Raw genomic sequence first — 115,343 nt, forward strand, 5'->3', positions numbered from 1 at the left:
CGTCATTCAGCATTACAATAACGTTGTTTCAATCTGTAAGCATTGTGCCATTTTATTTAAAAAAGTTGGTAACTTGGTCAGAGCAGGTGATGTAGTGGCGCTTATGGGTAATTCTGGAGAAATCTCCACGGGGCCCCATCTACATTTTGAGCTTTGGAGCGAAGGTGTTGCATTAAATCCAGAAGACTATATTAATACCTAAAAAATGTTCAATAACAAAATAAAACAGACAAACCCTGTAGCGATTAGTAACATTATAGGGCAGGGTTCGCATTTAGAAGGAAATATACACACTACAGGTAATTTGCGCATAGAGGGTAAGGTAACGGGTGGTATCAAGGCAAAAGCAAAAGTCGTTTTGAGCCATACTGCTCAGATAGAAGGCAATATTGTAGCACAAAATGCTGAAATCGGTGGGGAGGTAAAAGGAAGCATAGAAGTTATAGAGTTACTTGTACTCAAATCAACTGCAATGGTATGGGGTGATATCATTACTAGCAAACTAGTTTTTGAAGAAGGGGCTTGTTTTGATGGAAAATGTAAAATGGGCAAGGAGCATAAGGTTCCCCCTCGCTCCGCTGCTGCTGAAGCGAGTCTATCTTCTAAAACAGTTGAATATATGGGAAAACACCCAGAAAAGTTACAATCACCTAACCCTTCTAATCCATCTATAAAAAAATAAATATGCATATAGAGCCAAAAATACGAGGATACATATGCACTACGGCTCATCCGGCAGGCTGTATCCAAAATGTACAGCAACAAATCCAATATGTATCCAATCAGCCTTCCATTGCATCAGGTCCTAAAAAAGTATTGATTATAGGTGCCTCTACGGGTTATGGGTTAGCCAGTAGAATAGTAGCGGCTTTTGGTGCCAAAGCGCAAACTATAGGTGTTTTTCTTGAGCGATCAGCCGATGACAAGCGTACTGCCTCTGCTGGTTGGTACCATACAGCGGCTTTTGAGCAAGCTGCACACCAAGCGGGAATTTATGCTAAAAGTATTAATGGTGACGCTTTTTCAGATGCCATAAAACAAGAAACCATTGCTTTAATCAAAGAGGATTGGGGTGGTGAAGTAGATTTGGTAATCTATAGCCTAGCTTCTCCGCGCCGTACCCATCCCCAAACGGGTATGTCTTTTAAATCCTGTTTAAAACCTATTGGAGAGCCTTATCGCAACCAAACGGTGGATATAATAAGTGGCCATCTCTCAGATGTTTGTATTGAGCCTGCAACGCCCAAAGAAGTGGCAGATACGGTTGCAGTAATGGGAGGTGAAGACTGGATGATGTGGATAGAAGCTTTATTCGCGGAAAAGTTATTGGCTAAAGGGGTACAAACAATGGCTTATTCTTACATAGGCCCTAAGCTAACCCATCGAATCTATTTAAAAGGAACGATTGGAATGGCAAAAAAAGATTTGGTAGCAACGAGCAAAATACTACAACACCGGCTCCGTCCTATAGATGGGCAGGCTGTCATTGCTGTGAGTAAAGCAGTGATGACACAAGCGAGTGCAGCTATACCGGTAGTACCGCTTTATATTTCATTGCTCTACAAAATTATGAAAGAGAAAGCACTACACGAGGGGTGTATAGAACAAATGTACAGGTTATATGCTGATCGCTTGTATAGAACAGATCGGACACTATTGGTAGATGCGCAAGGGCTGATTCGTATAGATGATTGGGAGATGCGGAAAGATGTGCAACAAGCAGTTGCTGCACTTTGGTCAAAGATAGACGAAGGAAATCTAACTACTGTTACGGACTGGGTAGGATGCCGCCATGAATTTTATAAGCTATTTGGTTTTGAAGTAGAAGGGGTTGATTACAGCCTACCTCAGACGGCAGCGCTTCCCATACCTTCTTTAAAGTTACCTATATAAATTTTGAGCATTGTAAAGGATGGTCAGGTGGGTGTACGCACGCTATCCACTTTTACTTCTACTTAAGACCAAGAAAATCCATTGCTTACTACACCGGTAACCCCTACAATATTGTTTCCTGCTGCTTGAATATTTTTAGCCTGTCTTTTGTATTTATTTTACTGATTTACAGAAAATTAAATAATTTATTTCACCTGTTTTTTTAGTAAAAAAACAGATGTTTTAGTGCCTATTATTAAGTCTTTATAAAATAATAACATGACAACTTATTTAAGTTATATAAAAGTTTTCTTTATACAACTGTGTATAGATAAATTTTTATATCTGATTAACAATTAATATTTAAATTAATTTTATACTACATGCAATGAATACAACCCATGAAAAAGACCAATTTTGGCTTAGTACACCATTAGAGGAAATGACTCCAGCGCAATGGGAGTCTTTATGTGATGGATGTGGTAAATGTTGCTTGCTTAAAATACAAGAAGCAGAAACGCAACAGGTGCGTACTACAAAGATTTGTTGTCGGCTACTTAATACCCGCACTTGCCAATGTTCCAACTACCAAGAACGATTTCGCTATGTAGATGATTGTATCAAATTAAATCCTACAAATGTAAAGACCATTACTTGGCTACCCAAAAGTTGTGCCTATCGCCTTGTTAAACAAAAAAAAGCATTACCTGATTGGCATCCTTTAATGACCAAAGATCTACAATCTACAATCAAAAGTGGCCATTCGGTTAAAAGCTTTGTGGTACATCCCGCATTGGTCAATAAACCATTGATAAACTATTTATTAGAAGAAACCATCCACTAATATCGGTTCTGTTACCTTTATTTGGCTATGCGACGTTTGTTTTAAAGAAAGTAAGACCGTTTTTATAGCATACGCGTCAAGTTAAGGATAAAACACGCATAAGCATTATTAAATTGTTCTATCCAACGTTTTTATATGTAGAACTTTTAAGCACTACGTGCCATTATTCTTAATTTTATATTAAATTTCACATTTTAAAATCCATCGTTACCTATTTATGTTAAATATTATTCTAGTGGGCCCTCCTGGGTCTGGAAAGGGCACACAAGCTGAACGGATGATTCAAAAATATGGCTTTATATCGATCGCTTTAGGCGCTTTGTTGCGCCAACAAATAGCAGAAAATGGAGCCAACAAATCACGCATTGAGGCGTATATTAATAATGGTCAATTGGTACCAGATGATATATCTTTTCAAATCATAAGAGAACTTATAGAAACAAAACCTTCCGATGAATCCTTATTACTTGATGGTTTTCCAAGAACGATTGTACAGGCAACTTTCTTAGATAATTGTTTGGTATCATACCATGCTAAAATAGATGGCGTAATTCTTTTAGATGTACCCAATGTGCACTTATTAAAAAGGCTTAGAGAACGGGCAACCATTGAAGCAAGGCCTGATGACCAAGATGATGATAAAATTAAAGCACGTATGCACATATACCAACAGAAGACCCTACCTATGCTCAACTATTATCAACACCAAAACAAATTATATCGTGTAGATGGAACGCAAGCTATAGACGAAGTGACTAAAGCGATTGAAACCATTATAGATCGGCTCAAGCTATAACCACTATGTCATCACCAAATTTTATTGATCATGTAAAGCTTTACCTACGCGCTGGAAAGGGGGGAGCCGGGTTGATCCATTTTATACGTGCTAAGTTTGTTCCAAAAGGCGGACCAGATGGAGGAGATGGTGGTAGAGGCGGGCATATCATTTTACGTGGTGCGAAACAATATGGTACTTTGCTCCATCTTAAATATCGAAAACATATTATTGCTGCCAATGGGGAGGTAGGTGGCGATAGCTGTAAAACTGGTGCAAGTGGAAAAGATGTAATCATAGATGTTCCATTAGGAACAGTAGCTAAAAGCGCAGATAATGAAGAGGTATTTCTGGAAGTGCTAGAGGACAAAAAAAAATATATTTTAATGCAAGGGGGAAAAGGTGGTTGGGGCAACACCCGTTTCAAAACCCCTACTCATCAAACACCTCGTATAGCTTATCCAGGCACACCAGGTATGGAAAGCTGGATGGTATTGGAATTAAAATTATTGGCAGATGTCGGTCTAGTAGGTCTACCAAATGCAGGTAAGTCTACGTTGCTTTCGGTTGTATCAGCAGCCAAGCCCCGCATTGACAGCTATCCGTTTACTACTTTAGTGCCCAACCTTGGTGTGGTGGCCTACCGAGACCAGCAATCTTTTGTCATGGCAGATATCCCAGGGATTATAGAGGGCGCAGCTGGAGGCAGGGGATTAGGCACCCGTTTTCTACGCCATATTGAGCGCAATGCAGTTTTACTATTTATGGTCAGCGCAGAATCTAATTCTATCAATAGCGGTTATAACATGTTGCTGAGCGAACTGGAAGCGCATAATCCTTTGTTATTAGATAAACCAAGGTTATTGGTTGTGTCAAAAGTAGACTTACTAAGCCAAACGGCACGTAAAGTCTTGTTACAAAATTTGCCTAAGGGAATCACATGCTGTTTTATTTCCGCTGCTACGGGGGAGGGTATTATTGATCTTAAAGACCTAATCTGGGAAAAACTTTCTATATCAGCGGTACAATAGCCGACAAAATTTTTAGATGCCCTCAACTCAAAAAAGGGGGGCTTATTCACTAGGAAAATATATCTAACAGCTAAGATGCATCACACGGTAAAAACACTAGGTAAAGAAACCATTATATATAGCATAAGCAATATTATAGTGCGCGGATGTTCGTATCTGGTTTTACTACTTCAAACCAATCTACTAACCCCAAGTGCCTACAGCATTATTACAGAGTTCTATGGTAGTTACATTGCCTTGGGCCATGTCATCTACGATTTAGCCATGGATGTAACCTATTTAAGGTTTGTACATAGATTGGGCAAATCCTATACTTTTAATGCAGTTATAACCATATTACTTGTTACGAGTTTTATTTTTTCAATCCTACTGATTGTATTTATACCACAAATTGCAAAGCTAACCAATCACTTAGTCCATATACGGTACTTTTATTATATGACTGGGATACTTATACTAGATACGCTACTGATGATTCCCTTAGCAAGGCTACGTGTAGAAAAAAAGACTTTTGAATTCTTGTTGGTAAAATTTTTGCAATCTTTTGCTCATATTATTTTTTCTTTTGTATTGCTTTATTGTCCTATATGTTTAAACAGTATAGCCTATTGGATAAGTAATGGTTTGCATATACAGATAGCCTTAAATGAACTAGATGCTGTTTTTATAGCCAATTTATTGTCTAGCGTAACTGCTTTAGCCCTTTTATTCGCTCAATTTCAAGGATTCTATTGGGTTTGGCATGGCCATACAATGGCAATGATAGGTCGTTATGCCACAACTTCTTTTTTTACCATTCTATTTTTCAAAGTTAATGAAACCTTACCACTCTTATGTTTTCGAAAATTAGTTCCCAACAATTTTTACACTACCCATACAAAAGAGGAAATATTAGGTAACTTTGGTACCTCTTGTAAGCTGACGGTATGTATTACACTAGGGATTCAAGCTTTTAAATATGCTGCAGAACCATTCTTTTTTGCCAACTCAGATCGAAAAGAGGCACCAAGGTTATATAGCCAAACGATGTATGTATTTATACTAGTATCCTGCTTTTGCCTATTGCTGCTGAGTATAAATGTAGATTGGATCGCAAAAATACTCATCCCCAACGCAAGGTATCGTTATACCATTGACACTGTACCCTACTTAGCATTTGTCTATATTCTTTTAGGCATCTATTACAACTTGAGTACTGCTTTTAAACTGAGTAATCATACCCAATACAATACCTGGATCAGTGCATGGGGCAGTCTAGTGATTGGACTTACTGCCTTTCTGATGATACCAAGATTTGGCCATTGGGGCTGTGTATATGCCTCCATGAGTGGTGCGGTGGCTATGGGTTTATTGGGTTATTATATGGGTCAAAGATGCTATCCAATACCTTATCCTAAACAGGGATTCTTAATACTCTTATTTACCTTTTTAGTATTTCGAAAGATTCCTTTATGGCGTACCCAATTAGCTTTTTTAGGGATAGGATGGTCCTATATATGTCTCCATACAACGATTTTAATCCTTTTTTCTATTTTAGCGGTTATATGGAAAAAGTCTACTAAGCTTAAAAAATAGGGCTATATTGGGCTCTTTCACGTCTGTAGTTGATTTATAGTATAGTAGCCCGAAAAAAGGGTTCTGTCGCGTTTGTTTTAAGGGAGCGGTTATTTTAGTAATTTTGGTTAAAAATTGACTAAAATGTTTAGTATTACCCGTAGATTATTCCCTTATTTTAAAGGATTTTGTTCATCACCAGAGTTAATCCTCCTATTTGTGTATATGAAATGTCGTTTTTCTTTAAGCTATAGAGACTTGGAAGAGATGATGCGTATGAGAGGCGCAAAGATTAATCATTCTACTTTACAAAGGTGGGTCATTAAGTTTATGCCACTCATAGATCAAGAAGTAAGAAAAAGAAACGCCCAGTTGGTAGTAGCTGGAGAATGGATGAAACTTACGTAAAACTAAATGGTAAGTGGATTGGTTCTGTCGCATTTGTTGTAAGGCATCAGTTAATTTATTATTTTTAGTTAAAAATTGACTAAAATGTTTAGTATTACCCGTAGATTATTGCTTTATTTTAAAGGACTCTGTTCATCACCAGAGTTAATCCTCCTATTTGTCTATATGCAATGTCGTTTTTCTTTAAGCTATAGAGACTTGGAAGAAATGATGCATATGAGAGGCGCAAAGATTAATCATTCTACTTTACAAAGGTGGGTCATTAAGTTGATTCCCCTTATAGATCAAGAAGTAAGAAAAAGAAAATGCCCAGTTGGTAATAGCTGGAGAATGGATGAAACTTACGTAAAACTAAATGGTAAGTGGATTTATTTATATAGAGCAGTAGATCGTTATGGAGATACAGTTGATTTTTTTCTAAGTGAACGTAAAGACAAGTCTGCAGCTCTTTCTTTTTTTCGTAAGGCTATCAGAGATAATAACACTCCATACAAAGTGGTAGTTAACAAAAGCGGTAGTAATAAATCTGCACTTGATGCATTAAATACAGAACTAGATCAAGATCACAAGATTCAAATATTTCAAAACAAATACTTACATAATAGAGTCAAACAAGATCAAAGGTTTATCAAAAAACGGATAAAACCTATGTTGGGATTTAAGAATTTCCATTCAGCTAACATTACCATTACAGGAATAGAAAATATTAGAATAATTCAAAAAGGACAATTAATCGGAGCTAAAAAACAGGTATCTACTTTTGATAACTTTGCTAAACTTATGGCCGCATAATATCCAAATTTCAAGACAAGGGAGACAACTATACAAAATTAAATACAGATGCGACAGAACCATATATAGCAACGGTCTAAATAAATTAAATTTAAAATGGTAAAGTATGTTTTATCTGTGGATGGAGGAGGGATAAGAGGTATTATACCAACTATAATACTAGGAGAAATACAAAAAAGATTAATAAACCTAAAAAAATCTTTGCCTGAAATTTTTGACCTGATGGTGGGGACTTCAACAGGTGGAATCCTTGTGGCTGGTTTATCTAAAAAAAATAGCCAAAATAAACCTGAATATTCCCCAATTGATTTACTTCAGTTCTATAAAAATTATGGTCCGTATATCTTCAAACCATCATTTCTTAGGCAGAAAATACTTTATTGGTTCAATGGTGCTAAATACTCGTATAGAAATATAGAATTTGTTCTTAATAAGTATTTTGGAGAAGATACTATGGGTAATGCTTCAACTAATATACTTTTTACTAGTTATGATATTCATAACAACTGCCCTTTCTTCTTCAAAAGCTGGAAAGATCCTGGTATTGCGTTAAAAGATGCACTTAGATCTACAACAGCTGCACCTACTTACTTTATACCAAAGTGTCTAAGAATTAACGAAAAAAATAGAGTATTAGTAGACGGTGGCATTGTTTCCAACAATCCATCTGCTGTTGCATATATAAGTGCTAAGGAATTATTTCCTAATGATGATATAGTTCTACTATCTATAGGTACTGGTAAAAAAATTAAAAATCTTAATTACGCTGATGTAAAAAAATTTGGTAAAATAGGTTGGATACATCCACTAATAAACGTAATGTTTTATTCTGAATTAGCGTTCGTAGATTATGTATTAAAACAAACAATAGGTGATAATTATATAAGAATACAATCAGAATTAAAATTAGCATCTAATGAAATGGATAACATTACAATGAAAAACATCGAACTTTTGCAAGAAGAGTCAATTCAAATCGTAGAGGATAACAAAGAATTGATAGAAAGGTTTTGTCGCGTTGTGTGTAGTAACATAGTGGACTAAAAAAACAAGGGATTTAACCTTCGTATAATTTATATATAAATTAATTATTTTAAATTTTATTATCAATATTAATTATACATTTTATGTAATTTAAAATTAAATACTAATAAATAAATTGTTATTTTTATGAAAATACTAATACATAAATACAAAATTATTATTAGATATAAAAAATATTAAAAAATTAAGTAATATAAAATAATTTGTAAATTAGATAAATAAATATTTTATAGATAATAAATAAAAAAATAAAATTAACAAAAAGTTTCGTTATATTTTGTCTTTACTATATTGTTGAAGCTAAAGCAACTGTATATAATGTTGAGACTTCTTCCTAAACCTAAATACTATATGAATATGGAATATAATATCCCTAAGGATTCAAATGAATCCATAATAATTGATTATAGTCATCCTTCTAAGAATTTCAATCGGCGTATATCAAGTTTAGTGATGCACTATACCGCATTAGACTTGGAAGAGTCCTTAACCGCCTTAACAGGTCAATTTACAGGTGTTAGTGCTCATTATTTAGTTCCAAAAACAGCTCTAGATGGAGCAAGAAAAGTTTTTAATTTAGTACCTGATCATAAACGGTCTTGGCATGCAGGTGTTAGTGCATGGAAAAATCGTACTAATCTAAATGATACTTCTATAGGTATAGAAATAGTAAATTTAGGTTATAAAGACGAAAACGGTAAACGAATTTGGGAACCATTTACTGATTATCAAATAGAAACTATTATATTATTGGCTAAACAAATTGTTCAAGACTATGGTATTAAACCTACTAATATAGTAGGTCATGCTGACATAGCTCCTGGAAGAAAGCAAGACCCAGGTCCTTTTTTTCCTTGGAAGAAACTTTATGAAAATGGTGTAGGTGCTTTTTATGATGCATCCGAACTTGATTTAAAACAAAAAATCAACATAGATATTGAGCAACTTCAAAAGGACTTAAAAACGTATGGTTACCCCGTTAATATTACGGGTACATTAGATATAGATACACGAAATACATTAATATCATTTCAAATGCATTTTAGACCTAGTAACTATTCAGGTGAGCCCGATGCAGAAACAGTTGCGATTCTTAAAAATTTAATAAAGAAGTATTGTATGATTTGATAGGAGTCTGTCTATATAAGTGTGTAAATATTTTTTAGGGTTTATATTTACACACTTATATAGACAGACTCGATAAATGGCTCATAAATGGACCCATACGTAATACTAACCTACTAATAGTCCAAGAACAAAAGCAGTTAAAAATTAAAATAATCATCCAGTATAAACCAAATTCATAGTCACATTCTACGTTACGTATTAATCCTCCTGCCCCATAACTAGTAGCCAACACCGTAGCTATCAAAGTAGCCGTAGAAAATTTTTTATTCCCCACCGCATATTCTCGAAAAGTAGTTTTTTTTCTACTAAAGCAAATGCCTACCACTAAGGTTAACAACAAAAAAGCGCCTACTATTACAATAGGCATATTCAAAAATATCATAAATAAAATGATTAAAAAGTTATATAACCTACTATAGATATGGTATCATTTATATGGTAAGATTTTTTTATTTAAATCAAAAAAGTTTACTAATTGAACTATCGTGATCGAATATCTAAAAGGTTATCGTGATCAATAATATCAGCGTCTAATAAATCTGCTAACGTAAATACTAATGTGCTTTTCCCAGACCGATCTAGGGTATGTAGCTGTCATAAATTCACCTTCTCTTCTTTTTGGAAGGTGAAAGATACTAGGTTACCCATTTAACTTCTCTAGACTTAGCAGTAAAGTAATCAGAACGTGTTTTTAACTGTGACCAATCATCCGCACTCAATTCCCCACTTTCTTCATCCAATTTGTATAAATGATAAGCCTGAGCCCAGGACTTTTCTAAAATATCCTCCGCTATATCATCTAGATACGAAATAGAATCTATTTCAATACAAATCCATCTACTATAACCCATTGCCGACGACAAGAATTTAATAGTATTAGTATTACCTACAAAGGACGCTATACGTGATCCTATAGTCTCATGTTTTTCATAAGGCAAACGTACGTTTACATAACGCTGCGATAACAAAGCCCTCAAAACGCTTGTACTAGAACGAAATCGGTGCAGTTCATCTAGATTTATAATAAAGCTTCTGATCAATGATTTTTGCAAACTTTTTTCATTACCTATAGATGGATTACCATTATAATATTTCCTAAGACAGGGAGGGCATAAGAAACGGAAAAAATAACTCTTACCTACATTTTTCTTAGGAGAACATAATATTAGAGCATGCTTATTCATTTCTTCATCTACAAAAAGAGTACGAACAGCCCTAATCATCCACTTTTTAAGATGGGTATACCAATAGTGAATATTATCAGGTGTGGGATTTTTTAAATGAACATAACTAGATAATTGATGAATATAATCTTGACTACTATCAAATTCATTCTTTTCAAAAGCTAGAAAATAATCTTCTATAGGATTAAAAGGTTGTACGAAAAAAGACTTTAATATACAATTAATTAGACTTAAAGAACATGAAAAACCATGTCTATCCAGATTATCTATTAGCTCATGAATATTAATTTTTTCCCATACATCACTATTCTTTTTAGTACTCATCTCTCGCTGTTGCGTAAGTATATTCAACCTAAAATTAAACTTACTATTCAAATAGGATTCTATCCTACCACGTTTAGTATTAACTCTTTCTTTAACCTTAGGAACATTAATGGAATGCATAGAAACTAGTTTTGATTGTTGGATACATTTATCTAATAAAAACTGGAAATCAACAGAATCATATTTTTGAAAATATTCAGCTATATCTTTTACTTCTTTCGGTAAAGGAATTGATACCATTCCATAAATATCTCATAATTTCTTAGAAGCGTTCTTACCGGTCCAATCATTACCATAACAACTTAACAACACAGCAGTTCTACTACGTAAACTTTTCAGCAAATCATCACTTGGCATTTGGTGTTCTGATTGCAAAGAAATTACGTTAAAAAATCCATGCGCATGCCCGCTCATACAATCTTTTTCCCCTCCTCTAAACAATACATAGTCTAAATCTCCTTCTGGCAACTGAGATAGACCAAAAACATCATCCTTGGTTTGGTTTTTATAGGAAAATGACTGTTTCTGGCCTCTAAAAGAAATATCATCTGAAAAAGAAGATGATACTTCTGGGACATATACTTTAACTCTATCTTCTATATGATAGGCTGCTATAATCTGATTTTTTACAGCATATTTAAAAGACAACGATCTTCCTGAATTACTTGTGTAAGATAAGTAGCTTACTTGTCTTACATCAAACCGATCTAAAACAGATCGATCAATACCATATTGGTCCCAGTATTTTAGATATAGCTTAGCAATAAAAGATTCTGAATAGGGTATATATTCAATAGTAAAGATTTAAACTTCCATCTGCCTTTATCAAAATAAATTGATAAACTCAGTTTATCATATTTTTCAGAGAATATAGATTTATAATTTTTTTTTCTTACATTTGAATTAAATGCAGGAACTAAATGGCGGATAAGGGATGCCTCTCCTTCAGCCTTTTCAAGGATTTTTTCTTTTGTTAACATAGCCTTTATTGTTAATCCTTTTGGGAATTAATGCTTACATTAAAACCGGTGGTTAACTAAAATTAAGAAGTAGCCTTTTTAAGGGGCTATTTTTATGCATTTTTCTTTTGGAATTTAACAAATTCCCTAAAAATTTTATTTTCTTTTTATCGAAAAAAACATTTTTGTTTACCCAATAAACGCTTGGTATTTTAGCCTTAGCTATTATATCTTATAGAACAAAGCTCTCCTAAAGCTTGAATAACTGAACTATGTGATTCTTTATATTAAAAATAGTATACTTCAATACAAGTAAACCCACATTATTTTAATTAGAAAATAAGTAACAGTTTTTAGCTATCTTTTCAGTGTAAGAAGCATATCATCTGATGGTATGTAAATATCTATTTGTACTTATTTAATTTAAGATCAATACAACAAAATTGAGGAAAAATTATTTTAATCTTTCCTATTACTATAATTGATAATCAAATTAATATATATATATATATATTAACCTGAACGCTGGATGAGATTTTAATATTTAATTTTAAATAAGCTCCTTTGTGTTTTAAATTTGGAGAATTGAAGAGTAACCCGAATAACCAAAGGAGCCTGCTATGAATATAAACAAATTAGTAGAAATATACTATATGATAGATGGGTTTTTAATAAAATTTATGCCTTTATCCCCCTTTGGGATACATTGATGTTAACAAAACGTTCTATTATTGAAGCTATAATAGATTAGCTTAACAATATTAGCCAGATAGAACACTCCAGACAGAGCAGCATACCTAATTTCTGTGTCAATTTGATTGCTGGAATTATAGCTTATGGCGTAAAAAAGCAAAAACTTTCTATAACTAACATATATAACTGGTCTACAGTAACTATAATCCACCGTTTAGGTTGTTTGCTATCCTATACAGACCACTTGGCTCTCTATCTGCAAGTACCTTTTTTCTAATTACAATCTTTAGGCCTAGCTATACACCGGACTAAACAAGTGCAAACAAATTATTAATCAAATATTTTTGCTTCATCATACCTTGAATATTTTTAGCTATGTATTATCTGTATCCTTCAGATCGTTGGTAGGTGCTTTAGAGGCCAATACATTCATTCGGATTTCTTGTGCAATTTTTTTTAGCGTCTGCATACCCTTACGAATTCTTCCTCCAGCTGCTTTATTGTTCTTTTCATAGAATTTATAAAACTCATCTTCTAGTGAAAGTACCAATGTTTTTAATATTTCAAATTGATTCATGATATAACAATTAATCTTTTATTAGATGGTTCGACTATTTTCGGCCAAGCTGCTTATTGATACTTGTTCAGACTGCTGGTAAAAACGCATTGCAGAAGCCACTCCTCTGGCCTTCCAGATGAACAATTGGGTGTTCTATCTAGTAAGCTGGTGCGGTCTCACCGCAATTTTTTACAAATGGGTTTTTACACTGTTTGAAACAGTAACGTTGTCAGATGGGTAAAGGGATAATGCTTATTTTGACCTGAAGCACACTGTTTACCCTATTCCCAAATTACAAGCTTATAACAAGGCTGCTTACCTGGTCTTCTTTTTATGAATCTAATCAATTTTTATCAAATTGTTTTGATCTTTCTTATAATTTTTGATCCGTTGCATCCATCTAAGCTTTTTTTAACCATTCATCAAAAATACCCAAACGTGGCCCAATAGGTTGCATCTTCGGGACAATATTAGTGGCGTATACGAAAAAAATTATGTTACATTATTTATACAATAATGTAATGATTAAGCCAGGTTGGTTAGAAGCATATGGTAGGGATTTTTTCAAAATTTATCACTGGTTCTTCTAACAGACACTAATTTTTTAAAAAGTTAGCTATTGCTGCTAATTTTTCATCCGATTCCCGTGCTGCATCATGAGAAGAAATGTAACCAGGGTATTGATCAAATTTGGTTTTGATCGTGGAGGCAAGCTTCGGACCACCTTTGGTGCCATGCAGAGGGATTAATTTGGCATGTAAGTGGTTTACACCATATCCTTCAAATACAAGAGCTGTTCTAGCAACGGTTGGAAACTTATGCACCAATAGGTTGGATACCTGTTTAGCGGCTGCCATTAACCCATTGATCTGTTCTGGGCCATGATCAAAAATATAGCTACTCAGGTGACGCTTAGGTATTACCACTGTAAACCCCTCTGTATTAGGAAATATAGATAGAAAAGCCATATAATCTACCCTTTCCCACACTTTATGACAAGGTGCTTGCCCAGCTATGATTTGACAAAAAATACATCCTTGTGGAGATAGGTGAGTAGGTGCTTGCATATGGATCTTAGTTGGTTTACCTTAGCTTATAATCATTTTTTAACATCTTGCCATGCAATACAAAGGGGCTAAACGGCTGTTAAACATCTAGGCCAAATGTTTGTTTAAATTTAAAGAACAAATTGCAATGCACCAAGCCTATTAGAGCTCCCTAGAAAGATTTTGTTGGATAAAATTGAAGGACAAAATGAATAGCGTTCAGTTAACGCCATTGGTTGAACCAGCATAGGTGGCATTTTGGATGGCTACTTGTTGTGCTAGTCTTTCTGCAATTTTGTTAAAAGGTTCGATAGTTTGCCCAGGTAGGACACCTACATCTCCCTGTTGGCAAATCGTAGGAAGCAATGGAATTTGGCCTAAAAAAGGTATGGATGCTTGTTTTGCCAGTAGTGTACCTCCATCCTTTCCAAAAATATGATAGAGATGGGCCCCATCTGTTTTTTCTGTTGAGAAGTAGGACATATTTTCTATCAGCCCCAGTATAGGCACCTTGATCTGTTCTTTTTTAAACATAGCAATCGCCTTTGTGGCATCTATTAATGCAATTTTTTGTGGTGTAGTAACCACTACTACCCCTGTAACAGCAATACTTTGTACCAAAGTAAGGTGAATATCACTGGTACCAGGGGGTAGGTCGATTAATAAATAGTCTAATACACCCCAATTTGCATCTTGTAATAATTGCTTAAAAGCAGCACTGGCCATAGGGCCACGCCATACAATGGCCTCTTCCATATTGGATAAAAACCCAATAGAAAGTAATTTCACCTTATGGCGATTGATAGGTATAATAAAGTTCTTCCCAGCCTCTTTGCCTACAGTTGGTTTAGTGGTTTCACAACCCCACATCGTCGGAATAGATGGTCCAAATATATCTGCATCTAACAGTCCTACATCTGCACCATGGTTGGATAACGCCAGCGCCAAATGGGTAGCAATTGTAGATTTGCCAACGCCACCCTTACCAGAAGCAATGGCAATAATATTTTTGACACCAGGTAATATAGCGGATTTGGAACGCCCTGAAGTAACTTTTGAGGTAAACTGAATGCTGATTTCAAAATCACTCGTTACAGCTTTACGAATGGCTTGTATACATGCCTGTCTGATTACTTCTTGTAATGGACAAGCTGGGGTAGTCAGTATAATCGTAAAAGAAATGGTAGAACCATGTATATCAAGATGATCAATCATACCCAATGAAACTAGGTCTTGCTTTAAATCGGGGTCATCTACTTTACGTAAAGCTTCTAAAACCTTTTTTTTTAAGGTGTTCATGATTATATGCTTTGGTTCATTCGGTTCTGCCGCGTCTATATTTGATTGTATATCGCTTTGCTCTTTATATTGTATTTTAGATATTATTTGGCCATTATATTATCAAAATGGTTAAAGGTAGATACCTGTTTTGCAAGTCACGTTGCTATTGCTCCAAAATTTCCACCCTATTTTAGAAGCTTTTTTCTTCAGCAGCACTAATTTTATTATTTGTATACAGGGGTATGGAACACAATCAAAGATTTACATTTCAAAGTCCCCTTTAGGAAAGTCAAACCGCTTTAAATCGTCTGCCGTTTCTACATTGGGGAAAATGAGCTTTGCTTCTTCAGCAAAGAGACTTAGATCCAGATAACGCGCAGAAAAATGCGTTAAAATTAATTTTTGAACCCCTGCTTGTTTACCAATAGTAGCAGCTTGTTTTGATGTCATGTGGGCATAATAAAGCGCAAGACTTTTATGTTGTTCTAAATAGGTACTTTCACATAACAAAAGCTTGGCTCCTTTTGCTAAATCAACAGCATTTTGACAATATTTAGTGTCGATGACATAAGCAAAAATATCCCCCTTGTGTATTTCGCTTACCTCGGAGCGCAAAACAGTGCGCCCATTTAGGCTTAAAGTACCTCTTTCTTGGAGGTCTCGAACCTGCACCCCTGAAATATTTTTGGCTTGGAGTTTTTCTTTATCAAATTTTATAGAATCAGCTTCCGTGATGCGCCATCGTATATTATCAACTCTATGATCAAGAAATTTAGCTTCAATTGTAAATTTATCATCTTTGTGCACCACTCCTTCTTTAGCAACCGGATAGTCAATGACTTGAATATCATTTTTATTAGCCGTTCCATAGCGCAAACGGTCAAAATATACTTTGCCAGTTGATGGATAGTAACAATATATGGGACGCTTGACCCCATCTAGATTGAGGCGCATCAATATGAAACCAAGTCCTAAACAATGATCTCCATGAAAATGGCTAATAAAAATTCTTGTAACAGTAGAAGGAGCTATTTCTGCAAAAATAAATTGCCTTTGTGTCCCCTCTCCAGGATCAAATAAAAGCCCTTCTCTATTCCATCGAAGAAGATAAGCCCCATTATTCCGAAATCGAGTTGAATACTGTGCACTACATCCTAATATAATTAAATCTCTAATAATCATATATTTAATTTTCTGTATTCAAGGTACTAACGTGCATGCTAGATAAATTCGTTGGATGAATAGTTTAAAATTTATATTTTCATGGTGATCTATGAAGTATATTCAAACGTGCATTATCTATTTATTTACTTGATTTACAGAAGTTTTAAAATAGTATTGTATTGGTATTTTTACTAAAAAATTAGCGATTTTACCTGATTTTATAAAGTAATTTATAATATAAGAACCTGATAACTAGAATAGTTTATCTAAACTATTCTTTATACAGCTGTTGATAAATAAATTCTATTAAATTTTTACAATTGATTATCAAATTAAAATGTTGCAGTCCAGCATTCATGTTTTAATTAATTTAACTTAATTTAGTCACCTGTTTGAACAAAAAATATAAATTTACTATTTAAATGTAAATAACATATTAAGACAGCAAAAGATTTATTCTATTCATGCAACAAAGTCATAGATTAAATCCGTTATGGGTTAAAGGTAAAGGCGGCTAGATAATAGCTTACCTTTCCATAAACCAACATAAATTTTATGAAAGTTTCATACTTTTGAGTCATTTCAAATTATGCTGCTACTTTTAGTGGCTTATAGGTTATAAATAAAATAATAGCTATTGTTTAATAGAAATAATATATTTATCATGTGATTGTCCATCTACACAAAGTATTGGATGTAAAGCGCAGCTATTTTTTTATTTTTAGTTTTTTATTCTTTATGCCGATCCAGCCCCCAAAAGCAAGGTTTGTAGTTTTTCTATTGCTCTTTTTTTTTCAATCGCGCTCTAATAGCTTTGCTTTAGGAGTAGATTTTATAGAGAGGGCCGATTTTAATAAAGATGGATCTGGTCAATTTAGCATTGAAGTAGATTTAACGAAGACCAGTCATTTAATTTCGGTTATTAAATACTTAAATAAAAATTATAAAGATGTAACTAAAGCTATAGGTTATAAAGCATTTAGTAATGCTAGCGCAAAATTTGAAAAAATAGCGGGTATTAGCCAGGTAGATATAGCATATAATGAAAAGATGCTCAAATTTAAGTTGGTGTTTAACTTTAATACACTTCAAGCACTTAATGAAGCAATAGGAGAGCTTAATGAAGGGTTGGATCCTCCTAAGATTACCTATTTTAGTCTTGATGATCTGCTTTTTACCCGAGAGGATCTAAATGGTATTGCAAAGAAGCTACTTTTTTACCAGCAATATGATAATTCCTTAGTGAAAAGTTTGGATTTAGCCTCCTTTTTTAAAGAGTCCACCTATACAACGATCTATACTTTCCTTAATACAATTCAGGATTATAGTAATCCACTAAGTGAACTTACTAAAGATAAAAAAACGATACGCGTTACCCATCATATCTTCGCCCCGGATCAAGTAGAACATGCTATAGGCAATCGGATTCATTTTACAAAAAATTAGTTTATATAAAATAAGTTTTATGAAAACCAAGTACCCCCACCTAGGAGAAAGAATAGAGGCCTTAAGGGACTTTCTTTGACTATGCTGATAAAAACAGACAATTACAGTGGTTAGAATCAGCGGTTGCTTCTCCTTTATTTTGGTCAAACCCAGCTGAAGCGCAACAAACCATTCAAAAAATAAAAACTTTAAAAGAAACTATTGATCAATTCAATACCTTACAGAACCAATGGGATGAACTGCTTTTATTAGAATCTTTATTTGAAGAAGATACAATGGCGCAAGAAGAGCTGTCCCTTGTAGCATCTGGGCTTGTTACTTTGTTAGAAGCGGTTGAATTAAAAAAAATGTTGGATGGAGAAGAGGATCATTTAAATGCGATCATAGATATAAAGCCAGGTGCAGGTGGTACAGAAAGCCAAGATTGGGCCCATATGTTGGTGCGTATGTATACCATGTGGGCAGCCAAACAGGGCTATACTGTTAAAGTAATTCATTACCAGCCAGGGGATAGTGCTGGTATAAAGGCCGTTACGTTGGAAGTAATAGGTCCCTATGCTTATGGGTACATCAAAGCAGAAGTAGGTATTCATCGACTGGTACGTCTCTCTCCCTTTGATGCGGCTGGTAAAAGACATACCTCCTTTGCTTCCATATATGCAGCCCCTGTTATCGATGATTCTATAAAAATTGAAATAAATCCTGCTGATCTAAGTTGGGATACCTTTCGATCTGGTGGAGCCGGTGGGCAAAATGTTAATAAAGTAGAAACAGCAGTTCGTGTAAAACATATACCAACTGGAACGGTAGTAGAATGCCAACAAGAACGCTCTCAGCTACAAAATAGAGAGAAAGCTTTGCAATTGCTTAAATCTAAGCTCTATCAGCAAGAACTAGAAAAAAGAAGAGCCAAACAACAACAAATAGAACGCAGTAAAAAAAAGATTGAATTTGGCGCTCAAATTAGGAGCTATGTATTACATCCTTATAAAGTTATTAAGGACAACCGAACAGGGTATGAACGAAAAGATGTAGAAAATGTCCTGGATGGTGCGATTGATGGCTTTATAAAAGCCTATTTATTACAACCTTAAATGATTCTTTACCGCTTAAAAAAGTGTTAAAAATTGTATGGTTTTTTTGTATTTAATAGGGGCCGAGCGGTTGATATATTTATATAGAGCAGTAGATGGTTAGGCAATGCAGTTGCAAACATAGGAAAAATATAGATTTAGAATAGCTCCGCTTAGTAGATGCGCTGGTTCTATTGGGTAGGTTATAAAGTTTTTTTTACAATATAAGACTGTTGTTATAGATGGTTCAAAATCAATTTTTTATAGATAAAACTAGGGATTTTGATCGGTCACATCTTTAAGCAATCCTTCTAAAATAGTTGCTTTCGTAGGCCATTTTTCACCAAACCAAACAAAGCCAGGTAATTTCATTTGATCTTCTTTTAAATTTTCTGCTGGGTAAAAGACCCCTATTGGTTTGGGTTGGCAAGTCATTTCCGCCAATGCATTATCAACCATAGCCATTTCCATACCATTACACTTGATATGGTTCATACCTACCAACTCATTCTTATCCCCAAGGGCAAAATATATACTTTCACTATTACCACTTATCGACATTTTCTCAATCACACCTTCTTTAAAAAGTCCAACCAGTTTATTCCCTTTTACTTGATTGTAGTGACCAACTAAATTTTCTGAGGCCATAAATAAATTTTTATCTACATACATACGCACATGTTCTGCTTCCTCTATAGCCAAGTGCACTTCTTCTCCTGTAATTTGATATTGACCGCACCAAATAACCGGCTTATTATGTAAATAAATGCTGTTTTTAGTGGTATTGTAAACAGCGCCATCTGCAACACCCTGTACAACTTTTTGGTAGAGCCTAACATGATTTAAAGCATGAACTTCTTGCTCTGGTGGTTCATTTTTTTCTAAAATAACAAAGGTATCTGCACGCAAATAGATCGTTTCATTATTTACTACCTTGGTTAATAATGGGCTACCTGTTATCACGCCTTTTTTCTCTTTTCCAACATAACTAGCCTTACCACCAGTTATTAAGGCATCATGCTTTTGTGAACAAAGTGAGACATGGCCAGTAGCTGCGCAATCTTCGCCATTAACAATCTCTAAGTGGTCTGCAGCAAGCGTAATATTTTCTGTAGTAAGTGCACCTTGTTCAAAAGCAAGCTGTTTTTTAGGCAATGCATAATAGCCCCTCTTAGAGGTTGTAAGTATCCCATCACGATAAATAATTTTGGTAGCACCTCGAAAATAAGCAACCTCTGATTGAGTGTCGTAATCCAGCTGATCGGAATGGAAGGTATAACTAGGGTCTACTAAGACCACCTTATCGGAAAAGGTAACTTGATGATGGACACCATCATAGAGGCCTTTACTACTGGTTAAAACCATTTGATCTTGTACCAACTTGCCCCCTGTCAAAAACTTACCTTGTTTTTTTTCCACATCGTAGATCAATTTAGGGGTATAAAATATAGATTTTTTAGATGAACAGCGTACATCTTTTTCGAAAATAGCTCGCTTTTGTAATAAGTAATAGGTTAAAAAAACACTTTCTACAACGCCACCTTCTTGATCCATAATTCTGACATTGCCCTGCGCTTTTATCAGCGACTGATCATCATATTGATAGGCTTTATCTGCAGTTAATACCATACCACTCTTATGGAAAGTAAAGACCACATTCCCTTCTAGTTTCTTACAAGGCTTATTATCTACCACGTCGCCTTCTAACCGATCCGCTTTATAGGTCAGAACTTCAGCCCAAATAGAAAGGGGCAAAGCCAGTAGATATGCCACAAAATAAATAATTCGCTTACACACTTTTCTATCTTTTCAAAAACAAAATTCATTCAAAATTAATAAAAAGCAAGATAATGACCTAACAGTTTATTAAGTGGCGTAAGGTAACCTCATATCAGATCTGTTTTTTATCTATAATAGCCTAATAAAGGCAGAAAAAATACTGATTAAATAAGTATACATATGAAGTAAGAAATACTAATTTCTTGTAAATCAGATCAATAAATTACTAATGTATATGGCTAGCAAATAAGAAAAAGAAGAAACCAAAATTTATAAAAGTTTGTCCTAATTGTTGGGGATGCGATTTTTCAGTCTACTATACTTTTTGTCTCCACACTTTTTTTGTTAAATTTGGTTCTTCAAGTGTAATGGCCACATAATGGTAGCTACTAGTCATATGTTGCATTCTAGATATACACCCATTAGGAAGATTTTATTGTCCGACTTTGGGAAAAAAACCCCGAACTTACAGTGTGTCGTTTCAACATATAGAATGTAGAGATGCAGATGGAGGGTGGGTTAACTTTTTAATTGATCACAAAGCACAAATATGAAAGTAATAGAGATTTTAGGGTATAAAAGAGCAAATCTCGGTAAGGCCGAATCTAAAAAACTAAGAGCAGCGGCACAAGTCCCAGGGGTACTATATGGTGGTACTGAGCAAGTACATTTCTATGTACCTATGGTGCTTTTACGTGATTTGATTTATACACCTCATGCCCATTTTGTAGACCTCAATATTGAAGGATCTATATACAGATGTGTTTTACAAGAGATGCAATTCCATCCAGTAAGTGAAATGATGTTGCATGTAGATTTTTTGCAAATTTTTGATAATAAAAAAATTAAAATGGATATTCCAACCGCATTTGTCGGCAAAGCAATTGGTGTAGCCAAAGGAGGAGTGCTCTCTAAAAAGCAAAGAAAACTGCCTATTTCAGCTTATCCAAATAATATGCCATCGATAGTGGATATCGATGTGTCTCATCTTGACTTGGGGCAGATTGTACGGGTGCATCAAATTCCAATAGAAAATTATACTATTTTAGCCTTGCCTAATACACCAGTAGCCTCTATTGAGATTCCAAGGGCATTGCGTAGTGCAGCTAGTAAAGAGGAGAAAAAAGGGAAGTAATCATAAATTGCCTTTGGGGATTGCGAAGTACCATCAATAGCCATAGCGTCTAAAATAACCTATGAAATTACTACTAGTTGGATTGGGAAACATTGGTCCAGAATATGTTCATACTAGGCATAATATAGGATTTTTAGTAGTAGATCATCTAGCAGTTCAACAAAAAGTTGTTTTTCAAGCAAGTCGGTTAGCTGCTATATCTTCTTTTATCCACCATGGATATCAAGTATATATGATTAAACCTACCACCTATATGAATAATAGTGGTAAATCGGTTCGCTATTGGTTAGACTACTTAAAAATACCGGTTGAACAAAGTTTGACGATTGTAGATGACATCACGCTTCCTTTCGGTACAATGCGTTTGCGGACAAAAGGCGCTGATGGAGGCCACAATGGCCTAAAAAGCATTGCCCATGCTTTAGCTTCAAACCACTATCCACGTCTTCGAATAGGCATTGGAAATGATTTCCCTAAAGGAAAACTTTCAGATTTTGTTTTAAATAATTTTAATGAAAAAGAATTACAAAAAATAGATGACCACTTGCATAAAGCTTGTCAAATATTAATAACTTGGTGTAATAAAGGCATTCTACATGCTATGAACCAGTTTAATTAGTCGGCCCTGAAATACTATATAATCATTTGTTAATCAGCAAATAAATGGTTAAATTTATATTGGTTAATAACCAGTTTTATAGGTTGTTTTGTATAAAAAGCTTGCAAAATAAAGATAAAATCTAAGAAAATAAATAATAGCCTTGAGCCTTTGTTTGAGCAACGCTTATCTAGTTTTCTTAACCCGAAACATCCTTTATTCCAGTTATCTGATTCGATTACCTGGCACTCCTTAGAATCAGATTTAGACCGCGGTTTTAGCTATGGACTTGGTCAACCTCCTTTGCCTATTCGTTTAATTATAGGGATTCTTATTATGAGTCATATGTAATAATATTTCTGATGAACAAGTAGTGGTTAGATGGGTCGAAAACCCTTATTGGCAATACTTTTGTGGATATTATTATTTTCAGTTTAAGGTACTTTGTAACCCCAGTTCATTGACCCGTTGGCGCCATAGATTAGGTCAAGAAGGTCTCAATAAAATCTTATTTATGACTATAGACTTAGCGCTAAAAAAAAAGTAGTGACCCGAAAAGAACTTGAAAAAGTTATATCTGATACTAGTGTAATGGAGAAAAATATCCGTTACCCAACGGACTCTTCTTTGCTTAATAAAGCCAGAGAAAAATTGGTCAGTATAGCCAAGAAAATAGGTATTAAACTTCGTCAAACTTATCAGCGGTTAGGTCTATCTATTAAACGTAAAGTTGATAGGTATGCTCATGCCAAACAGTATAAACGTTTATCCAAGGGCGTTAAAACATTAAAGACCTATCTTGGTCGGGTAATAAGAGATGTAGAACGTTCTATAAAATCGTCTAATGATCTAATACGCAACCAATTTACGCAACTACTATCTATAAGTAAAAAACTTATAAATCAATCAAAAAATAGTAATGATAAAGTTTATAGTATCCATGAATCCTCGGTCTACTGTGTGAGTAAAGGTAAGTTTAGAAATTCATATGAGTATGGTTGTAAAGTACAATTTACATTGACCCATAAAAAAGGTTTAATTGTCTCTACAGAAGCGATACATCCTAATGCTTATGATGGCCATACTTTGCAGAAGAGTTTATTACAAGCCGAGCAATTATCTGGTACCAAGGTAAAATATGCTTTCGTAGATAAAGCCTATAGAGGTCATAATATACCTGTTAATGAATGTAATATATTTACAAGTGAGACTAAAAGGGGTATAACGCCTGCTCTAAAAAAAGCTATAAAAAGAAGATCTTCTATTGAACCACATATCGGTCATATGAAATCAGATGGTAAATTATCAGTTAACTATTTGAAAGGTATTTTAGGGGATAATCTTAACGTTATTCTATGTGTTATTAGTCATAATCTACGACTGATTACAAGAAAGTTATTCTTAACACCCTCACAATCACATAAAATAAAACTTATCTAACTAAGAATATTAATCTAAAACTTTTTATTATATAATAGAGGTTAGCAAAAATAGAGCACAACCTAAAATCCAAATATTAGGAAGACATATCAATTAAATATTTTTTTATACAAAAAAATACTTGAGGGCCGACTAATTAAGCAAAATATAGCATACCTATTTAGGTCAGTTTGATGGATAAAATATACATCAAACCCTGTTAAAAAGTTTTGAAAGCACTGTTTATAGATGACGCACTAAGCCATTTAGCACGGAATCTAAGGGGTGGCTTTTGTTTTTCCAACTGCAAGGAGCGTCTTCAAAACTTTTTATACAGGGCTATTTTTGCACTTCTTAAAAAGGTAATGCTTACAGGTGATTGGATATAGATATACCATAAGAACTAGTAAAGCCAATCGGGTTTACTTATGGGTTTTAGCACCTAAGAGACGCACTATATTCATACCACCTTTTACTTCATCAAGGCAACTAACCAACTAAAAAGCAACATCTAACACTTAATGTTCTTTTGCGATAGCGCTTTGCAAATTTGGAAAGCATTGGAAGCGTAAAGCAGATACTATTTTATTATTTAATAGACGCCTTGAGCTGAATAAATACCATGTCTATCAATATAATAATGGCGGATCTATATAGCTTCCTTATAAAGGTTATGTAGCACCAGCGGCTTTAATTTTTGCTGCAAAGAACTTAGAATGCTTAAAAAATGGAATATAGTGTTCTTCTACAACAATAGCTGTATTGGTACTAATATTACGGCCAATTTTTTTAGCACGTTTCTTTTTAGAAAAACTACCAAAACCACTAAAATGTACGCGATGATCATCTATTACAGCATCTTGAATAACACGAAATAATTCATCAATCGTATTTTTAACATCTTCTTTATCAATCCCTGTTTTCCGAGCGATTGCTAAAATTACTTCTGATTTGGTCATGGTATATGGAGATTTAAAAATTATATAGCCATTTATCGGGTGGTTTATCGTTAAACCCATCCACACTATGCTATGATAATAAATTCATTATTATGCTGTGAATTTACATGAGACAGTTTGAACTTGCAATTATTTTCGTACATAAAACGATTATTAGTTTTGATAAATAATAATTTATACATTAAATTTGTATTTCACACGTAGAAGTTCTTAGAAATTTTACGGTCTGGTAGTTCAGTTGGTTAGAATGCCTGCCTGTCATGTAGGAGGTCGCGGGTTCGACTCCCGTCCAGACCGCTTCTGTCTGAAATTAAGATAGCAAAATCGTTCCGCTAGTGCATATAGGGTTTTGTATGTAAATAAGGTTACATGTAGATGTAACATAACTATACATTAATAGTCTAAATAGTCTAATCGAAGGTATTAGTCAATTATCTAAATCAAAGTCAAGTCTTTGGATGTATGGCTTATGCGCATCGCTATTTAACCTTCCTAGCTGTCTCTATTTTTATACCATTGCATATGATTCAAAGAGTCCAATCGCTTTATTTAGGTATAGTCTGTATTTCCATCGCTGCTTTTTTTAATGTTTCAGTTTGGGTAAAGGTAAGCTTAGACCGTATTTGTACCATCAAGCCCTATGCGCTTATTCTTTCTACAGATCAATGTATTATATTTCCCTATGGTTGTTGCGCTTTATACTGCTGTTACCTTATGGGAACAGCAGTGTATGCCATGATGCGGCATAACCACAGGAAATTACAACTCCATTTAACTACACATATCACCTTGCTATTAATGGTACTAGGGGGGGGTATTTGGATGTTGGTTAACAAGGCTAATGCTGCCTATTTACCAGATGGAGATAGCAGCTATAAAATAGGTATCATTTTCCCCTGCATCGCTTTAGTAGCCAATCTATTGGCACGGCATCATATTCAAAAAGATATCCGATTGGTCGATGAAGATTCATTTCGCTAAGCGGAGCATATGATCCATTAGACTAGTCATCGCTTCTCTATCATTCAAACTGTGCGCTCGGAAGGACTCGAACCCTCAACCTTCGGAGCCGAAATCCGACGTTCTATCCGGTTGAACTACGAGCGCGTGACCAAAATTTTATATATTTACAACCTATTTTTACAGCTAAGGTTTTAAACGTTAAACCAAAAATACAAAATATTATGCATATATATGCTTGTAGCCAAACAAGTCTGTAAATCTTATCATGGATATAAAATCCTCAAACAGATCGATTTATCCATCCATATGGGAGAAATGGTGGCCATTATGGGCCCCTCTGGAGCTGGAAAAACTACTTTATTACATCTTTTATCTACATTAGAGCGGCCAGATAGTGGCCTTTTAACACTGGATGGAGTAGATCTTATAGGACTGAAAGGGCCTGCATTGTCTACATTTAGAAATAAAAAAATAGGATTTGTTTTTCAGTTTCATAACCTTTTACCCGAATTTACACTTTTTGAAAACATCTGTATGCCGGGCTATATTGGCGCCTTTTCTAAAAAAGAAGTAGTTGAAAAAGCCAATCACCTTTTAGATTTACTCGGCATTAGCCATCGAAAAAACCACTTACCAGAGGCTGTTTCGGGAGGAGAACGACAGCGTGCCGCTATGGCCAGGGCATTGATCAACGACCCATCTATTGTTTTTGCTGATGAACCCAGTGGTAATCTTGATTCCAAAAATGGAGAAATGCTACATGCGCTTTTCTTAGATCTTTCTAAGCGGCTAAAGCAAACTTTCGTTTTGGTAACCCATAACCAATCATTGGCAACTATTGTAGATAAAATCTTATTGCTAGAAGATGGTATATTGCAGCCCGCTTAAAGTTACAGCGGGCAATCCTAAAGCATAGGGCGATTATAATCACTTAAAAAGTAAAAAAATAGTTCGTTTTTAAATATAAAAATCAACCATATCATGCAGTCCCCACAAAAGATTCTAGAAGATTTGCAAAAAAATAGCTATACCCCTATTTATTTTTTACAAGGAGAAGAAGTATATTATATCGATGCAATTACCCAATACCTCGAAGAAAAACTACTGACGCCAGCTGAACAAAACTTTAATCTAACCATTGTCTATGGAAAAGAATGTAGCATGGCTACACTGCTTACCCAAGCACGCCGTTTTCCAATGGACGCTAGGTTACAAGTGGTTATCGTGAAAGAAGCACAAGAGATGGCAGACTTAAAAAACGCTACGGGCCAACAGCTATTATTACATTATGTGCAACATCCACAACCTACTACTCTATTGGTTTTTGCACACAAATACAAAACAATAGATGGAAGAAGTAGTTTTGGAAAAGCGTTAAGCAAACACAATATCTTGATTACCTGTAAAAAACTATATGATGCACAATTGCCTGGTTTTATCAAGTCCTTTGTACAAAACCTTCAGCTGTCTATCACAGAAGAAGCAGTTTGCTTAGTAGAAGCCTATATAGGTAATGATTTAACAAGAATAGCTAGTGAACTCCATAAGTTACGTATTAACCTTATCCCAAACAGTACGATTACCGATGGTATTGTAGAAGCCTATATAGGGCTGCACAAGCCTTTCAATGTATTTGAACTACAAAAAGCCATTATGCAGAAAGATTATCCCAAAAGCTACCAAATGATTGGCATTTGTGCATCTAGTGGGAAAGACCATGCTGCGTTGCCCATTGTAACCATTTTATACAATCTTTTTGCTAAGCTACTGGTATTGCACCAAACCAAAGAAACCGTTCCCACTAAGATTGCGCAACAAGTTGATATACATCCCTATTTTATAAAAGGGTACCTTGATGCGGTTCAAAAGTATACATTGCACCAAACCATTGATAACATAACCTACCTCCATCAAGCGGATCTACAGTTAAAAGGCATTAATTCCAACATGGATGATTACCAAATCATGAAAGAATTAATTTTTAAATTAATGCATCCTTAAATTGGCTTATAAAAAGCCAATAAGTTTTATTCAGTAGGTGCTATTTTGCACACAAAATGTAAAATAGCTATGCTAGCGTAGTAAGATAAAATAGAAATCCCTATTTTGGAGCTATAGCATGTACAAACTATTTTTATACATGCAGCCCATTATAGACGCTTTCTATGCTATTTAGTGGTATATGCACATTGACCCGTTTGCTATAGTACAAAAACTGTTACCGGAGCAGTGGTTTACTTTCAACCTAATATACTTATGATACAATCAATATATGCGGTTATCGCAATGGCCATTTTCTTAATGACTACCCCTTATAAAGGATGCGCTTTAACCAATGATTCGTCTGTCGCATTTCCAAAGGCTATCTTTCATCAAGGGCTGATGCACTTTAACGAACAGCAATATGCAGCGGCTCAAAAGTACTGTGAAACCTATGCAAACCAGCCATCCAAAAAATACAAGCAAGAAGAAGCTTCCTATTATTTAGTATTATCTGCTTTAGAAAACAAAGATCCACATATAGTCATGCTGTTACAATATTTTATAGTAAAGCATCCTACCAGTCCACATGTAGAAACTGTGCGTTATCATTTGGCCCATTGTTTTGCGCAAGCAGGTTTATGGGATAAAAGCCTCACCCTATATCAAAATATTAATCCAAATCGCTTAACACCTAAAACACGCGAAGCATTTCAATATGCGATAGGAGATACCTATTTGCAATTAAAGGATTGGGAAAATGCAAAAAAAAGCTTTTTAGCTATTAACAAAAAAAACCATCCTTACTATTACCCTGCACAACTACAGATGGCTTATATAGCTTTTCAGCAAGGAAATTATGATGGTGCACTAGTTGCATTACAAGCAGCCAACAAAAAATATAGACAAGAAGCCCAAAGTTTGATGTTAAAGGTATACCATAAAGCAGGCAACTTTTCATCATTGTTAGCCTATGTACAGGGTTGTCCGGCTTCATCTTTTAACAAACAAGATCACCTTCTTATTGGGGATGCCTACTTTTTTCTCAAACAATATCAAGCAGCCGTTGTCCACTATCAGGCAGCCTTAGATAAAGATACCACCCGTATGACATCGGCTAAGCTGGGCCATGCGTTATATAAAACAGGACAATACCCTCAAGCAGAAACTTGTTTTCAGCAATTGTTAGCAAAGGAGGATCATGCCGGTCAAATTGCTGCCTACTATAGTGGGCTAATCTATGAAAAAGAAGGTAACCTTCCAGCGGCAGTAGCTGCTTTTGTCCAAGCTGCACGGCTAAAATTTGATCCAGATATAAGCGATTTAGCAGCTATTAAAGGTGCAGGCTTACGTTACCAACAGGGCGCCATTGCAGAGGTTATAGAAACAATGACCGCTTTTATTCAAGCCCGACCTGATAGTAAAAATCTTTCGGCTGCACAAGCCTTACTGGTAACCTGTTACTACAAAATAAGGGCTTATCAACGGGCCATATACTATATGGCCGAACTGCCCTATAAAACAGAACCACTCTTAAAATTATACCAAAAAGCACTCTTTTATGAAGGATTAGCAGCATACAATGCAGATAGGTTTGATACTGCCATACAATACTTAAAGCAATCGCTACTTTTCCCTTTTAAATCCGCTTTGGTAGTACAAGCCCAGTTTTGGTTAGGAGAAGCCTTTTCTTCCCTTGGTGCATATGAAAAAGCTTTAAAATTTTATAAAAAATATCGGCAAGAAGATGATTTAAATACACTTTATTATGCAAAAAACCTATATGGATTAGCCTATAGTTACTTTAACACGGGCCATTACACCACGGCAGCCCAAAGCTTTGAATCCTACATAACGATTACCCAAAAACAGCCTGCTGCTACCCACTATGATGCCATGCTTCGGTTGGCTGATTGTTATTATGTAAAGAAAGATTACAAGGAAGCGCTTAGGCTCTATGCAACTGTGTATACCTATCATCCTGCCCATGTTCGCTACCAAGAAGCTCTGATTTACCAGATATTAGGAGACAAACTGCAGGTAGATCGTTGCCTACAAGAAATATTTATACATCATACAGAGACTAAGTATTATGAAAAAGCATGCTATCATAAAGCTTGTACTATATTCAACGCAGGCCACTATGAATCAGCCATTCAATCATTTAGCCACCTTATCCAACGGCAGCCAACCAGTGATTTACAACCAGAGTTATTAATCAAACGAGGACTTGCTTATGAAAATCTTCAAAGATATGAATCCGCTGCTGCAGACTATCAGGCGATTTTAGACCAATATCCCACTCACCTCCATGCAGAAAGTGCTTTAATGGCATTATGCAACCTATTTGCTGCGCAAGGAAGCCCTGAAAAATCAGATATATATTTAAAAAAGTATGCCCATATAAGGCAAAAACTGACTAGCCATTCCGATGAGCAGACCATTGGTGCGGCCAAACAGCTCTTTTATAATCAGACGTATCATAAAGTATTGCAAAAACTGGCTGCTTTTGATAAGGAATATCCTTCTAGTCAGTGGCTTGCAGAAGCTTATTTTTTAATGGCAGAAAGCTATTATAGGCTGCAAAAGCAGGGTCCAGCTACACACTATTATAAAAAGGTAATAGCTCAAACTACTTTCCATAAAAAAGCATGGTTAAGAATGGCCAATCTAGCTTACCAAGGCAAGCGGTTTCAAGAAGCCATTACCCATTACCAAAAATTACAGAAGATGGAACTGACCAACAAGGAATATCATCATACCTTAATGGGGCTTATAAAAGCTAGTTTTGCCCTAAAAAAATATCAAATTACGACACCAGCTTGTTTACAATTGTTGAATAGCCCTAAGGATGCACCAGTTGAAACCATCCAACAGGCTGCGCTTTATCTAGGCAAAATAGCCATGCAGCGATCAGAATATAAACGTGCGGCAAGCCATTTTTTAAAAGCTAGTCAGCCATTGCATACCGTTACCGCATCAAAGGCAAAATATCTATTGGCCCATACAGCATTTAAACGAAAAGCTTATACCACTTCTTTAGATATTTTATTTGATCTAGTAGAAAAATATCCACATAATATACATTATATAGATAGAGCCTTTTTGCTCATGGCGGACAATTACATAATGTTAGGGAATCTCACACAAGCTAAAGCTACTTTGGACTCTATGATTCAGCAATCCAAAAATAAAAACAATATTGCAGTTGCCAAGCAAAAAAAGTCCAAAGTAACTGCTCAACTCAAAGCAGCAGATAGGGCTACGAAACAAGTGGCATCACACCCCAAAAGTGCGCCATAGATTTTTAAGAAATTTTCATAGTATCCATAGAACCGTAGCTATAATCAGACTAAGTCCGTCGCATAGATTATTAATTTTTCTATGTACAAGCAACAGAACCACTTATTTCAGGTGTTCGTTTTGTGGTAAATCAGTTGATGTAGTCCCAATATCATCTATAAAATTCACTGTTTTATCATGTGCGCCCGCATAAGCGTCAAATATATTCAATATATACCAAGCACTCGCAATTATAATAAATAGATTACGCGTGCGTTCACATTCCCGAATACGTTTTTGGGTAAACTCACGAACTGGCTTAAATGGATCGTCTCCAAGAAGAAGGGTTCGTCTATGTTCGTTCATTCCTTGATGTTCTGAGTAGATTTTATAACCAACCAAAGCAAAACCCAAGTAAAGACAGGGCAATTTCCAGTAATCTTTATTATAAACTTGCCCTAAGCCAGGAAACACCATAGAAGTAATCCAGGCGCGTTGTACCATGGCTTCCGTACGCATGATTTTAGACCATAATGGTATTTCCTCTATCTTTTCAGAAGAGAGAGGATTAGATGTATGAACATATAAGGGCCTAATGGGGTGGTTGGCCACATTCCATAGAATGGATTTATCCGGTGAGGCAACAGCCCAACTTAGGTAAGGGAAATAAAAAAATCCCATTACGCTTAAAAAAAAATGAAAAACCCGTTTCATTCTTATTTTATACTTGAAATAATAGCCAAAATTCTTCCTAATTCTTCCTCAGAATCAAACATAATCTTAATTTCTCCTTGTTTTTGTGTATCTGCTTTAATAATTACCTTTGTATTAAATTGCTGGCTTAATTGATGCGTTGTGCTTTGTAACTTTCTTTTAAAAGAAGGATTAAGTTGTACTTTAGTAGTTGGCTTTTTCAAATGGCCAATGGCAGAAAGGTCTTGCACCAATTTTTCGACTTCTCGTACGGAAAGCGCACCTTGTAGTATCTTTTTTAAATAACTTAACTGTATTTCTGGTGTTTGCAAATTAATCAGCGCTCTTGCATGACCCATAGAAATTTTTTGGTCTCGAAGCGCAATTTGAATATCAGGTGGCAATTTAAGCAAGCGAAGGTAATTATTTACAGTGGTTCTATCTTTTCCAACCCGTTCGGCTAATGCTTCTTGTGTAAGTTTGCAATCTGTCAGCAAACGCTGGTAGCTCAACGCAATTTCAACTGCGTTCAATGCATCACGTTGGATATTTTCAATAAGTGCAACCTCTAGCATATGGAGATTATCCGTACAACGTATATAAGTAGGGACCTCTTTTAAGCCTGCTAATTTAGCTGCACGCAAGCGTCTTTCACCAGCTATTAACTGATAGGTGTGATTGTTTAATTTTCGAACGGTAAGCGGTTGTATAATTCCATGTAACTTTATGGAGGCACTTAATTCATTAAGTGTTTCTTGGTTAAAATCTTGTCGAGGTTGGCAAGGATTGGTAGCAATTAATCCAATCTGGATCATTTTAAAAAAATGGTCAAAAGTATTAGGAGCTGTTTCTGTATGGGCACCTTGCAACAAGGCGCTTAACCCTCTACCTAACACGCGATTTCCCTTTATAGGCTCCATAATTTAGTCAGTTTTATTATTTCTAACGCCACCCGTGATTTCTTCAGCAAGCCTAAGATAGCTAACCGCACCTTTACTATCTGCATCATAAATAATTGCGGGCATACCAAAACTTGGTGCCTCACTTAATTTAATATTTCTTGGAATAATCGTTTCAAAAACCATGGATTGAAAATGCTTTTTGACTTCTGCTACAATCTGGTTGGCCAAACGAAGCCTTGCATCATACATTGTCATTAATATGCCCTCTATTTCGAGGTTAGGATTCAAGCGAGATTGAATAATTTTAGTTGTATTCAATAGCTTTCCTAACCCCTCTAATGCAAAGTATTCACACTGAACCGGTATAATTAAAGAATCTGCAGCGGTAAGTGCATTGATGGTGATTAAGCCTAAAGAGGGCGCACAATCTACTATGATGTAGTCATAAATGGGCGTTATGGACTTTAAGGCTAATTTGATGCGACCTTCTCTATTCTTAAAGCTCACCATCTCTACTTCTGCACCTACTAAGTTGATATGGGAAGGCAAAAGATCTAGATTGGGTATAGTGGTAGATTGAATCAACAGCTTGGGATCTACAGTCTCTACAATGCATTCATAGATACTATGTGCTACTTCTTCTGGCTTAATGCCCACACCAGAAGTTGCATTTGCCTGTGGATCAATATCAATCAGAAGGGTTTTTTTTTCTAAAATAGCAAGACTTGCTGCTAGGTTTATAGCAGTAGTTGTTTTACCAACCCCACCTTTTTGATTTACAATCGCTACGATTTTTCCCATATTATACTGCGATTTATTCGCATAAATTTTACAAATTATATATAAATAGCCCCAAATCTTTATTTTTTACTCCTTGATTACAGGAGGAACTCCGCAACTAAGAAAACAAACCCAATATTTAATATATACCAAAGAAAATAATAAGGAATAAACCATAAACGGATTTTATTACCGTATGATTACCACATTATATGATGTGCTAATCCATAATCTATGAAAAAAATAAAATATATCAAAAAAGTATATTTAAAAATGTACGACTTGCTTTATACGCTTATTAAGCTATACGTTCCATCTTTGCAGCAATATAACCAAGCCGATAGATTTATTTTGTTTTTTTGGGATATAACTGTTTTGATTACCGTCCTAAATAAACCATTAAAATAGAGATATCAGCCGGACGCACACCGCTTATGCGTGAAGCTTGCCCTAAGGTAGCAGGTCTTACTTTTTGAAGCTTTTCTAATCCTTCTGCAGAGATTGCTTTAAGTTTTGTATAATTAAAATCAAGTGGAATCGTATAATGTTCCAATTGTTCCATTTTTTCTACCAGTTCTTTTTCTTTTTGAAAATAATTTTCATATTTAACCTGAATGTTCGCTTGTTGCAATACTTCTTCTCCATAAGTAAATAGTGCATTGCTTTGCTGTTTGTCCAATTGAAGCAGATCATTCAAATCAACCTCTGGTCTTTTTAGCAACCCATCAGCATATTGTGGGATATCTATTAAACTTGCACCTTGTGCTGCTAAGATTGGATTAATTATTTCTGGCTGTATTTTCCATTTTTTTAAAAAATCAAAGATAGAAACCAGTGCTTTTTTCTTTTTATATACCCTTTGAAGTCTTTCTTCATCAGCCAATCCTATCGCATAGCCCAATTCTGTTAAACGTAAATCTGCATTATCTTGTCTGAGTAAAATGCGAAATTCAGCCCGTGATGTAAACATTCGATAAGGTTCTTCTGTTCCTTTGCCCACTAAATCATCTATTAAGACGCCAATATAAGCCTCAGATCTCTTGAATACTATTTGACTAAGTTCATGCATCTTTCTATAGGCATTGATCCCTGCCATTAGGCCCTGAGAGGCGGCTTCTTCATAACCAGTTGTTCCGTTGATTTGCCCTGCAAAGTATAAATTTTGAATCAATTGGGTTTCCAGTGTATAGTACAACTGTGTAGGAGGAAAATAATCGTATTCAATAGCATAACCAGGGCAGATCATTTTTACTTTTTCAAATCCAGTGATGGCCCTTAGCATCTTTAATTGAATAGCTTCTGGTAATGAAGTAGAGAGTCCATTTACATAGACTTGAATAGTATGCCATCCTTCTGGCTCTATAAAAATTTGATGGCGCTCTTTATCTGCAAATCTATACACCTTATCCTCAATAGAAGGACAATAACGAGGACCTGTGCTTTGAATTTGCCCATTGTAGATGGGAACATCTGCTAAATTATCCTTAATAAGGTTGTGAACAGTTGGATTGGTATGGGTAATATAACAATTTTTTTGCTTTATAAGCGGGGAAGTATTTAAAAAAGAGAAGGTACCTGGCACAGGATCGCCTGGTTGTTTTTCCATTTTATTGTAGTCTAATGTTCTACCATCTACACGGGGTGAGGTTCCTGTTTTCATTCTTCCTGTTTGGAAACCCAGTTTTTGCAGTTGTTCGGTTATACCCGTGGCAGCTTTTTCTCCAGAACGACCACCAGCCATTTTTTTTGCACCAATATGGATGATTCCATTTAAAAAAGTACCATTGGTTAAAATTACAGCACGACCCTTTATGCTAATACCTAGTGCAGTTTGAATACCTTGTACTTGCCTATTTTTTACTAGCAATGAGACCACCATATCTTGCCAAAAATCTAGATTTGGCAATGATTCAAGCGCCCTGCGCCAATATATTGAAAATAAGCCTCGATCATTTTGTGTTCGAGGACTCCACATTGCTGGCCCTTTTGAGGTATTTAACATTCTAAATTGAATAGCCGACTGATCTGCTATACTGCCAGAGAATCCTCCTAAGGCATCTATCTCCCGAATAAGCTGCCCTTTTGCAATACCTCCCATAGCTGGATTACAAGACATTTGACCAATTGTCTGTAAGCTCATGGTAACCAACAAAACTTTAGCGCCTAATTTCGCAGCAGCTGTAGCAGCTTCACAACCTGCATGGCCACCACCTACTACAATAATATCATATTCAAGTACCATAAATTTAAAAATGTTCCACGTGAAACATATCACTAATAATTTGCCAAAGCACAAAGGACACCATTGAAGAACAATTGACTGGTGTAGCTGATTACTGAACGAGCAACTTATTGCAAATGAATGGGATCGATATGATTGCGTAAAAGATCGAATTAAAGATGAAATAAGTTTTTATCCAAAAAAAATTAAATTGCACAAAGGAGGAAAAGCCTTACCAAACCATCGACCTGTTTAGTTGCTAAATAAAGGATGTATTGACTATTGACATACTATGTAGTAGAGGCTTTTTTCAGAAGGAGGTCACAGCCAGGGAAAAAGAAAGAAGTTTCTAATGCAGCTGTTTCATCTGAATCTGAGCCATGAATAGCGTTATAGTCAATAGAAGTAGCAAATATTTTTCTAATGGTACCCTCAGCGGCTTCTACTGGATTAGTAGCGCCCATTAGTCTCCGTAAATCTGCTACAGCGTTCTCTTTTTGCAAAACCATAACTACTACAGGGGAAGAAGCTATGAATGCACATAAAGATTTGTAGAAAGGACGATCTGAATGGACGGCATAAAAATGTTCCGCAACAATTGGTGTTAACTGAAGCATAGTGATGGCATCTATGGAAAAACCTGCTTTTTCAATCATGGAAAGAATGGCACCAATATGATTGGCTTGAACTGCATCGGGCTTAATCATTGAAAATGTATAGTTTTCTTGTATTTTGTTCATTTGATTAAGAGTTATTTAGAAAGACTGCATTTGTCCGTTGTGATACTAACACCTGGAACGCCTTTAGACTTTTCTAGTTAATTTATGATTAAACCTATCTACCAATAAATTAGATTTTGAATAAGGGAATACTTCATTAGCTTTTTTCTATCAAAGACAAATATAATACTTTTTGTTTCTTATCCAATTATTATTAAGTAGGGCGATCTATTAAATGATATCAGTTCTAGTTGTTTAAAGTAGTGTAAATCTTTATAGAGGATCTATCTACTTTTTGTTAAGTCAATATCTATAAAATGTCTATAATATAGTTGCGTCTTTCAAAACAACGCTTATCTAATGACAAGGAAGTACATTCAAATCAGTAACCAAAAATAGGATAAATGGTACAAAATAGAGTAATAATGGTAAAACACTTGGGCTTAATAGACTATAAAGAAGCGTTAGCGATTCAGGAGGTCTATTATAAAACCATGGTTGATCAAAAACATCCACGTGCTACGGTAGATCCATCTAGGCAACCAGTAGCTTCTAGTTACTTGCTTTTTTGTGAGCATCCTCCCGTATACACCTTGGGCAGAGGGGGATCTATGAACCATCTATTAGTGGATGCAGCTACCTTAGCAACACAGAAGATTACCTTATATCATGTAAATAGAGGCGGAGATATTACCTATCACGGGCCGGGCCAATTGGTAGTCTATCCTATTATTGATTTAGATTTTTTTTTCAGAGATATACACCGTTATCTTCGCTTACTTGAAGCATCTGTTATAGAAATGTTGGCCCATTTCAATATTCCATCAACTAGCTTACCTGGTTTAACAGGTGTATGGTTAAAAGCAGATAAAAATAGCAAACCGTTTGACCGAAAAATTTGTTCTATTGGAATTAGGGTAAGCAGATGGATCACCATGCATGGACTGGCCCTAAACGTAAATAATGAACTGGCCCCTTTTGATCAAATTATACCCTGTGGTATACCTAAAGCAGTAACATCTATGCAACAAGAATTAAACAAATCTATTTCTATAATGGATGTATCGGACATTTTAGCCCAAATTATTTTAAAAAAGTTAAATTATGTATAATTTTTGTATTAAGATTTTATTTAAAATAAAGTGCCAAATATTTATATTGCCTATATGGTTTCCATTTACAATTACAGGGTACTTCTTTTGAATGTTGAAAATATTTAAACATAAAGATCAATGGGAAGGACCTCATCATCATGTTTTTTCTTACTTATTAATTTGCCAATGTCAGATGCAACATAGAGGAGAAATTATTGAAAATGTAGTAAGAAGAAGCGGTATCTCTATTTCAGTATTAGCTGAAAAAATAGGTATAAGTAGAAATACGCTCTACAACAGATTTAAAGAGAAAAATTTAAGCTATGACTTTATATTGACCTTGGGAAAGGTATTGCACTATAATTTTGCGGTACATTTTCCTGAAATGAATTCAGATAGAACGCTTCCAGATGATGCCCGTATAGAATTGTTTCAACTTGAGCAGAAATACGAAAATCTTCTGGAAAAGTATAATTGGTTATTGAAGTTTTTACTGAAAAAATCGCAAGCTATAGACCAACATGCTTTGCGTAAGAAAATTAAAGAATTTATCAATGCTCCTTAGTGTACACCAATATGTCAACCTCTATAAGAATTAAAAAATCATTGGGTCAACATTTTTTAAGAGATTTAGCTTTAGCGAGTCAAATAGCCAATCTATTAACAGATGACAGTTTAGGAGGTACTGTAATTGAAGTTGGACCGGGTAAGGGAAGCTTAACAGATGTATTGCGTCACAAGGCTATTGCTCATTTATACCTTGTAGAGGTAGATGGTGACCTTATACCCTATCTAAAAAAGAAATATGCCTCTTTAAGTGATCAGATCATAGAAGCAGACTTTTTAAAGCTGCCGCTAACAGAACAGTTTCAAGGGCAACGGTTAACGATTATTGGCAATTTTCCTTATAATATTTCTTCTGAAATTTTGTTTAAAATTTTGGATAACCGTAATGTAGTAGGTGAAATGGTAGGCATGTTTCAAAAAGAGGTAGCACAACGCATCACTGCTAAACCAGGTAATAAGGTCTATGGTATGCTTAGTGTGCTTTTACAAGCGTTCTATACTATCGCATACCATTTTACAGTGCCACCTGATCGTTTTTCTCCCCCTCCTAAGGTGGATTCTGCGGTTATTACCATGCACCGCAATGATGTACAAAAACTGCCATGTGATGAACTGCTATTTTTTCAAATAGTAAAAAGAGGATTTCAGCACCGTCGAAAAAAATTACAAAATGCACTGGCTGGGTTGAACCTATCAAAGAGATGTTATGCCGGTTTATTGCATAAACGTGCAGAGGAACTAAGTGTAGCTGAATTTATAGAACTTACCAATGCATTGGCTGTCAAAACGTTGGTTTAATCTATGCTAGGTTGGATATAGAAGTTAATATTTGATCTTACAGATAGTAAAAATTATAGTCTTTTATATAGATATTTTACCCTAGCAGGTAGATGTGTTTCGGATGTATTTTACTGATTTAAAGTAAATTAATATGGTTGTTTTACTAGTTTTTATTACTAAAGCCTTATAGCTATTTTATTTGATTGTATTAAGTATCAAGTAGTTTATAACATAAAAACCTGATAACCAAAATAATTTACATACATATATTTTTTATATAACTATATAAAATATATTTTTATATTTGATTATCAAATTAAAAAATATTATAATCCAGGACTCACGTATAAGAATATTTTCTAGAATTGACGTAACAACCATCTATAGCAACGGCCTCATACCATGAAACCATATTTAACATTACTACAACATATTTTAGCAGAAGGAGTTGACAAAAAAGATAGGACTGGAACGGGGACAAAAAGTCTTTTTGGCTACCAAATGCGGTTCAACCTAGAAGAAGGATTTCCTCTGCTTACCACTAAAAAAGTGCACTTACGCTCTATTATCTATGAATTACTGTGGTTTCTAAGTGGAGATACAAATGTAGGTTATTTACAACAACATGGCGTTACCATATGGGATGAATGGGCCTCCAAGGAGGGAAGACTAGGCCCTATTTATGGGCACCAATGGCGGAGCTGGCCTACAGCAACAGGTGTAAAAATTGATCAAATAAGCGAGATGATAAAGGAAATTAAAACTAATCCTGATTCACGTAGGCTATTGGTAAGTGCATGGAACGTGGGTGAAATTTCTAAAATGGCATTGCCACCTTGTCATGCTTTTTTTCAATTTTACGTAGCAAATGGGAGACTATCTTGTCAACTCTACCAACGCAGTGGGGATGTTTTCTTAGGAGTGCCCTTTAATATTGCTTCTTATGCACTCCTTACGATGATGATGGCGCAAGTGTGCCAATTAAAACCTGGCACGTTGATTCATACACTTGGTGATGCACATTTATACTATAATCACCTGGAACAAGCAAGGCTACAACTGAAACGTTCTCCTTATCCATTGCCTACTATGCAACTTAGCCAACGGGAAACAGATTTATTTAGTTTTGTTTATGAGGATTTTACATTGCTAGATTACCTGCATCATCCAGCTATTAAAGCAGTGGTTTCTGTATAACGATATATTTTGTACTAAATCTTAATTTCCTTTAAGTATTCGGAAAATTTATACTTGCATACTCAGCTTAAAGCTACCGTCCTGGACAAGAGCAATTTGACTAATGGTATTGTAAATAATCGGATCATTTGTGCTTCCATGTCCAAACCTATTTGTTTTAAAGACTGGGATAGGTAAAATAGATGCAAATTGATTCAGTGTTGTGATAATATCTTTATTATCGGTGCCACAATGGCCAAATATTATGGCTTTCACATTTTTTAGCAGACCAGCTTGTTTAAAATGCAGTAAGGTACGATCTAGTTGATAAGCTTTTATTTGGGTATCTTCGAGAAAAAGAATTTTCCCTTCTGTCTTTACTTGCCAGGTTGTACCAATACCTGTTTGCAACACCGTTATATTACCACCTGTAAGCTTACCATTTACAGTATGGATAGATCGCGCTGCTGCATTAATTGGAAATAGTTGATCAACTGTAGCCTGTTTAACTTTTCCGCAAATGATCTCAGCTATCTTTGTAAAATTAGCCCGTTTTTTATCACTTTTAAGTATTTCAACTATTCCACTGCCATGAATGGTTTTCCAACCCCATGTTTGTGTAAAGAAAATATGGAGCGCAGTTATATCACTATATCCTATAAAAAATTTATCTCTGGCAGGTATCGTTAATTTCTGCAAAGCAGGTATCAACTTAGCAGCACCATATCCTCCACCTAATGTCCATACTACATGATTGGTGCTATCAAACAGTGCATCCTTTAGGTATTTAAATCTTACTTCATCACTATTAGAATGAAAAATAGATCGGCTTTGATCAAAGGATCCATTTGGTATATTTAATTGCAATGAGGTGATGGTTTTCAAAGTAGTTAACTCATTTTTATTGACACCTGAAGCAGGTGCAACGATTGTAATGGGTATATCTCTTAAAAGATTAATAAAATTAATATTCTGATTTTCAAATTCTACAATTGAAAAATTAGCTAGTAAAAAGAATATTATAGGGATAAAGCACTTATGCATAGCGATCAATATTTGAACTCATAATCTATAAACATCAATTCCAAAAGTAATTTAAATAACATTTTGAAAAATTATAAAATAATCTTCTATTGCATTCATTTTTATCCCTTTGAAGTATAGTACCGCGAAAAAATCGGAGCAAAAAATAAGAAAATTGTTTTCTATAGTTTTATGGTTTTAAAACTGAATTTATAGGACCCACATTACGTATTGTGGCGTTTTAGGCGACTTCTTGGGTGACAATCTTGCATGATTTGTTTAAGATAATCTCTATCCAAATGGGTATATATTTCGGTAGTGGTAAGCGAACGATGTCCCAACATTTCCTGTATGGCACGTAAATGTGCACCTCCCTCTATTAAATGTGTAGCAAAAGAATGTCTAAAAATATGAGGCCCTACTTCTACATCGATTTTGGCTTTTCGAGCAAGTGCCTGTACCATTAAAAAAATCATTACCCTAGTCAAGCTCTTTCCGCGTCGATTTAAAAATAAAATATCTAAATATCCAGGTTTTATGTCCATATGGGCACGCACTCCCTCGATATAAAGTTTAATATGTTTTAGTGCCATGGCACCAATAGGTATCAAACGTTCTTTATCACCTTTTCCAATTACACGTATAAAATTTTCTTGGAAGTAGATATGACTTAACCTCAAAGAGATCAGCTCAGAAACACGTATCCCTGTACCATACAGTGTTTCCACGATGGCTCGATTGCGTACACCGATTGGTGTAGAATGGTCTATCGCATTAATGATCCGCTCAATTTCCCATGTAGACAAAATAGATGGTAGATGTTTCCCTAAATGAGGACTTTCTATAATCTTAGTGGGATCCTTAGTGATCTGGTGACCCAAGGATAAGAACTTATAAAAAAGACGCAAGCTAGAAAGCATTCTCGATTGACTGGTAGCCTTTATGCCGACGTGGTGTAGTTTGGCTAAAAATTCTTGAATATGAGCGCTGTCAGCCGTTAGCGGTGTGACTGTTTTATTCAAAAAAAACTGGGTGAATTTTGTTACATCAGAAAGATAAGCTTTGATAGAATGGTTGGCCAGTAAACACTGTAAACGAAGGTAGGTCTCAAATTGCTGCAAAAGAAAATTCATTCCTGGTCTATTACAAACACTGAAGACAAAATACGATTTAAAGACCTGCTATAGCCTAAGCTCCCCCTGCTGGACTCGAACCAGCGACCCTTTGATTAACAGTCAAATGCTCTAACCAACTGAGCTAAGGAGGATTATAACCATTACAATTTTACCATTTTTTTCTTTCATAAACAATAAATCATCATAAAAATAGTCAACATGACCATGTCATTGAATGGATGGTACATATCATATTTAAATTAATTTTAATAGCTTTGAGTAAGTACTTTTCTTTTTTATCGAAAACAAGATAAAAGCGATAACATTAAGCCAAAACAATTGAATTTTGTAGCAGTGTACCGAATCCTAAGGTAAAGTTTTTATATGACATTTCACCCAATACCGTTCTGGTTGATCCAAATGAAACGCATCACATCATGACTTCCAAAAATAGCACGAACAAGTCAGCAGGGAGTTGGATCCAAAAATCTGCAATGGTTCTTATTAAGTTTTTAGGCTGGAAAATCAACAACATAACGCATCCAACGACTTGTAAAAAAGCAATAATGGCATTGGCGCCACATACTAGTAATTGGGATTTTTTTTATGGCATGTTATTTAAACTTAGCCATCCTAATGTAACGATTAGATTTGCCATAAAAAAAGAAGTAATGTTTTTTCCACTTTCCTACCTAATGAAAAAGCTGGGTGCTATTCCAATAGATAGAAATAAAACAACCAACCACACCAATATGGTAGCTGTAATGGCAGAAATGCTCAATAGTGCAGATGCGCTTGTACTAGCAATTGCACCCGAAGGTACAAGAAGCTATGTAAAACGCTGGAAAACAGGATTTTATAGATTAGCCGAAGCAGCAAATGTTCCAATTATTTTAGGATATATACACTATGCTAAAAAAGAAATGGGGTTTGGTCCAACTTTCTATCCTACAGGTAATATAGAAAAGGATATAGCAAATATTCAAAGTTTTTACCGAAACATACTGGGCAAATATCCAGAGCGGGGTGTCGTTTGATATGACAAATTGACACTATTAAAAGCATTTGGCAAAAAAATTGCATAACCATTTAGCATTAATTCAAACGGTTACTTTTAACTTTTATATTTCAATCATGAGGTCATCTCATCATATTCAATAACATATAAAGCATGAAGTTACAAGATACACATACAAGCGAAACAGGATGCTGCTCATCGGAAGTAGATACAAACCAAACAAATTGTTGCAACGGAGGGACCAAAACCAGTCAGTCATGTTGCTGTAGTGGCGAAGAAAGTATGGAACCATGCTGCTGTGGCCGACAAGAGGTCGAAAATCAAATACATTGTGGCAATCCACACGAAACAGAATTGCATATGGGTTGCTGTCAGTCAGCTGACAGACTAGATGATGCAGATAAGCAAATATTGAATCCTGATATAAGTTCATTCCAGCAGCTGCAATCACTACTAAAGGAAACACATGACAAATACCTTCGCCTTTATGCTGAATTTGATAATTTTAAGAAGCGTGCGGCCAAAGAACGCATAGCCCTTACCGATAAGGCGAACGAGCAAACACTAAAAGAACTTTTACCAATTATAGATGATTTTGAGCGATGTATAATGGCCTTACAGGGTAGACAAGCAGTCGTTCAAGATCTTGAAGGCATCAAACTAATTTATGATAAATTATGTGGACTTTTAAAAAAGTATGGTGTACAAGAAATAGCCATAGAACAAGGCAGTGTATTTAATGCTGACCTGCATGAAGCAATTATGCAGCAACCAGTAGATAATCTGGAAATGCAAGGAAAAATTGTAACAGTAGTAGAAAAAGGATACCTAATTAATGAATATGTGTTACGTTTTGCTAAAGTTATAATTGGAGTATAAATGGAAAAAGATTACTACAATATTCTGGGTGTAGAACGCAATGCCACTGCAGAAGACATTAAAAAGGCCTATCGAAAGATAGCCATGCAATACCATCCTGACAAAAATCCAGGCAATAAAGCAGCAGAAGAGAAATTTAAAGCTGCTACAGAAGCCTATGATGTCCTAAGTAACCCAGAGAAAAAACACCAATATGATCAATTTGGTACAAGTGGATACCAAGGAGGAAGCAGGTCTTATGACGATGATATTTTTGAAGGTGATTTGAATGATCTATTTCAAGATTCTCCTTTTGGTAGTTTTTTTAATAGCGGAAGAAGAACACGACGTACTGCTAATCGTGGCGAAGACTTACGCATAAGAATCAAACTAAATCTTGAAGAGGTTGCATTAGGTACCGAAAAAAAAATTAAAGTAAAACGTTATACAAGTTGTGCAGCATGTGGCGGTAATGGAGCAGAAAATGGACTTTCTGTAGAAAAATGTGTCCCCTGTAAAGGGCAAGGTGTGGTTCGTAAAACGACCCAAACGATGCTGGGGAATATGCTTACAGAAGCTATTTGTAGCCACTGTACGGGAACGGGTAGCCGTATTAAAACATATTGCAGTGATTGTCAAGGAGAAGGAAGAAAGTTTATAGAAGATCTTATTACCTTTAAAGTACCTAAGGGGGTAAAAAAAGATATGGAGCTAACCTTACGTGGCAAAGGCAATGCCCCACTCCGTGGGGGTACATCAGGTAGTTTGATTGTCCAAATAGACGAAGAAGAAAACGATCTTTTAAAACGTAAAGGCAATAATATTTGTTATACTTTACACGTTAGCTTTATAGATGTTACACTAGGTTGCGAAATGGAAGTCCCTACTATATATGGCAAAGTGCGGCTTAAAATTCCACCTGGAACATCATCTAGCGAGGTCTTTAAATTAAAAGGGAAGGGTATTACAGATATAAATGGTTATGGCAAAAAGGGAGATCAGTTGGTTTTTATCCAAGTTTGGATCCCACAAGAGCTTACAAAAGAAGAAAAAGAGATGCTACTTTCTCTTCAAGGATCGCCCAACTTTATACCTAAACCAAATAAGAAAGAAGAAAGCTTTTTTGATCGGATTAAATCTTTTTTTCAAGGATAGCATCAATATGCTATCGTTTAAAGTGTTCCCATGACCCAATTTGTAGTTTCTGCACGAAAATATCGTCCTACTACTTTTAAAGATGTAATCAGTCAGTCCCACATTACAGCTACACTAAAGAATGCAATAGCTACGCAACAGCTTGCGCACGCTTTTCTTTTTTGTGGTCCGCGTGGTGTGGGCAAAACGACTTGTGCCCGTATATTGGCTAAAGCCATCAACTGCTTAGAAATTACAGCAGAAATAGAGCCTTGTAACCATTGTGCCAATTGCCTTAGCTTAAGTAGCAATCGCGCGCTGCATGTCTATGAGTTAGATGCAGCCTCTCATAACTCTGTAGAAGATATGCGTGACCTAGTGAGTCAGGTCCGCTACGGGCCTCAAACGGGTAAATATAAGATATACATTATAGATGAGGTCCATATGCTCTCTAATGCTGCCTTTAATGCTTTGCTTAAAACACTTGAAGAACCCCCTAGTTATGCTATATTTATATTAGCTACTACAGAACGGCACAAAGTTTTACCTACCATTTTATCTCGTTGTCAAATCTTTAATTTTAATAGAATTAAATTAGAAGATATTGTTACACAGCTTAAAACAATTGCTAAACAAACGTCTATTGATTATGAAGAATCTGCACTACAGCTGATTGCTCAAAAAGCAGAAGGTGCGATGCGGGATGCGCTTTCTATGTTTGATTTGATCACTACTTCTGGAGGTATAGGTGGTACGATTACTTATACCAACACACGTGATCATCTTCAAATCCTGGATTATGACTATTATTTTAAATGTACAGAAGCTTGCTTAACAGGTAATGTTCCTGCGGTTCTTTCCCTCTATGACACGGTCTTACGGAAAGGATTTAATGGGCACCATTTTATAGTAGGATTGGGCGAACATTTACGCAATGTATTGGTCTGTAAAGACAGCGCTACGCTTCCGCTTTTAGCGGTTACTGATAATATCCGTCCACGTTATGCTGAATATGCTACTAGGTGTACCATGCCTTTTTTATTGAAAGCGTTGACATGCTTAAACCAGTGTGATATAGGCTATAAATCTAGTCAACACCAAAGATTGCATGTAGAGTTGGCACTGATTGAACTAGCTACTGCCCATCTGTATATTCCAGAAAGCACAATAGACCTACTGCCCAAATCAGATCACGCTCAAGAAGCAGTTATAGCCAAATCTAGATCAGCTGATTCGGTAGAATCACCTGTAGCGCCATTGGCCCAGTCAAACCATACTTTAGACCATCTGGCTGCCAAGCCAGTAACATCTACTCAACAGACAGAGACCATAGCTATTCCTAACTTAGCAAAACTAAAGGCTTCATTGGCTGGAAGGAAAAAATCAAACACACCCGCTTTAAAAAAAAAAATAGAAAATGGATGTGATGGGAAGGAAGCAATATCGGAAGAGATGGTTCAAAATTTTCTTGCTGATTATAGTAAACAACTTAAAAATAATGGTTGTATAGCTGCTTATCATCTTATGGGTCAGCCCATCAAGGTAGAAGGTTCTGTTGTTACCATTTCATTAATCAATCCAGTACAAGTAGAGCTGCTACAAAGTCTAAAAGAAGAACTGTTGCCTGCAATTCGCAAAAAATTGAGCCATCCTACCGTTAATGTTCAAGGTATTTTAGTCAACCAGATGGTTCCCGACAAACCTTATACAGATCAAGAAAAATTAAGCTACTTAAGCAAAAAAAACAGTGCCATAGCACTACTCCAAGAACGATTTATGTTGGAAGTAGTTTACTAATCGGTTAATCTTAATGGATATAGTGGACTGAAAAATTAGGAACGTGAATTATAGATACTTGATTTACATATGAAGACCCTCTGTGAAATTATAGAAATTAGTTGTAGAATTGTAATAAAAGGTATATGGTACAAATTTTAAGATAATGAATATGAGAATACATTTCGAAACTTTATCAAAGACGAAACCCTGATGTGGACTTGAAGGGATTCGAACCCCTAATCGCTGCATCCGTAGTGCAGTGCTCTATCCAGTTGAGCTACAAGTCCATTGTATAGTTGCTATGCAAATTTAATAAACAAAAATTTATTTCAAAGTAATGTTTTGACATATTTAAAAAAAAAAGTACCTTTGTTAAGTAATATTTATACGCTATAATGTCATTAATTTACATGAAAAAAAAAATTCTTCCTTGGTTATTTCTTTTTGTCGCTTTATATCTTCCCTATGCAGCTTCTGGAGCTGACTCAGCTTTTACTCCTATAGATACTGAAGGTTGTCAACCAGATGCCTCTGCAGGTAACGCAGCGCCTACTCCTATAGATACTGAAATCAGTCAACCAGATACCTCTGCACCTGATGCAGATCCTATGGATACTGAAAGTTATCAGCCAGATACCTATCTGCCACTAGTAGAGAATTATTTTAGCTTTATATTCGAACTCCTAAAAATGGATTACTTATATGATCTAAACTCAATAAATCCGTCAAGATTTCCCGCTGTAAAAAAACTAGATTGGTCTGCTTTATTGCGTAGTGATGGGGCATTTCTGTATGGTATTCGGCTTAATCAATCTCGTTTTGCTTTATGTGTAGGGGGTGGTTGGAGTAATTTGTATTATTCTTTTGTTGGTGAAAAACGTGGTAAAGATACAATAATCTATAAAAAGCTTAAAAGAGTTTCAGAGAATGATGTAAGTTTTAAGGATCTAAAAAATACTTCAGGTAGGAAGGTATACCGTTCCACTCTTAAGATCCCTTTCCTTGATTTCTTGGTTAGGCTTCGATTCAATAGTGTCTTGGAAGCGCCTAAGGAAGGATTTCATGGTTGGTTAGGCTTTAAGCTTGGCCTGCGTTGCGATGCTAATATGGAGTATAAGTATGAAGAATACAATAATTCAGGCGCTTCTTCGGTTACAAATGGTAATTTTAACCTTAACCGATGTGCTTGTGTACTACAAGTTGGGGTGGGGTATCATCGTTTTGGTTTCACAGGAGGAATGCATTTAACTCCTCTATTCCAGAAGGATAAAGGTCCTGATGGTTCTGATTCGCTTAGGCCGTTTTCTTTTAGTATTTATGTAGATCTAATCTAACGGATAGGTCTGGATTGCGTATACTTACTTGCTTTTACTGTTAAAAACTTTATAAATTTTTATCTCTTTTTTGTAACGAAAAAATATTTTTTGTAGATTTGATTGATCTACTTATTTGTTATAATATATACTGATTCTGTGCTTGTTTTTTAGGGGAGATGCCAGAGCGGCCAATTGGGGCGGACTGTAAATCCGTTGCGTAAGCTTCGAAGGTTCGAATCCTTCTCTCCCCACTAGTTGGCAGTAAAGATAGGTAAAGCGGGAGTAGCTCAGTTGGTAGAGCGGCAGCCTTCCAAGCTTCAGGTCGCGAGTTCGATCCTCGTCTCCCGCTCTTTTTTCTATAGGGCCGGTGTAGCTCAGTGGTAGAGTGCTTCCTTGGTAAGGAAGAGGTCACGGGTTCAAATCCCGTCATTGGCTCCATGTTAGAATAGATCTGAGGAAGTTGATTTTAGCGTAGATCCAAAAGTTTGTATTGGATAAGTTATGTATTTTATTGAAAATCTTAAAGAATTGTAAGCTATGGCAAAAGAAACATTTAATCGATCAAAGCCACATGTCAATATTGGTACAATTGGCCATGTTGACCATGGCAAAACGACACTAACCGCTGCTATTACTACTGTTTTGGCTAAAGCAGGATTGGCAGAAAAAAAAGAGTTTTCAGCTATTGATGCTGCTCCAGAAGAAAAAGAACGAGGCATTACCATTAATACTGCGCACGTGGAATACCAAACCCAAAACAGGCATTATGCCCACGTAGATTGTCCAGGTCACCGAGATTATGTTAAAAACATGATTACGGGTGCAGCCCAGATGGATGGTGCGATTCTTTTGGTAGCTGCTACAGATGGGGCAATGCCTCAAACTAGGGAGCATATTCTCTTGGCTAGCCAAATTGGCGTACCTGGTATCGTAGTTTTTTTAAATAAGGTAGATCTAGTAGATGATCCTGAAATGATCGAGTTGGTAGAACTTGAAATTAGGGAGCTTTTGAATGCCTATAATTTTGATGGAGACAATGCGCCTATTATTCGTGGTTCTGCTTTAGGTGCTTTGAATGGCGAGCCAGAGTGGGAAGCAAAAGTTGAAGAGCTTATGGCTGCAGTAGATAGTTATATTCCACTTCCTGTACGATTAGTAGATAAAGATTTTTTAATGCCTGTAGAAGGGGTATGTACGATTACAGGTCGCGGAACAGTTGTAACTGGTAGAATTGAAAAAGGTGTGATTACCACCGGTAGTACGGTTGATATTATTGGTATGGGAGCTGAAAAATTGACTTCTACGGTTACAGGTGTTGAAATGTTCCGAAAAAACTTAGATAGGGGCGAGGCAGGTGACAATGTAGGTCTCTTGCTGCGTGGTATTGATAAGGCTTCTATTCAACGTGGTATGGTGGTCTGTAAACCCGGAAGTGTCAAGCCGCATAGTAAGTTTAAAGCTGAGGTCTATGTTTTAACCAAACAAGAAGGAGGACGCCATACTCCATTCTTTAACAAGTACAGGCCACAGTGCTACTTTAGAACAACAGATGTGACGGGTGAAGTAAAACTTCCAGAAGGTGTGGAAATGGTTATGCCAGGTGATAATGTCAATTTAGAAATTACCCTTATCCATAGTATTGCTATGGAAGTAGGATTGCGTTTTGCCATTCGTGAAGGGGGAAGGACAGTTGGTGCTGGAAGGGTTACTGAAATTCTTGATTGTTAAGTTTCATAGAGCTGGCTTGCATAGTATAGTTAAGGTGCTACTTCAATATAGTAAAGTAGCTACTAGGCTATTTTACTATCTTAGTTAAGATAAAAAAATGTCTATCTAAGTGTTCATAAGTCTCTACTCTTCAATTGCTTGTAAAACATGAGTTTGCGTCTGATCATTTCGCTTATGAAACAAAACCTATGCTAGGCCGTATAATTACCTAATTGTCAAGTGTTAATACATAAATTAAATACGGGTGTAGCTCAACTGGTAGAGTGGTGGTCTCCAAAACCATAGGCTGGGAGTTCGAATCTCTCCACCCGTGCATAAAATAATATGTCAAAAGCAAAGCTATTTATACGGAATCTAGTACAAGAAGTAAGGTATAAAATTACTTGGCCTTCTTATCATGGGCTGCAAAGTAATGCCCTGCTTGTGTTGTTGGTCTCTTATATATTTGCCCTTCTTATTGGGCTTATGGATTGGTCTTTAAAAAAAGCTTTTGTTTGGTTTTATAATGCTTTTTAAAAAATGGACGAGTTGAATGAATGCATTACATTGGTATGTGCTTAAAGTAGTCACTAAGCAAGAAGAAAAAATAAAAGCTAATCTACAAGTAGAGCTTATAAAAAGTAATTTACAGCATATTGTTGGCGAAATGTTGATACCTTACGAAAAAGTATATGAAGTTCGTTTGGGGAAAAAGCATGTAAAAAACAGGAACTTATTTCCTGGTTATATATTTTTGCAGGCAGATCTTGCAAATGGCTTGTTGGTGCAGTTATTAAAAAGTATAACAGGTGCTTTGGGGTTCTTAGGTGTGAAAGGGTGGCGTGGTGCGCCTGTTCCATTGAGTCAAACAGAAGTAAATAGAATTATAGGTAAAACCAATAACCTTGAATCTAGCGATTTAAAGTTAAATACTATTTTTGCTCTGGGAGAAGTTGTTGAGATTATAGATGGGCCTTTTGCAGGTTTTTCTGGAAAAGTTCAAGAGATTTTTGAAGAAAAGAAAACACTTAATGTAGTGGTTAAAATTTTTGATGAGCGCAGTACACCTGTAGAGCTAAGTTATACGCAGGTTAAAAAGCTTTTCTAATGCTTTGTAAATATGCCTGTAAAGCATTTGTAAAATTTATATAATATGTCTAAGCCAGTTTTAGGTTATGTAAAGTTAAGGGTTAAGGGTGGTTCAGCCAATCCCTCTCCACCAGTAGGTCCCGCATTAGGTAGTAAAGGTATCAATATTATGGAGTTCTGTAAGCAGTTTAATGCCAGAACAAAAGATCAGCAAGGAGAAATTGTACCTGTAATCATTACAGTTTATCAAGACAAATCTTTTGACTTTATCATTAAAACATCCCCTACTGTTGTTGCCATTATGAAGCTTGCAGAAATTGCAAAAGGCTCTCCTGAGTCCAATAGGCGTAAAGTAGCCAGTATTAGTTGGGAGCAGATTCAACAAATTGCAGAAGAAAAGCTTCGAGATTTAAACACCTTAGATATACATGCGGCAATGCGTATGGTAGCTGGAACAGCAAGAAGTATGGGTGTTACGGTACAAGGTATTGCCCCTTGGGTTAAATAAAAGAGATGAAAATGGCGATTCAAAAAAAGGATAAGCATAGTGCAACAGATAATACTAAGGAAGCCTATACTTTAACCGAGGCGGTTCAGCTCGTGCAAAAAAGTACTTCTACAAAGTTTGATGCTTCCATGGATGTTGCCATTCGTTTAGGTATAGATCCTAAAAAATCTGACCAAATGGTAAGGGGAACAGTCTCTTTACCACATGGAACAGGTAAACCTTGTAGAATTTTAGTGCTTTGTACAGCTGATAAAGAACAAGAGGCTAGGCAAGCTGGTGCAGATTACGTAGGGTTAGACGATTTTATTGAAAAGATAGCAGCTGGGTGGACAGATATAGATCTGATTATCACGATGCCAACCGTTATGGTTAAACTGGGTAGATTGGGTAAAATATTAGGGCCTCGTGGGCTTATGCCTAATCCTAAGGTAGGTACTGTAACCATGGATGTGGCTAAAATGGTTAAAGAAGTAAAGGGTGGGAAGTTAAGCTTTAAGGTAGATAAATATGGCATTGTACATAGTAGTGTAGGTCGTGTATCTTTTCCCCAGGAAAAAGTAGTAGAAAATGTGATGGAGTTGTTAAAAGCGATTGTTAAATTAAAGCCTGCCTCCTCGAAAGGGCTTTACGTAAATAGTATTAGTCTTTCTAGCACAATGAGTAGAGGCGTTTTTGTAGATAGGAGCATTGCCGCTGGGCTTTAGAAAAATGAAACGAGAAGAAAAATTACAAGTTATAGAAAGTCTAGTAGAAAAGTTTTCTGCTTTCGACTGCTTTTATATAGTAGACGCTATGGGGCTTACCGTAGAGCAGGTAAATAAATTTAGAAAAAGTTGTGCAGAACAAAATATAGCCTATCAGGTAGCTAAAAATACCCTCATACGAAAAGCCCTAGAGCGGTCCGAAAAATGTACCGCCCATGTGGCTGCTTTTTCAAGCGTATTAAAAGGATTTTCAGGTATTTTATTTAGCCGTGATAGTGGCCGTGCTCCTGGAAAAATATTAAAAGCTTTTTTGGAAGCAGAAAAGTTAAACTTGCCTGTTTTGAAAGCTGCTTCCATTTATGGTGATTTATTTATTGGGGCAGAACATTTGGATAGGTTAACAAACTTAAAATCAAAAGAAGAGATTTTAGGCGATATTATCACGCTTTTAAAAGCCCCTATTTTAAATGTGCTGGCTGCAATGCAATCTGGCGAAAAACGTTTGATGGGCGTTATGGAAACTTTTTTGAAAGCATCAACTTAATAAAAAAGTCTCTTTTTTATATTTATCTAAATTTTATAAACCTTTAAAAATTATGATCGACTTAAAAGATTTAGCGAAAACGCTTGTTAACTTAACGGTTAAACAGGTAAGTGATCTGGCTGATATTTTGAAGAATGAACATGGCATTGAACCAGTTGCTGCAGCTCCTATGATGATGGCTGCTGCACCTGCAGTTTCTATTGAAAATGTACCAGAGAAAACTACATTTGATGTTATCTTAAAATCAGGCGGTGCGGCTAAGCTAGCAGTTGTAAAACTGGTAAAAGAGATAACAGGGTTAACATTAAAAGAAGCCAAGGAGTTTGTAGATGGTGTACCAGATACGATGAAACAAGCCCTTCCTAAGGAAGAAGCAGAGACTATTAAAAGAAAATTAGAAGAGGCTGGTGCAGAGGTTGAGTTGAAATAGTCAATGAGTATTTGTAGATATAATATAATTTTTGCTGCGTTAAAGGTTACCTATGTAGGTCTGAGTGCATATCTATTTGTACCCTTTAGCGCTCCCTTGCTTCATGTTAATGTAGCTAAAACCGCATTCTAGTTTTGCTTTCTATAAGTTATAAACATGTAGCACCTTCGTAAAGAAAACACAATCTAGTAAACAAAATTGCCATATGCCTTCTGTTGATGCTCCCGCAAACTACACTGATTTGCTTGAAATCCAGTTGCAATCTTTTAGAGACTTTTTTCAACTCGGTGTTAGTCCAGAAAATAGAATAAGTGAAGGGCTTTATAAGGTTTTTATGGAGCATTTTCCTATTGAAGATTCTAAGCGAAACTATATTCTAGAGTTTATTGACTACAATTTAGAGCTTCCCCAATATACGCCTCGGGAGTGTATTGAACGGGGCTTGACCTATGATGTACCTTTGAAAGCAAAATTACGCTTGTTACAAAATGACGAACATACTGGGAAATATGAAGGCGTTGAACAAGAGGTTTTTTTAGGTAATATACCTTATATGACCGATCAAGGTTCTTTTATTTTAAGTGGTGTAGAGCGTGTGGTGGTTTCTCAAGTGCATAAGTCTTCTGGTATTTTCTTTTTTCAAAATAAGCACATTAGTGGTTCCAATGTTTATGCTGCTAAGGTAGTGCCTGCCAAAGGTGTTTGGATTGAATTTTCCGTTGATATTAATTCAGTCATGTATATCTATTTAGATAGGAAAAAGAAAATACCCATTACTACTATGTTGCGTGCCATTGGGTATAGTAGTGACAAAGATATTTTAGGTATATTTGGTCTTGCCGATGAGGTAGAGGCAAGTGGTCCAGGATTGGAAAAATATATAGGCCGTAAATTAGCCGCTCGGGTTTTAAAAAGTACTGTAGAGCATTTTATAGATGAAGAAACGGGCGAAAAATATGTTTCTCCCAGACATGAAGTTCTTGTAGAGCGGAATACAGTATTAGATGAAGCAGTGATAGAAGTCATTTTATCTTCTGGTGTTCCCTCTGTTATTTTGCATCATTCAGAAGCAGCTCCTGCAGACTACCATCTTATATATAACACCTTTGGGAAAGATAGTACCAATGATACGAAGGAAGCAATAGAGCAAATTTACCGTCAGTTGCGTAATGCAGAGGCACCTGATGAGCAGACCGCCCGTGAAACGGTAGAAAGCCTTTTTTTTAGTAGTAAGCGCTATACGTTGGGTGAAGTAGGTCGTTATCGAATCAATAAAAAATTAAATCTAGATATCCCATTAGAGACTTCTGTTTTGACCCAAGAAGATATCATACAAATTATTCATTATCTGATTAAGGTAGTCAATGGTAAGGCAGAAGTAGATGATATTGATCATTTAAGCAATCGCCGCGTACGTTCTGTTGGGGAGCAACTGTTTACCCAGTTTGGCATAGGGCTTTCTCGTTTGGCCAGAACCATTCGTGAACGCATTAACATTAGAGATAATGAGCTATTTAAGCCTGCAGACCTAATTAATGCACGTACCCTTTCTTCAGTGATTAGTTCTTTCTTTGGTATCAATCCACTTTCTCAGTTAATTGATCAAGTCAACCCATTGGCAGAAATTACCCATAAGCGTCGCGTATCCGCATTAGGACCTGGCGGACTTTCTAGAGATCGTGCTGGTTTTGAGGTTCGTGACGTCCACTATTCTCATTATGGTAGGTTGTGTACCATTGAGACACCGGAAGGTATGAATATTGGTTTGATTTCTTCACTTTGCATGTATGCACGTGTCAACAATATGGGCTTTATCGAAACACCTTATAGGCGGGTAGAGGATGGTAAAGTTGACCTTAGTGGTGCCATTTGTTACCTTAGTGCTGCAGAAGAAGAACATGCTAATTTTGCTCCAGCTAATGTACAGTTAGATGCAAATGGTGTCATCTTAGATAACCGAGTCAAAGTTCGAAATGGAGATGAGTATCCTTTGGTAAAACCAGAGCAGGTTAATTATATGGATGTTTCGAGCAGTCAGATTGCTTCAGTTGCTGCTTCTTTGATTCCGTTTTTGGAGCACAATGATGCCAGTCGTGCCTTGATGGGATCTAACATGCAGCGTCAGGCTGTTCCTTTGGTAAGGCCAGATGTGCCTATTGTTTGTACAGGTGTAGAAAAAAGAGTCGCTAAAGAGTTTAGGGGGTTACCTACGGCAGAGGGTAGTGGTTTGGTTACTTATGTGGATGGTAGAAAAATTGTGGTTCAGTATGATCGTTCTGAAGAAGAAGCGCTCGTTGCCTTTGATGAAGCCTCTGTAACCTATTCTATGGATAAATTTAGAGGTACCAACCGCAGTACTTGCATTAACCTATCGCCAATTGTTGCTAAAGGCAGTCGTGTAGAAAAAGGTCAGGTCCTTTGTGAAGGATATGCCACTAAAAATGCAGAGTTGGCCCTGGGTAAAAATTTAAAAGTAGCCTTCTTATCTTGGAAAGGATATACCTTTGAAGATGGTATTGTAATTTCTGAACGTATTGTACGGGATGGCGTTTTTACTTCTATTCATATCAAGGAGTTTATTTTGGAAGTAAAGGATACAAAATTTGGTGCAGAAGAGTTGACCAATGAAATTCCAAATGTTAGTGAAGAAGCCATTTCCAAGTTAGGTATTGATGGTATTGTTAAAGTAGGTACAGAAGTTAAAGAAGGTGATATCTTAATTGGTAAAATTACCCCAAAGGGAGAGATAGATGCGACGCCAGAAGCAAGGCTTTTAAAGGCTATTTTTGGTGATAAAGCAGGCGATGTAAAAAATACCTCTTTAAAAGTGCCATCTGGTATGGAAGGTATTGTGATCGATACTAAAATATTCTCTAGTCCTGAAAGAAATAAAGAAAGTAAGCAAAAAGTCAAAAAAGAGCTGGAGTTATTAAAAAAAGCACATGCTAAAAAATTATTAAAATTGCGTGATATAGCTATTCAAAAGTTATCGCTGGTTTTAGATGGCGTGGTTACCAATGGTATTTATCACCAATTTGGTGATGAGATTATTGCAGAAGGTACGAAGCTTACAGCTCCACTTATTGCTGAAAAGCTCTTTCCTCCTAAAAATATTTACCGTGATGAGTCGCTTTATAATATTCCAGCAGAAGCCAATCTAGTTGGAGACCTTGTATTCAGTAATTGGACCCCTGACCCATCTAAAAATCATCTCGTCCAGCATATTTTAGGCAACTATATTAAAAAATGTACCGCTTCCATTGTACGTTTTAAGCGTGAAAGATTTACACTAGAAGCGGGAGATGGGCTACCCAAAGGGGTTGTAAAAGTAGCTAAAGTCTATATTGCAGAAAAAAGAAAGCTCAAGGTAGGTGATAAAATGTCTGGAAGACATGGTAACAAAGGTATTGTTTGTAAGATTGTACCCCAAGAAGATATGCCATTCTTAGCAGATGGTACACCAGTAGATGTGGTATTGAGTCCACTTGGATTGCCTTCTCGTATGAATTTAGGGCAGTTATATGAAACTGTGCTAGGATGGGCTGGTGAGCAATTAGGTAAACGGTATGTCAATCCTATTTTTGAAGGTATGACCTTAGATCAGATTTCCAGTGAATTACAACAAGCTGGCTTACCTGCTTTTGGTAAAACAACCGTTTATGATGGAGGAACAGGTATGCCATTTAATCAAAGCGTTACCGTTGGAGTCGTTTATTTGCTCAAGCTTGCTCATTTAGTAGATGATAAAATGCATGCCCGTTCTACAGGTCCTTATTCTTTAATTACGCAGCAACCATTAGGTGGTAAAGCCCAATTTGGTGGACAACGATTTGGTGAAATGGAAGTATGGGCATTAGAAGCCTATGGAGCTGCTTATACATTACAAGAAATGCTCAATACTAAATCAGATGATGTGGTTGGTAGATCTAAAGCCTATGAAGCAATCGTTAAAGGCAATAATATCCCAAGGCCCAATTTATCAGAATCATTTAATGTGTTGATGCATGAATTAAGGGGGCTAGGGCTTGAAATTACGCTTGTATAACAAGTAGTCAGTTTGACATTCCATATCTCACATCGCTTACCAAGTTTAACCGTATGAAGTTTAAAAGAAATAGGGCACAATCCACTCAATTTTCTGGTATCATTGCCAGTCTCTCTTCTCCAGAAGTTATTTTATCTCGTTCTTCAGGAGAAGTTACCCTACCAGAAACCATTAATTATAGAACCCATAAGCCTGAAACCAAAGGATTATTTTGTGAGCGTATATTTGGTCCTGTAAAAGACTGGGAATGTCATTGTGGTAAGTATAAAGGCATTCGTTATAAAAGTATTGTATGTGATAGATGTGGTGTTGAGATTACAGAAAAAAAACAACGTAGAGAACGCGTCGGTCATATCGAGTTGGTTGTTCCCGTGACCCATATTTGGTACTTTAGGGTGCTGCCTAGTAAGATTAGTTATTTGCTGGGTATACCTACTAAAAAAGTTGAGCAGATTGTATACTATGAGCGTTATGTAGTCATTCAACCTGGTATCAAGAAAGAAGATGGTATAGCCGCTATGGATCTACTATCTGAAGATGAGTATTTGGCTATTTTAGATGAATTGCCTCCAGATAACCCATTATTGAGCCATTCAGATCCTAATAAATTTATCGCCCTTATTGGTTCAGAAGCTATTGAGTCTATCCTAAAAAATCTTGATTTAGAAAAACTTTCAGTTGACTTACGCGAGCAGTTGCTAACTGATGCTTCTCAACAACGCCGTTTGGAGATTGTCAAAAGATTAAAAATTGTAGAAGGGTTTAGAGATGTCCATAAAAAAGTAGAAAACCGGCCAGAATGGATGGTGATGCGTATATTGCCTGTTATTCCTCCTGAGCTACGTCCTCTTTTCTCACTCGGTGGTGGTAAATTTGCTACTTCTGATTTAAATGACCTTTATAGAAGAGTTATTATTAGAAACAATAGGCTTAAGAGATTATTAGATATTAAAGCACCACAAATCATCATACGCAATGAAATGCGTATGTTACAAGAAGCGGTAGATTCTTTATTTGATAATTCTCGTAAAGTAAATTCTGTTGCTTCAGAGGGGATTCGACCATTAAAATCTCTTTCAGATATGTTGAAAGGGAAGCAGGGTCGTTTTAGGCAGAATTTGCTTGGCAAGCGTGTAGATTATTCCGGCAGATCTGTTATTGTGGTAGGGCCTGAGTTGCAGTTGCATGAGTGTGGGTTACCTAAAGAAATGGCAGTTGAACTATTTATGCCTTTTATCATACGTAGGCTCATAGAGCGTGGGGTAGCAGAAACTGTAAAAGTAGCTAAAAGATTAATAGAAGAAAAAGCCCCTGTTATCTGGGATGTATTAGAGAATGTATTGAAAGGTCATCCTGTACTACTCAACCGAGCACCAACCTTGCACCGATTGGGTATACAAGCCTTTCAACCTAAATTGATTGAAGGAAAGGCCATTCAATTGCATCCTTTGGTATGTACTGCGTTCAATGCTGACTTTGATGGGGATCAAATGGCCGTTCACGTTCCTCTTGGTCAAGAAGCCATTGCAGAAGCTTCATTGCTTATGTTGGCATCCTATAATGTATTGAATCCCTCAAACGGTATTCCTATTACTATTCCATCCCGTGATATGATTTTGGGATTGCATTATCTAACCAAAGGAAAGCGTAGTACACCCGAAAATGTGGTATTAGGAGAGGGCATGTCTTTTTATGCACCTGAGGAAGTATTGATTGGATTGGCTCATGAAAAAGTATCTAAGCATGCTTATATCAAGCTTCGTTTGCCTGTAATCCAGTCAGATGGATCAGAAGTTTATAGACTGATAGAGACTACCGTTGGTAGGGTAGTATTCAATCAGTATTGTCCAGATGGGATGGCATTTGTTAATGAAACATTGAATGTAAGAAACATGCAGCGTATTGTAACAGATATGTACAGTAAGTTTGGTACAGTTGTTACCGTTGAGTTTTTAGATAACATTAAAGCTTTAGGCTTTAATAGTGCATTTCAGGCAGGAATGACTATTGGGTTAGATGATGTAAAGATACCAGCCAACAAACATGAATTAATTGACCAAGCTACTGCAGAGGTAGAGTCGATTTGGGGTAACTATATGTTGGGTTTGATAACCGATAATGAAAGATACAATCAGGTTATTGACGTTTGGACCAGAACCAATACTCGTATTACCAATCAACTCATGGAACAGTTGGAGCGTGACCAGGATACCTTTAACTCTGTGTACATGATGATGATTTCTGGTGCAAGGGGATCCCGTGAACAGGTGCGTCAGTTGGGTGGTATGAAAGGATTAATTGGAAGACCTCAAAAAAGTACACAAGGATCAGTAGGAGAAATTATTGAACATCCTATTATTTCTAATTTCCAAGAAGGGTTGAACGTTATTGAGTATTTTATTGCTACCCACGGTGCTAGAAAAGGGTTGGCTGATACAGCTTTAAAAACAGCAGATGCTGGATATCTCACTAGAAGGTTGGTAGATGTAGCGCAAGATTTAACCGTTATTGAAGAAGACTGTGGCTCCCTGAAGGGCATTACTGTAACTGCTGTAAAGGTTGAGAATAAGGTAGTAGAATCACTTGCAGAACGTATTCTAGGGCGTGTGGTGGTAGAAGACGTATTCGATCCACAAACAGGTGTCCTATTAATTGCACGTGGCAATGGAATTGACGAGCAGATTGCTCACACTATAGAGAAAGCGGGATTAGAAGAGGTATTTGTACGTTCTGTTTTAACCTGCGATTTATTCCAAGGTGTTTGTGTAAAATGTTATGGACGAAACTTAGCCACTGGTAATATGGTATCTGTTGGCGAAGCAGTCGGAGTAATTGCTGCCCAATCTATTGGGCAGCCTGGTACACAGCTTACCATGAGAACCTTCCATGTTGGAGGTACTGCCTCTAATGTTACCGTTGATGCTAAGGTTAAAGCAAAATATGCAGGTGTAGTGAATTTTGAAGACTTGATGGTTACAAGTTATGTAGATACAAATGGACAGGCAGTAGAAGTTGTTATGAGCCGTTCTGCTGAGCTACAAATTTTAGATGCAGATACAAGAAAAGTATTAACCACTACCCATGTGCCATATGGTGCCCATCTTAAGGTAGCAAGCCATCAAATGGTAAGTTACGATCAAGAACTTTACCATTGGGATCCTTATAATGTTGTATTATTGGCTACTCAGGACGGGGTAGTCAGTTTCCTAGGTCTTAAAGAAGGCGTTACCTATCAAGAAGAATTTGATGAGCAAACTGGTCGTAAAGCAAAGGTAATGATTGAGTCCAGGGATAAGACCAAACATCCAAGTATCATCTTATCTGATGATGCTGGTGTAACCATTGCCTCCTATACTCTTCCTGTTAAAGCACAGCTCGTAGTAGAAGCAGGTGATAGGATACGTAAAGGAGCAGTATTGGCTAGAGTCCCTCGTATTATTAATCAATCCAGAGACATTACAGGTGGGTTGCCTCGTGTAGTAGAGCTTTTTGAAGCTAGAAAACCTGCCAATACTGCTTTTATTAGTGAATTAAGTGGTGTCGTAACCTATGGAGGCATTAAAAGAGGCAATAGAGAAGTTTTTATTGAATCCAAAGAAGGTATACAGGTTAAGTATATGATACCGTTGTCTAAGCATATCTTGGTCCAAGATAACGATTACGTTAAAGTAGGAGAGGTAATCACAGATGGTGCCGTAGCTGCTGCGGATCTTTTAGTTACAAAAGGTCCGTTGGTTACCCAAGAATATATCATGAATGAGTTGCAAAGCGTGTACCGTTTACAAGGTGAAAAAATTAACAATAAGCATATTGAAATCATCATTAAGCAGATGATGCGTAAGGTAGAGGTATTGGATCCAGGAGATACTATGCTATTGCATGGACAAATTATTGATAAAGTTAAATTCTTTGAAGAGAATGATAGAATCCGTGATAAAGTTATTGTGCTCACACTTGGTGATTCTAAATTATTCAAGCAAGGAGAATTTGTTTCTGCTAGCAGATTGTTACAAGAGAATGATAAACTTACCCAGAAAGGGCTAGTACCTGTTGAAGCTAGGACAGCAGAATTGGCTGTTTCCCAGCCAAAGTTGCAGGGTATTACACAAATCTCCTTGGCTACCGAAAGTTTCTTATCTGCAGCTTCTTTCCAAGAAACCGCTAAAGTATTGAGCGATGCGGGTATTAGTGCCAAGTATGATAAATTAAAAGGATTGAAAGAAAATATTATTGTAGGTCATCTGATTCCTGCTGGAACAGGTATGCGTCCTTATGAACGATTGGTTGTAAATGCTAAAAGTGAGTATGATGCTTTGGTCGCTGCTAAATCTAGTGTAACCGCAGGTTAGCTCTAAAGCAATCCATAAGACCTCCTTAAATATAAAAGTACTTTTTTAATACAAAGCTTAAAAGTCTATTGAAACGGTATAAATCTGTAAATCAGTTAAATAAATACAAATTTTACGTTAATATATTTCAACTAATTTTAATACATTCATAAGCGGCTTCTTTGGTAATTTGTTTTTTGTATCTCCAAATTTAAAAGATAAAGGAGCTTTTTCAAGATACTTCTTAAGAATCTAATCCCGAATTAACGTTAAAATAGCTAATTTTTCAGTCCATTATACCATAACAAAAATTTATACTATGGATCTAGAACAACGTCCTTAATATTGGATTTTGAAAATAAAAAGTATTTTTAGTAGAAAGTATTCAAGTTACCACTTAGAAGCCACTGCCTTACTGATTAACAAATAATTATATGATACTTCAGGACTGATTACTTCAGATAGTCTTATGCATACAAACGTACGAAATGAATACTTTTTTTGAAAAAAATAACTATATTTGTCCTCTTGATTGGGTTCTTAGCTCAGCTGGTTAGAGCATCTGTTTTACACACAGAAGGCCGTAGGTTCGAATCCTACAGGGCCCACGCTAGTTATCAGTTTTTTCTATATTATAGATTCTAGAAAAGCTATCCTGTTGGGCAGCTTCTTGTTAAAATTTCCTAATGGAATGGCCTTCTATTAAACTTAAAATTTAGATCATATGCCTGTTAGATTGCAACGTAAAGCAAGAAAAAATAAAATAAAAGCAGCACAACGCAAAGCTGCCATCAAACGCCTTATGTTTGTGCCCGTTATTAAATGTTTAGATGTAGCAGCGATACGTAAAAGTTTTACTGAACGTACCACCGTTTAATTTTTTTGATCTATATATTTTCACGTAAAATGGTTGTATAAAGCAGGTCAACTTTCTAAGCTATAGCTTGTTTCCTATGCCTGTTTATAATTTTTTCCTGCTTTCTTCTAATACTTCTTGTCTTATTTGGAAAATTGAAGAAAGCTTGACAAAATTGCGCCTTCAATTGCATCCTCATTTTTTAACAGATTTTCAAAATGCCAATCTATCTTCAAAAGATAGGATACGCCAGTCTTTAGCCGTAAGAATAGCCCTTTACTGTTTATTAGAAAAATTAAATTTACCTATTTTAACGCTTGCTAAAAATGAACAAGGTAGTCCTATTTTAGCTAATAGTAGTTTTTACCTTAGTTTTACCCATACCCATTATTTAGCGGCAGTAGCATTATCTACTGTTTACCCTATAGGGATTGACATAGAAATGGTAAGATCTAGCTTGTATACCATACAAAAAAAGTATTTAAATGCAGAAGAAATCGAAAATGCCAATGGTTCCTTAGAAAAATTGGCCATCTATTGGTCTGCAAAAGAAGCATTGTATAAACGTTTAAATAAGCAGCCAATCCCTACTTTCAAGGATATTTTTGTACAGCCCTTTCGATTAGCGGCCAAAGGAGAAATTATAGCCCATTTGCATCAAAAAAAGTATACAATGGGCTATCAGCAAGTAGTAGACAGAGCACTACCGCGACATGTTTTGGTATATTGTGCCCATGAACTAGGTGTAAGCATGACCGCTAATGTAGCAGCTGTTAAACCACATTCACTTACATAATCGTAAGTGTTTAGTTATACTGGACTAAAAAATTAGGACAAAAAAGTGAAAGTTTTGTTGCTATATAGTATGTTTTCGTCAATCTAATATGAATAGATCAAATGGGAAAAAATAATGCAGGCTAAAAAATAGACAAAAATAGGACACAAAATTAAATAAAAGTTGTCCGAGTTTGTAAATAAAATTGTGTAAATGCTTATTTGTTATTAAGAAATCTATCGTTATAAATAATCGGTAGTAATAAATAAGTCATAATCAATGGAATCACAACAAATAAATATAGATCCAAATCTACTAAAAGAATTATCGAAGTCTATTAAGAGTGAAAAAGATTTAGCTATTCTGAGCAAGCAACTATTAAAACTGACGGTAGAACGTGCTATGGATGCAGAGCTAGACGATCATCTTGGCTATTCAAAGCATTCTATAGAAGGTAGGAACACGGGAAATAGTCGTAATGGTTACTCTCTTAAGCGCTTGAAGGGTGATTTTGGCGAAATGGAAATTAATAGGCCACGAGATCGAAACAGCACGTTCGATCCTCAAATTGTTCGCAAAGGTCAAACTAGGTTCACTGATTTTGATGAACAAATTCTGTCACTTTATGCCAGAGGGATGACCACCCGAGATATTTCAGATACGTTCAAAGAGCTCTATGGTAGAGAGGTATCACACAGTTTAATTTCGAAAGTAACTGAATCTGTTATTGAGGAGATTACTATTTGGCAGAATCGTCCATTAGAAAGCGTATATCCCCCATACTGTATTTAGATTGTATCGTTATCAAGTCTCATGAAGATAAACGCGTAATAAATAAATCAATTTATTTGGCATTAGCCATTAATTGTCAAGGCCAAAAAGAATTACTTGGTTTGTGGATAGCAGAAACTGAAGAAGCAAAATTTTGGCTATCCCGTATTAACTGAATTAAGTAATCGTGGCATTAAGGATATTTTTATTGATTGTGTTGATGGATTAACTGGATTTCCAGATGCTATTAATACAGTATTTCCAAAAACCAAAATCCAGTTATGCATTGTTCATCTTATTCGTAATTCCTTACGTTATGTATCCTATAAGGATATGAAGTCCGTCGCATCGGATCTTAAACTTATTTATCGGGCTATTTCTATTGATCAAGAGGAAGAAGAGCTTCTTATTTTTAGTGAAAAATGGGATAAAAAGTATCCAGCCATTAGTCGTTCATGGCATAAAAATTGGAGTAATATTATAACTATTTTCGACTATCCTGATGAAATACGAAAAATTATTTATACCACTAATGCGATAGAATCACTTAATAGTGTGATTAGAAAATCGATCAATAACCGTAAATTTTTTCCTAATGACCAATCTGCATTAAAAGTGGTATATTTAGCTATACAAAAAGCATCACAAAAGTGGACTATGGCTCTACATGATTGGAGAGCCGCTATCAATCGATTCGCTATAGAATTTGAAGGAAGAGTTTCTTAAAAAATGGCACTTACACAAAATCGTTTACAGGCTCTTAAACAAAGTACAAAGCATCCATTTCTTCTCGTAGTTCCATCCACTATTTATCCATGATAGATAAGACTTCTAAGAATCCTTTTTTAAACAACTCCTGTTCATTTTTCGTCTTAATAGTAGCTAAACATATTTCTTTAAGCCTCGTTTCATGATCAACTTCTTAATTCATGAATATGTGCTTCAAAAAAATGTATAACTGTATTTGGAACAGACTTACTATCTATTAACCTGAACTATGGATTAATATAATTGATTTACATATATTTTAGTACAATATCCTAATCCACGATTTAGGTTATTAAAGTTTTTACACAAAGATTCTACATATAAACCCTATTATGAACCACCTAAGCAAAATAAACCATATAAAAAATAACACCATAAATAGTTATACACTTGATATAACCAAAACTATTAAGAAAAAAGTTATAGACTTTTTATCCATAATCCTTCCTTACTTACTGCTTAGGCAGACTCTAAATCAGAAAATATCTTTTTAATGCATTTTTAATCATAATTTTATAGGAAGATATTTTTAAATACATATGATGGTCATATCATATCTTTGTTTTTTAAATCAAAAAATAGATAAAAAACAGTTTTTATATCAAATTTTACAAACTGATTATCAATACATATATATACAAGCCAAAACTCAGGTAAAATAAACATATAAGTCGTTTACAATAGATTTGTATATTAATGCAATATGGTGTCGAAAATAAATACATTTACATAGTATTCAAGTAAATATATACTAGATGCCAAACATCTACCAATTGACAAGAATTGAGTTATTAAGGTTGATTTTGAAAACTTTTCAAGTTACCATTTGCAATAGAAACAGAGACCTGTTTTAAGGCTAGATGGACAGTGGATAAACCAATTATTTTAAAAGAAAAATTGTGGATAATTTTTCTTTTAAAATATGTTCTCCACATATCCACTAGATAATAGAAATATTCTTTATTTTAAATCAAATTATTTATAATGTCTCTTGAGTGGATGGGGATAAGTATGAAAGTGTAAAGGGTGGGTGCTATTGTGTGCCGAATAGCAATATAATGGCCGATTAAGATAATATAGAAAATAGGGATGACCATGGATGATTTTTTCTCTAGGGATATAACTTTGCTTGCAGGACTGGATACAGCCCGTCTGCTTAAAGATGAACTCAGTATATATACCTATGAGGATCTCTTAAAACATTATCCATTTCGATACGAAGATAGAAGCCATATTTTTACAATTGCATCGCTAACGCCTGCTACTTCCAGTGTACAACTACAAGGATATGTTACTAAATTGCAAAAAATTGACAAAGGGAAAAAGAAACTGGTGGCACAGTTTGAGGACCAAACCGGACAACTGCAATTGGTATGGTTCCATAACTTTTCTTGGATTATAAAAAAAATTAAACCAAATGTATTGTACCGCATCTGGGGTAAACCTGTTTTTTTACCACAAGGCTCGATACAAATGATGCACCCAGAAGTTTGTTTTATAGCGGGTCATCAAAAAAAAAAAGATAACTTATTGCCTCTGTATCATGCTACAGAAAAATTAAAGCGGCATCAGCTAGATACAAAGGGAATTGCGTTCCTGCAAAATAAGCTGTTGAGTCAGCTCTCTACAACGGTAGAAGAAACCTTACCGAACTATTTATTAACACGTTATCAACTATCTTCTTTAAAAGAAGCTTTTCAAAATATTCATTTCCCCAATGACGAATCGGTACTGAGACAGGCCCGAAGGCGACTTAAGTTTGAGGAATTATTCTATATTCAATTAAAACTGCTTAAGCAAAAACAGATTTATTCCACCAAACAAAATGGTAAAATCTTTAATGATTTATCATTATTCAATACATTTTACCAGCGCCACTTACCCTTTCATTTGACCAATGGCCAAAAGCAGGCCATTAAAGAAATCTACCGCGACATACGTTCTGGCAAGCAGATGAACAGACTCTTACAAGGTGATGTGGGAAGCGGCAAAACGATTGTTGCTTTTTTGGCCATGTTAATGGTGGTGAGCAGCAAAGTACAGGTGGCCGTTATGGCGCCTACTGAGATTTTAGCCCATCAGCATTTTGAACGCTTTCGTGCTTTTGCACAACATCTAAATTTAAATGTTGCTTTACTGACAGGGAGTACTAAAAAAAAAGAGAGAGAACATATTTTATATCGGCTAAAAGTAGGCTTGCTTCCTATTGTGGTAGGTACCCATGCGTTGCTTAGTGATGCAGTTGCATTTAATGAACTGGGCTTTTTTATAATAGATGAACAACACCGTTTTGGTGTTGCACAACGTGCTGGTCTTTTAACTAAAAATCAAGCTTATGCGCCACATATACTGATTATGACGGCTACGCCTATTCCCAGGACCTTGGCCATGACTTTTTATGGTGACTTGGATCTTTCTACTATTTATGAGTTGCCCTCAGGGAGGAAACCTATTAAGACCCAACATTACTATGAAAATTTTCGGTTAAAAGTTTTTCAACTTATAAAAGAACAACTTCTATTGGGTAGGCAGATATACATTGTTTATCCTCTTGTGGAAGCTTCTGCTGTATTGGATTACCACAACCTTATGGATGGTTATACCTCTGTTTCTAGAGCTTTTCCAGATACTACTATTGGCATAGTACATGGAAAGATGGATGGTTTGACCAAAGAAATAGAAATGAAGCGTTTTGAAAAAAACGAGACACGTATTCTAGTGGCGACAACAGTTATAGAGGTGGGCATTAATGTACCCAATGCTACAGTAATCCTTATTGAAAGCGCAGAGCGATTTGGATTATCCCAATTGCATCAGCTGCGTGGTAGGGTAGGCCGTGGTAGTGCCCAATCATATTGTATATTGATGACCGATTATCGTTTAAATAAGATAGGAAAAAAACGAATGGAAGTAATGGTTAAAACCAATAATGGATTTGAAATAGCTGAATTGGATCTTAAACTTCGTGGTCCAGGAGATCTAATGGGCGTGCAACAAAGTGGCCTACTAAATTTAAAAATAGCTGATTTATCTAAAGATGGTGCTATTTTAGAAGTAGCACGTGGAATTGCTAAAGATATTATTCAAAAAGACCCAAATTTTCAGCAGCCTGATCATTTGGTAATTCATAAGGAATATACTAGATTACTCGCCTCGGGTGGAGATTGGAATAGGATAGGGTAAAAGCGCTTTTATCATAAATAATAAAAGATTGAGCAGATACCATTCGTTTTAGATTGCTTGGGTTAACTTTTAATCAAAAGATCATGTCAACATACGAAAGTTTTGTAGAAAGATTTAGCCATATTCAGTTGCTTCGTCAGACAAAAAGACTATTATCATGGGATCAGCAAACCTATATGCCCGCTGGTGCGGTTGATATACGTGCCAAGCAACTTGCTTATCTGGCCAGCCTAGCGCATGGGGAAGCAACCAGTAGTAAATACCGAGATGCCTTGGCAGAAATGATTGATATAGATACAGAAGAAATTAAGTTAGAAGGCTTATCTAAAATAGAAGCATCCAATCTTAAGCAGTGGTGTAAGGATTTTAAGGGGACTACTAAGTTGCCACAATCTTTTGTTCAGGCATACTATGCTACTACCACTACTGCAACAGAAGTATGGAAAAAGGCTAGGGCAACTTCTGATTTTGATTTATTCCGTCCTTGGTTGCAAAAGGTGGTGAATCTTAATCGAGAGAAAGCCAATCTACTAGGCTATGTAGATAGTCCCTATGATGCATTAATTGATTTGTATGAACCTGGTATAACCTCTTCTACTTTATCCACTCTTTTTGAAGACCTATCTTCTTTTTTATCTGCTATCGTAAAAAAAACAGATGGAAAAGATAGTCCCTATAAGGTATGTTTTGACCATTGTTTTCACCAAGAAGCACAAATGCGGTTCAACCATTTGCTCTTAAAGACCATAGGCATTAGTGGTGAAAATACTAGGTTAGACTGTTCTGCACATCCTTTTTGTTCGGGTATACATCCTTCTGATGTAAGGATCACTACAAATCTAGCAGGTGGATTATTGCAGAATATTTTTGCTGTTTTACATGAAAGTGGCCATGCACTTTATGAATTGGGCCTTTCTAAAGAAGGCTGGGCTACACCTTACGGCCAAAGTGTGTCGATGGGGGTCCATGAAAGTCAATCCAGGTGGTGGGAAGTGATGGTAGGTCAGTCTCTTCCTTTTTGGTCCTATATGTACCCTATCTTTCAAAAACATTTTCTCCATTTTAACGAGCTATCACTTGCTGATTTTTACCAACACATCAATCATGTACAGACTTCTTTTATTCGTATTTATGCGGACGAAGTAACCTATCCATTGCATATTATCCTTAGGTTTGAGCTAGAAAAAGCATTGATAGAAGGGACCATGGATGTATCAGATGTGCCAGAGATGTGGAATGTGAAGATGCAAGCGCTTTTGGGGATTACACCTAAAAATGATGCGGAAGGATGTTTACAAGATATTCATTGGTCTTCAGGTTATTTTGGTTATTTTCCAACTTATGCATTGGGTAATATCTATGCGGTTCAATACTTTGCTGCTTTTGTTCAATCTTTTCCAGACTGGGATCTAAAAGTAAGGGAAGGATCATTTTCCTTTATGAAGGATTGGTTGTATGACCATATTCATCAATTTGGTAGAATGTATAATCCCATGGAAATTATGCAACGTGTTACCGGTCATCCTATATCTACGCAACCCTATAAGGATTATATTAGGAGGAAATATCAAAATTTGTCTAAATAATCTTATCAAAATTTTAATGAGGTCCGTCTTATTTTTTTGTATTAGAGCTGATAAAAAAGTAGATTTTTAAAAAGTTATGGATGTTAATGGTAGAAAGGAAAATACCTATAAACCTATTAAAAGATTCACTTTATTTGGTCGGTTAGAAAAAAAGTTGGGTTTAAAAGGCATCTCTTTAGATACGCCTTATTATGTATTTCGTCTGTTATACCTTTTCTTTTTAGGATTGCTTTATGTTTGGAATACGCATTACCATGAAAAGATTTTGCATAGAATCCATCAGCTTCAGCCTATAGTAGATGGGCTTCGTGTGAAACATATGCAGTTACAGTCTAGTTATATGTTTGACAGTAAGCAATCTGAAGTAGCTAAAAAGGTTGCACCATTGGCCATTTATGAAAGTAAAACCCCCCCTTACACCATTAAAGCCAATAAAAAAAGTGACGCATACTAAGGCAATTTTATTACGTGCCAGAATAGTTTTTCTTTTTGTTGTATTTTTTGTCGGCGTCGTTATATGGAAAATAGTACATTTACAGTTTTTAGAAGTAGATAAGTGGCGCCATCGTGCCAAAGTGGCACAATTAGAATATAGACCTATTCTGGCCACCAGAGGTAATATTTATGCCGATGATGGCGCTTTATTGGCCACTTCTCTTCCCTTTTATAGGGTTGCTTTAGACCCTGTTCTGGCTTCAGATCTCTGTTTTAAGACAGGAATAGATCCACTTAGCCAAGCATTGTCTGATTTTTATAAAACGCATCCTCCTGATTACTACAAAAAGTTAATTATAGATGCGCGTGCCAGAAAACGGAGATACCTACTGTTGGATCAAGGATACATCACCTATGAAGAAAAGAAGATGATGAGTCGTTGGCCTATTTTTAGTCAAGGTAGGTTTAAGGGAGGGGTGATTTTTCAAGCGCAATACAAACGGTACAATCCCTTTAAAGAATTGGCCAGGCGTACCATTGGCATGGACAGGGAAACACATGGCTATGGTCTAGAATATTCCTTTAACCAAGCATTAAAAGGAGTAGATGGAAAAGCACTTTATCAGAAAGTAGTAGGTGGCAAGAAAGGAGTAGATGAAAAGACACTTTATCAGAAAGTGGTAGGTGGCAATTGGAAAAGGGTTCCCGAAGGTACCGTGATACCACCTATACATGGATGTGATTTGGTAACTACACTAGATATCAATTTACAAGATGTAGCCCAGAGCAGTTTGTTAACCGTTCTTGAGCAAACAAATGCGCAAAACGGTTGTGCAATTGTAATGGAGGTTTCTACTGGGGCTATTAAAGCAATTGCTAATTTATCTCGCACAGAATCTGGAAGATACATAGAAGCCTATAACTATGCCATAGGCAATCAAGGTAGAGTAGAACCGGGTTCAATTTTTAAGTTGGCATCTATGTTGGCTTTATTAGAAGAAACCAGATGGCCGCTTGCTAAGCCAATAGATACGGGTCAGGGGGTAGTGCGATTTTATAACAGACCGATGAAAGATGTTAAAAAAGGAGGATATGGGTTGCTTACCCTGCAAGAAGTATTTGAAAAATCATCTAATGTGGGTATATCTATGGCGATTAATCAAATTTTTGGTGCAGATCCTCAAAAATTTATGCATTATATGGAGCAGTTGGGTATGCACCAACCATTAGGGATTGAGCTAGCTGGAGAAGGAAAACCTTATATGATTACTCCTAAAAGCAAAATGTGGAGTGGCGTAGCACTTCCATGGCTTTCTATTGGTTACAACTTACAGGTAACCCCACTTCAGATGTTGGTACTGTATAACGCAGTAGCCAATAATGGTAAAATGGTCAAACCTATGTTTGTGCAACATATACAATTAGCCCATGGCGTCATTAAAAATTTTCCAATCACGGTCTTAAAAGAAAAGATCTGTTCAGATGAAACCTTGCATAAGCTACAAGTTATGTTAGAGGGGACGGTAGAAAAGGGGCTTGCACAACGCATTAAGCATGGATTTTATAAAATAGCTGGAAAGACAGGTACTGCTCAAAAATTGGTGAATGGAAGGTATACCGACCACCACCTGACCTCATTTGCTGGTTATTTTCCAGCAGATCGTCCCTATTATAGTTGCATTATTGTAGTAGATGATCCGCAAGGTGCAACCTTTCGTTTTGGTTCAGAAGTACCTGCACCTATATTTAAAAATATTGTGGATAGAATAGCTGGGAAAGATTTGCAGGCAAGAAAACCCATTAATGGGTCTGTAGGGCCATATCCAACCTTACTTTCTAATGTAGGGAATACCCATGAACTCCGTTTTTTATACCAATCTTTGCATTTCCCTCTACCTGAACATGATATAGTCCCAAATTGGGGCAGTATGCAGATCAGTCCTACAGGTGTAAACTTTCAGCCATGCCACAATCCATCTCCAAAAGAAGTACCCTATGTATTGCATATGAAGCTACGTGATGCACTCTTTTTATTAGAAGAACATGGCCTTAAAGTTACAGTAGTGGGTAATATACATGGTACAGTATCCAAACAATCTAAAGTAATGGATAACCATATGACTATTTTATTAAAGTAATCATGCACCATCTTCAACAGCTTCTAGTAGGTATTTCTGTAAAAAAAATATGGGGTTCAACTGACCTATCTGTACAAAGTATTTGTTTTGATAGCCGTAAAGCAGTACCCCATTCTTGTTTTATTGCTATAAATGGTAGCCAATTGGATGGACATGGCTACATATCAATGGCCATAGCAGCAGGTAGTAGCGTTGTTGTATGCGAATGGCTGCCTGAGTCGATTCAGGAAAATATAACCTATATAGTGGTCTATTCTACCGCTAAAGCACTGGGGATCATGGCTGCTAATTTTTACGAACAGCCCAGTAAAAAACTAACTTTGGTAGCAGTTACTGGTACAAATGGTAAAACCACTATTGTACACTTATTGTATCATGTGGTGCGCAAAATGGGCTATAAAGCTGGTATGTTTTCTACTATATACAATAAGGTTTTAGATCAAACCTATCCCGCTAGCCATACCACGCCAGATCCTTTGCAATTGCAGTCATTCTTGCATCTTATGGTAGCATCGGGTTGCCAATATTGTTTTATGGAAGCAAGTTCACATGCTATAGTCCAAGAAAGGTTAGCAGGCCTCTATTTTAGAGGTGCTATTTTTACCAATATTACCCATGAACATTTGGACTATCATCTTAACTTTTCACAATATATTCAGGCTAAAAAAAAACTATTTGACCATTTGCCTGCTACTGCTTTTGCCCTTATGAACCAGCAAGACAAACACAGTCCGGTACTGCTTCAGAATTGTAAGGCTCAAAAGTTTACTTTTTCACTTCGAGACGTTGCTGATTTTAGAGCAAAAATAGTGACCAATACTTTACATGGGCTAGAGTTAGCCTTACCCTTAGCCCATCAATCGATATGGTTTCAACTACTGGGTGCATTTAATGCCAGTAATCTGTTGGCTGCTTATGGTACCGCTCAGTTATTGGGATTAAACAACGAAGAAAGTTTGGTAGCGCTTTCAGCAATTCCTCCTGTTTTGGGAAGAATGAATCGGGTGCACCATGGAAAATCGCAACAAGTTATAATAGACTATGCCCATACGCCAGATGCCCTTCAAAAAGTAATGGATACGTTGCATGCCATCCGCCCTGCTGGCAGCAGGCTTATTGCCATTATGGGGTGTGGAGGCAATCGTGACCAACAAAAACGGGCAATCATTGGAAAGATTCTATCTCAAAATAGTGATATCGCTATATTTACGAGTGATAATCCAAGACAAGAAGATCCACAAGAAATTATCAATGCGATGCAACAAGGTGTACCTAAAGCAGCCTTTCCGAAAGTGCTCCATATCGTAGATAGAGCGATGGCGATTAAAACAGCTTGTTTACTGGCGCACGCAAACGATCTAATTTTAATAGCAGGGAAAGGCCATCAATATTATGAAGAAATCAAAGGGATAAAATATCCTTTTTTTGAAGCAAAAATTGTTCAAGAAATTTTGGGCGATGCAAAAGCAGTTTAGATGTAATCTAACCATATTGTCTTGTACACCCCCTAACTATTTTCGTCTTTTTGGATAAACAGCTCTAATGCCTCTTTAGCAGCTTTTTCTAATGCTTGTCCTATGGCTGGATCCAGGTATATATTGGCTATTTGTACATCTATATTGAGTGTTTCTTGCGCCATATGCTTCATCTCTGTTAAATAGATATAGCCAGCCGCATGGCGTAGGTCATAAAGCCGTTCGGCCAGTTTGATAAACAGCACAGAAAGGTGTAGATGTTCTTCTTTAATCGCTTGTGCTAGTCTATGCTGTACATAAAGCAAAGAAGGGTGTTTTAGCGCTTCCCGTTTATCTATTTTTATTAGATTAGATACAAAAGCATAGACGCCTAAGTTATAATGTTCCTTAACATAAGAAAGAGGCAAACAGATATGACGCACCAATCCATAGAGTAAAGCAGCGTAAACTGCTTTAGGGGAGTGAAAAGTCCAATCTACTACCAATTCGGCAATGCCTACTGCCCGTACATAAAATAATTGTCCGCAGACATGCCGCTTAAAGCTAAAGTGCTTCCTGAGTAATAAAAGTATACCTAAAATGGTTTTTACATCAATAGAATCTCTTTTACACGGTGATGTACAGATATGGTCATGGAATTGCATGAGCTTTATCATCGAGTCGGCTTGCTCCTTAGGGGTAGCAGGCGCTTCTATAGTTAAGGAATCTATAGGCAATTTAGCCGTCATTTTATCCAGAATATCGCTAACATTTATGGGAAGTACCATCAACATAGTAGGTTTTTGGTCAAAAAAAGCTTCTAGATAGCCATAATGGGCACGGACTACACTAGATAAGGTATCTTGCTCCAGGTCTATAGATGGTGGCGGCTTTTTTTTAAGGTCTGTATAATCTATTTCATCATAGCATTTTTTTACTTTGGGGAGATTATCAGGATCAGAAGTGGCCAGACTAATGACTAGTGCAATAGCTTGAAAATCCATATAGACAGGACCACTGTTGTCAATAGCATCGTCTTGTTTAACTTGCAAAGTGGTAGGATGGAGTCCTACGTTAACAATGGGTGGAATGGTTTCTGTGTGTTTACCAATCCGTAAAATAGCCTTAACCAATGCGTAGGTTATTTGATCGATATCACATATTATATCGGTACTTAATTGATTACTAGGAGGTCTTTCTTTTTCTACCAGTAATTTAGGTGGATGATCTGTCTTCTGAGACAAAGTAACTTCTATTGTACCAATCAGCTTATCTAAAGTAATTTGAGTAGGTTGCAATAGTGTATGGGCGTTGGCAGTTTCTCTGCTGTTAAAATAGTAAATCCAATCGTAAAATTTATGGATAATGGTTTGGAAATCTTCTTTATAAAGAGCTGTATGGTTGTCTAAAAAGGAAATAGATTCTTCTACTTTACGTACTACTTGTGTTAAAATGGATCCATACCTTTTAGGAGAAGCAGTACGTGTAGAAGGAACCAGAGCGGCCTCATAGAGGGATGCTTTTAGCTGTTGTGAGGCTCTAATCTTTTCTTGATCTTCTAGATAAATATTTCGGCTGGTAAGCTTATTTATTTGTGTTTTCAAACAAATAATAATGGACAGTAGGAATAGGCCTGCTATAAATATTTCCAATAAGGAGCATAATACTGGATGCGAGAATCCAGTATAAACCGGATGTATGATGGACACCAATACAGTAACGGATACAACACTTATACCAACATAGAGCGGCAACATCCATAAAATTACAGCAAGATGGCTTAAAGACAAAGAAAGGTTAAAGTTGGGCTCTAGCGAATGCGACCAGCCCCAAAGTATATTTAAGGGAAGATAAACCGATAAAATTATTAGCCAAATTAGGCCAATAAACCAGTTTGGAATGGCTCTTACTTTTTTCGAAATAGCATAGAAAAATGGATAGCCTAAGCAGCAAGCTGATCCAATAATATGGAACATAAGCCAATAAAAATGATTTGTAATACGCGTTACAAAATAATATAGTAATCCAGTCATGAAAAGATAACATCCTATATATGCTATTGTAGAATGGCTGGGTTTTAGATTGGTTAAGGTCATTTTTTTATTTTTCCAGGAATTCCTAATGGCTTCTTTTCGTTCCGCACGCTTCCGGGAATCCTCTTGTTGGATTTGTCTAAAAGTGTTATCGGGTTTCACCCAACCGGTACCATCTGGCTGTTTCAAGAGATAGTGGGCTGCTAGCATAGCCAGGCCATTGGCTAGCATACAAGGGAAAGCTCCATCTATTTCTATTATAGGTTCAATCCATATGTTCCAGGCCACAATAGTAAGTAGACCGGTAGCCATACCGATCAAGGCTGTAAAAGAGCCAGTTCGGAAACCCAAAATAGCTAAAATAAAGGGAGCGGTTAATATAGGTACCTTGCAATCAAGGGACCAATACACTAATTTCAACAGATCTTTGTACTTAAAAGCTACCATCATAGATAATAGACCAATTATGAGTGTCGTAGTTTTAGCTATTTTAAGCTTACGGGCATCAGAAATTTCTTTTTGTAGGCTCTGTACGATATCATGCGCGATCATAACCGAACAAGTATTTAAAGCAGAATCAGCTGTAGACATTGCCATAGCGAGCAAACTAATCGTAATAAAACCCTTAAAAAGAGGAGGGATATGGGTTACTATATAACTCCATATCTCTTCTTTGGGTAAATCTGGTGCCGACACAAAAGTAAATAAACCGATTACAATTATAAAAACCTGAATCATACAGCCAAAAACAGAAGCATGCCAAAAAACTTTTTGGGCCTGAGTGGGACTAGAAGCCATATAAACGCGTTGCATAAGAGCGGGTTCTACTATATTACTTGACATATCAGCTAGCAAAAGTAGCACCATAGCCATTAGTTTTGTGTTAAATAGTTGAGTAAACTGAAATTTAGTGTAAGTTTGCACTATGGGAATAATTGTTGGAGCAGGTTTTCCTACATTTACAAACATAAGCCAAGAAAGAAGTGGAATAATAATTGAAAAAGTTATAAATTGAAACACATCCGTAAAAGTAACGGCGCGAACTCCTCCAAACATAGAATAGAAAATAAGGATTAAGGTAGAAAATATTGGTATTATATATGGGTTAGCTGAGGTTACGCACATACTAATAGCATGGGACATTATGATGATTTGAGAAGTAATTAGAATGATGTTGCGACAAATACTCACCAATACAGTTATACATCTTGGATATCTACCATAGATGCTACCCATTGTCTCTGCTGTTGAGAAGTGTTGCATGAATGGCCCCATACGTAAGGAGAATTTGCTAATAGTACACATACCAAAAGGCACTATAAGCAAAACAACTATAAACCACAGACCAAGGTCATGAATACACTCTACATTACGAATTAACCCACCTCCTTCAAAAAAAGTAGCCAACACCGTAGCCACCAAAGTAGCCGTAGCAAATTGTTTATTCCCTATTGCATATTCCCGAAAAGTAGTTCTTTTTCTACTAAAGTAAATACCCATTAGTAAGGTTAACCCCAAAAAAGCCCCTATTATTACAATAGGCATATTTAAGTAAATCATAGGCGTCAACACGTTAAAAAGGTATAAGAAGTATTATATTAATATCATACTTTGTATAATAAAGATTTTGTTTCAAAAAATCAAAAACAAGAAGGACTATTCGGGTGTACCAAAAGATTGCTACAATTAAGCTTTGTCTCGTTTGAGGCGATATGCACCCCCTAACTATTTTGGTCTTTTTCGATAACGGTACACAGCTCCAATGCTTCTTTAGCAGCTTTTTCTAATGCTTTTCCTATTGCTGGGTCCAGGTATGTATGAGCGATCTGCACATCTATATTGAGTGTTTCTTGCGCCATATGCTTCACTGTTGTTAAATCTATATAGCCAGCCGCATGGCGTAAATCATAAAGCCGTTCGGCTAGTTTGATAAACAGTACAGAAAGTTGTAAGTGCTCTTCTTTAATCGCTTTTTCCAGTCTATTCTGCACATAAAGCAAAGAAGGATGGTCTAACGCTTCTCGTTTATCTATTTTTATTATATTGGATACAAAAGCATAAACGCCTAAGTTATAATGTTCCTTGATATAAGAAAGTGGCAAACAGGTACGGCGTACCAATCCATAAAGCAAAGCAGCATACACCACCTTAGGAGAGTGAAAAGCCCAATCTACTACCAATTCGGCAATGCCTACTGCCCGTACATAAAACAATTGTCCGGAGACATGCCGCTTAAAGCCAAAATGCTTCCTGAGCAGTAAAAGTATACCTGAAATGGTCTTTAGATCCATAGGATCTGCATGATAAGATGCTTTACAGATATGGTCGTGGAATTGCATGAGTTTCATCATGGAATCCGCTTGCTCCTTAGGGGTAACAGGCGCTTCTATAGTTAAGGAATCTATAGGCAATTTAGCGGTCATCTTATTGAGGATATCCGTAATATCTATGGGCAGTACCATCAACATAGTAGGTTGTTTTTGGTCAAAAGCAGCTTCTAGATAGCCATAATGGACACGGACTACACTAGATAGGGTATCCTGCTCCAGGTCTATAGATGGTGGGGCCTCTTTTTCTTTTTTAGGATCCATATAATCTATTTTATCATAGCATTTTTTTACCTTGGGCAGATGATCAGGATCAACAGTATCCAGACTGATGACTAGCGCAATAGCTTGAAAATCGATATAGACAGGACCACTGTTGTCAATAGCATCGGCTTGTTTACATTGCAAAGCAGTAGGATGGAGTGCTACGTTAATAATAGGTGGGGTTTCAGTTGGCTTACCCATTCGTAAGATAGCCTTAACCAATGCGTAGGTTACTTGATGGATATCACATACTATACCAGTACTTAATCGACTATTAGGTAGTCTTACTTTTTCTACCAGTAGTTTAGGTGGGTGATCCATCTCCTGGGACAAAGTAGCCTCTACTGTACGAATCAGTTTATCTAAAGTAATTTGAGTAGGTTGCAATAGTGCATGTGCTTTGGTAGCTTCTCTGTTGTTAAAATAGCAAATCCAATCGTAAAATTTATGGATAATGGTTTGGAAATCTTCTTTATAAAGAGCTGTATGGTTGTCTAAAAAGGAAATAGATTCTTCTACTTTACGTACTACTTGTGTTAAAATGGATCCATACCTTTTAGGAGAAGCAGCACGTGTAGAAGGAACGAGAGCGGCCTCATAGAGGGATGCTTTTAGCTGTTGTGAGGCTCTAATCTTTTCTTGATCTTCTAGATAAATATTTCGGCTGGTGAGCTTACCTATTTTAACTTTTAAGCAAATAATAATGGAAAATATAAATATACTTACTATCAATAACGGAAATAGGAGAGATAATAGTGAGAAAGAAAATCCAATATAGATCGGATAAATGGCTACTAGCAATGTGACTGATGTAATCCCTATACCCAGATAAAGCGGAAATACCCATAAGATTAAAGCAAGGTGGCTTAAAGCCAGAGATATAGCAAAGATTGGGTGTACCATAGACCACCATTCCCAAAGCAAGTTTACAGGTAAATAAATAGCTAGGACTATTAATAAAGCTAAACCCATAAACCAATTGGAAAGCACTTTGCTAAAGAAAGTTTTAGAAGATGTAAAAAGGACACCTACAACCACTTGACAAATGGCCCAATAGATGCGATTGGGTTTAATAAACCAATACCCCAGAATAGCAATAGCAATTATATAGAGCCCTATGAAGCGTAAGGTAGCTAAGTTGGCCAAGGTAGCTTTTCTATTGGCCCAAGCGTTTTGAATCGCTTCTTTTCGCTCGGCGCGTTTCCGGGAATCCTCTTGTTGGATTTGTCTAAATACGTTATCGGGTTTCAGCCAACCGGTACCATCTGGCTGTTTGAGTAGATAGTGTGCGACCATCATAGCTAGTCCATTGGCCAACATACAAACAAAGGAGCCGTCTATATCAGTTGTGGATTTAACCCACTTGTTCCAAGTTAAAATAGCCAAGGCGCCTGTACCCATACCTATTAAAGCCGTACGAGACGTACCCCGAAAGCCAAAAACAGCTAACAAAGCTGGCAAGGTTATTACTGGAAGAGAAAAAGAAAAGGATAGCATCAGTAAATCCAAAAGATCTTTGGAATAAAAAGTTAAAAACATACTGGATAGGCCCACTAATAGAGTAGCCCATCTAGCTATTTTAAACTGGTATACATCAGTAAATTTTTTTCTCTTTTGTAGGATCTTTACAATATCATTGCTAACTATAACCGAACAGGCGTTTAAACAAGAATCAGCTGTAGACATAGCCATGGCTAAAAAACTGATACAAACTAGCCCCTTAAAAAGGGGTGAAATATTAGTCATGATATAGTCCCATACACCTTCCACTGGTAATGTTGACTCACCCCCTATAAAAACAAATACACCAATCAGAAGTATAAATCCACTGATCAAAAGACATAAAAGACTCACATACAAAAAGACTTTTTTAGCTTGAGTAGGTCCAGAGCACATATAGACCCTTTGCATAATTGCAGGGCACCCTAAATCAGGAACCATAATGCATAGCATCGTTGCCCACATACCCAATGATTTAATATCAAAGTGAAATAAACTGTTCAATAGACTATTCCATTGAAATTTTTTTTCAGTTTGTAACAAAGCAACCACCTCTACCATTGATTTACCTGTTTGTTTGAATATACACCAAGCTAAAAGTGGAATAATTATAGCAAAAGTTAAAAACTGCAATACATCTGTATAGGTGACCGAACGCACACCTCCAAACATAGAATAAAAAATAAGAACTAAAGTAGCAAGAATGCTAATGATGTGGGAATTAAATAAATCTAGAGCGATACACATGGTAATCACCTGGGATATTACGACAATTTGCATAGTAATGATGCAAATAGAACTGCAAATACCAACTAGAGCCGTAATAATCCTTGGCCAAGTACCATATAAATTACCCATCATCTCTGGGACAGAAAGGCTTTGCATAAATGGCCCCATACGTAACATCAAATGACTAAAGAGCCATACACTAAAATTATCCACAAATAGAATAAGAATAATCCAGTAAATACCAACTTTATGAACATACTCTACATTACGCATCATTCCTGCCGCAGTGTAATAAGTAGCCAACACCGTAGCCACTAAAGTAGCCGTAGCAAACTGCTTATTCCCCACTGCATATTCTCGAAAAGTGGTTTTTTTTCTGCTAAAGTAAATACCTACTATTAGTGTGAATAATAAAAAAGCCCCTACTTACAATAGGCATATTGAAGTAAATCATAGGTGTCAACATGTTAAAAAGGTATAAGAAGTATTATATTAATATCATACTTTGTATAATAAAGATTTTGTTTCAAAAAATCAAAAAAAGAAGGGTTATTGGGGTGTACCAAAAGATTGCTACAATCAAGCTTTGTCTCGTTTGAGGAGACTGATGATACTTCTAGCGGTGTGATGGGTTAATTTTATAGGTTTTATCCATACCAAATAGGGTAAAAAAACCAGCGCGACAGAAGCTATTTTGTTCCTCTTATTAAATTTTATATCATTGTAACAACCGTTTTACTGCCTGTTTGGCATAAGGCGTTATGCAAGCGATCTATTCTGTATTTAAAAACAGCTCCTATGGCTATATTAAAAAAACAAAACAATTTTGTACAACGTTTTTTTTCGATTGTCTTCTTTACACCTGTTATTATTTTTGCGATTTTTTGGTCCGCATGGACCTATTTTTTTCTTTTTTTTTATGTAGTTATGCTGACCATGCTGGAGTTTTATAAGCTGCTTAAACAAGCAAATGTTGCGCCTATGCGTGGCTATGGCATTTGGCTAGGCTTGCTTGTATATACCCTAGTCTTTTCCTATTATCTTCAAGATAACTTTTCACCCCTATTAAGCTATGGGGCTATTTTGTTCACTATTTTAATATATATCGCTGCACTATATAGCCGCAAGCCCTCTAACCCTTTTTTAGATATTGCGGTTACCTTTTTGGGTATTTTATATATTGCGGTTCCTTGTGGTATGCTACATTATTTGGCCTTTTTTAAAGGCATCTATTCGCACCAATTGATATTGGGCTTACTGATCATTGTTTGGAGCCAGGATACAGGGGCCTATCTAGTGGGTTCTACCATAGGAAAATCTAAATTGTTTAAGCGGATTTCTCCTCAAAAAACATGGGAAGGTTTTGGAGCCGGTGCATTGTTTGCCCTTGTAACAGGTTATTTTATCGCCTATTTTTTTAATATTTTACCTCTATGGCAGTGGCTTGCCATCTCGGCTATTACCATACTTACAGGGACCTATGGAGATTTGGTCGCCTCATTGCTTAAAAGGAGTGTAGATGTAAAAAACGCTAGCGAAATGATTCCAGGACATGGAGGACTCTTGGACAGGGTGGATAGCTTATTGCTAACCATTCCTACCGTAGTTGCATTTTTGAAAATAACTTTACTATGTGGGTAAAAAAGATCAAATTCAGTCTGTTTGTAGACCACTGGGTGATCTATAAAACCCTACTATAGCTATAGATTGTCAGGCTTCTAATAATGAAAATACATAAAGAAGGAAAGGGAATTTTATTATGGACGCCCGTTGTATTGCTGCTGATTTATTATGGCATCCATAAAAAAGTGCTGTTTAGTTACCGCCAATCCATAGGATTTACAGTAGTAAGTGGTGCTTTGTATTTTTGGTTGATCTATTTTTTTAGGGATCCATACCGGATCATTCATACCCAAGATCAATATATATTGGGGCCAGCAGATGGTAAAATTTTGAGTATTCAAAAGGTGTATGAGGAAGAGTACTTACGGGAAGATCGCATCAAAGTTAGTATATTTATGTCTCCTTTTAATGTACATGTCAATCGATTTCCGATGTCTGGCAGAATTGTCTTTTTTAAATACCATCCAGGTAAGTACCTGGTTGCTTTTCATCGCAAAGCCAGTACACATAACGAAAGAACCTCTATTGTAATTGAAAATGAGAATGGTCAGCAAATTCTTTTTAGACAAATAGCTGGTTTTATGGCACGTCGCATCAAGTTTTATTTTAAAGAAGGTGAGGCAGTTCAACAGGGTGAAAAATGTGGCTTTATTAAGTTTGGTTCGAGAGCAGAAGTTTATTTGCCGCTAGATGCCGATATTCAAGTATCTGTAGGGGATAAAGTAAAAGGTGGCATTACTGTTTTGGCCAAAATATAACTTCTAGATGTCCATCTGGGTAAGTTTTTCTAACTATTGTATTTGTATTATTTTTCACATTGATATATGGCAGTACGTGTACGGTTTGCACCTAGTCCAACGGGGGCACTACATATTGGTAGTGTTAGAACCATTCTTTATAATTACTTTTTAGCCCAAAAAGAAGGAGGCCGTTTTATACTCCGTATTGAAGATACTGATCAAAAACGTTGGGTGGCTGGTGCGGAGGCTTATATTCTAGAAAGCTTGAGCTGGCTAGGGATTGTACCAGATGAAGGCCCTCAAGAAGGGGGGGCATTTGGTCCTTATAAACAATCTGAACGGATTGGGATCTATCAAAAGTACATCCAACCTTTGTTGGATAGTGGACATGCCTACTATGCGTTTGACACACCAGCAGAAATTGAGGCGATGCGGGAACGACTTAAAGCAGCAAAAGTGGCCAATCCACAGTATAATGCCACTAGCCGTGAATGGATGCGCAATGGATTGACCATGCCTATCGAACAGGTCAAGGAATGGATCGCCGTAGGCAAACCCTATGTGATTCGACTAAAAATGCCGCATAAAACCCTTATACGCTTTCGTGATGGCATTCGTGGCTGGGTAAAAGTAGATACTACGGCCTTGGATGATAAGGTTTTGATGAAGTCAGATGGTTTGCCTACTTATCACTTTGCTAGTGTTATAGATGATCATCTGATGCAAATCAGCCATGTCATCCGTGGTGAAGAGTGGCTACCCTCTACCCCTATTCATATATGGTTGTACCGTTGCCTAGGCTGGGGAGATATAATGCCCCAATTTATACATCTACCGCTACTATTGGCCCCCGATGGTCAAGGAAAATTAAGTAAGCGTCATGCCGATCAATATGGCTTTCCTGCCTTCCCTATCGCTTGGAATAGCCCAGATCTGACCGTTGAAAAGGCATTTAGAGAAGCAGGCTATTTGCCAGAAGCATTGTTGAATTTCTTGGCTTTATTGGGGTGGAATCCAGGTACCCATCAAGAAATATTTACCAAAAAAGGCTTAATAGAGGCCTTTTCTTTGGAACGACTAGGCAAGTCAGGTGTTAAGTTTGATATGGCAAAAGCCAAATGGTTTAACCAACAACATATTAAAAAACAAGGCCCAACTGCTTGGGCGAACTACTTTATAACAGAAGCTGCACAAGAAAATGTAGTTTGTAGCCAGCAAGATGCAATAGCCATTTGTAACTTGGTGAAAGATAGAATTACTTTCCCAAAGGATTTCTGGCAAGAAGGTAGATTTTTTTTCTTTGATCCTGTAGATTATAACGCTGAACTAATCCAGAAAAAATGGAATCACCAAACCAAAGAGGGGATCATGGCTTTTCATACAGGGCTTGCTTCCCTCGTAGAGTGGAATCCGAATAAGATTAAACAGTTGCTAGAAGTAACGCCTATTTCTGGTATGATGCCTCTATTGCGTATGGCCCTTACAGGAAAAATGGCTGGTCCAGACCTTATAGAAATTATAGTCCTACTGGGTACTAAGAAGACTCATACGAGAATTGCTACATTTTTAGAACAAATGGGATAGATTGGCTTATGGTTAAGTGTATCTCAAATAGATTGCATAATCTATTTGAGATACTGATTATCAAATTAAAAATATATAATTTAGATTGATATTATACAGAGATAAAGTGGTTGTTTTTTTGTATGGAGTTTTTAGTCCAATATAATTGCACAAAATGCATAGATTTTTCGGTAAAAGATAGACTTAGCTAAGTTGGACTAACAAGGAACTATAATTTTTCTATTGGTTATTTTTATTACGTTAATGTCCTTTGCTTGGGAGCATGTCATCTGCTGCTACACTAGCACGCATTTGGGTATCTGCTTTTATATTTTGCATACGATAATGATCCATAACACCCAACTGGCCCTTTCTTAAAGCAAAGGCCAAAGCCTGTGGCACTTCTGCTTCAGATAAAATAACCTTGGCCCTTGCTTCTTCAGATTTAGCCTTCATTTCTTGCTCTAAAGCTACCGCCATGGCACGCTTTTCTTCTGCTTTGGCCTCAGCCACACGTAAGTCGGCATTCGCTTGATCAATTTGGAGTTTGGCACCAATATTGTCACCTACATCGACATCAGCAATGTCAATAGAAAGTATCTGGAAAGCGGTTCCTGCATCTAAACCTCTATTCAATACCAACTGTGAAATTTTATCTGGATTGGCTAATACCTCTTTATGACTCTCAGAAGAACCAATAGAGGTAACAATACCCTCTCCTACACGGGCCAAAATAGTTTCTTCTCCAGCACCCCCTACCAATTGCTGAATATTGGCTCTAACCGTAACCCTTGCTTGGGCAATCAGCTGAATGCCATCCATAGCTACAGCTGCTACAGAAGGGGTATTGATAACCTTTGGATTAACAGAAATTTGGACGGCCTGAAATACATCCCTACCAGCTAAGTCAATCGCAGTAGCTTGCTTAAATGAAAGACCAATATTGGCTTTATCTGCAGAAATAAGCGCTTTAATTACAGATGGTACATGACCACCGGCTAAATAATGGGTTTCAACCTCGGTCAAGGTCAACTTGAGACCTGCCTTAGTAGCTACAATCAGTCCATCTACAATAACAGCAGGCGGCACTTTACGAATCCGCATAGAAACCAACTCAAATAAACCAACTTGTACGCCTGAAAAACGGGCCGTAATCCAAAGACCAACTGGGAAAAAATAAAAAAATATAAGACACCCAGCGATCAAAAAAAGATAGAAATAAAGCTGTGCAACAACCATAGTGATACAATTAAAGATTCTAAAGCAATAACCATTCATCTCTAAACCATTTGATATACCTAACTTTAGACTTAGTCTGCATCAAAAGATAAAGAAATATAAAGGTAAAAAATATATAGCTCAAATCTAGCCCTTTATCATTAACCATCAAAATGTTTTATCATTAATTATTTTACATGATAGTTTTTAAAAGCAAGAAAATAGATAAGATAAATAGCCTCCAAAGCTATGCCTAATGTTGAACCTTTGGTTGCATTTGACTAAGTTTGTTGTGGACACAGCTTATAGCCTAAATTTATATGGTACTTGCCAACTAAATAAAACGAAAGAATCAGATGCGCAATCACACGTATGTAGATGAACCACTTTTACAAGAGAATAAAAATAGATTTGTTTTATTTCCTATTGAACATCAAGATATTTGGGGGTTTTACAAACAAGCCGAAGCTAGTTTTTGGACTGCAGAAGAAATTGATCTTAGTCAAGATATAAAAGACTGGGAAAACCTCATATCTGGCGAAAAGCATTTTATTACCCATGTCCTTGCTTTTTTTGCGGCCAGTGATGGGATTGTAAATGAAAATTTAGTTCAAAATTTTGCGAATGAGGTACAATATACAGAGGCAAAATTTTTCTACGGATTCCAGATCGCTATTGAAAATATCCATTCTGAGGCCTATTCTTTACTGATTGATACCTATGTCAAAGATCCCAAAGAACGCCATAGATTATTCAATGCTATAGAAACCATTGAATGGGTTGGTAAGAAAGCAGATTGGGCACTGCGCTGGATTAGTAAAGGATCATTTCCAGAACGATTAATTGCCTTTGCAGCAGTAGAGGGCATTTTTTTTTCCGGTAGTTTTTGTGCTATTTTCTGGCTTAAAAAGAGGGGCTTAATGCCGGGGCTCACTTTTTCTAATGAGCTTATTTCCAGAGATGAAGGATTACACTGCGATTTTGCTTGTTTGCTATACAACGCGCACATCAAACATAAACTCCCAGAACAACAGGTGGCCCAAATTATAGCCGATGCAGTAGCTATTGAAAGTGAATTTGTATCTGATGCCTTGCCCGTTAAGTTAATTGGCATGAATGCAACGTTGATGACCCAGTATATTCAGTTTGTTGCAGATAGGTTGCTATTGGAGCTGGGGTGTAAAAAAATCTATCACGTAACCAACCCATTTGATTTTATGGAAATGATTGCCCTACAAGGAAAAACAAATTTTTTTGAAAAAAGGGTAGGAGAATACCAAAAATCAGGTGTGATGAACAGTATCTCTGAGGATAAAGACAAAGCACGATTTAAGCTAGATGAGCCATTTTAGCTTTCATCAATCCGTGTGCATACCTAGTATGTGTGCTGAGCGATACTATTTTTACGCACAGCGTCAAATAAATATATAGGCTATTTTTTGATCAATCCAAAAGCAGCCCAACCATTCAAGAACCGTATCATTCAACATAAGGTTGGATTAGGTAAGCTAAAACTATTAAATTTGTACCGCTTTAGGTGTGCTATATAGGCAAGCCGTAAGTTGAGTATAGCATCGCCTATCATTTGATGCATCATCAAAAATTTATAAAAAGTAGATGTTAGTTGTAAAACGAGATGGACGGTTAGAATCAATTAAATTCGATAAAATAACCCTTAGAATAGAGAAACTTTGCTATGGATTAAATAGGGATTATATCGATATAATTGCGATTGTCAAAAAGATTATTGAAGGCATTCACGATCGGGTAGCGACTTCAGCTATAGATAGTTTAGCGGCAGAAACCGTAGCAGCAATGGCTGTATATCATCCAGATTATACCATTCTAGCAGCTAGAATAGCCATTTCTAACTTACATAAAGCAACCAGTAAATCTTTTTCTAGTACCATAAAAAGGCTCTACACCTATGTAAATCCTGCAACTGGAACGAATGCTTCCCTCATAGACAAAGCCATTTATAAGATCGTTTCGGAACATGCAGCCACTTTAGACGATGCGATTGTACATGAACGTGATTTTTCTTATGATTTTTTTGGCTTTAAAACACTGGAACGCTCTTATTTGTTAAAAATAAATGGAAAAATTGTGGAGCGGCCTCAGTATATGTTGATGCGTGTCGCACTAGGCATTCATGGTGATAACCTGAACGCTGTGCTTGACACCTACCAACTTATGTCTGAAAAATGGTTTACACATGCCACGCCTACGCTTTTTAATGCAGGCACACCTAGACCACAACTTTCTTCCTGTTTTTTATTAACGACACAAAATGATAGTATTGAAGGCATTTACAACACCCTTACACAATGTGCCAAAATATCACAATTTGCTGGAGGCATTGGACTAAGCATTCATAATATACGTGCGACTGGTTCTTATATTCGAGGGACCAATGGGATGTCGAATGGGATTGTGCCGATGCTGCGCAACTTTGATATGACTGCTCGTTATGTAGATCAAGGAGGAGGTAGACGAAAAGGTAGTTTTTCCATCTATCTAGAACCTTGGCATGCGGATATCTTTGATTTTTTAGAATTGAAGAAAAACCATGGCAAAGAAGAAAGAAGGGCTAGAGATCTTTTCTATGGCCTATGGATTCCAGATTTATTTATGGAACGTGTAGAGGCAGATGAAATGTGGTCACTCTTTTGTCCCAACGAAGCACCAGGGCTTGCAGACTGTTATGGGGCAGCATTTGAACAAAAATACAAACAGTATGAAAAAGAAGGTAGAGCCCGTACTTCTATTAAAGCACAAACGCTTTGGTTTGCAATTCTGGAGGCACAAATAGAGACGGGAACGCCCTATATGCTTTATAAAGATGCGGCCAACGAAAAGTCTAATCAAAAAAATTTGGGGACTATAAAATCTAGTAATTTATGTACAGAAATTATAGAATATACTGCACCTGATGAAATCGCAGTATGCAATCTTGCTTCTATTGCATTGCCGATGTTTGTAGATGATAATCGATCCTTTGACCATACCAAATTATATGAGGTAACCTATCTGGTCACTAAAAATCTTAATAAAGTGATCGATCGAAACTATTATCCTTTGCCAGAAGCACGCTATTCTAACTTAAAGCACAGACCTATGGGCCTTGGTGTACAGGGATTAGCAGATGCTTTTCTTAAAATGAGACTTGTTTTCGACAGCCCAGAAGCACGGTTACTGAATCAAGAAATTTTTGAGACCATTTACTTTGCCGCATTAACTGCTTCTAAAGATTTGGCCCAAAAAGAAGGGGTATATGAAAGCTATCCTGGGTCACCTATGTCGGAAGGTATCCTTCAATTTGACATGTGGGGGGTAACCCCTTCTTCCGGTAGGTGGAATTGGGACCATTTACGTAAAGAAATAGCTCAACACGGCATAAGAAATGCACTATTGGTTGCACCAATGCCTACTGCCTCTACTTCCCAAATACTGGGTAACAATGAATGCTTTGAACCCTATACGGCCAATATTTACACCCGAAGGGTCCTCTCTGGGGAATTTATTGTTGTAAACAAATATCTATTAGCAGATCTGATTCAACTTGGTCTTTGGAATGAAGAGGTGAAAGAAGCATTGATAATCGGTAATGGCTCTATTCAACAGATTGCATGTATTCCTGAGTATATTAAAAAGATGTATAGAACCGTTTGGGAGATTCCTCAGAAGTCTATTATTGATATGGCAGCAGACCGCGCACCTTATATTTGTCAAAGCCAAAGTCTAAATCTTTATGTAAAGGATGCCACGATGGCTAAACTAACCTCTATGCATTTTTATGCCTGGAAAAAGGGGTTAAAAACAGGAATGTATTATTTACGTACCAAAGCTGCAGCAGATGCCATTAAGTTTACGATACAAAAGGGAGAAACAGTGTCAACACTTTTCTCGGGGCCGACTGAAGGGACACAAGAGTGTGTCATGTGTAGTGGGTAACCCAAGTAGGTCATAGACATTTAAAAAATTAGCAAATTCCTTACTAGCGGACTTTTAGCGTCACTAAGGTAGCAATCGCTAATAAAAGATTGATAATAAAAAATCGTGTCACAATCTTTGATTCGTGCCATCCTAGTTTCTGATAGTGGTGGTGGAGAGGTGCCATTTTAAAAATTCGTTTACCCACGCCATAACGTTTTTTGGTAAATTTAAAATAACTGGTTTGCAATATTACCGATAGATTTTCCATCAAAAATATGCCACATAGCATGGGAATCATCAGTTCCTTTCGGATACAAATGGCTACTACAGCAATAACCGCACCAATGGTTAAGCTGCCTGTGTCACCCATAAAAATTTGTGCAGGATAGGCGTTATACCAAAGAAAGCCCATACATGCCCCCACAAAGGCACAACAAAATATAGTAAGCTCCCCTAAATTTGGGATATACATAATATTTAAATATTGGGCAAATATAATATGGCCAGATAAGTAAGCAAGAACGGCTAATGTAGTACCAACTATTACAGAGGTACTAGCGGCTAATCCATCAAGGCCATCGGTTAAATTTGAACCATTGGAGACAGCAGCAATGATAAAAACAACTACCAACATATAAATGATCGATGTATAATTTGTATTGCCTAGTAAGCAGGCTGTTATTTTTGCATAATCTAATTCATTGCCTTTAAAAAAAGGAATGGTTGTTTTAGTAGACTTTGTGTCATTATATGTAGGAGAGATGACTTGATCCGATGGTATAGTAGCGGTTTGATCAGGTGTCATGGGTAACGCACGTATGACTACGTTCTTGTGAAAATAAAGGGTAGTACTCACGATAAGACCTAAAATAACTTGGCCCAATAGTTTGATCCATCCATTTAGTCCATTTTTTTGTTTTTTAAATACCTTGATATAGTCGTCCAAAAAGCCGACTAACCCCATCCAAATAGTAGTGGTTAATAGTAAAATAATGTATATGTTATGCCATTTTGAAAAGAGCAAAGTAGGCACAACGGTTGCCAGTATAATAAGTATACCCCCTATAGTAGGCGTATCTATTTTTTGTTTGGCTTCAAACCCCAATGGTCGATTGGATTCTGTTATTTTTTTTTTGCTTAAAGCGTCTATAAAGCGTTGACCGAGTAGAAAAATGATGGTAAAAGAGCTAAGGGTTGCCATAGCCGCTCGGAAAGAAATATATTTAAATAAACCAGTTCCAGGCCATTGAAAGGTAGCATGTAAATATTTGAATAAATAATATAGCATGTCGAAGCTTTTTGCAAAAGGATTGATTTTAGCTATTTCTTTCTCAAGAAAGAAGTAGTACAAAATAGGTTTTACCCCTAATCTGAATATGTGTTTTTGTATTTAAGCGTAGGCCTTCATCTTGTTTTACGAAGCTATTTAGTCGTACTACAATATATGAATGGGATGGAGGAATTTTTTGCCTGTCTATTTCTTTAATAACCTCCTTAATACTTTACCTATAGGTGACTTAGGTAAAGTATTACAAAATTCCACATGTTTAGGTACCTTATAGGGAGTCATTTTTGCTTTACAATAGGCTATAATTTCCTCAGTAGTAAGGGTAGCATCCTTTTTCACAATAAAAACTTTAATGGATTCCTTTAGCGCTATATCAGTAACGCCAATCGCACCTACTTCTAGCACTTTTGGATGGCCTATTAAAATTTGCTCTATTTCATTTGGGTATACGTTAAAGCCAGAAATATTGATCATATCTTTTTTACGATCCACAATAGATACAAATCCATTTGCATCCATAGTGGCAATATCTCCTGTTTTAAACCATCCATTCATAAAGGCACCTGCTGTTTCAATTGGGTTTTGCCAATAGGATTGGCTCAGTTGAGGTCCTTTAATCAGTAGTTCACCAGCTGTTCCATAAGGCACCTCTTTACCCCTTTCGTCCGCTATAATCACAAATGTGCCAGGGAGTGGTATATGATGTATACCATGGATCATATCGGTCGAGACACCCGGCGAACATTCCGTTAGCCCATAACCTTCTATAAGCTTACTACCTGTCAAATTTTCCCACTGATTTTTAACATTTTTTTCTGTTTTCATACCACCTGCCATGGTAAGCTTTAAAAAAGGAAGTTTTAGTTTTTTGAATTTCTTATGTGCCAATAGCTTTTCAAACAGTGTATTAATACCTATTAAACAAGTAGGTTTGATTTTTCGCAATGTTTTTATAAGCGTTGGAATATCTCTAGGGTTCGTAATCAGCGAACACTTTGCGCCCAGTTTGGCCATGGCAAATAGGCTACATAATCCTAAAATATGATAAAGTGGTAGCGGAAGTATGGTTCGTTCTTCTTGTTCTTTTAAGGCAAGGCGCAACACAGGATCCAATTGTTGGAAATTAGCCGTAAGATTCCCATGGGAGAGGACCGCCCCTTTGGATACACCTGTGGTTCCACCAGTATATTGTAAAAAAGCTGTATCAGAAGCTTTTAAAACAACCGGACGAAAAATGGATTTTTTCCCTTTTTCTAAAACTTCCTTGAAAGAGATGGCCCCTGGCAGTTGGTAAGTAGGTACCAATTTTTTAATATGCTTTATTGCAAAATTAACCACTCTTCCTTTTATGGAACCAAGCATATCACCTACTTTGGTTACAATAATGGTTTGGATAGAGGTATCGGGCAAAATTTCAACCAACTTGTGGGCAAAATTTTCTAATATAACAATTGCACGTACACCGGCATCTTTAAATTGGTAGGCCATCTCAGAAGGCGTATACTGTGGATTGATGTTGACTACTACTAGTCCAGCACGTAACATACCCAATACAGCAATCGGATATTGCAATAGATTAGGTAATTGAACTGCTACATGTGATCCTACTGATAAATTAGTATGTTCCTGAATATAAGCCGCAAAAGATTTAGACAGTTTATTTACTGCACTAAAGCTCAATACTTTACCCATGTTTTCGCACATAGGTAAATCTTTGTATTGCTCAAAAACTTCTTCCATGAAATGGACCAATGAGGTATATCTAGTGGTATCAATGGTATCCGGGATGGAAAGGGGATAATGTTGGATCCAAGGTCTTTGTTTCATAGTATATACACTATTTTATGTTTCTACAAACTCTGATGCAATATAGTATAATTTTATAGAATATGATTTGGTGTATCTAAAAATTTGACCCTGTATAGAAGTAACATAAGGCTTATTTTTTATTTTGTGTAGTAGTGGTGGCCAGTAATGAACAAGGTTTGGCTGCTTTTACTATTTTATTTTTTAGTTTTGGAAAAAGTCCATACAAATTATTTTTTAAACCCCAATGTCAGGTAAGAAACCCCCATTCCCTACAAAGCTTTGCATTAAGAATAGACAGGCCCATTTTGCCTATACTTTTTTAGATAGGTGTACAGCTGGTCTTATGTTGCAAGGGACAGAAATAAAGTCTATTCGAATGGGCAAAGCCTCCCTGCAGGAAGCCTATTGTTACTTTAAAGAAGGATCTCTTTGGATAAAAGGGATGCATATAGGTGCCTATCTATATGGGAACCTCTACAATCATGAAGAAAAACGTGATCGTCAATTATTGTTGCAAAAAAAAGAATTGCAACAATTGTCCAAAAACCAAGCCAAAGGGCTTGCCATTATTCCGGTGGAATTGTTTATCAATCAACGTGGGTTTGCTAAGCTAGTGATTGCCTTAGCACGTGGTAAAAAACTATACGATAAGCGTCAAACTATTAAAGAAAGAGACTTAAAACGTGCTGCCCCATCAGACTTAGCTATTGGTTAGGTGTTCTATGGCGTTTTTTAAAGAAAGGGTTAGATTAGTGTTTTGGTTTAAAATTTAATAAAGATTGTTTGCTGGATCTGTCCGATCTATGTTGTACCTTTGCAAGGAAATAAAATTATAATATTTGTCTGTCTGATTTTTTCGGGCCACTACACCTATAAGTTACCTATTGTTTTCATAATAGGTATCTATCAGCAAATTCCCATAACTGCTTGTGACAGCAAGGCGATCACAATGTTCATTCTCACAGTGGCCTGCATGTCCCCTAATCCAACAAAAATGAACAAGGTGCTTTTGATAGACCATCCAAAAACGCTTCCATAGATCAGGATTTTTTTTTGCTTTGAAATCTATTTTAAGCCAATTTTTAAGCCATCCTTTTTCTATAGCATCTACTACATATTTGGAGTCGGAATAGACGGTAACGATTTGTCCCCCTTCTGGTAGGGCTTCTAAAGCTATGATTACCGCCAATAATTCCATTCGATTGTTGGTTGTTTTTCTATAGCCTTGCGCAAAGGTTTTTATATCACCATTCTGTTTTACAATAACGCCATATCCACCTGGACCTGGATTTCCTCTACAAGCACCATCTGTATAAATATCAATCATTTGAAACAATCGGTATTACCAACCCTTTAAAAGGTAAAATCAATATCGGCTACTTCCCATTTCTCTGTCACGTTAATTTCTTTTTCGTAAAAAATTACAGGATTTGGCTCAATGTTTTGAAGGATGTCTCCAGGAGACCACTCCGCTTCTGCTTCATTCAGTACCAATAAGCGCATTTTATAGGTACCAGGTGGAACCATTCTAAATTGATACTTTTTTGTATTTCGAATGGCATCTACACATTGATCTTTTTCATCCAGTAGCTCAATAATGAAATAGGGCGTAGTGGTCTCTACTTTTCCTGAAATAGTCCCGGTTGCTTCTTTTCTGCGGAGTGTATAGGTTTGTATAATCTTCTTGTTGGTTGATTGATCAAATGCCGTGCAAGCACCTGGTTCTATCTGTAAAGTGACTATTTGGTCTATAAGCTTGCTTGCATTTTTATTTTCTTTTGTAGCAAACTGACAGATCTCTTCTGGTGTAAAATGTTTGCGTATGGTAAGCTTGGTTTGGTTGTCATTCCACACCCATTCGTTTGCTTGTAGTGAAATTTTCTCTTGATTTTTGCCTTCAAAGTATATACCTGCTTCTTTAAATGTTTTAATCGGTTTGTTAAATAAGATGGATTCTGTAAAATCAGCGCATATAGAAGGGCGTACGCTGTTCGACAGCCTATGGCTTAAGCCAAATTTGGTAACTTCTGCTTTTCCTTCTTTAAATTTAATGGCTATACTTTCTTCCAATGACCTATGCAAAGCATCCTCAGCTTTTACCTTAACTTTAAAAGCATCTCCTTCCAGGAGGCCAAAAGTATTATATATATTGATTATTTTAGGTGATTTTTCTGAAAGCAAGCTATATAGCTGCGGCTTTCCCTTTGCACCTATGGTTTCAAGGGGTGTCAGTTCGTAGTGGGTTACTGCTTTGTTAAAGACTATTTCAAAAAAACCTTTTTGGGGTGTTCCCCGTAGCAACTTTAAAGGACGTACATCAGATGCAATCAGCGGAATTACTACTTCTTCTCGATTGTCATTTAAATCAATAGTTTCTTTAAAGAATCCATATTTATCTTTTTCATAATCAATTTTATAGGTATTATTTTGTCCAGTAGTAGCCCGTATGTAATACTTGCCTAAGCGGATGCATTTTATGGTAAAATTTCCATCTTTGTCAGCAGTAGTATAATAATCTGGGATACCTTTTTCCTGCCACTCTTTGGGGTCTCGTGCGGCATTATAGAGATACACACTTACCTCTCCTATTGGTTTATTGGTTAACAATTCTTTTGTTTTACCTGTAATGGTAATAGGATCTATAAAGGCACCTGTACTAAAAATTATCGGATCACCTGTTGCTTTTGTACCTTCATGCCTATCTTTAATTGCTTTATTGAAGTGAATAGCGTAAGTAGTCTCCTCTTTTAGAGGAACATGAAGGGTAAGTTCTAGCGTTTTTCCATTTATGGTATAGCTATAGGCTTTTTTATTTTTAGGCTGGTCTAGCTTGGGCATGATCTGGAAATTCCTAATTTCAACAGCAATATCTTTATCAAAGGTAAGTCGGATTTGTTTACCCTTAAAATTTAAAGAGCCATTTTCTGGAAAGGAACGGATCAACTTAGGAGGGGTTTCATCAGGGGGACCACCTTCTGGTGTTTGTTGCGCAACACAGGAAATAATCGGAATAAGCCATAAATAGCTGAGATGAAGCAGCTGTACAGCTACGGAAATCAATCTATGCATCATGAAGGTATAGGCTTTTATCTGGTGGAGAATGGGGGATTCGAACCCCCGACCTTCTCGATGCCATCGAGACACTCTAGCCAACTGAGCTAATTCCCCTAGGAATAGGTACGCTGCAACGATACCACTATTTCTTCAATAAACCAAGTGTAACTCTAGTTTTTTAGTGGTAATAGGAGTGATTTTATAGCCGTTTTGGTATGTAAGTGATGGGCTATTTCAGCCATCTGGATCCGGTATTGTGCCATAGAATCACGTTCACGTATGGTAACGGTTTCATCTTCTAATGTCTGGTAATCAATTGTAATACAATAAGGTGTACCGATAAGATCTTGTCGGGTATACCGCTTGCCAATAGATTGGGTAGCTTCATATACAACGCGAAAATCATATTTCAACTCATCAAACAATGCTAGCGCTTTTTCAGCCAATCCATCCTTTTGTACCAGTGGAAAAATAGCTGCTTTAACAGGTGCCAATGGAGGTGGAAATTTTAAATAGGTTCTGCTGGTCTTTTCTGGTCCATTTGTTAAATGGTTCTCTTTTTCTAAACCATTACTCAATAGCATTAAAACCAATCGGTCAAGGCCTACAGACGTCTCTATAACGTAGGGTATGTAACTCTTTTTGGTATCAGGATCGAAGTATTGTAATTTCTTTTTAGCATGGTATGCATGGCTCTTTAGGTCAAAGTCTGTTCTCGAGTGAATGCCTTCTACCTCTTTAAAGCCAAATGGGAAAGCATATTCGATATCCACTGCAGCGGCTGCATAATGGGCCAGTTGCTTATGGGGATGTATATGGATCTTTTGCGGATTGATACCCAGGCGGCCATACCAATGCGTACGGGTTTCTTGCCAATAGTCAAACCATTTTTTTTCTGTTCCAGGTTGGATAAAAAATTGCATTTCCATTTGCTCAAACTCACGCATACGGAACGTAAATTGACGGGCTACAATCTCATTGCGAAAGGCTTTACCCACTTGGGCAATCCCAAAGGGAATTTTCATCCGTGCTGTTTTTTGAACATTCAAAAAGTTTACAAAAATACCTTGCGCCGTTTCTGGTCGTAAATAGATGGTCGTAGCATCATTTTGTGCACCCATCCGCGTAGCAAACATAAGATTAAATTGACGCACAGGGGTCCAATGAGCGGTCTTAGATAGGGGGCATACAATCGTAAAGGCTTGCAGCAGTTGATCTAACCCAGATAGGTCAGCCGTTTGTAAACAGCCTTCCATCTGCGTGATTAGGACTTTTGCTTCAGCCGACTTTCCTTGGGCAACCAATTGCGCAGCATGTTCCTCTATCAGTAGATCGACACGGTAGCGCTTTTGGGAGTCTTTATTGTCTACCATTGGGTCTGTAAAACCATCTATATGACCGGAGGCTTTCCAAGTAGTAGGATCCATCATAATGGCTGCATCAATCCCTACAATATTTTGATGCCATTGGGTCATGCTTTGCCACCAAAAGTTTTGTAGATTCCGTTTTAATGCCACGCCATAAGGACCATAATCATAAATGGACTGTAAACCATCATAAATTTCACTAGACGGGTAAATAAATCCATAAGCTTGTGCATGCGCAATCAATTCTTTAAAGCTATGATTGGATTGGTTCAAAGCACTATCTATAGTAGACATTTATCTATTTAGTTTAAGATGTAAAGTGGTATAGGTTTCCTAAGCATATAGAACGAAAGCGGGATGGCTTGGGTAAGTGCAAAGCTAATGATTTTTTGGTTAAATTAAAGGGCTATCTTATGTTGCTACCTAAAAAAACATAAGCTTTGTTTGGATGGCGATGCCACCATTTCATTTAAAGTAACATTTGGACATTTTCTGACCTTAAGGATACAACTTTATTAGCTTATAGCTTTGATACACATACCTAAAATAGAGAAAAAAATTTTTTTTATATCCGATGTACATTTACCACTTCGCCCGAGTGGTATAAATCGTCCTCCTAAACGAGAGGATAAAATAATAGCTTGGCTAGAGGCTATTAAGCCACAAGCACAAGCACTATTTTTACTGGGCGATATTTTTGATTTTTGGTTTGAATATAAATATCTTGTGCCCAAAGGGGCGATTCGATTTCAAGCAACACTTGGGGCATTTTATAAAGCAGGCATACCTGTCTATTTTTTTTTAGGAAACCATGATGGTTGGTCTATAGACTACCTTACACAAGAATGTGGGGTACAGTTGTTTAGGAAACCAGCATCCATTACGCTTTCTGATAAGCGATTTTTAGTTGGTCATGGTGATACGATTAACCCTACTACACGTTATAAGCTATTGCACAGATTATATCATAGTGATTGGCTCCAATTTTTTGTGCGAATGTTACCAGCTGATTGGATATACGGCACCATAGATTGGTATTTTACAAAAAAAAAAGGTAGATTGCCCTGTTGCAAACATATGAATGATGCGCCTTCTTTTTTCGAAAAAAAGGACCCTATATTTCAGTATTGCAAGGATCGAATAGAACCTTTTAATCACCACGAATTTTATATATTTGGTCATACACATTGTCCATATATAAAGGCGTTAAACGATTCAAGCAGCTATTGTAATTTGGGAGATTGGGTTTCGCATGATACCTATGCTTGCTTTGATGGCGTAGCGCTTTCATTGCATAAATTTTAACGCTATAACCTAAGCATTGAATAGATGCTACTAAAAATTTTTAATGGATACAAACGCATCAATCTGTTGGGTATAAGTTATATGGGAATTTTGAAATATTTTTACATAGATATCGCTGTCGATCTAGGAACAGCCAATACTTTAATTATACACAACGATAAAATTGTTGTAGATGAACCCTCTATTATAGCAATAGATAGACATACCAATAAGATGATAGCAGTAGGGAAGGCGGCTATGCAAATGCATGAAAAGACACATGATACGATAAAGACCATTAAACCCCTTAGAGATGGTGTAATTGCAGATTACCATGCAGCAGAGCTTATGATTCAAGGTATGATCAAAATGTTGTCTAAAAGAAAATTAGGTTTGTTTACTCCATTCTTTAACAGAATTATCATTTGTATCCCATCTGGTACCACTGATGTGGAAAAACGGGCTGTTCGAGACTCTGCTGCCCATACAGGTGCCAAAGAGGTGTATATGGTTTATGAGCCTATAGCGGCGGCTATAGGCATAGGCGTAAACATTGGAGAGCCTGTTGGCTGTATGATTGTGGACATTGGTGGTGGCACAACAGAAATAGCCGTTATCTCTTTATCTGGGATTGCCTGTGATCAATCTATTAAAGTGGCAGGCAATGCTTTTAATAAGGATATACTGGACTATATGCGCAAGCAGCATAATCTAGTGATTGGAGAGCGTACAGCAGAACAAATTAAAATAGCTGTTGGGGCAGTTTGGATGGATCTATTGGAACCACCAGCTGATTACGCAGTACATGGCAAAGACCTTATGACCGGTATTCCGAATATTATATCCGTAAGCTATAGAGAAATAGCGGTTGCTTTAGAGGAGTCGGCTGTAAAAATTGACGATGCGGTCCTAAAGGCATTGGAAATGGCGCCACCTGAATTGGCTTCTGATATATACAAGAATGGCATCCATTTAACAGGAGGGGGAGCCTTATTGCGCGGTTTAGATAAACGGTTGCATAATATAACGAAGCTGCCTGTCCATGTTGCAGAAGAGCCTTTACAAGCCGTAGTGCGTGGTACCGGCATTGCTTTAAAAAATATAGAAAGCTATCGCAGTATACTGATGAATTAGTAGCGTGTGGGATTTGTCCATAACTTCATATACCTCAGCATGTGGTTTATCAAAAAAATATTTGCATCTTTTTGCATAATATTGTAGCATCGCATTTTTATCCCATAGCATCCTCCATGCTACCGTTTAACCTATGGCTTTCGAGGAAGTACTATCAGTTGCTTTAAAAGAGAATTGCTCGGCTTGTAATAAATGAACTATTTTGATGAGTCTACTAAGCCTTCCCTATCACCACTCTTGAAGTCTATAGTGGACCGAAAAAATCGGACAAAGTTTTATAAATTTTGTTTCCGTGTTATTTCTGCTTTAGCGTATTGATTTTTTACATGTGTAAGATAGACGTTCATAGGTTTTTGATATTTAATACTAGAATGAAATCTGTTGTAATTATATTTATGCATGTAATCGTTAATGCCCTGTTTAATCTCTTTAATATTTTTAAAGTCATTTATAAACAAGCAGTTATATTTTATTGTTCTAAAAAAACGCTCTATAACTACATTATCAATACTTCTACCTTGCCCATTCATTGATATTTTAATACCATACTTTTTTAACAATTGTATGTGACCATGACTGGTATATTGACTTCCATGATCGCTATTAAAGTACTCTGGAGCAGGATATTTGCTAAGAGCTTCTTCTAAAATATCTGTTACAAGTGTTGTATCCATACTGTTAGATACTTTATAGCTCAATATAGCCTTACTATGCCAGTCTATTATAGCTGCAAAATAGATAAATCCATTATTAGTTTTAATATAAGTTATATCCCCGCTCCAAACCTGATTTGATTTAGGTACATAAAGACGCCTGGTCTGACCAGAGGAAAACCAATACTTATCTAGTAAATAACCATGTGCTTTATATTTAGAAGACTTAAAAGAAGTAAAAACTTTTTTACGCGGATAAACAGCACATAAGCCCATTCTACGCATATAATGTAGCACACGATTTTTTCCTATAGACAAACCATCTTCTAATAACTGGTTATATATATAACGGTATCCGTATTCTGGATGATCGATATAAATATCAGCTATTTTATTGATAAGCTCCTTATTAAAACTATCTTCTATACTAGATTTATAATATAAAAAAGAACGATTAATCGATAATAATTTACATTGTCTTGCCTTAGGTAAATGAGTAAGCTTGGATTCGACAAGACCTTTTTTACTTAATAAGTCCAAGCTCTTTAGCTTTCCCACTGCCCAGTCCCGCTCAACTGTAGTTTTACCTAATGTCTTGGCTAAGGAATCATTTTCATCCTTTAAATGAGCTATTTCATCTTTGTATGCACTAACAACTTTGGATGGATCAAAAGCTAAATAAGCATGCTCCATAAACTGATGTTTCCAATTTTGAAGTGTTTTGCTAGTTACTCCATACTTGGACGATAACTCTACTAACGTCAATTCTTCTTTTAATAAATCTAAGACTATTTTAGTCTTCTCTACTGAACTAAACTTTCTAACCTTTTTTCTTCCCATTTTATAAACTCGTTTGTGAAATAATAAAACTAGTACAATACGAAACAAAGTATCTAATTTTCTGTCCGATTTTTTCGGTCCACTATAGTCGGATCTTTTATAATTCTCTTTTTGAATAACAAAATAAGCTATATGTAACGGTGTATTTTAATTCCTTTAGATTAGGTGGTAACAAGGTATTTGATCATTGTTCAAATGTTGTGGAATGCTAGTGGAGATGCATTCTATTTAGCTTTTGTATCTATAGCCATTGGTTGCTTTTTGATAGGCTGCATGCATCAATAGTCCTATGCAGCAGCCCACTACACCACCTGCGAAAACATCCAGTGGATAGTGTACCCCGCCATATATTCGACCATATGAAATAATAGTAGCCCAGATAAAAAATAAGTAACTAAATTTATACTTATTTTTAAAAATGCGCCAAAAAAGCATCGCAAAAGCATATGTATTACTCGCATGAGAGGATGGGAAACCATATAGACCCTGATAGGTACCAATAAGATGAACCTCTGCAATGGGCAGCATGCAACAAGGCCGATATCTTGCAAAAAGTGGTTTAAGCCATGTGGCAGAACATTGATCTGCTATAATAATGGTCAAGATAAAGCAGATCACACCATTCCATCCCAGTGCTTTTTTAATCAACCATATAAGCAAAATATAAAGTGGAATCCAAAAAAAAGTGCTGGTTACTAGTATAAAAAATAAATCCATGCTGCAATGGTGCCATTGGTTTAGTACAAGAAACAATGCTTGATCCAAGCTATACACAATGGTTAAGATCAATGGGTTAAACCGTATGGACGGCATCTCATCCATCATGTATTGATTGGTTATGCACATAACACATAAGAAGTGTCTTGCTAATGTTTCAGTAGATCTGGTCTTCTTTTTTTTGTTCTGTCTATTTTTTCTTGCTGGATCCACTCCTGAATAGCTTTGTGATTACCAGAGCATAATACATCTGGAACTTTTTTACCCTCAAAATTGTAAGGTCTTGTATAAGCAGGTGGTGCTACACATCCATCTTGAAAAGAGTCGGTCAGTGCAGAAGAAGCGTCTGATATAACACCTGGTATAACCCGAACCATCGCGTCTGCTAAGATGAGTGCAGGGAGTTCTCCCCCAGAAAGGACGTAGTCCCCAATACTGATTTCTAGGGTAATAAAGTGTTCACGTATGCGTTCATCTATCCCTTTATAATGGCCACACAATAGCATCAAATGTTGCTTGAGTGAACATTTATTGACAAGATTTTGATCCAATGGCTCGCCATCTGGAGCCATATATATAACCTCATCATACTGTCTTTGTTTTTGCAGTGCTCTAATACAATTCGCAACTGGCTCTATCATTAACAACATCCCAGCAGCGCCACCATAGAGTTGATCATCAATTTTACCATGTTTACATGAAGTATACGCACGCAAGTTATGTAGGTGGATCGAAAGCAGCTGCTGTGCTATAGCCCTTTGAAAGATAAAATGTTTAAGTGGGCTTTCAAATAACTGAGGACAACAGGTTATAATATCAATTCTCATCCAAATAGGGAAAACAGGTCATAAACCGCAACCATATAAAAAAGAGATGTAGCGAGGAGGGGAGTTGAACCCCTGACCTTCGGGTTATGAATCCGACGCTCTAAACCGCCTGAGCTACCTCGCCATAGATTATCTTTATTAGGTTGTATAGGTAATAGGAAATTGTACTTATATTTACTGTAAAGTTAGCCACAAATTCACAAAAATGAGCAATATTTTTATCAAAAAAATTGATAAGCTACTATTACGCACCTTTATACCCACCTTTCTGCTATTGCTTGTGCTGGTACTTTTTGTATTGGTTATACAAGCTTTTTTTATATCTTTTAGTGGAATTTCAGGTAAAGGGTTGGGCATGGATATCTATATAAAGTTGTTTTATTACTTATCTTTATCTGCATTACCTGAAGTGTTTCCTATTGCCATTCTAATAACCTCTCTTATGGTTTTTGGTAACCTTTCTGAAAGCTTTGAATTAACTGCTATGCGTTCTGTAGGCCTTTCGTTACAACGTATCCTACGGTTTCCTTTTATATTTATTCTTTTTTTAAGTGCATGGTTCTTCTATTTTCGGAACTATATTCATCCAAATAGTAAGCCTAAAATATTTGGTTTAGTTGAAGATATTTGTGCAAAAAAATCTACTTTGTTTATTCAAGAAGGTATTATTTGTAATAATATACCAGGATATAGTATTCGGGTAGACAAAAAAAAAATAGATAACGAGCATATGGAAGGCATTATAGTCTATGACTATACCAAAAGATATGGAACCGTTTCTATAACCATTGCAGAGGAAGGTAGACTCTACACTACACCAGACAAAGGCTATTTGGTCATGGAACTGACCAATGGACATAATTATCTAGAGCCTTTGCCTGCTAAAAATAATCATGGGGATCAAAAACCATCTTTTTATAGAAATCATTTTTCAAATCAAAAAATAAGGATTAGCTTGGAAGCTTTGAAATTTGGCAAAACAAATGAAGAGTATGCATATGATGCAAGAACAAGAACCCCTCCACACCTCAAAAAAATGATTAAAGAAAGGGGGAAGCAAGTGGTTCACTGGGAGCAAAAGATTAAAAAGTTGCTTGCAGAACAGGCTATTCGGTACCATTCTGTAGAACAACCTAACGCGGTATTAGATGCGTATACAGATGCTGATTTTATATTATTTAGAGACCAACTTATAGCTCATAAAATCCATACAAATATAGCCTCTAATGGTCAGCCCAATGACTATATCTTGCAAAGGATTGTTCAAGAGGCCTTGCATAACGTAAAGAAGATAACCCATAGGTTAATGATGCAAGAAGATAATAGAAACTTATTTAATACAGCATTAAATGAAGCTTTATATGAACGAGAAATTCGATTTGCAGTAGTTATACAATGTGTTATTATATTTTTGTTAGGTAGTTCTCTAGGTTGCCTTATTAGGCGAGGTGGTTTTGGAATTTCTGTAATGATTAGCTTCTTTTTTATACTGCTGCAGCATATTCTTTCTATGGTTGGAAGAGATTTGGCAATCGCAAATACCTGCTCTATGTTTATCTGTGTTTGGTTGCCTAATTTCGTATTGTTGTTTTTTTCTGGCTTGTTTTTAATAAAAGCACAGCATGGTAGAGGATTATCCTCAATCAATTGGCATGCTTTGTATACAAAAATTAAAAGAACATTCAGCAGTAAAATCAATAGGGTACCCAGTGCATAACGCATTCAATCTATCACCTTGGCCAACTCTCTACAAGCGTCTGTACAACAACTATTGTTTAACCGCAATCTAACCTACTAAATCTATTTTCAATTTGTTTTTGAAAAAAAACAAACCTAACTTTCACTAAAATAAGGTTTTTTTCTAAAAGTATAGTTAACAATATTGATACAATATATGTGCATTTTATTGTCAGTTGTATCAACACATTTAAGCAAAAATGGTGCTTTTTTGTATCTCTCATCGTTACTTATATTGCGTTTATGGAACAGCTCACAGAAAAGCATAAAGGGGAAATAGTTAAAAAAGCCATTAAAAAAACTGGTTATCAAATGAAAGTAGTGGCGGAGCGATTAGGTATTGTCCGTAATACCCTTTATACCAAATTAAAGCAAGCAGAGTTAGAGGATTCCTTTATCATACGTGTGGGCAATATCATACACTACGACTTTTCTGACGTTTTTCCAGAAGTGTATAAAAGAGTAGCTGCTAAATTTACAAATAGCTTTGAGCGCATCTATCCAGATAAGTCTGTAGTAGTTCCTGACGCGGATGAATTGCCACTTTATGACCATCTATATAAAAATCCATATTTCTTTAAATTACACGCTTTAAGCGAAAAATATATAAAGCTCATGGAGGATTACGATAAACTTTTTAAAGTTTTAATTCTTTTAGTCAATAACAACGAGTCGGTAGACCTTAAAAAGGAAATGATAAAGTTTATAGAAAATGAAAGAAAAGAAGATTAAATAAAAGAAAAATATCCCCATTTGCTATAGCCTGTTTATAGAGATTTATCTGAAGCGCATAGGCCTCCAATAGTCATTTTCAATTTTAGCATAAAACAACAAACTTAATTTTGTAAGTTACGATTTTATTATTTTTATATATTTATCAATTTTTATACAATATTTGTACATTTAATGAGCAAGTTTATATAAACTTATTCTGTAAATATACTATTTTTTGTTTTATTTTCAGATATTTATATTCTAGTCATGGAACAACATAAAGGAAAAATAGTGGAAGAGGCTATTAAGAAGAGTGGTTTTCGAATGAAAGCATTGGCTAGTAAGCTAGGTATTGCCCGTAATACGCTTTATAATAAGCTAAAAGAAGCGGATATAAAAGAAGCCTTTATTATACAGATTGGTAAAATAATACACTATGATTTTGCCAATGATTTTCCAAATATACATGCAAAAAATAAAAAACAAGATGAAGATGAAAGCCGTCCTTACGTCCCTAAGGGAGATGGATATAAGTATAGCGATGAGTCAAATGATATGATAAGCGACCCCTATTTTATTCGATTGGAGAAGTTGAATAAAAAATATTTGCGACTGATGGAAGATTACACTAAGCTTTTAAAAATTTTAGTTGTATTGGCCAATAATAACGAGTTGGAGGGGGTTAAGCAAGAGATTATAACATTCATAGACCATCAAGAACGGGAAGATTAAAAATATCCGTCCACTGGTATAGCGGAGGTTGCTGCTTATCCTACTTTAGGCCTACTTGTTGCGCATCATTATGGAAACGATAAACTTTAGAGATCAACCTTTGGATTTGAGACTTTAAGTTATATCGAATTTAGTATGTAGTTACTTATTATTAGGTCTTTAAATAGCGTATAGTATTCATTTTTTAGCCTAATTTTCTTGATGCCATTCAAAAGCAATGGAGTAAATCTTAGACGTTTTGTATCAATACGCCCAACAAAAAACTTAAGTTAAGATAATTCAAAATGATGGATCAACCAATAAATTTAAAAACAGGGCTTGCTGAAATGCTAAAAGGCGGTGTCATTATGGATGTTACCACTTCAGATCAAGCAAAAATAGCAGAAGACGCAGGTGCCGTTGCTGTAATGGCTTTGGAGCGGGTTCCTTCCGATATTCGGGTACAAGGTGGAGTGGCTCGTATGAGTGATGTCCAGAAGATACGAGAAATCATGGAAGCTGTTTCTATTCCAGTTATGGCTAAAGTTCGTATTGGTCACTTTGTTGAAGCAGAAATATTAGAAGCATTAGAGGTTGATTTTATCGATGAGAGTGAGGTTTTGACACCAGCAGATGGCGCCTTTCATATTAATAAACATCCGTTTAAAGTTCCCTTTGTCTGCGGGTGTTGCAATGTAGGAGAAGCGCTGCGTCGAATTGGAGAAGGAGCAGCCCTTTTACGCACAAAAGGGGAGGCCGGCACAGGAGATGTGATGCAAGCAGTTAAACACATGCGTACTATTCAGCGTCAAATTCGATCCCTTGCTAATTTGAGCAGTGAAGAACTTCAACGCACCTCAAAAGAGTGGGGCGCTCCTCTACATTTGGTCGAAGCAGTTGCAAGGGAAGGTACATTGCCTGTACCTAATTTTGCAGCCGGAGGTATTGCTACTCCAGCAGATGCTGCTTTAATGATGCGTTTAGGGGCAGAAGCCATTTTTGTCGGGTCTGGAATTTTTAAGTCAGAACATCCGAAAAAACGAGCAAGTGCAATTGTACAGGCAACCACCCACTTTCAAGATCCAAATATTCTGGCAAAAGTATCTGAGGCTTTAGGAGCACCTTTATTGGGAACGCCTACTGATCATCTTTCAGAAAAAGAGATCCTTGCTAACAGGGGATATTAAAATGTTTGGAATACTTGCTTTGCAAGGAGGGTTCAACTTGCATCAAAAGGCTTTAGAACGATTCGGTATGCAAAGTCAATTGATCAAAAAACCAGAAGAACTGGGCCAAATCCAGATTTTAATTATTCCTGGAGGAGAATCAACTGCACTCTTGAAACTTATGAAGCCTTTGAACTGGAAAGAAGCCATCATAGCATTTGCGCAACAAGGGAAACTAATTTTGGCCACTTGTGCGGGTCTGATTATCCTATCTCGTCCTACTCCTGTTGCAAGGGACTATCTAGGGCTTATTGATATTGAAGTAAAGCGCAACGCTTATGGTCGGCAAATCAATAGTTTTGTCGGCCTGGGAACTAGTTTATTGGGTCTATCACCCCTCGAAATGGTGTGCATTAGAGCGCCTGAAGTTACTTCTGTAGGTCAAGATGTAGAAGTCCTTGTTTCCTTGGCAGGTAGACCCATGTTGCTTCGTCAAAATAATATTGTCGTAGCTACTTTTCATCCTGAGTTAAGCCCAAACCATTCGTTTTACCATTGGCTTGTTTTGAATTAAATTTTAATTAAAATTTTTGTTTTATATGGTTCCGTTTTTATATTCAAAGTTCATGGTTCCTATTTACTTTTTTTGCTTTCAGACGATAGAAGTAGGATTTGTGGATACCATAGAGTTTAAATACGTTAATCCTACCGTATTTTATCAACATAACTTTCCCGATATTTTAGGCATTTCCCGTGGAGGAGCATGTGACGCTTTTATTTCTGGCGTAAAATGCTGTCCGCCTTTATTAATACCTTGTGGCCTTAAGATACTGGCATTATCTATGAATAAGAATGTTTCTACTAACCGGCTGTTTAAGGTACATGCATGGTTATCGGTCGGTCTGCTGGCAGCAGATTTATTGGTATTGTATACTTTTAATTCCAATAATTCTGATATATATCGTAACCATACCTGGTTGTATCGACTCCATGCAGCAGCGGAACTTGCTTCGCTATCAGTATGTATCTTTTTATGATCTACTCAACTATAGTCATAGATTTTATAAGGCTCTATTCCATACTTCAAGGCCGATTACGTAAATTTAATACGCATCGCTTCTCGTACCATTTCCATCGTTTCTTTTGCCAATTGAGCTGCTTTTGCAGTACCCTGATGTAGTATTTCTTTTACCATGGTAGCATCTAAACAATTTCTTTTTTCTCTGATTGGTGCCAAAAAAAGTTGTAAACTATCGTTTAAGATGTTTTTAATGGCTACATCGCCTAGCCCGCCGCGTCTGTAGTGGACCTTTAAGGAGACAATAGCTTCTTGGTCACTATGAAAAGCATCCAGATAAGCAAATACAACATTGCCTTCTACACGACCAGGATGGCTCGCTTTAATATGATCAGGGTCTGTATACATTTGAAAGACCTTTTGTTTGATCATTTCTGGTGGATCGGAGAGCGCAATGGCATTGCCCAATGATTTACTGCATTTGGATTTGCCATCTATACCTACTAACCTAGATGTTTTACTTAAAACTGCTTTACATTCTTTTAAAACTTTGGTACCATAGATTCTATTAAAGCATCTAACGATTTCATTCGTCTGTTCAATCATCGGCAACTGATCATCCCCAACAGGTACCCATTCTGCTTGAAATAGCGTAATGTCTGCCGCTTGACTAATCGGATAACAGAGAAACCCTAGCGGCATGGCTTCATGGTATCCTTTTTGGTGCATTTCATGTTTTACAGTCGGGTTTCTGCTTAATCTGCTCAAAGTAACAAGATTTAGGTAATAGATCGTTAATTCTGCAATTTCTGGTATGCGAGATTGAATGAAAATAGTGGTTTGGTTGGGATCAATGCCAACACTTAAGTAATCTTTTACAACTTCAATAATATGTTTGGTAATTTTTTCTGGCTGATCAAAATGATCTGTTAAAGCTTGTAGATCTGCCACTAAGATGTACTGGTCGTATGCATGTTGCAGTTGGACTCTGTTCTGTAAGGAGCCTATGTAATGACCTAAATGGAGGCTGCCAGTTGGCCTATCACCGGTTAAAATTTTTTGTTTCATACTTTGGGTAATCGAAGAGTGCTTTATCCAATTTTGGCTTTGTATAAGCCATGTAATATATATAACCAAAGGCTACAAAAAAGTCCTTCAATATGCATTGTGGCGATTAATACTGTACATACCACAATCAAAAAATAGCGCGCTCGATTCGCTTGAAAAGAAAATCCTTGAAATTTTAAAGCTATAAATGGAATATTGGCAACCAATAGATAAGAAAGTAGTATCGTTAATAAAGGCAATACCATCGTCTGGGTTAAGCCATGCACCAAAAAGGGATAAACAGAACGCTCTACCATTATAGGCAATATAGCTATTAGCATCGCATTAGCCGGTGTAGGCAGCCCTATAAATTGATCTACTTGTCTGGGATCTACATTAAACTTAGCTAGCCTAAGCGCAGAAAAGATAATGATGAACAAAGCGCAATAAGGACGATATGGGCAGGTTTCATAGGTTTTAATCAACATATAGCAGATTGCTGCAGGCAGCATGCCAAAAGTAATAAGATCTGCCAATGTATCTAATTGCTTACCAACGGACGATTGCGCACGTAGTAGTTTAGCAGCAAAACCATCTAAAAAATCAAAACAAGCGCCTACAAAGATACTGTAAGCAGCATATATCAAATGGCCGTTTAACGCCAATAAGGTACCTATTGCACCACTGCTTAGGTTTAAAAGCGATAAGCAATTGGGAATATGTTTTTTCATATTTGCATGCATTTAAAATAAAGCATCACGTAATGTTTAATGCTGGATGTTCCTTATAAATATCATCTATTTTTCTGATAATTTCAAGATGCACACAAGAAGTCATTTGCGCTGACCTTTCCAAGTTTGAATCGTTTAAACGGTTACCCCATACTTGGATCATAACTGGCTTAGTGTTAAATCTTCTTAATGAATAAGGCTAACACTATTTTAGTCTTTGCTGATGAACTAAAATGGCTAATTGTATTGCTTCTCATTTGAGGCCCTTCGTTTAACTTGATAAAAATCAAATACAAGAAGATAAAATTAATATTTTTCTCTTCTAATTCTTCAGTCCAGTACACTTTTTTATCTTGAATCTGCTTGTGTAAACATGATAAAATAAGTAACTTGCTACCCTTATTAAAATAACTAATTTGGTGATGTAGCTCAGTCGGTAGAGCATCGGACTGAAAATCCGTGGGCCGGAGGTTCGAGTCCTCTCATCACCGCTTTATGCCTTACATTTAAGCCTAGCACTGATTTCTAAACCTGTTTGGCTTTGATAAGCTACAGCCCTTTTTCGATCCACTTGTCTGTTTAGCATAATGTGGATGGTGGATATAAATAAGTATTAGCTTACCTTTGGTGCCATTTTGTTTTAGCATGACACCAATTTTTATGATCCCTAGTTTTGTACTCACTTATACAAAGATGCTCAATCAACTTTTTACCAGAATTTTTACTTCAAAAAAAGAAAAACAACTCCGTTTTTATAAGCAAAAAGTAGAAGAAATCAACCAAATTTATACATTGTTACAGTCTCTTTCCCATGATGCATTACGGGAAAAAGTTACAGCGATTCGTCAAGAGATAGCTGCCCATTTACAGCCTATTAGGTCTGAAATGGAACAACTCAATAAATCAGCGGATGAACCATTGACCGATGCTTTGGCTATAGCTAACATAAGGATCGACCAATATAAACGATTAGAGCAGTTAAAAAAGCAACACAAAGCAGCATTGGCCACCATTTTAGATCAAGTATTGCCACCTGTTTTTGCCATTGTAAAAGAGACCGCGCGCCGTTTTAGAGATCATAGCGCCTTAAGCGTGTCGTTGCATCCGCATGATCAAGCCATTGCGGCCAGTAAGTCTTATGTGACCATAGAGGGCGATAAAGCCATTTGGCACAATCAATGGCAGGTAAGTGGCCATAGGGTTGTTTGGGAAATGGTACACTACGATGTCCAATTGATAGGCGGAATGGTTTTACACCAAGGAAAAATAGCTGAAATGGCTACAGGCGAAGGTAAGACCTTGATTACAACCTTAGCTGCCTTTTTAAATGCATTAAGCCATCAAGGGGTTCATGTGGTTACCGTCAATGATTACTTGGCCAAAAGAGATGCGGAATGGATGGCACCTATTTTTGAATTTCATGGTTTTACAGTGGATTGTATAGATAACTATATGGCCTACTCTATTGGACGCCAACGTGCCTATCAGGCAGATATTATATTTGGTACCAATAATGAATTTGGCTTTGACTACCTTAGAGATAATATGGTAACAGATGCTAGCGATTTGGTACAACGTGCACACTATTTTGCTATTGTAGATGAGGTTGATTCTGTACTTATTGATGATGCTAGAACACCGCTTATTATTTCAGGTCCCGTAGAAGAGAGTGATGAGCATATTTATAAAGAGTTGGCGCCTAAGATTGCACAATTGTATACACTACAAAAGCAACTAGTGATTAAGCTGCTACAAGAAGCCAAGCAAAAAATAAAAGAAGGCGACATAGAAGCAGGAGGACTTGCCCTTTTTCGTGCCTACAGAGGCTTGCCTAGATATAAACCTTTAATTAAATTCCTTAGTGAAAAAGGCATGCGTCAGATCTTAGATAAGATAGAATCTTACTACATACAAGAAAATGCTAAGATGATGCCTCAAGCCGACGAACCTCTTTTCTTTTCGATTGATGAAAGAAACAACAATGTTGAAATCACTGAAAAAGGGTTGGCTTATTTAACGGAGCAAGAAAAAGATTCTTCCTTTTTTATATTACCAGATGTAGCAGCCCATATTGGAGCTATTGAAAACGACACGACCTTAACCTATGAAGAAAGCATTGCGCAGCGTTCTTATTTTCAACAAGCCTATAAGGTAAAAGCACAACGGATTCATGCCTTGCATCAATTATTAAAAGCCTATTCTTTATTTGAGAAGGATGTGGCCTATATTGTAGCTGAAGGGAAGGTAAAAATTGTAGATGAACAAACCGGTCGGGTATTAGAGGGTCGTAGATATTCAGATGGTCTACATCAAGCCTTAGAAGCAAAAGAGGGGGTTCATATTGAGAAACCTTCTCAGACCTATGCCTCTATTACCCTTCAAAGCTACTTCCATATGTATGATAAGCTAGCCGGTATGACGGGTACAGCTGAAACAGATTCAGAAGAATTTTGGGATATTTATGGTCTTGCGGTAGTACCTGTTCCAACCCATAGGCCATTGTTACGGGAAGACAGGGAAGATAAAATTTACAAAACAGCACGAGAAAAATTTAATGCCATCATTGAAGAAATTGTCGCCTTATCTACTCAAGGACGACCAGTTTTAGTGGGTACTACTTCAGTAGAAATATCTGAATTAGTGAGTAAAATGCTTGATTTCCGCAAAATTTCTCATCAAATTTTAAATGCAAAACATCATCAAAAAGAAGCAGAAATAGTGGCACAAGCCGGTATGGCGGGTACGGTTACGATTGCCACCAATATGGCAGGTCGTGGTACCGATATTAAATTGACCCAAGCTTCAAAAGTAGCCGGTGGGTTGGCTATTATTGGTACGGAACGTCATGAGTCCAGGCGTGTAGATAGACAGTTGCGTGGCCGTTCTGGACGACAAGGCGATCCAGGTTCTTCTCAATTTTTTCTTTCCTTAGAGGATAATTTAATGCGTCTCTTTGGTTCTGATAGAATTGCGGCTATAATGGATAGAATTGGTTTGGAAGAGGGAGAAGTTATTCAGCATAGCATGGTCAGTAGATCTATTGAAAGGGCACAAAAAAAAGTAGAACAGAATAACTTTGCTATGCGCAAACGTTTGTTAGAGTATGACCGTGAGATGGGTACCCATCGCAATGCCGTCTACCAGAGACGGACCCATGCTTTATTAGGCGAAGGCGTTGAAGTGGATATTATGAATATGCTCTACGATACGGTAACCAATATTATAGAGCATGAAAATAGTAAACTAGAGGCAAGCGCTCTAAATCCTATTTTTTTCGCTGTATTTGGCATTTTAGATGCTTTTTCAACATCATTTTTTGTAGGTAAGAAAAAAGAAGCCCTTATAGAAGCTATCTATCAGCGGTTGACAACGCTATATTACGAACGCATGACCACATTGCAAGAAGAGCTGTTTTCCTATTTTAAGCAGTCCATTGTAGGCAGTAATCATCACTTGGAAGCTCCTTTTTTTGACGGTAAAATTTATATTAACGCCACGGTTGATCCTGTTACTTTTATGGCTTCTCGTGGAAGAAAATTAGTTAAAAATTTAGAATGCATCGTTGTGCTTCATGTAATTGATCAACATTGGAAAAGTCATTTGCGCACTATGGACGATTTAAAACAGTCGGTGCAAAATGCTATTTATGAGCGGCAAGACCCTATTATAACCTTTAAGTTTGAAGCTTACCATTTATTTAGAAAATTTATGGCTACGGTAAGTCAAGAAATTATTGCTTTTTTGTTTCATGCTCCGCTTTATGTACAGTTGCCATTGAAGAAGGTTATGGAAGACCCATTGGATAAAAAGGAATAGATAAATTGATAATCAGCAATAAATTAAAAAAGTAAAACCACCCAGTAGTGGCTTTACCTTTTCTTATCAATTGATTTAAAAATTTTGTGCATAGGCTATTTTCGTATTAATATGAGTCGTCTAGGAGTAGGCGTAATCGAAGCATCAACAGCTGCTGAGCCTTCTTTTCTCTAAGCGCAGTCCTGAATCTGCTTAATACACTATGATCTGGAACTAAATTATCCATTCTGGATGGGCCTGTATTAAGCCTTCAACATCTACTATATTACCATTTACCGATGCCTCCATTAGGGGTGTCACCCCATATGGCCCTTTTTTATTTATAGTATCGCTATTCCAAATGAGCCAACTGGCTTGGTAGATCTATACAACGCTGCTTTATATTTTACTAGCCTTATCCATAGCTTGGGCAATTTTTGCTTTAATATCTGCTTCTATTTTCTTAAATAGTTCTGGATGGCCATTTAAGAGCTCCTTGCTGGCCTCTCTTCCTTGGGCGAGTTTATGATCTTCGTAGGAAAACCAGGATCCAGCTTTTTTCACTATACCCAATTCTACACCAATATCAATAAGTTCACCAACTTTAGAAATGCCTTCTCCATAGACAATGTCAAACTCAACCACTCGAAAAGGAGGTGCTACTTTGTTTTTTACAATCTTAACCCGGGTGCGTTTCCCTAATACCCTTCCATCACTCTCCTTTAGTGCGGTTATACTACGAATATCCAGGCGAACAGAGGCATAAAATTTTAATGCGTTGCCACCTGTAGTGGTTTCTGGGTTACCAAATAGCACACCAATTTTTTCCCTAAGTTGATTGATAAAAATGCAAGCACATCCTGTTTTATTAATCGTTCCGGTAAGTTTGCGCAAAGCTTGTGACATCAAACGTGCCTGTAATCCCATTTTGCTATCACCCATGTCCCCCTCTAGTTCACTACGTGGCACTAGTGCGGCTACAGAATCAACAACTAAGATGTCTATGCTACCAGAACGAATCAGATGTTCGGCTATTTCTAGCGCTTGTTCCCCATCATCTGGTTGGGCGATAAGCAAATTTTCTGTATCTATACCCAAACGCTCGGCATAGGTTTTATCAAAAGCATGTTCGGCATCAATAAATGCAGCTAACCCACCTTTCTTTTGCGCCTCTGCAATACAGTGTAAAGAAAGTGTCGTTTTTCCAGAAGATTCTGGTCCATAAATTTCAATAATTCTTCCACGTGGTATCCCACCTACGCCTAGCGCCAGGTCTAAACCCAGAGAGCCTGTGGAAATGACTGGAATATCTACCACATGATTGTCACTTAATCGCATAACTGCTCCCCGGCCATATGTTTTTTCTAACTTGTCAATGGTGATTTGTAACGCTTTTAATTTTTCTGTATGATCCGTCATAGTCTAAGTTTAAAAAAATAAAAAATTCCTAAATTTTTTAGTAGTTTAATGGTATGTGTATCAACAACGCCATTTCCAGTTAAGGCAATAATAGATGATCAATAGGATGTAATCGTCAAGTAAGCCAATAGATCCTTAAACATACTACATTTATGTGACATCCCATCATGATAGCGGTACTTTGTATTGAAGCTATAAGTGTTGTATTATATCTTGTACCTTTGGTAGGTCTTCAAATTTTCATTCTAAATATAAGGTCTTGAAAACGTATTGCTTAGACAAGCAAAAGCTGATTATACAATTTATTTTAT

At 36.5% G+C, this 115,343-nt stretch carries 89 protein-coding genes, 12 tRNA genes and 5 pseudogenes (1 of these 106 cut by a window edge); 69 read left to right on the forward strand and 37 right to left on the reverse strand.

Going from position 1 to position 115,343, the window contains the following annotated elements; all coding sequences use genetic code 11:
• The 11 genes and pseudogenes from AL022_RS01255 to AL022_RS01305 form a co-directional block, all read left to right on the forward strand.
• A protein-coding gene (locus AL022_RS01255) for a M23 family metallopeptidase (protein ID WP_041546054.1) crosses the window boundary here: on the forward strand, positions 1-202 show its 3' portion. It extends 500 nt beyond the left edge of the window; only the last 202 of its 702 coding nucleotides appear in the window; its start codon lies beyond the left edge, outside the window; its stop codon occupies positions 200-202.
• A 3-nt stretch (positions 203-205) separates the two neighbouring features.
• Positions 206-682 carry a bactofilin family protein gene (locus AL022_RS01260; protein WP_014934429.1) on the forward strand — a complete coding sequence of 159 codons (477 nt, stop codon included), beginning with the start codon at positions 206-208 and terminating at the stop codon, positions 680-682.
• 2 nt (positions 683-684) lie between these two features.
• Entirely contained in the window at positions 685-1,893 is a 1,209-nt protein-coding gene (gene fabV / locus AL022_RS01265; protein WP_014934430.1) for an enoyl-ACP reductase FabV, read from the forward strand.
• A gap of 367 nt (positions 1,894-2,260) precedes the next feature.
• Positions 2,261-2,716: a YcgN family cysteine cluster protein gene (locus AL022_RS01270; protein WP_014934431.1), complete on the forward strand. Its 456-nt coding sequence runs from the start codon at positions 2,261-2,263 to the stop codon at positions 2,714-2,716.
• Between the two features lie 217 nt (positions 2,717-2,933).
• On the forward strand, positions 2,934-3,512 hold the full coding sequence (locus AL022_RS01275; RefSeq protein WP_014934432.1) for an adenylate kinase: 579 nt from the start codon (positions 2,934-2,936) through the stop codon (positions 3,510-3,512).
• Positions 3,513-3,517: 5 nt separating this feature from the next.
• On the forward strand, positions 3,518-4,522 hold the full coding sequence (gene obgE / locus AL022_RS01280; RefSeq protein WP_014934433.1) for a GTPase ObgE: 1,005 nt from the start codon (positions 3,518-3,520) through the stop codon (positions 4,520-4,522).
• A 75-nt stretch (positions 4,523-4,597) separates the two neighbouring features.
• Positions 4,598-6,097 (forward strand): lipopolysaccharide biosynthesis protein, encoded by a 1,500-nt coding sequence (locus tag AL022_RS01285; RefSeq protein WP_014934434.1) that lies wholly within the window; start codon positions 4,598-4,600, stop codon positions 6,095-6,097.
• A gap of 123 nt (positions 6,098-6,220) precedes the next feature.
• A pseudogene (locus AL022_RS01290) lies at positions 6,221-6,504 on the forward strand (IS6 family transposase); the annotation flags it as partial.
• Positions 6,505-6,568: 64 nt separating this feature from the next.
• Positions 6,569-7,276, forward strand: coding sequence for an IS6 family transposase (locus tag AL022_RS01295; protein WP_014934436.1), 708 nt, complete (start codon positions 6,569-6,571; stop codon positions 7,274-7,276).
• A gap of 96 nt (positions 7,277-7,372) precedes the next feature.
• On the forward strand, positions 7,373-8,320 hold the full coding sequence (locus AL022_RS01300; RefSeq protein ID WP_014934437.1) for a patatin-like phospholipase family protein: 948 nt from the start codon (positions 7,373-7,375) through the stop codon (positions 8,318-8,320).
• A gap of 351 nt (positions 8,321-8,671) precedes the next feature.
• Positions 8,672-9,448 carry an N-acetylmuramoyl-L-alanine amidase gene (locus AL022_RS01305; protein WP_242388188.1) on the forward strand — a complete coding sequence of 259 codons (777 nt, stop codon included), beginning with the start codon at positions 8,672-8,674 and terminating at the stop codon, positions 9,446-9,448.
• Between the two features lie 55 nt (positions 9,449-9,503).
• Here AL022_RS01305 and AL022_RS01310 read toward each other — a convergent pair whose 3' ends face one another.
• The 4 genes from AL022_RS01310 to AL022_RS04580 form a co-directional block, all read right to left on the reverse strand.
• Complete coding sequence (locus tag AL022_RS01310; protein ID WP_148269031.1) at positions 9,504-9,815, reverse strand: SLC5/6 family protein; 312 nt, start codon at positions 9,813-9,815, stop codon at positions 9,504-9,506.
• Positions 9,816-10,083: 268 nt separating this feature from the next.
• On the reverse strand, positions 10,084-11,196 hold the full coding sequence (locus AL022_RS04570; protein ID WP_014934440.1) for a VapE domain-containing protein: 1,113 nt from the start codon (positions 11,194-11,196) through the stop codon (positions 10,084-10,086).
• A 12-nt stretch (positions 11,197-11,208) separates the two neighbouring features.
• A complete protein-coding gene (locus tag AL022_RS04575) occupies positions 11,209-11,604 on the reverse strand; it encodes a toprim domain-containing protein (protein ID WP_014934441.1) in 396 nt (131 codons plus the stop codon).
• 98 nt (positions 11,605-11,702) lie between these two features.
• Positions 11,703-11,936, reverse strand: coding sequence for a hypothetical protein (locus AL022_RS04580; protein ID WP_014934442.1), 234 nt, complete (start codon positions 11,934-11,936; stop codon positions 11,703-11,705).
• A 661-nt stretch (positions 11,937-12,597) separates the two neighbouring features.
• Between AL022_RS04580 and AL022_RS04230 the strand changes: the two are divergent.
• Positions 12,598-12,808 (forward strand): annotated as a pseudogene (locus tag AL022_RS04230) (transposase); the annotation flags it as partial.
• Between the two features lie 173 nt (positions 12,809-12,981).
• On the opposite strand, the gene AL022_RS01330 reads toward AL022_RS04230, so the two are convergent.
• From AL022_RS01330 to AL022_RS01345, 4 genes are all read right to left on the reverse strand, one after another.
• Complete coding sequence (locus AL022_RS01330) at positions 12,982-13,185, reverse strand: hypothetical protein (RefSeq protein WP_014934444.1); 204 nt, start codon at positions 13,183-13,185, stop codon at positions 12,982-12,984.
• Between the two features lie 578 nt (positions 13,186-13,763).
• The gene (locus AL022_RS01335; RefSeq protein ID WP_014934446.1) at positions 13,764-14,234 is read right to left on the reverse strand and encodes an HIT family protein; all 471 of its coding nucleotides are present in this window, start codon (positions 14,232-14,234) and stop codon (positions 13,764-13,766) included.
• A 198-nt stretch (positions 14,235-14,432) separates the two neighbouring features.
• Positions 14,433-15,512, reverse strand: coding sequence for an Mrp/NBP35 family ATP-binding protein (locus AL022_RS01340; RefSeq protein WP_014934447.1), 1,080 nt, complete (start codon positions 15,510-15,512; stop codon positions 14,433-14,435).
• 243 nt (positions 15,513-15,755) lie between these two features.
• Positions 15,756-16,676, reverse strand: a complete 921-nt coding sequence (locus AL022_RS01345; protein WP_014934448.1) for a ribonuclease Z — start codon at positions 16,674-16,676, stop codon at positions 15,756-15,758.
• A gap of 648 nt (positions 16,677-17,324) precedes the next feature.
• Here AL022_RS01345 and AL022_RS01350 point away from each other — a divergent pair.
• On the forward strand, positions 17,325-18,104 hold the full coding sequence (locus AL022_RS01350) for a hypothetical protein (RefSeq protein WP_014934449.1): 780 nt from the start codon (positions 17,325-17,327) through the stop codon (positions 18,102-18,104).
• A 19-nt stretch (positions 18,105-18,123) separates the two neighbouring features.
• Positions 18,124-19,198 (forward strand): peptide chain release factor 2 gene (gene prfB / locus AL022_RS01355; protein WP_242388190.1). Its coding sequence is split into 2 segments (ribosomal slippage): positions 18,124-18,180 and positions 18,182-19,198, totalling 1,074 coding nucleotides; the frame shifts between segments, so codons are not numbered across the junction.
• Between the two features lie 252 nt (positions 19,199-19,450).
• Here prfB and AL022_RS01360 read toward each other — a convergent pair.
• Positions 19,451-20,950: an OstA-like protein gene (locus AL022_RS01360; RefSeq protein WP_041546057.1), complete on the reverse strand. Its 1,500-nt coding sequence runs from the start codon at positions 20,948-20,950 to the stop codon at positions 19,451-19,453.
• A 556-nt stretch (positions 20,951-21,506) separates the two neighbouring features.
• On the opposite strand from AL022_RS01360, the gene AL022_RS01365 reads away from it, so the two are divergent.
• The 3 genes and pseudogenes from AL022_RS01365 to AL022_RS04235 all read left to right on the forward strand — a co-directional run.
• Positions 21,507-22,091 carry a 50S ribosomal protein L25/general stress protein Ctc gene (locus AL022_RS01365; RefSeq protein ID WP_014934453.1) on the forward strand — a complete coding sequence of 195 codons (585 nt, stop codon included), beginning with the start codon at positions 21,507-21,509 and terminating at the stop codon, positions 22,089-22,091.
• A gap of 61 nt (positions 22,092-22,152) precedes the next feature.
• Positions 22,153-22,710 carry an aminoacyl-tRNA hydrolase gene (gene pth, locus AL022_RS01370; RefSeq protein ID WP_014934454.1) on the forward strand — a complete coding sequence of 186 codons (558 nt, stop codon included), beginning with the start codon at positions 22,153-22,155 and terminating at the stop codon, positions 22,708-22,710.
• A 114-nt stretch (positions 22,711-22,824) separates the two neighbouring features.
• A pseudogene (locus tag AL022_RS04235) lies at positions 22,825-24,120 on the forward strand (IS5 family transposase); the annotation flags it as partial.
• Between the two features lie 659 nt (positions 24,121-24,779).
• Here the strand turns inward: AL022_RS04235 and AL022_RS01380 are convergent.
• Complete coding sequence (locus tag AL022_RS01380) at positions 24,780-25,067, reverse strand: HU family DNA-binding protein (RefSeq protein ID WP_014934458.1); 288 nt, start codon at positions 25,065-25,067, stop codon at positions 24,780-24,782.
• A 223-nt stretch (positions 25,068-25,290) separates the two neighbouring features.
• On the opposite strand from AL022_RS01380, the gene AL022_RS01385 reads away from it, so the two are divergent.
• Both AL022_RS01385 and AL022_RS01390 read left to right on the forward strand, forming a co-directional pair.
• A tRNA-Asp gene (locus AL022_RS01385) sits at positions 25,291-25,364 on the forward strand.
• A gap of 165 nt (positions 25,365-25,529) precedes the next feature.
• The gene (locus AL022_RS01390) at positions 25,530-26,048 is read left to right on the forward strand and encodes a DUF4293 family protein (protein ID WP_014934460.1); all 519 of its coding nucleotides are present in this window, start codon (positions 25,530-25,532) and stop codon (positions 26,046-26,048) included.
• A gap of 52 nt (positions 26,049-26,100) precedes the next feature.
• On the opposite strand, the gene AL022_RS01395 is transcribed toward AL022_RS01390, so the two are convergent.
• A tRNA-Arg gene (locus AL022_RS01395) sits at positions 26,101-26,174 on the reverse strand.
• An 87-nt stretch (positions 26,175-26,261) separates the two neighbouring features.
• On the opposite strand from AL022_RS01395, the gene AL022_RS01400 reads away from it, so the two are divergent.
• The 3 genes from AL022_RS01400 to AL022_RS01410 all read left to right on the forward strand — a co-directional run bounded on the left by AL022_RS01400 (position 26,262) and on the right by AL022_RS01410 (position 31,313).
• Entirely contained in the window at positions 26,262-26,918 is a 657-nt protein-coding gene (locus AL022_RS01400; protein ID WP_014934461.1) for an ABC transporter ATP-binding protein, read from the forward strand.
• Positions 26,919-27,011: 93 nt separating this feature from the next.
• Complete coding sequence (gene holA / locus AL022_RS01405) at positions 27,012-28,031, forward strand: DNA polymerase III subunit delta (protein ID WP_014934462.1); 1,020 nt, start codon at positions 27,012-27,014, stop codon at positions 28,029-28,031.
• Positions 28,032-28,286: 255 nt separating this feature from the next.
• Complete coding sequence (locus AL022_RS01410; RefSeq protein ID WP_014934463.1) at positions 28,287-31,313, forward strand: tetratricopeptide repeat protein; 3,027 nt, start codon at positions 28,287-28,289, stop codon at positions 31,311-31,313.
• 102 nt (positions 31,314-31,415) lie between these two features.
• Here the strand turns inward: AL022_RS01410 and AL022_RS01415 are convergent, their stop codons facing one another.
• The 5 genes from AL022_RS01415 to ndk form a co-directional block, all read right to left on the reverse strand.
• Positions 31,416-32,006, reverse strand: coding sequence for a DUF5683 domain-containing protein (locus AL022_RS01415; RefSeq protein WP_014934464.1), 591 nt, complete (start codon positions 32,004-32,006; stop codon positions 31,416-31,418).
• Positions 32,007-32,008: 2 nt separating this feature from the next.
• Complete coding sequence (locus AL022_RS01420) at positions 32,009-32,905, reverse strand: ParB/RepB/Spo0J family partition protein (protein WP_014934465.1); 897 nt, start codon at positions 32,903-32,905, stop codon at positions 32,009-32,011.
• Between the two features lie 3 nt (positions 32,906-32,908).
• On the reverse strand, positions 32,909-33,688 hold the full coding sequence (locus AL022_RS01425) for a ParA family protein (RefSeq protein WP_014934466.1): 780 nt from the start codon (positions 33,686-33,688) through the stop codon (positions 32,909-32,911).
• 358 nt (positions 33,689-34,046) lie between these two features.
• Complete coding sequence (gene mnmG / locus AL022_RS01430) at positions 34,047-35,909, reverse strand: tRNA uridine-5-carboxymethylaminomethyl(34) synthesis enzyme MnmG (RefSeq protein ID WP_014934467.1); 1,863 nt, start codon at positions 35,907-35,909, stop codon at positions 34,047-34,049.
• A 269-nt stretch (positions 35,910-36,178) separates the two neighbouring features.
• Entirely contained in the window at positions 36,179-36,628 is a 450-nt protein-coding gene (gene ndk / locus AL022_RS01435) for a nucleoside-diphosphate kinase (RefSeq protein WP_014934468.1), read from the reverse strand.
• A 383-nt stretch (positions 36,629-37,011) separates the two neighbouring features.
• Here ndk and lipB point away from each other — a divergent pair, with 383 nt between their 5' ends.
• From lipB to AL022_RS01455, 4 genes are all read left to right on the forward strand, one after another.
• Positions 37,012-37,719: a lipoyl(octanoyl) transferase LipB gene (lipB, locus tag AL022_RS01440; RefSeq protein ID WP_014934469.1), complete on the forward strand. Its 708-nt coding sequence runs from the start codon at positions 37,012-37,014 to the stop codon at positions 37,717-37,719.
• Between the two features lie 175 nt (positions 37,720-37,894).
• Positions 37,895-38,266 carry a helix-turn-helix domain-containing protein gene (locus tag AL022_RS01445; protein WP_083851405.1) on the forward strand — a complete coding sequence of 124 codons (372 nt, stop codon included), beginning with the start codon at positions 37,895-37,897 and terminating at the stop codon, positions 38,264-38,266.
• 11 nt (positions 38,267-38,277) lie between these two features.
• Positions 38,278-39,066 (forward strand): 16S rRNA (adenine(1518)-N(6)/adenine(1519)-N(6))-dimethyltransferase RsmA, encoded by a 789-nt coding sequence (rsmA, locus tag AL022_RS01450; protein ID WP_014934471.1) that lies wholly within the window; start codon positions 38,278-38,280, stop codon positions 39,064-39,066.
• Between the two features lie 384 nt (positions 39,067-39,450).
• A complete protein-coding gene (locus tag AL022_RS01455) occupies positions 39,451-40,245 on the forward strand; it encodes a thymidylate synthase (RefSeq protein ID WP_014934472.1) in 795 nt (264 codons plus the stop codon).
• A gap of 48 nt (positions 40,246-40,293) precedes the next feature.
• On the opposite strand, the gene AL022_RS01460 is transcribed toward AL022_RS01455, so the two are convergent.
• The 3 genes from AL022_RS01460 to AL022_RS01470 form a co-directional block, all read right to left on the reverse strand.
• Positions 40,294-41,268 carry an LD-carboxypeptidase gene (locus AL022_RS01460; RefSeq protein WP_014934473.1) on the reverse strand — a complete coding sequence of 325 codons (975 nt, stop codon included), beginning with the start codon at positions 41,266-41,268 and terminating at the stop codon, positions 40,294-40,296.
• A 203-nt stretch (positions 41,269-41,471) separates the two neighbouring features.
• Positions 41,472-42,380 (reverse strand): tyrosine recombinase, encoded by a 909-nt coding sequence (locus tag AL022_RS01465; protein ID WP_014934474.1) that lies wholly within the window; start codon positions 42,378-42,380, stop codon positions 41,472-41,474.
• Between the two features lie 60 nt (positions 42,381-42,440).
• Positions 42,441-42,514, reverse strand: a tRNA-Asn gene (locus tag AL022_RS01470).
• Positions 42,515-42,799: 285 nt separating this feature from the next.
• Between AL022_RS01470 and AL022_RS01475 the strand changes: the two genes are divergently transcribed.
• The 4 genes from AL022_RS01475 to dnaX all read left to right on the forward strand — a co-directional run bounded on the left by AL022_RS01475 (position 42,800) and on the right by dnaX (position 47,169).
• On the forward strand, positions 42,800-43,399 hold the full coding sequence (locus AL022_RS01475) for a 1-acyl-sn-glycerol-3-phosphate acyltransferase (RefSeq protein WP_014934475.1): 600 nt from the start codon (positions 42,800-42,802) through the stop codon (positions 43,397-43,399).
• A gap of 134 nt (positions 43,400-43,533) precedes the next feature.
• Positions 43,534-44,259: a nucleotide exchange factor GrpE gene (locus AL022_RS01480; protein WP_014934476.1), complete on the forward strand. Its 726-nt coding sequence runs from the start codon at positions 43,534-43,536 to the stop codon at positions 44,257-44,259.
• Positions 44,260-45,393, forward strand: coding sequence for a molecular chaperone DnaJ (dnaJ, locus tag AL022_RS01485; RefSeq protein WP_014934477.1), 1,134 nt, complete (start codon positions 44,260-44,262; stop codon positions 45,391-45,393).
• Positions 45,394-45,423: 30 nt separating this feature from the next.
• Positions 45,424-47,169, forward strand: a complete 1,746-nt coding sequence (gene dnaX / locus AL022_RS01490; RefSeq protein WP_014934478.1) for a DNA polymerase III subunit gamma/tau — start codon at positions 45,424-45,426, stop codon at positions 47,167-47,169.
• Positions 47,170-47,364: 195 nt separating this feature from the next.
• On the opposite strand, the gene AL022_RS01495 is transcribed toward dnaX, so the two are convergent.
• A tRNA-Arg gene (locus AL022_RS01495) sits at positions 47,365-47,438 on the reverse strand.
• Between the two features lie 123 nt (positions 47,439-47,561).
• Here AL022_RS01495 and AL022_RS01500 point away from each other — a divergent pair.
• The 23 genes and pseudogenes from AL022_RS01500 to AL022_RS01605 all read left to right on the forward strand — a co-directional run bounded on the left by AL022_RS01500 (position 47,562) and on the right by AL022_RS01605 (position 73,809).
• Complete coding sequence (locus AL022_RS01500) at positions 47,562-48,485, forward strand: hypothetical protein (protein WP_041546061.1); 924 nt, start codon at positions 47,562-47,564, stop codon at positions 48,483-48,485.
• Positions 48,486-48,637: 152 nt separating this feature from the next.
• Positions 48,638-48,718: transfer RNA gene (locus AL022_RS01505), tRNA-Tyr, on the forward strand.
• 25 nt (positions 48,719-48,743) lie between these two features.
• A tRNA-Gly gene (locus AL022_RS01510) sits at positions 48,744-48,816 on the forward strand.
• Positions 48,817-48,830: 14 nt separating this feature from the next.
• Positions 48,831-48,905 (forward strand) — tRNA-Thr (locus tag AL022_RS01515).
• 99 nt (positions 48,906-49,004) lie between these two features.
• Positions 49,005-50,195: an elongation factor Tu gene (tuf, locus tag AL022_RS01520; protein WP_014934481.1), complete on the forward strand. Its 1,191-nt coding sequence runs from the start codon at positions 49,005-49,007 to the stop codon at positions 50,193-50,195.
• 240 nt (positions 50,196-50,435) lie between these two features.
• Positions 50,436-50,508: transfer RNA gene (locus AL022_RS01525), tRNA-Trp, on the forward strand.
• An 11-nt stretch (positions 50,509-50,519) separates the two neighbouring features.
• Positions 50,520-50,711: a preprotein translocase subunit SecE gene (gene secE / locus AL022_RS01530; protein ID WP_014934483.1), complete on the forward strand. Its 192-nt coding sequence runs from the start codon at positions 50,520-50,522 to the stop codon at positions 50,709-50,711.
• Positions 50,712-50,727: 16 nt separating this feature from the next.
• Complete coding sequence (nusG, locus tag AL022_RS01535; protein WP_014934484.1) at positions 50,728-51,282, forward strand: transcription termination/antitermination protein NusG; 555 nt, start codon at positions 50,728-50,730, stop codon at positions 51,280-51,282.
• A 45-nt stretch (positions 51,283-51,327) separates the two neighbouring features.
• On the forward strand, positions 51,328-51,771 hold the full coding sequence (rplK, locus tag AL022_RS01540) for a 50S ribosomal protein L11 (RefSeq protein ID WP_014934485.1): 444 nt from the start codon (positions 51,328-51,330) through the stop codon (positions 51,769-51,771).
• Between the two features lie 11 nt (positions 51,772-51,782).
• Complete coding sequence (rplA, locus tag AL022_RS01545; RefSeq protein WP_014934486.1) at positions 51,783-52,475, forward strand: 50S ribosomal protein L1; 693 nt, start codon at positions 51,783-51,785, stop codon at positions 52,473-52,475.
• 4 nt (positions 52,476-52,479) lie between these two features.
• Positions 52,480-53,019: a 50S ribosomal protein L10 gene (rplJ, locus tag AL022_RS01550; RefSeq protein ID WP_041546063.1), complete on the forward strand. Its 540-nt coding sequence runs from the start codon at positions 52,480-52,482 to the stop codon at positions 53,017-53,019.
• A gap of 52 nt (positions 53,020-53,071) precedes the next feature.
• Complete coding sequence (gene rplL, locus AL022_RS01555) at positions 53,072-53,449, forward strand: 50S ribosomal protein L7/L12 (RefSeq protein ID WP_014934488.1); 378 nt, start codon at positions 53,072-53,074, stop codon at positions 53,447-53,449.
• 205 nt (positions 53,450-53,654) lie between these two features.
• Positions 53,655-57,494: a DNA-directed RNA polymerase subunit beta gene (gene rpoB / locus AL022_RS01560; RefSeq protein WP_014934489.1), complete on the forward strand. Its 3,840-nt coding sequence runs from the start codon at positions 53,655-53,657 to the stop codon at positions 57,492-57,494.
• Positions 57,495-57,547: 53 nt separating this feature from the next.
• Positions 57,548-61,843, forward strand: a complete 4,296-nt coding sequence (rpoC, locus tag AL022_RS01565; RefSeq protein ID WP_014934490.1) for a DNA-directed RNA polymerase subunit beta' — start codon at positions 57,548-57,550, stop codon at positions 61,841-61,843.
• Between the two features lie 513 nt (positions 61,844-62,356).
• Positions 62,357-62,430, forward strand: a tRNA-Val gene (locus tag AL022_RS01570).
• Between the two features lie 116 nt (positions 62,431-62,546).
• Positions 62,547-62,699, forward strand: coding sequence for a hypothetical protein (locus AL022_RS04490; RefSeq protein ID WP_014934492.1), 153 nt, complete (start codon positions 62,547-62,549; stop codon positions 62,697-62,699).
• 76 nt (positions 62,700-62,775) lie between these two features.
• Positions 62,776-63,474 carry a 4'-phosphopantetheinyl transferase family protein gene (locus AL022_RS01575; RefSeq protein ID WP_014934493.1) on the forward strand — a complete coding sequence of 233 codons (699 nt, stop codon included), beginning with the start codon at positions 62,776-62,778 and terminating at the stop codon, positions 63,472-63,474.
• 258 nt (positions 63,475-63,732) lie between these two features.
• A pseudogene (locus AL022_RS01580) lies at positions 63,733-64,950 on the forward strand (IS256 family transposase).
• A gap of 1,131 nt (positions 64,951-66,081) precedes the next feature.
• Positions 66,082-68,175 (forward strand): ATP-dependent DNA helicase RecG, encoded by a 2,094-nt coding sequence (gene recG, locus AL022_RS01585; protein WP_014934498.1) that lies wholly within the window; start codon positions 66,082-66,084, stop codon positions 68,173-68,175.
• A gap of 83 nt (positions 68,176-68,258) precedes the next feature.
• Entirely contained in the window at positions 68,259-69,761 is a 1,503-nt protein-coding gene (locus AL022_RS01590) for a carboxypeptidase M32 (RefSeq protein ID WP_014934499.1), read from the forward strand.
• A gap of 76 nt (positions 69,762-69,837) precedes the next feature.
• A complete protein-coding gene (locus AL022_RS01595) occupies positions 69,838-70,215 on the forward strand; it encodes an FtsL-like putative cell division protein (protein WP_014934500.1) in 378 nt (125 codons plus the stop codon).
• On the forward strand, positions 70,157-72,334 hold the full coding sequence (locus tag AL022_RS01600) for a penicillin-binding transpeptidase domain-containing protein (RefSeq protein ID WP_014934501.1): 2,178 nt from the start codon (positions 70,157-70,159) through the stop codon (positions 72,332-72,334). The genes AL022_RS01595 and AL022_RS01600 overlap by 59 nt, the downstream gene beginning before the upstream one ends.
• A 2-nt stretch (positions 72,335-72,336) precedes the next feature.
• Positions 72,337-73,809, forward strand: coding sequence for a UDP-N-acetylmuramoyl-L-alanyl-D-glutamate--2,6-diaminopimelate ligase (locus tag AL022_RS01605; protein WP_014934502.1), 1,473 nt, complete (start codon positions 72,337-72,339; stop codon positions 73,807-73,809).
• Positions 73,810-73,841: 32 nt separating this feature from the next.
• On the opposite strand, the gene AL022_RS01610 is transcribed toward AL022_RS01605, so the two are convergent.
• Positions 73,842-77,381: a sodium:solute symporter family transporter gene (locus tag AL022_RS01610; protein WP_014934503.1), complete on the reverse strand. Its 3,540-nt coding sequence runs from the start codon at positions 77,379-77,381 to the stop codon at positions 73,842-73,844.
• 161 nt (positions 77,382-77,542) lie between these two features.
• On the reverse strand, positions 77,543-80,989 hold the full coding sequence (locus tag AL022_RS01615; protein WP_014934504.1) for a sodium:solute symporter family transporter: 3,447 nt from the start codon (positions 80,987-80,989) through the stop codon (positions 77,543-77,545).
• Between the two features lie 450 nt (positions 80,990-81,439).
• Between AL022_RS01615 and AL022_RS01620 the strand changes: the two genes are divergently transcribed.
• The 3 genes from AL022_RS01620 to gltX all read left to right on the forward strand — a co-directional run bounded on the left by AL022_RS01620 (position 81,440) and on the right by gltX (position 84,588).
• Positions 81,440-82,282, forward strand: coding sequence for a phosphatidate cytidylyltransferase (locus AL022_RS01620; RefSeq protein ID WP_014934505.1), 843 nt, complete (start codon positions 81,440-81,442; stop codon positions 82,280-82,282).
• 83 nt (positions 82,283-82,365) lie between these two features.
• Complete coding sequence (locus tag AL022_RS01625; protein WP_014934506.1) at positions 82,366-83,022, forward strand: phosphatidylserine decarboxylase family protein; 657 nt, start codon at positions 82,366-82,368, stop codon at positions 83,020-83,022.
• A 66-nt stretch (positions 83,023-83,088) separates the two neighbouring features.
• Positions 83,089-84,588, forward strand: coding sequence for a glutamate--tRNA ligase (gene gltX, locus AL022_RS01630; protein ID WP_014934507.1), 1,500 nt, complete (start codon positions 83,089-83,091; stop codon positions 84,586-84,588).
• Positions 84,589-84,828: 240 nt separating this feature from the next.
• On the opposite strand, the gene floA is transcribed toward gltX, so the two are convergent.
• Entirely contained in the window at positions 84,829-85,806 is a 978-nt protein-coding gene (floA, locus tag AL022_RS01635; RefSeq protein WP_014934508.1) for a flotillin-like protein FloA, read from the reverse strand.
• A 335-nt stretch (positions 85,807-86,141) separates the two neighbouring features.
• Here floA and AL022_RS01640 point away from each other — a divergent pair, with 335 nt between their 5' ends.
• Positions 86,142-87,137 carry a ribonucleotide-diphosphate reductase subunit beta gene (locus AL022_RS01640; protein ID WP_014934510.1) on the forward strand — a complete coding sequence of 332 codons (996 nt, stop codon included), beginning with the start codon at positions 86,142-86,144 and terminating at the stop codon, positions 87,135-87,137.
• A gap of 265 nt (positions 87,138-87,402) precedes the next feature.
• Positions 87,403-89,739, forward strand: coding sequence for a ribonucleoside-diphosphate reductase subunit alpha (locus AL022_RS01645; RefSeq protein WP_014934511.1), 2,337 nt, complete (start codon positions 87,403-87,405; stop codon positions 89,737-89,739).
• A gap of 43 nt (positions 89,740-89,782) precedes the next feature.
• Here AL022_RS01645 and mraY read toward each other — a convergent pair whose 3' ends face one another.
• Entirely contained in the window at positions 89,783-91,009 is a 1,227-nt protein-coding gene (gene mraY, locus AL022_RS01650; protein ID WP_041546068.1) for a phospho-N-acetylmuramoyl-pentapeptide-transferase, read from the reverse strand.
• 186 nt (positions 91,010-91,195) lie between these two features.
• Positions 91,196-92,836 (reverse strand): AMP-binding protein, encoded by a 1,641-nt coding sequence (locus AL022_RS01655; protein ID WP_014934513.1) that lies wholly within the window; start codon positions 92,834-92,836, stop codon positions 91,196-91,198.
• A gap of 226 nt (positions 92,837-93,062) precedes the next feature.
• On the opposite strand from AL022_RS01655, the gene smpB reads away from it, so the two are divergent.
• A complete protein-coding gene (smpB, locus tag AL022_RS01660) occupies positions 93,063-93,533 on the forward strand; it encodes an SsrA-binding protein SmpB (protein ID WP_014934515.1) in 471 nt (156 codons plus the stop codon).
• A 162-nt stretch (positions 93,534-93,695) separates the two neighbouring features.
• Here smpB and rnhA read toward each other — a convergent pair whose 3' ends face one another.
• The 4 genes from rnhA to AL022_RS01680 all read right to left on the reverse strand — a co-directional run bounded on the left by rnhA (position 93,696) and on the right by AL022_RS01680 (position 97,533).
• Complete coding sequence (rnhA, locus tag AL022_RS01665) at positions 93,696-94,145, reverse strand: ribonuclease HI (RefSeq protein WP_014934516.1); 450 nt, start codon at positions 94,143-94,145, stop codon at positions 93,696-93,698.
• 26 nt (positions 94,146-94,171) lie between these two features.
• Entirely contained in the window at positions 94,172-95,890 is a 1,719-nt protein-coding gene (locus AL022_RS01670; RefSeq protein ID WP_041546069.1) for an Ig-like domain-containing domain, read from the reverse strand.
• Between the two features lie 19 nt (positions 95,891-95,909).
• A tRNA-Ala gene (locus AL022_RS01675) sits at positions 95,910-95,986 on the reverse strand.
• Positions 95,987-96,042: 56 nt separating this feature from the next.
• On the reverse strand, positions 96,043-97,533 hold the full coding sequence (locus AL022_RS01680) for a glycine--tRNA ligase (protein WP_014934518.1): 1,491 nt from the start codon (positions 97,531-97,533) through the stop codon (positions 96,043-96,045).
• Between the two features lie 234 nt (positions 97,534-97,767).
• On the opposite strand from AL022_RS01680, the gene AL022_RS01685 reads away from it, so the two are divergent.
• Positions 97,768-98,544, forward strand: coding sequence for a UDP-2,3-diacylglucosamine diphosphatase (locus tag AL022_RS01685; RefSeq protein WP_014934519.1), 777 nt, complete (start codon positions 97,768-97,770; stop codon positions 98,542-98,544).
• 81 nt (positions 98,545-98,625) lie between these two features.
• The gene (gene mreB / locus AL022_RS01690) at positions 98,626-99,657 is read left to right on the forward strand and encodes a rod shape-determining protein (protein WP_041546232.1); all 1,032 of its coding nucleotides are present in this window, start codon (positions 98,626-98,628) and stop codon (positions 99,655-99,657) included.
• A gap of 275 nt (positions 99,658-99,932) precedes the next feature.
• Here mreB and AL022_RS01695 read toward each other — a convergent pair whose 3' ends face one another.
• The 4 genes from AL022_RS01695 to AL022_RS01710 form a co-directional block, all read right to left on the reverse strand.
• Positions 99,933-101,150, reverse strand: a complete 1,218-nt coding sequence (locus AL022_RS01695; RefSeq protein ID WP_014934521.1) for an IS3 family transposase — start codon at positions 101,148-101,150, stop codon at positions 99,933-99,935.
• A 228-nt stretch (positions 101,151-101,378) separates the two neighbouring features.
• Positions 101,379-101,996, reverse strand: coding sequence for a phosphatase PAP2 family protein (locus AL022_RS01700; RefSeq protein WP_083851390.1), 618 nt, complete (start codon positions 101,994-101,996; stop codon positions 101,379-101,381).
• 20 nt (positions 101,997-102,016) lie between these two features.
• Positions 102,017-102,694 carry a tRNA (guanosine(37)-N1)-methyltransferase TrmD gene (gene trmD, locus AL022_RS01705; protein ID WP_014934523.1) on the reverse strand — a complete coding sequence of 226 codons (678 nt, stop codon included), beginning with the start codon at positions 102,692-102,694 and terminating at the stop codon, positions 102,017-102,019.
• A 49-nt stretch (positions 102,695-102,743) separates the two neighbouring features.
• Positions 102,744-102,818: transfer RNA gene (locus AL022_RS01710), tRNA-Met, on the reverse strand.
• A gap of 81 nt (positions 102,819-102,899) precedes the next feature.
• Here AL022_RS01710 and AL022_RS01715 point away from each other — a divergent pair.
• From AL022_RS01715 to AL022_RS01740, 6 genes are all read left to right on the forward strand, one after another.
• Positions 102,900-104,411 (forward strand): LptF/LptG family permease, encoded by a 1,512-nt coding sequence (locus AL022_RS01715; RefSeq protein WP_014934524.1) that lies wholly within the window; start codon positions 102,900-102,902, stop codon positions 104,409-104,411.
• Positions 104,412-104,674: 263 nt separating this feature from the next.
• Positions 104,675-105,163, forward strand: a complete 489-nt coding sequence (locus AL022_RS01720; protein WP_041546071.1) for a helix-turn-helix domain-containing protein — start codon at positions 104,675-104,677, stop codon at positions 105,161-105,163.
• Positions 105,164-105,412: 249 nt separating this feature from the next.
• Positions 105,413-105,877 (forward strand): helix-turn-helix domain-containing protein, encoded by a 465-nt coding sequence (locus AL022_RS01725; RefSeq protein WP_014934526.1) that lies wholly within the window; start codon positions 105,413-105,415, stop codon positions 105,875-105,877.
• Positions 105,878-106,161: 284 nt separating this feature from the next.
• On the forward strand, positions 106,162-107,043 hold the full coding sequence (pdxS, locus tag AL022_RS01730; RefSeq protein WP_014934527.1) for a pyridoxal 5'-phosphate synthase lyase subunit PdxS: 882 nt from the start codon (positions 106,162-106,164) through the stop codon (positions 107,041-107,043).
• 1 nt (position 107,044) lies between these two features.
• Positions 107,045-107,596: a pyridoxal 5'-phosphate synthase glutaminase subunit PdxT gene (gene pdxT, locus AL022_RS01735; RefSeq protein WP_014934528.1), complete on the forward strand. Its 552-nt coding sequence runs from the start codon at positions 107,045-107,047 to the stop codon at positions 107,594-107,596.
• A 52-nt stretch (positions 107,597-107,648) separates the two neighbouring features.
• Positions 107,649-108,059, forward strand: coding sequence for a hypothetical protein (locus tag AL022_RS01740; protein WP_041546074.1), 411 nt, complete (start codon positions 107,649-107,651; stop codon positions 108,057-108,059).
• Between the two features lie 56 nt (positions 108,060-108,115).
• Here the strand turns inward: AL022_RS01740 and trpS are convergent, their stop codons facing one another.
• Positions 108,116-109,108, reverse strand: coding sequence for a tryptophan--tRNA ligase (gene trpS, locus AL022_RS01745; RefSeq protein ID WP_014934530.1), 993 nt, complete (start codon positions 109,106-109,108; stop codon positions 108,116-108,118).
• Positions 109,109-109,131: 23 nt separating this feature from the next.
• Positions 109,132-109,818: a CDP-diacylglycerol--serine O-phosphatidyltransferase gene (gene pssA, locus AL022_RS01750; protein WP_101677503.1), complete on the reverse strand. Its 687-nt coding sequence runs from the start codon at positions 109,816-109,818 to the stop codon at positions 109,132-109,134.
• A gap of 418 nt (positions 109,819-110,236) precedes the next feature.
• Here pssA and AL022_RS01755 point away from each other — a divergent pair.
• A tRNA-Phe gene (locus AL022_RS01755) sits at positions 110,237-110,309 on the forward strand.
• Between the two features lie 169 nt (positions 110,310-110,478).
• Positions 110,479-113,634 (forward strand): preprotein translocase subunit SecA, encoded by a 3,156-nt coding sequence (secA, locus tag AL022_RS01760; RefSeq protein ID WP_014934533.1) that lies wholly within the window; start codon positions 110,479-110,481, stop codon positions 113,632-113,634.
• Positions 113,635-113,750: 116 nt separating this feature from the next.
• Here secA and AL022_RS04660 read toward each other — a convergent pair.
• Positions 113,751-113,860, reverse strand: a pseudogene (locus AL022_RS04660) (IS5-like element ISCca3 family transposase); the annotation flags it as partial.
• A 152-nt stretch (positions 113,861-114,012) separates the two neighbouring features.
• A complete protein-coding gene (recA, locus tag AL022_RS01765) occupies positions 114,013-115,032 on the reverse strand; it encodes a recombinase RecA (RefSeq protein ID WP_014934534.1) in 1,020 nt (339 codons plus the stop codon).
• Positions 115,033-115,343: the final 311 nt, after the last annotated feature.

The sequence above is a fragment of the Cardinium endosymbiont cEper1 of Encarsia pergandiella genome (genome assembly GCF_000304455.1).
In the GTDB taxonomy this organism is placed as follows: Bacteria; Bacteroidota; Bacteroidia; order Cytophagales; family Amoebophilaceae; genus Cardinium.

What these genes read in the sequence shown, in the direction of transcription:
- AL022_RS01400 (WP_014934461.1), top strand. Translation starts at nt 26,262, where the DNA reads ATGCTTGTAGCCAAACAAGTCTGTAAATCTTATCATGGATATAAAATC.
- rplA (WP_014934486.1), top strand. Translation starts at nt 51,783, where the DNA reads ATGGCGATTCAAAAAAAGGATAAGCATAGTGCAACAGATAATACTAAG.
- AL022_RS01345 (WP_014934448.1), bottom strand. Translation starts at nt 16,676, where the DNA reads ATGATTATTAGAGATTTAATTATATTAGGATGTAGTGCACAGTATTCA.
- ndk (WP_014934468.1), bottom strand. Translation starts at nt 36,628, where the DNA reads ATGAACAAAATACAAGAAAACTATACATTTTCAATGATTAAGCCCGAT.
- trpS (WP_014934530.1), bottom strand. Translation starts at nt 109,108, where the DNA reads ATGAAACAAAAAATTTTAACCGGTGATAGGCCAACTGGCAGCCTCCAT.
- AL022_RS01670 (WP_041546069.1), bottom strand. Translation starts at nt 95,890, where the DNA reads ATGATGCATAGATTGATTTCCGTAGCTGTACAGCTGCTTCATCTCAGC.
- recG (WP_014934498.1), top strand. Translation starts at nt 66,082, where the DNA reads ATGACCATGGATGATTTTTTCTCTAGGGATATAACTTTGCTTGCAGGA.
- AL022_RS01380 (WP_014934458.1), bottom strand. Translation starts at nt 25,067, where the DNA reads ATGACCAAATCAGAAGTAATTTTAGCAATCGCTCGGAAAACAGGGATT.
- AL022_RS01335 (WP_014934446.1), bottom strand. Translation starts at nt 14,234, where the DNA reads ATGCAAGCACCTACTCACCTATCTCCACAAGGATGTATTTTTTGTCAA.
- AL022_RS01500 (WP_041546061.1), top strand. Translation starts at nt 47,562, where the DNA reads ATGAAAAAAAAAATTCTTCCTTGGTTATTTCTTTTTGTCGCTTTATAT.
- AL022_RS01720 (WP_041546071.1), top strand. Translation starts at nt 104,675, where the DNA reads ATGGAACAGCTCACAGAAAAGCATAAAGGGGAAATAGTTAAAAAAGCC.
- AL022_RS01655 (WP_014934513.1), bottom strand. Translation starts at nt 92,836, where the DNA reads ATGAAACAAAGACCTTGGATCCAACATTATCCCCTTTCCATCCCGGAT.
- dnaJ (WP_014934477.1), top strand. Translation starts at nt 44,260, where the DNA reads ATGGAAAAAGATTACTACAATATTCTGGGTGTAGAACGCAATGCCACT.
- AL022_RS01625 (WP_014934506.1), top strand. Translation starts at nt 82,366, where the DNA reads ATGAAAATACATAAAGAAGGAAAGGGAATTTTATTATGGACGCCCGTT.
- trmD (WP_014934523.1), bottom strand. Translation starts at nt 102,694, where the DNA reads ATGAGAATTGATATTATAACCTGTTGTCCTCAGTTATTTGAAAGCCCA.
- pssA (WP_101677503.1), bottom strand. Translation starts at nt 109,818, where the DNA reads ATGAAAAAACATATTCCCAATTGCTTATCGCTTTTAAACCTAAGCAGT.
- AL022_RS01415 (WP_014934464.1), bottom strand. Translation starts at nt 32,006, where the DNA reads ATGAAACGGGTTTTTCATTTTTTTTTAAGCGTAATGGGATTTTTTTAT.
- AL022_RS01600 (WP_014934501.1), top strand. Translation starts at nt 70,157, where the DNA reads ATGAAAGTAAAACCCCCCCTTACACCATTAAAGCCAATAAAAAAAGTG.
- AL022_RS01480 (WP_014934476.1), top strand. Translation starts at nt 43,534, where the DNA reads ATGAAGTTACAAGATACACATACAAGCGAAACAGGATGCTGCTCATCG.
- mraY (WP_041546068.1), bottom strand. Translation starts at nt 91,009, where the DNA reads ATGCTATATTATTTATTCAAATATTTACATGCTACCTTTCAATGGCCT.
- AL022_RS01410 (WP_014934463.1), top strand. Translation starts at nt 28,287, where the DNA reads ATGATACAATCAATATATGCGGTTATCGCAATGGCCATTTTCTTAATG.
- smpB (WP_014934515.1), top strand. Translation starts at nt 93,063, where the DNA reads ATGTCAGGTAAGAAACCCCCATTCCCTACAAAGCTTTGCATTAAGAAT.
- AL022_RS01475 (WP_014934475.1), top strand. Translation starts at nt 42,800, where the DNA reads ATGACTTCCAAAAATAGCACGAACAAGTCAGCAGGGAGTTGGATCCAA.
- pth (WP_014934454.1), top strand. Translation starts at nt 22,153, where the DNA reads ATGAAATTACTACTAGTTGGATTGGGAAACATTGGTCCAGAATATGTT.
- AL022_RS01310 (WP_148269031.1), bottom strand. Translation starts at nt 9,815, where the DNA reads ATGCCTATTGTAATAGTAGGCGCTTTTTTGTTGTTAACCTTAGTGGTA.
- AL022_RS04580 (WP_014934442.1), bottom strand. Translation starts at nt 11,936, where the DNA reads ATGTTAACAAAAGAAAAAATCCTTGAAAAGGCTGAAGGAGAGGCATCC.
- tuf (WP_014934481.1), top strand. Translation starts at nt 49,005, where the DNA reads ATGGCAAAAGAAACATTTAATCGATCAAAGCCACATGTCAATATTGGT.
- pdxS (WP_014934527.1), top strand. Translation starts at nt 106,162, where the DNA reads ATGATGGATCAACCAATAAATTTAAAAACAGGGCTTGCTGAAATGCTA.
- AL022_RS01295 (WP_014934436.1), top strand. Translation starts at nt 6,569, where the DNA reads ATGTTTAGTATTACCCGTAGATTATTGCTTTATTTTAAAGGACTCTGT.
- AL022_RS01365 (WP_014934453.1), top strand. Translation starts at nt 21,507, where the DNA reads ATGAAAGTAATAGAGATTTTAGGGTATAAAAGAGCAAATCTCGGTAAG.
- AL022_RS01455 (WP_014934472.1), top strand. Translation starts at nt 39,451, where the DNA reads ATGAAACCATATTTAACATTACTACAACATATTTTAGCAGAAGGAGTT.
- lipB (WP_014934469.1), top strand. Translation starts at nt 37,012, where the DNA reads ATGGTACAAAATAGAGTAATAATGGTAAAACACTTGGGCTTAATAGAC.
- rplL (WP_014934488.1), top strand. Translation starts at nt 53,072, where the DNA reads ATGATCGACTTAAAAGATTTAGCGAAAACGCTTGTTAACTTAACGGTT.
- AL022_RS01595 (WP_014934500.1), top strand. Translation starts at nt 69,838, where the DNA reads ATGGATGTTAATGGTAGAAAGGAAAATACCTATAAACCTATTAAAAGA.
- rnhA (WP_014934516.1), bottom strand. Translation starts at nt 94,145, where the DNA reads ATGATTGATATTTATACAGATGGTGCTTGTAGAGGAAATCCAGGTCCA.
- fabV (WP_014934430.1), top strand. Translation starts at nt 685, where the DNA reads ATGCATATAGAGCCAAAAATACGAGGATACATATGCACTACGGCTCAT.
- AL022_RS01275 (WP_014934432.1), top strand. Translation starts at nt 2,934, where the DNA reads ATGTTAAATATTATTCTAGTGGGCCCTCCTGGGTCTGGAAAGGGCACA.
- AL022_RS01330 (WP_014934444.1), bottom strand. Translation starts at nt 13,185, where the DNA reads ATGAATCAATTTGAAATATTAAAAACATTGGTACTTTCACTAGAAGAT.
- AL022_RS01610 (WP_014934503.1), bottom strand. Translation starts at nt 77,381, where the DNA reads ATGATTTACTTAAATATGCCTATTGTAATAATAGGGGCTTTTTTGGGG.
- AL022_RS01680 (WP_014934518.1), bottom strand. Translation starts at nt 97,533, where the DNA reads ATGTCTACTATAGATAGTGCTTTGAACCAATCCAATCATAGCTTTAAA.
- AL022_RS01605 (WP_014934502.1), top strand. Translation starts at nt 72,337, where the DNA reads ATGCACCATCTTCAACAGCTTCTAGTAGGTATTTCTGTAAAAAAAATA.
- rplJ (WP_041546063.1), top strand. Translation starts at nt 52,480, where the DNA reads ATGAAACGAGAAGAAAAATTACAAGTTATAGAAAGTCTAGTAGAAAAG.
- AL022_RS01645 (WP_014934511.1), top strand. Translation starts at nt 87,403, where the DNA reads ATGTTAGTTGTAAAACGAGATGGACGGTTAGAATCAATTAAATTCGAT.
- AL022_RS01300 (WP_014934437.1), top strand. Translation starts at nt 7,373, where the DNA reads ATGGTAAAGTATGTTTTATCTGTGGATGGAGGAGGGATAAGAGGTATT.
- AL022_RS01285 (WP_014934434.1), top strand. Translation starts at nt 4,598, where the DNA reads ATGCATCACACGGTAAAAACACTAGGTAAAGAAACCATTATATATAGC.
- AL022_RS01270 (WP_014934431.1), top strand. Translation starts at nt 2,261, where the DNA reads ATGAATACAACCCATGAAAAAGACCAATTTTGGCTTAGTACACCATTA.
- floA (WP_014934508.1), bottom strand. Translation starts at nt 85,806, where the DNA reads ATGGTTGTTGCACAGCTTTATTTCTATCTTTTTTTGATCGCTGGGTGT.
- mnmG (WP_014934467.1), bottom strand. Translation starts at nt 35,909, where the DNA reads ATGGTACTTGAATATGATATTATTGTAGTAGGTGGTGGCCATGCAGGT.
- AL022_RS01445 (WP_083851405.1), top strand. Translation starts at nt 37,895, where the DNA reads ATGCAACATAGAGGAGAAATTATTGAAAATGTAGTAAGAAGAAGCGGT.
- AL022_RS04570 (WP_014934440.1), bottom strand. Translation starts at nt 11,196, where the DNA reads ATGGTATCAATTCCTTTACCGAAAGAAGTAAAAGATATAGCTGAATAT.
- AL022_RS04490 (WP_014934492.1), top strand. Translation starts at nt 62,547, where the DNA reads ATGCCTGTTAGATTGCAACGTAAAGCAAGAAAAAATAAAATAAAAGCA.
- AL022_RS01425 (WP_014934466.1), bottom strand. Translation starts at nt 33,688, where the DNA reads ATGGGAAAAATCGTAGCGATTGTAAATCAAAAAGGTGGGGTTGGTAAA.
- AL022_RS01260 (WP_014934429.1), top strand. Translation starts at nt 206, where the DNA reads ATGTTCAATAACAAAATAAAACAGACAAACCCTGTAGCGATTAGTAAC.
- rsmA (WP_014934471.1), top strand. Translation starts at nt 38,278, where the DNA reads ATGTCAACCTCTATAAGAATTAAAAAATCATTGGGTCAACATTTTTTA.
- obgE (WP_014934433.1), top strand. Translation starts at nt 3,518, where the DNA reads ATGTCATCACCAAATTTTATTGATCATGTAAAGCTTTACCTACGCGCT.
- rpoC (WP_014934490.1), top strand. Translation starts at nt 57,548, where the DNA reads ATGAAGTTTAAAAGAAATAGGGCACAATCCACTCAATTTTCTGGTATC.
- AL022_RS01725 (WP_014934526.1), top strand. Translation starts at nt 105,413, where the DNA reads ATGGAACAACATAAAGGAAAAATAGTGGAAGAGGCTATTAAGAAGAGT.
- secE (WP_014934483.1), top strand. Translation starts at nt 50,520, where the DNA reads ATGTCAAAAGCAAAGCTATTTATACGGAATCTAGTACAAGAAGTAAGG.
- AL022_RS01620 (WP_014934505.1), top strand. Translation starts at nt 81,440, where the DNA reads ATGGCTATATTAAAAAAACAAAACAATTTTGTACAACGTTTTTTTTCG.
- gltX (WP_014934507.1), top strand. Translation starts at nt 83,089, where the DNA reads ATGGCAGTACGTGTACGGTTTGCACCTAGTCCAACGGGGGCACTACAT.
- mreB (WP_041546232.1), top strand. Translation starts at nt 98,626, where the DNA reads ATGGGAATTTTGAAATATTTTTACATAGATATCGCTGTCGATCTAGGA.
- AL022_RS01575 (WP_014934493.1), top strand. Translation starts at nt 62,776, where the DNA reads ATGCCTGTTTATAATTTTTTCCTGCTTTCTTCTAATACTTCTTGTCTT.
- AL022_RS01390 (WP_014934460.1), top strand. Translation starts at nt 25,530, where the DNA reads ATGGCTTATGCGCATCGCTATTTAACCTTCCTAGCTGTCTCTATTTTT.
- AL022_RS01340 (WP_014934447.1), bottom strand. Translation starts at nt 15,512, where the DNA reads ATGAACACCTTAAAAAAAAAGGTTTTAGAAGCTTTACGTAAAGTAGAT.
- holA (WP_014934462.1), top strand. Translation starts at nt 27,012, where the DNA reads ATGCAGTCCCCACAAAAGATTCTAGAAGATTTGCAAAAAAATAGCTAT.
- recA (WP_014934534.1), bottom strand. Translation starts at nt 115,032, where the DNA reads ATGACGGATCATACAGAAAAATTAAAAGCGTTACAAATCACCATTGAC.
- nusG (WP_014934484.1), top strand. Translation starts at nt 50,728, where the DNA reads ATGAATGCATTACATTGGTATGTGCTTAAAGTAGTCACTAAGCAAGAA.
- AL022_RS01460 (WP_014934473.1), bottom strand. Translation starts at nt 41,268, where the DNA reads ATGCATAAGTGCTTTATCCCTATAATATTCTTTTTACTAGCTAATTTT.
- AL022_RS01715 (WP_014934524.1), top strand. Translation starts at nt 102,900, where the DNA reads ATGAGCAATATTTTTATCAAAAAAATTGATAAGCTACTATTACGCACC.
- AL022_RS01590 (WP_014934499.1), top strand. Translation starts at nt 68,259, where the DNA reads ATGTCAACATACGAAAGTTTTGTAGAAAGATTTAGCCATATTCAGTTG.
- AL022_RS01465 (WP_014934474.1), bottom strand. Translation starts at nt 42,380, where the DNA reads ATGAATTTTCTTTTGCAGCAATTTGAGACCTACCTTCGTTTACAGTGT.
- dnaX (WP_014934478.1), top strand. Translation starts at nt 45,424, where the DNA reads ATGACCCAATTTGTAGTTTCTGCACGAAAATATCGTCCTACTACTTTT.
- rplK (WP_014934485.1), top strand. Translation starts at nt 51,328, where the DNA reads ATGTCTAAGCCAGTTTTAGGTTATGTAAAGTTAAGGGTTAAGGGTGGT.
- pdxT (WP_014934528.1), top strand. Translation starts at nt 107,045, where the DNA reads ATGTTTGGAATACTTGCTTTGCAAGGAGGGTTCAACTTGCATCAAAAG.
- AL022_RS01305 (WP_242388188.1), top strand. Translation starts at nt 8,672, where the DNA reads ATGAATATGGAATATAATATCCCTAAGGATTCAAATGAATCCATAATA.
- AL022_RS01420 (WP_014934465.1), bottom strand. Translation starts at nt 32,905, where the DNA reads ATGGAGCCTATAAAGGGAAATCGCGTGTTAGGTAGAGGGTTAAGCGCC.
- AL022_RS01640 (WP_014934510.1), top strand. Translation starts at nt 86,142, where the DNA reads ATGCGCAATCACACGTATGTAGATGAACCACTTTTACAAGAGAATAAA.
- AL022_RS01695 (WP_014934521.1), bottom strand. Translation starts at nt 101,150, where the DNA reads ATGGGAAGAAAAAAGGTTAGAAAGTTTAGTTCAGTAGAGAAGACTAAA.
- AL022_RS01740 (WP_041546074.1), top strand. Translation starts at nt 107,649, where the DNA reads ATGGTTCCTATTTACTTTTTTTGCTTTCAGACGATAGAAGTAGGATTT.
- secA (WP_014934533.1), top strand. Translation starts at nt 110,479, where the DNA reads ATGATCCCTAGTTTTGTACTCACTTATACAAAGATGCTCAATCAACTT.
- AL022_RS01700 (WP_083851390.1), bottom strand. Translation starts at nt 101,996, where the DNA reads ATGTGCATAACCAATCAATACATGATGGATGAGATGCCGTCCATACGG.
- rpoB (WP_014934489.1), top strand. Translation starts at nt 53,655, where the DNA reads ATGCCTTCTGTTGATGCTCCCGCAAACTACACTGATTTGCTTGAAATC.